Raw genomic sequence first — 90,743 nt, forward strand, 5'->3', positions numbered from 1 at the left:
TTTGAGTTGCTTCATTCAGATACAAACAAGCCGTGCGTTCCAAAGGATAGCACGGCTTGCTGCAATTGGGTGGGGTATTAAGCCAATTTAGCGCGAACTAAACCGCTTACTTTACCCATATCTGCACGCCCTTGAATTTGCGGTTTCAAAACGCCCATTACTTTACCCATGTCTTGCATGCCAGCTGCACCAGATTCTGCAATTGCATTCTCGATAAGAGTCGCAACTTCATCGTCTGTCAGTGGTTGAGGCATAAAGTCCTCAAGAACCGTAATTTCTGCTTTCTCCGCATCAGCAAGATCTTGACGACCCGCTGCTTCATACTGCGTTACAGAGTCGCGACGTTGTTTAACCATCTTAGTCAATACCGCAATAATGTCGTCGTCGTTCAGAGTAATCTGCTCGTCAACTTCACGTTGCTTAATTGCTGCTAAGGCTAAACGAATAGTACCAAGGCGCAATTTGTCCTTGGCTTTCATCGCTAATTTTTGCTCTTCTTTGAGTTGTTCAATCAGAGCCATAACTAAATTCCTCTACGGAGCTCAGTTATTAGTACAGGCGAACGCGACGAGCGTTTTCGCGAGCTAGCTTCTTAGCGTGACGCTTTTGAGCTGCTGCTTTAGCGCGTTTGCGAACTGTAGTTGGTTTTTCGTAGTGCTCACGACGACGCACTTCAGAAAGGATACCTGCTTTTTCGCAAGAGCGCTTAAAACGACGTAGAGCAACGTCGAACGGTTCGTTTTCACGTACTTTAACTACTGGCATATGCCTTTCACCTCAGGGGTTATTCGTTAATGCTGGCATTCAACAGACCAAATCACAATTATTTGGTCACTTACCAGCTGATCAAAAATGGTGCGGAATTTTAATCCGATCACAACTGCTTTGTAAAGCCTTTTATCGATTATTGTCTGTACAAAATTTGTTTGCAGCACCAAGGCAAGGTAATATGACGCCCAAATTTCCTCTATATAGAAAGCATACTGAGATAACCATGCGTATTATTGGTATTGAAACCTCTTGTGACGAGACTGGCATCGCGATTTATGACGATGAAAAGGGTCTGTTGTCACACAAGCTTTACAGCCAAGTAAAACTTCACGCGGATTATGGTGGTGTGGTGCCTGAGTTGGCTTCACGTGACCATGTGAAGAAAACCATTCCTCTTATTAAAGAGGCATTAAAAGAAGCGAACCTCACTTCAAAAGACATTGATGGTGTGGCGTACACCGCTGGCCCAGGTTTAGTTGGGGCGTTATTGGTTGGCGCAACCATTGGTCGCAGTATTGCTTACGCTTGGGGTGTGCCTGCGGTACCTGTTCATCATATGGAAGGCCACTTACTGGCGCCAATGCTGGAAGACAACCCACCACCGTTCCCGTTTGTAGCGGTATTGGTATCTGGTGGTCATTCTATGATGGTTGAAGTAAAAGGCATTGGTGAATACCAAATCCTGGGTGAGTCGATTGATGATGCGGCTGGTGAAGCTTTTGATAAGACAGCGAAGTTAATGGGTCTGGATTACCCTGGTGGTCCACTGCTTTCAAAGCTGGCTGAAAAAGGCACGCCGGGGCGCTTTAAATTCCCACGCCCAATGACAGATCGTCCGGGTCTGGATATGAGCTTCTCTGGTCTGAAGACATTCACGGCGAATACTATTGCGGCGAATGGCGATGACGAACAGACTCGCGCAGATATCGCGCTGGCATTTGAAGAAGCGGTTTGTGCAACGTTGGCGATCAAGTGTAGGCGAGCACTGGATCAGACTGGTATGAAACGTATTGTTATCGCAGGTGGTGTGAGTGCGAACCGTCGTCTACGTGCAGAGTTGGAAAAACTGGCGAAGAAAGTCGGTGGTGAAGTTTATTACCCACGTACAGAGTTTTGTACCGACAATGGCGCAATGATCGCTTATGCGGGCATGCAGCGTCTGAAAAACGGTGAAGTATCGGATATGGCAGTCGAAGCCCGTCCTCGCTGGCCAATCGATCAACTAACGCCGATTGCGTAAGCGTATTTATCTTATACCCAAATAACCTCGAGATGCTTGGTTCAGCGAGAATGACTTGGCTCTCAGACGCGGCAACGATTTGAAGATCTAGTGGTACTAAATCAAAAATCGTTAACAAAGGCTGTGAGTCAAGACAACTCGCCCTTCGGGAGCGTGTCACTGACACAATTTCTGCGTCAAATAACTTGGAAAGAGCTTGCTATTCCGCTGCATTATTTTCCTTGAACTAGTATCAGTGACAACGCTCTGAATCCTGCATCTTGAAGTCATTTGGGTATATACAGGCCTCTATTCATAGAGGCCTTTGTTTTTGATAACAGAGCACATCAATAACAGGTGATTGTATTTTGCAATAACCTCGGGCTGCTTAGTTCATTGACAACATCGGATAGAAAAATAAGTAATGGATATAGCAATGAATAAATTTGAAATTGAAGGTCAGCAACTTGCCTACCTGGATAAGGGGGAAGGGCCAGTACTGCTATTTGGTCACAGCTATTTGTGGGATAACCAAATGTGGGCACCACAGGTTGAAGTTCTCAGTCAGTTTTATCGCTGTATCGTGCCGGATTTATGGGCACATGGTGAGTCTGAGGCGGCACCTGCATCAACACGCTCTTTAGTCGACTATGCCCAGCATATGTTAGCGTTGATGGATCACCTCGAAGTGGAAGAGTTTTCTATTGTTGGTTTGTCTGTTGGTGGCATGTGGGGCGCGGAGTTAACTGCTCAAGCGCCACAGCGTGTTAAGTCTCTGGTTCTGATGGATACGTTTATTGGCTGGGAGCCAGAAGTCACACACAAGAAGTACTTTGCGATGCTCGATACCATCAATCAAGTTCAATCGGTACCTGAGCCGATTGTCGACGCTGTCGCTCCGCTGTTCTTTGCCAACAATGTTGAGCAAGCGAACCCAGAACTCATCGCATCATTTAAGCAAAGCTTACAAGCACTGCAGGGTGAGCGTGCGGTTGAAGTAGCGCGAATTGGTCGAATGGTCTTTGGTCGACGTGATGTGATCGAAGATTCAGAGAAGTTTGCATTGCCGACGTTAATTGCAGTAGGCCGTGAAGATAAACCTCGTCCGGTGTTCGAATCTTACTTGATGAATGATTGCATTACAGGCAGTCAGCTGGTTGAGATTCCAGAAGCGGGTCATATCAGTTCTCTTGAGCAGCCTGAGTTCGTCAATCAGATGTTGTTGAACTTTCTAAATAAAGTTTACTCTTAAGACTGCGCTAAACAGAAACTCGGCACTATGCCGAGTTTTTTTCTGTCAGATTCTTTTGGCCAATTTTAGGCTCTTCGCCGGTTAACAAGCGTCGGATGTTCTGGTGATGTTTAAATACAATCAGGCAACACAACATCGCTACGGGTAAGGTGTACTGTGGCTTGAACATCCAGGTATAAAAGGGCGTCAGCAAGACAGTAACCAGGGCTGCAAGGGATGAATAGCGGAAGATGATCGCGACGCAGAGCCAGGTCAGCATCACTAATGCCGTAAGGTCAAGCCCAATTGGCGCGATAGCACCCAAGGCAGTGGCAACGCCTTTACCACCTTTGAAATGGAAGAAAATAGGGTACATATGACCAAGGCATGCGGCGATCGCTATGACGCCAAGGATGATCGGGTTTATCCCGAGGAAGTAGCCACCCCATACAGGAATGGTGCCTTTGAGCATGTCACACAGCAATACAGAGATGGCAGCCCCTTTACCTCCAATGCGTAATACATTGGTTGCGCCTGGATTATTAGAGCCAACTTTACGTGGGTCTGGCAGTTTTAACAGACGACAAATTAACACCGCACTGGATATAGAACCCAGTAAATAGGCGGCCATTGTCATTATCAGTGCCAGTGCGTCCATAGAAGTCCTTGATGGATTGGAAATTAATGCTCAGTTCCAGCGTAGTTGCTATCATAGCGTGAATCCGCTGCTAGCAGAAACACTCTCTACGAAGGAGCTTGCATTATGTGAGTTCCTGTATATAAAGGTGTTTTGCAGTTTTTATACCTAAGCCACTTTATAGCAACCTTATAATAAGTGGCTTAGGTATAGAATATTACGATCAAATTACCCTCAATGGGTATCCGACCTCTGCAATAGAAGGACATAAGATGGCTCTGGATAAAGTGTTTATTGAACAATTAGAAGTGATCACCACGATTGGCGTGTACGATTGGGAACAGCAAATTAAACAAAAGCTGGTTCTGGATATCGAAATGGCACATGACAATAAGCCTGCTGGTAAAAGTGATGATGTTCAAGATGCATTAGATTACTCGCAAGTGAGTGAAGCAGTATTAAATCACATAGAGAATGGCCGTTTTTTATTGGTAGAACGTGTAGCGGAAGAAATCGCAGAGTTGATCATGCAACGTTTTTCGGTACCTTGGATTAAAATTCGCTTAGCAAAACCTGGTGCGGTTCCTCAAGCTCGCGCGGTAGGTGTGGTGATTGAGCGAGGTCAGGCATGATCACCGCTTATATCGGTGTCGGTACGAATATAGACAGAGAGCAGCATGCGAAGGTTGCTTATACAGAGCTGCAACAGCTTGGAGAAGATCTTCTTGTATCACCGATATATGAATGCGAACCAATTGGTTTCAGCAGCCAGAACTTCTACAACTTTGTGATTGCTCTGCGTACAACTTTATCATTAGAAGAGTTGAGCCATCGCCTGCGTGAGATTGAATTTAAGTGGGGGCGAGAAGAAAATGCGCAAAAGTATCAGGATCGAACACTGGATCTGGATATAGTGTTGTTTGGTGAGATCATTTCTAAGCAAAAGCCTGAATTGCCTCGCAGTGATATCTATAAATATCCCTTTGTCACAAAGCCTTTGTATGATCTCGAACCACATTTGATTATTCCTGGTGATGGACGCACGGTTGCGGATGTTTGGCTCGCGATGCAGCCAGTTGATTGTCTTAAACCAGTTTCTTTTTCAATTTAAATTTGAGTTATTTACATGAGTTATTTGGAAGCCTTTATTTTGGCTCTTATTCAGGGTCTAACGGAGTTTTTGCCTATTTCCAGCTCCGCACATTTGATCCTGCCTTCCGCTGTTCTTGGTTGGGAAGATCAAGGTCTTGCATTTGATGTCGCTGTTCACGTCGGGACCTTGATGGCTGTGGTGCTCTATTTCCGTTATGAAGTGCTTACGCTATTTCGGGCGTTGTTTGCCTCTATCTTTAAAGGGGATCGTGGCAAAGAAGCGAAACTGGCGTGGATGATCGTACTGGCAACGATTCCGGCTTGTGTGTTTGGTCTACTGATGAAAGACATCATCGAAGTGTACCTGCGCAGTGCCTATGTGATCGCGACGACGACAATAGTGTTTGGTTTATTGCTGTGGTGGGCGGATAAACACGCCAAACAAGTGGCAAACGAATACCAGACTGGCTGGAAGAAAGCGCTATTTATTGGTATCGCTCAAGCACTCGCGATGATTCCGGGAACCTCTCGTTCTGGCGCGACAATAACAGCCGCGCTGTACCTTGGCTTTACTCGTGAGGCCGCTGCTCGTTTCTCGTTCCTGATGTCTATTCCAATCATCGCGCTTGCAGGTAGCTACCTTGGTATGAAGCTGGTTACCAGTGGCGAACCCGTGCACATTGGGTTTTTACTTACGGGCATCGTGACGTCTTTTGTGAGTGCGTACATTTGTATCCACTTCTTCCTCAAGATGATTTCACGTATGGGGATGACACCATTCGTTATTTACCGTCTGATTCTGGGTGTGGGCCTATTTGCTTTCTTACTTAGTGCCTAATCCTTATTTAATAAAACGCCCGCTCCATGTTGAGCGGGCGTTTTTGTTTGGTCGCTATTTATTAAGCGCGATTTTTACCGCTTCAATCCGTCTCTTTTCTTGTTCATCTCGAATCGCTGGCCCTTTAAATCCGTCCTGAATGATAGCCTGAACATCCACGGCTACTGCGGCTTGATAGGCTCGGGTAAAAATCTCCGCTTGAGGATAAGGCAGATCTTCTAAGCCTTTTCTACCTGCATGGTCAGCCTGACAGCAGATTAAAATGTCTTGCAGTCGATCGGCTTTACGCCATACGTCGAACTTGTTGAGAACTTTGATGATGGTTTGCGGTTTTAACTCTGCTGCTCGGTGAATATTGGAATGCTGTTCGCAGACCATTAAGGCTAAATCACGAAACTCATTGGGTACGCGAACGCGTTCACACAGTTTTTTAATCAGCTTGAGGCCTGTATGGCAGTGCATTTTGTGACTTGGCCATTCACGCTTTGGCGTCACGCCTTTACCGAGATCATGCACTTGTGCCGCAAAGCGTACCGGCAGAGAAGCGCTAAGTTTCGCGGCTTGTTCGGCGACCATTAATGTGTGAATACCGGTGTCGATTTCAGGGTGCCATTTCTCAGGTTGAGGCACCCCAAACAGGGCGTCAATTTCTGGCAGGACAACCGCCAGAGCTCCGCATTCACGCAGTACGGAAAGAAAGACATCCGGTCGAGGAGAAGACAAAGATTTATGCCATTCCTGCCACACTCTTTCTGGTGTCAGTGTGTCGAGCTCCCCGGATGCAGACATATCACGCATCAGTTGCATGGTTTCGTCTGCCACCTTAAAACCCAATGGCGCGAGCTTGGCTGCAAAGCGGGCCACACGCAGGACTCGAAGCGGATCTTCGATAAACGCATCAGAGACGTGGCGTAGAAGGCGGTTGTTGAGATCGTCTTGGCCGCCGTAGGGATCGTACAGCTTTCCCTGGTCATCCATTGCCATGGCGTTGATGGTTAAGTCTCGACGAATCAAATCTTCTTCCAAGGTGACACTTTGATCGAAGAAGCACTCAAAACCGGTGTAACCCGAGCCTGATTTTCTCTCTGTTCGTGCTAGTGCATGTTCTTCTTTGGTTTTAGGGTGAAGAAACACAGGGAAATCTTTACCGACGGCGGTATACCCCTGTTCAAGCATCATTTCTGGGGTTGCACCAACCACCACCCAATCATTGTCATAGTGATCAATTCCAAGTAATTGATCCCGGACTGCACCACCTACTAAGTAAACTTGCACGAACAACCTCTTAATTTACTGATATGTCGTTGGACATTGTAGCAAGCAATGGTACTTTTCTTTACTCCCAATAGAAGATGCATCTATGTTTATTAGGGGCAGTTTCAAAGTGGGCGGGTTTTTAGCTGGAGATCCTATGTATAAGGACTTTTTTGGGTTTGTAGAGCAACCTTTTTCGATTGTTCCAAACTCTCGTTATTTGTATCTGAGTCAACGTCATAAAGAAGCGATTACGCACCTCAAAGCCGGATTGGGTGATGGGGGCGGATTTGCCATGTTGACAGGAGAAGTAGGGACGGGGAAAACCACCGTGGCGAAAGCCATGTTGGCCAACTTGGACGAGACCACCAAGGCGGGTTTGATTCTTAATCCAACGTTTTCGACTCGAGATCTTCTGGAGGCGATTTGTGATGAATTTAAAATTGTCTATCCGCAAGATGCGACGTTAAAACAGTTAAACCAAGTGATTCATCAATACCTGCTGCACAACCACAATGCTGGCTGGCAAACCTTGTTGGTTATTGATGAAGCGCAGCATCTGGTCGCGGATGTGTTAGAGCAACTTCGCCTGCTGACGAATTTAGAAACAGAGACCCGAAAGCTGCTTAAAGTCCTTTTGGTGGGGCAGCCAGAGTTACAACGCTTATTACAAACCACCCAGCTACGCCAGCTAGCTCAGAGAATTACCGGTCGTTACCACCTCTTGCCTTTGGATGAAAAAGAAACCGAGGATTACATCGCGTTCCGGCTTCATACGGCGGGTGGCAATCAACAGTTATTTAATCGTAGTTCGACCAAACTGATCGCCAAGTATAGTCATGGTATTCCCAGGCTGATTAACCTCATTTGCGATAAAGCTCTTAACATGAGCTATCACCAGGGCAGCACAGTTGTAGACAAACAGACCGTTCTACGCGCTTGTGAAGAGGTCATGCAATTTCAGGCCGATATTTATCAGCAAGACAACAAATCTGGACAAATGGTATCTCGTCGTTCGTTTAGCTGGCCAGCTTGGGGAAGCGCTGCGATTGGGGTAGCTGCCGCGCTTGGTGTCGGTTGGGCGGTCATTAATCATATACCGATGAAGCCAATTTCCCAGTTTGTCGAAGAGGCCGTTGCGATCAGTGCTCCTGAGCAGGTTGAGTCAGTTGAACCTGTCGTCGTGCGCGATCAGCTAAGCAATGAGCAACGCGAGTTACTGCTTTCACAAAAACAATCGAACCTTGCCGTGAACGATCTGTATAAATTGTGGGGCTACCGAGCTTCGGTGCGCGATAACCTCTGCTTATCTGAGGCACAATCGACCATGGTTTGTGAGAGGAAAATGGCGACTTGGCCGCTGTTGATGAAGCAAAATAGACCCGTGATCTTGGAGCTGAATTATCAAGGCGATATTGGGTATGTGATTCTCTACGCGGTAGGGAACGATAAAGTCGAAGTACTTAACGGTAAGCAGCGTTTGCGCCTCCCTCTCTCCTGGTTAAAACCGATGTGGCAGGGAAATATTATCGAACTGTGGCAATCGCCGCTTAAAGAAACGTTGCGGTTAGATATGGAAGGGCCTGCTATAGAAGTGTTAGATCAGCTACTTGCTGAGGCGGTAAGCGAATTACCATTAGGCACCTCCATTTTTGATTCAGAAATGAAAGAACGCGTCGAACTATTCCAACGCTGGCAAGGCATTGGTGTTGACGGTATCGCGGGTCAGCGCACGCTAGAGCGATTACAGCAAAATGTGCAGCCTAACGCGCCAACTCTTGCAAGCATAGATAAGGAGGATGCGTAATGTCTTTAGCCAAGCATGCAAGCTTGCTGCTTTTGCCTATAGGTATTTCTGCCCTTGGCACTGCCTGGTATCTGGAAAAGCTGACTCCTAAAACTCAAGCTGCGACACCTGTGGCTGTTGCTGTAGAGGAGGTTGTACAGCCGTTTGAAGTATTGGACTATCCAGATGTCAGCCAACTGGCGCAACTGCCAAGAGAGTGGCCTAGTGCGGAATTATCAGGTGATATGGGAAGCTACATGCCATCAGAAGAGTATGTCAGCAGCAATCAGGGCACTTCATCCCCGGTGGCACAAAATCAAGCCAGCGATGACGATTTAGACTTCACTTTGGATGATATCGATTTATCGTCACTGTCGCCGGATTTGGCAATGAAGGTGGAGAACGCACTGTCCAAGAGCGGAAGTGCAACGTCGCAGCGCTCCATGCCAGTTAACGATTTGGAGGGGAATGCCCAGCAGTGGCAGGGTCGCCTTCCAGCACTCAACTTACAAACACACATGTACGCCAGTGATTCCCAACGACGTTGGGTGAAAATCAATAATGTGGAATATCACCAAGGTGATGTGGTGGATGGTCAAGTCACACTGAAAGAGATTCAGCCTCAAGCGGTGATTGTTGAGTTTCAGGGAGAACAGATCCGTATTCCGGCACTTTATGAGTGGGAAGGGTAACTTAGTCCAAATAAGCAAAAGGCCACAATCATGTGGCCTTTTTAGTATTCAAAGCGAGGGAGCGATTATGCCCAACCTGCTGGAGAACGCTTTTTGCGTGGCATTAGATGAGGCAAGACCAAACCAAACAGCAGACCAAGACCTGCAACACCACCACCGTAGGTGAAGTACTTCAGCAGCATGTCATCTTTTTGCGTATCAAGTTTAGCGCGCAGCTCACGATTTTCTGTTTCAATCGAAGTCAGTTGGTCGCTGATCTCTGAATACTTGTTCTCAAGATCAGAGATTTGTTGATTACGTGTTTCTAGTGAGGTCACAAGGCCCGCTTTTTCTGTGTCTGAAGTCTGGCGAGCATTGGCCAGTTGTTCTTTCACTTCAGCAAGCTCTTTTTCAATACGAGGTAGGCGAATTGCCATGCTTTCTTTGTTAGTGACAAATTTGCTTTGCACCCAGCCAGTACGGCCGCGGGAGTCACGAACTTGTGTATAGCCGGTCTCTTTATTCGCGCTTAGTAGTTGTACTTGCGAACCTGCGTCGACACTACCAATAATTCGGTAAGTGTTGTTTGGACCTGAGTGCATAAAAGTGAATAGGTCATCAGAAATATAACGGTTTGCAGCTAGGGCCGTTGGCGCTGCTAGCAATGTAAACAAAACCGTGATGATTAGTTTTTTCACAGTAAATCCCTTAACGATTTTTCTTGGATACAGCGTTGGCACCGAATTATTGGAGCCGGAATTAGACGAATAGTATGCAGTTTCAAACTTTGGTGCAACAAAGAAGGGAGGCAAAGCCTCCCTTTCTGTGCGTTTGGGTCAATAATGACAAAGCGCTTACATTCTATTGACGGATGTCTTAATTACGAAAACATTGCTTGAATGCCGTAGAAGAAGACCACTGCCAATAGTGCACCCGCTGGTAGAGTAACAATCCATGAAGCAACGATGTTACGAACCACACCTAGGTTTAGTGCTGCAATACCGCGAGCAAAACCTACACCCAGAACCGCACCAACCAGTGTTTGAGTGGTTGAAATTGGCAGACCTGTACCAGACGCCAAAACAACGGTACATGCCGTCGCTAGCTGCGCTGCAAAGCCACGGCTTGGTGTTAGTTCAGTAATACCTGTACCAACGGTTGCCATTACTTTGTGGCCCAGAGTCGCAAGGCCCACAACGATACCGATACCACCTAGTGGAAGAATCCACCATGCGATTGTGCTCTTAGATGTGATTTCACCCATGTGCTCAACAGTTGATACTACCGCTGAAAGAGGGCCAATCGCGTTTGCTACGTCGTTCGAACCGTGTGCAAATGCCATCGCACAAGCTGTGATAACCATTAGCACACTGAAGATGCCTTCAACACCAGAGAAGCTGTGGTCATCTTCGCGGTTAGCAAATTTCTTCTGAATGTAGAAGTAGCCGCCAGCCATTACAATTGCCGATACCGCAGCCGCCCACATCCAGGCTTCACCGTTGCTCAGGTGAAGACCAACGTGCTTAAGACCTTTTTTGATAGTAACCAGTGCAATCACCATTGTGGTGATAAACATGTAAACAGGCACAAAGCGTTTTGCATTAAATAGCGGATTTTCTGTATCAAAAATCAGGCGTTGTGCGCTGACAAAAATCACGTATGCAAAGAAGCCGGAGATAACTGGTGTAATGATCCAACTACCCACAATGCCCTGAACGCTGCCCCAGTCCACCGCTTCTGTACCTACAGATACACACGCAAAACCGATGATCGCACCGATGATTGAGTGAGTGGTTGATACTGGCCAGCCCATGTAAGACGCTAGCAGTAGCCATGTGCCGGCAGCAAGTAGCGCAGACATCATACCGAAGACAAGAACGTCAGGCTGGTGAGCAAATAGAGATGTTTCGATAACACCTTTACGGATAGTGTCGGTTACTTCACCGCCTGCAAGATATGCACCCGCAAATTCAAAGATCATCGCAATGATGATAGCTTGTTTTACGGTTAGCGCTTTTGAACCTACCGATGTACCCATCGCATTGGCAACGTCGTTCGCGCCAATACCAATCGCCATCATGAAACCAAAAATCGCTGCAACAATAATCAGGACAGTGCCGTAGTTCGCAAGGATATCCATCGTAATACCTAGTTGTTTTATAACAAGCGGAACAAAATTTTACGCGCGCCAAATCGAAAGACGATGAAAACAGTCATCGTCCTTATGACACGTGTGTATTATGCTCTTCGTTATGTCGTTAACTTATGTTTTAAGATCGAGATAGCATGACTTCCAAACGAGCACCTACGCGCTGCGCTTGGTCGGCAATACCACCTACCCATTCAAGAATCTTATACAAGAACATGACATCGATAGGGTTCATGTCAGATTCAATCGCCATCAATTGTTGACGAAGTTCAATCTGCATAGCATCGGTATCATCTTCGATGACGTCTAACTGATGAATCATTTCAGCAACGAGTGTTACTTCACGGCCTTTAAAGCCTGTTTCTAATAGTTCATCAAGTTCATTAATTACCTTTTGCGCCTGATTAGCCGCGTCAAGACAACGTTGAACGTAAGCGAGGAAATTTGGCTGGAGAGCCTCAGGAATGACAAGTTGACGACCATATACACGGCCAGCAATGTCTTTCGCCAAGTTGGCAAGTTTGTCTTGTTGAGTCAGAAGCTCAAGCATGTCAGTACGGTCTACTGGCATAAACAAACCGCGAGGCAGTTTTAGACGGATTTCACGTTTCAGAACATCCGCTTCTTTCTCAAGGTGAGAAATTTGAGCACGGATCTCTGCTGCTTTTTCCCAGTCTCCCTTTGAAGAAACTTCAAAGAACTTCACCAGGTGTGAACAACATTCGTTGACACACACAACGTGGCGTTGCAAAGGCTTAATAGGGGACTTTGCAAATAACCCCATAATTGTATTTACTGGCATGGTCATTCAACCTAATAACTATAACCTAAAAAAAACATACACCATTTCTTTGGTCTTGGCGAAATGTTGAGCGATGGCTATAAAGGCGCGCATGTTAACGCATTAAATCGCTCTTTAAAACTGTTTTAGATCATCATTCGAGTGATATTTCTTTCTTGCCGTGTAAGAAAATACGCAATATCCTGTTTCTATCTGCTTTGAAAGGTATAGCTATGGAAACCGAAATAGAACTGAAGTTTTTTGTTTCTCCTGAATTTTCAGAAACTTTAAAGGAAAAAATTTCTGAGACAAAAGTACTTCAGCATAGTTGTCGTGACTTGGGTAACACCTACTTTGATACTGCCGATAAATGGTTAAGAAAGCATGACATTGGTTTAAGAATTCGCCGTTTTGATGATGTATTTGTTCAAACAGTGAAAACCGCAGGACGCGTCGTCGCTGGTTTACACCAAAGACCAGAATACAATGCTGAGCACACGAGCGATGAGCCCGATCTCACACTTCATCCTTCTGATATCTGGCCTGCTGGTAAAGATGTCGAGACCTTACAATCCGAACTCACTCCGTTATTTTCGACTAATTTCACTCGCGAGCAGTGGCTAATTGGTATGCCTGATGGCAGCCAGGTTGAAGTCGCCTTTGACCAAGGTATGGTTATCGCGAAAGGTGATGATGGAGAAGACAGACAAGAGCCGATTTGCGAAGTCGAACTGGAACTCAAATCGGGACAAACCGATGCTCTGTTTACATTGGCGCGTAGCTTTTGCGAGCAAGGTGGCATGCGTCTCGGGAATTTAAGCAAAGCGGCCAAAGGTTATCGCTTGGCAACCGGATACACGGGTGATGAGGTAAAACCGCTGGCTTTAGTCGACAGCCGCAGCACAGACACCGTGGAATATTGTCTGATCAACTCGTTAGAGCACGCGTTGTCCCACTGGCACTACCATGAGCAAATCTATTCGGAACGTGATTGTGTCGAAGCACTTCGCGAAATCAGCAATGCGCTTCGATTTATTCGTCAGACCTTAACCATATTTGGTGGCATTGTCCCACGTCGAGCCAGTGCTATTCTGCGTCAGGAACTAAAATGGTTGGAAGAAGAGCTTACATGGTTAGACGAACATGCTCACCTTGAAGAGTTACTTGATGACAAAGGTAACGTGTTGCGTAAGCTTGATGCCCGCAAGTTCTTGGTTTCGGAGCTAACTCAGCAACTGCAAGAACTCCCAAGCCGTGAAGAAGTGCTAGAGCTGTTAAGTTCAGCTCGTTACACCGGCTTATTGCTTGATCTGAGCCGTTGGATCCTTGCTCGCGGCTGGCAGCCATTTTTGGATGAAAAAGCACGAGAAAAAATGGCGAGCAACATCTTGCCATTTTCTGTCACGCAACTGGATCGCACTTGGGCAGAGTTGATGGAAGCGTTTCCCGCAGAGCGTGATTTGTCTGCGCAGGATTATGTTGACCAGCGTTATCGCTTACTTCGCAATCTCTACACCGGAATCGGATTCGCGAGCCTGTATAACAGCGACGAGCGTAATAGCTTCCGTCTTCCATGGGCGGATCTGGTTCATGGTATCGATGATTTGTTGATGCTGAATCATTTGTTGCCGCTGGTGGACATGCTACAAGCCGATGAAAAAGAGCAGCTAGAACGATGGCTGCACCGTCAAGAGCGCTCTATCCTACATGCTATGGATCAAACCCGAGCCATCAGCGTTGAGACACAGCCTTACTGGCGAGAGTGATAGCACCTCATCAACTGCGTATTGAATGCAATTAGGGCCTCCAGGCCCTATTTTTCTTTTTGGCTCTGTTGCTTTTGTTGTCGCAGTTCAAGCTCATTTATCCGATTAAGGATCGTTTCCTGCTGTTCAACGAGTTTGTTCAACATATGCTCTGTATGCTTGGTTCGATGATCTTCTTTCTTCGTTGGAGCCGTCACGATTGACGTGACCAAACCAGAGATCATGCCGAAGATCCCCACACCACAAACAATGATCACTACGGCGAGAAATTTGCCACCACTGGTTACCGGATAATGGTCCCCATACCCTACGGTAGAGATAGTGACAAACACCCACCACAAAGCGTCGGCCCCGGTCCGAATGTTGGCCGCAGGATCTTTGGCTTCAATGAACAGCATCGTACTGGAACCCAGAGTTATTAAAATCACCATTAGTAACAGAATGGAAGCAACGGTTGTTTCTCGGCGATTCTCCTTGAGTTGATGGAGAATGAATCGAGAAGAGCGCAGTACCAGTACCATGCGCAAAATATGAAAAACTCTGGCAAAGCGTAGTGGCTCGATCATTGGGATACTGGCCACAAAATCTATCCAGTGTAGTTTAAGGAAGTTCCACCGATTTGTGGCGCGGATCAAATCAATGGTCAGTTGGAAGAGAAAAATACTACAGATTATGAAGTCGAGACCGATAAGTACTTGACGGGTTTCGCGATCGATCGAAAAAAATAACAGACCTGAGGTTACAAATAATGCCAGAAAGGACAGGACTAATGACAAAAGTCCCATTGGGCGGGTGCTGTCTTTGATATCGTTGTTTTTCATACAAATCTCGAATTAATTCGCGTAACAGAATGACAAAAACTATATAAGACTCGGTGGAGAACTGACAATGGAAAAACTGGCATTTAAGCCGTGGGAAAGAGTCATATCCGACATTCGACTGGTACCAAAGATGGTCATGTTGATGGTCTTCAGTACTATTTTGATTGTGGCAAAGCAACTTTGGGATGCCAACACGTTTTACGATTCATTGTTGGCTGCGACGCAGAATACGGATATTGCTCAGCAGCATTATGAGGCCTACCTGACTCAGGTTGTTTGGCAGACAGCGCTGCTCATCATTGTCTTTGTTGTTTTGTTGTTAGCCGCAGCACGTGTCATGTTACGTCAAACTCAATACCTGAATGATGCGATAAAACTGATGGCGAGCAAAAACTTATCGGTACCATTTGGTATGGATTGTAAGGATGAATACGGAGACGTGGCACGCGAGCTGGAAAAAACACGTCGCCAATTACATGACGTAATCCAAATGCAAATCAACGCCTCAGATGAGCTCTCAGCGCTGACTGAAGTGATGACAATAAGCATGTCAGAAACCAAAGAGTCGGCTCAGGAAGAGTTCAATGAAATAGACCAGCTTGCGACCGCCATGAGTGAAATGTCTTCTACGGTTCAAACGGTGGCAGAACATGCCCAGCAGGCATCGATTCTCACTGAACAGGCGTCGTCTCAAGCGGTTTCTGGCCAACAATTCTTACAGAGCACTGTCGCTAAGATGAGTGAACTTTCTAAGGACATTGCCTCTTCTGCTCAGGCTGTTAATCAGGTGGAAGAACGCGTGGAAGCGATTGGCAGTGTTGTAGGAACCATTCAGGGCATTTCTGAACAGACCAACCTATTGGCACTTAACGCTGCGATTGAAGCCGCACGAGCGGGTGAAGCGGGACGCGGTTTTGCGGTAGTCGCAGACGAAGTTCGCAACTTAGCACAGCGCACGCAACAGGCGACGATAGAGATTCAGGAAATGATTACTCACCTGCAAACCAGCGCAGAATCAGCCGTTGAGCTGATGGAGAAAAGCGTGGTTGAGGCCGCGGAAGGCAATGAACTGGTCTCGAATGCAGGGACAGAGTTAGACGGTATTGTGACTCAAGTTACTCAAATCAATGACATGAACTTCCAAATCGCCACGGCTTCTGGTCAGCAAAGCAGTGTCGCAGAGGAAATGAGCCAAAACCTGACTAACGTAAGAGAGCTGGTTGAAGCATCTGTGATTGTGGTGACCGAGTTACTGGAAACGTCTGAAACCATGCAAAATAATGCTGGAGAATTAGACAAGAAAATCAAGTCATTCAGTGTTTAATGCACATAGCTTTTGATAATACGCCCACAAACCTTTTGTGGGCGTTTTTATTTGCTGCAACTCTGGTATAACTTAAAGCTCATTCATCGTGCTTTTCACAAGGAAGAAAAATGCAGCTGCCTTCGTCTTTGATTTCTGTCGCTGAATCTGCCGTTCAAAATGCTCAGCAAGCTGGCTACTTTCAATTGTGGCCAAGTGAAATCGCAGAGCAATTTTACTATGTATCTGGCCTGAGCCAGTTCATAACCGAAACTATTCATCGAGATGAAAAGCTCGCTCAGGACTTGCCTGAGATGGTGGCGGAGCCAAGCCGACATGCGTCTTACCGAACAAGACTCGCGGAGTTATTGGCAGATTGTCAGGATGAAGTGTCAGGCCATCGTGTATTACGTCAGTTCCGTAATCGTGAGATGGTTTATATAGCTTGGAAAGACTTCCTTCATGCCTGGACACTGGAAGAGTCACTGAGTCACCTTTCTCAACTGGCAGAGGCGCTGATCTTCGAAACTTACCAATGGCAATATCAGGCTTGTTGTAAAGAGTGGGGGACACCAACCAATACTGAAGGTGAAGCTCAACCGATGCTAGTCATTGGTATGGGTAAGCTTGGTGGTGGCGAGCTGAACTTCTCTTCCGATATTGATCTTATTTTTACCTATCCAGATAACGGTGAAACTCAGGGTGCGCGCCGCAGCATTGCCAATGCGCAATTCTTTACCCGCCTTGGCCAGCGCATTATTAAAGCCTTAGACCAGCAAACCTTTGATGGCTTCTGCTACCGCGTTGACATGCGTTTACGTCCATTTGGTGAAAGTGGTCCCCTGGTGATGAGCTATGCGGCGTTGGAAGACTACTATCAGGAACAAGGCCGCGACTGGGAACGCTATGCAATGGTTAAAGCTCGTGTGATGGGATGCGAAATGTACCCACAGTATCAAGAGCTGCGTAAGATGTTGCGTCCATTTGTGTTCCGACGTTATATCGACTTCAGTGCGATTCAGTCCTTACGCCGTATGAAGTCGATGATAAGCAGCGAAGTGCGTCGTCGTGGGCTGAATAACAACATCAAGCTGGGTGCGGGCGGTATTCGTGAAATTGAATTTATCGCTCAGGTGTTCCAGCTGATCCGCGGTGGACGCGAGCCTTCTCTGCGCAATCGAGGCTTGCTGGAAACCCTGCGAGGGATTGAAGAACTTGCCTTGCTAACCCCACAAGATGTGCAAAGTCTGGAAGCCGCGTATAAGTATTTGCGCCAACTAGAGAACTTACTGCAAGCCATGGCGGACAAGCAGACGCAGACACTGCCAGACTGCGAGATTGAGCGCATGAAGCTGGCGACTGCAATGCGATTTGACTCCTGGGATGAGTTGATCAATCAGACTCAGCTGCACATGGGCAAGGTTCATCAGGTATTCGATTCTTTGATTGGCGATGACGAGGAAGATGAAGGCAGTAATGTTGCGCGCCATTTCCATGAGCTATGGGATATGGCTAAAAAGCAAGATGTACTAGAGCATATCCTGCAACAAGATATTCAGGTGGAAGATTTTTCCTCCTGCGCAAAAACCATTATCGATTTCAAGCAAGACATTGCCAAGAAAACACTGGGTCCACGCGGTCGAGAAGTGCTCAACAGACTGATGCCTAAAGTCTTCGATGCGGTTTTCGCGCATCCAGACGCCCAATTTGGTTTACCTAGAGTGTTGCACTTGCTGCACAAAATCTGTACCCGAACCACGTACTTAGAGTTATTGGATGAACATCCGGCTGCTCTGGTGCAACTCGTGAGGCTGTGTACGGCAAGTCCGATGATTTCGGAGCAGTTATCGCGTTATCCAATCCTGCTTGATGAGCTGATTGATCCGCAGCAACTGTATAATCCGATTCCTTTAGACAGTTACCGAACTGAGCTGCGTGATTTTCTGGCGCGAATTCCAGAAGATGACATGGAACAGCAGATGGAAGCACTGCGTCAATTCAAGCAAATTTGTATTTTGCGTATTGCAGCGGCAGACATTGCTGGTGCTTTGCCTGTCATGAAAGTGAGTGACCACTTAACTTATCTTGCAGAAGCCATCGTGGAAGCGGTTGTCAGTCAGGCCTGGTTGCAGGTGTCAGAAAAGTACGGTGAGCCTACCCATGTTAAAGACCGTGAAGGCCGAGGGTTTGCGGTTATTGGCTATGGAAAAGTTGGCGGCTGGGAGCTGGGGTACAACTCTGATTTGGACATCGTATTTATGCATGACTGTCCGGTCAGCGTATACACTGATGGTAAGAAAGAAATCGATGGTCGCCAGTTCTATCTTCGTTTAGCTCAGCGCATTATCCATATTTTCTCAACCCGCACCGCATCAGGGATTCTGTACGAAGTGGACACTCGCTTACGTCCGTCTGGAGCCTCGGGTTTACTGGTGAGTCCTACTGACGCATTTGACGAATATCAGCATCAGGAAGCCTGGACATGGGAACACCAAGCTTTGGTTCGTGCCCGAATGATCTATGGCGATGAACCTTTGGCTATCGCTTTCCATAACACTCGACATGATGTTCTGTGTAGATCGCGCGACCAAGCGACGCTCAAAAAAGAAGTCGTCGAGATGCGTGAAAAAATGCGTGATCATCTCGGTGGAAAGAAAGCCGGGCGTTTTATGCTTAAACAAGATGTTGGCGGCATCACCGACATTGAATTCCTGGCTCAGTATCTGGTGCTCAACTACAGCCATGATAAACCTAAACTTACGCGTTGGTGCGATAACGTACGAATTTTTGAAACGCTAATTGCGCAACAGGTGATGGACGAAGACCAAGCGATGCAGCTGATAAACGCCTATACCTCCATGCGTAATGAGATACACCATAGAAACTTACTCAATCTGGACGCTGATGTTGCCGAGAATAAATTTGTTGCGGAAAGAGAGTGGGTGAAACAGGCATGGAATCAGTGGTTCAGTTAAGGCGAGTTATTTAGCCACGCCAAGCGCTGTGGTAAACTCTGCACGATTTAATTTTTGGAGACCAATAATGAAACCAATTCTACCTGATTACAACAACGCTGGTGTGCTTATCATCGGTGATGTCATGCTAGATCGTTACTGGTATGGCCCAACTGGACGTATCTCACCGGAAGCGCCAGTTCCTGTTGTAAAAGTAGAAAACAATGAAGAGCGTCCGGGTGGTGCTGCAAACGTTGCGATGAACATCGCGTCATTGGGTGGTCACGCTCACATTGTTGGTCTGACAGGAATGGATGAACCTGCAAAAGTTCTGACAGAAAAACTCAGCTCGCTCAAAGTAAAATGTGACTTTGTGCCGCTGCCAGAGTACCCAACGATCACTAAGTTACGTGTAATGAGCCGCGGTCAGCAGTTGATTCGTCTGGACTTCGAAGACAAGTTCGAAAATACAGACCCAGAACCTGTGCTTACGCGCATGGATTCTGCTCTGCCAACTGTCAAAGCCGTGATCATGTCAGATTACGCAAAAGGCTCTCTTGAACATGTACAGGCGTACATTCAGAAAGCGCGCGCTGCCAACGTTCCTGTATTCATCGATCCAAAAGGTGCCGACTTTGAACGCTATCGTGGTGCGACACTTCTGACGCCAAATATGAAAGAGTTCGAAGATGTGGTTGGCAAAGTGAAATCTGATCAGGAGCTGGTGGAAAAAGCACTGGCGCTTGTGGAAGAATTTGACTTTGATGCGCTGCTGGTTACCCGAAGTGAACATGGTATGACGTTAATTCGCCGAGGTGCGGAACCGTTCCATCTGCCAACACAAGCAAAAGAAGTGTATGACGTAACGGGTGCAGGCGACACAGTGATTTCTGTACTGGCGGCTTCAGTTGCTGCGGGTAAATCATTTGAAGAAGCGTGTGCTCTTGCGAATGCGGCTGCTGGCGTTGTAGTTGGTAAACTAGGAACATCAACCTTGTCTGAAATTGAACTGGCTGAAGCGGTACATGGTAGTAAAGATACCGACTTTGGTGTGATTTCAGAAAAAGCTTTGATCGAAGCGGTGAAGAAAGCACGTGCTAAAGGCGAGAAGGTTGTGATGACCAATGGCTGTTTTGACATTCTTCACGCAGGCCATGTGTCTTACCTAAACCATGCTGCTGAACTGGGCGATCGCCTAATCGTAGCCGTGAACACTGACGAGTCTGTTAAGCGTCTTAAAGGTCCTGGCCGTCCGGTAAACCCAACCGATCGTCGTATGGCAGTATTGGCTGGCTTAGGTGCGGTAGATTGGGTGGTACCATTTAGTGAAGATACACCGCAGCGCTTGATCTCAGAAGTGCTGCCAAGCTTATTGGTCAAAGGCGGAGACTACAAACCAGAAGAGATTGCAGGTGGCAAAGAGGTGATTGCTGCTGGCGGTGAAGTTCGTGTACTGAACTTTGAAGATGGTTGTTCAACTAGTGAAATTATTAATGCGATTAAAGGTGGCAAAGGGTAAACCCTTTAACATCTTAATTAAATCGTAATGGAAAGGCTGCCTAGGGTGGCCTTTTTTACATCCGCCAGCGATACCTAATCTTCCGTTGTTTTTTACAGGCAATAAAAAACGCCAGTTGTTTAGCAACTGGCGTTTTGCTTGTCTTGTTTACTGATTAGTTTACAGCTTTCAGACCCGCATCGATATTTAGGATGTCTTGCTCATTCAGTGTACCTACCGCCTGACGCAGTTGCAGACCACTGATGATGTAGTCGTAACGAGCATTAGATAGGTTGCGGTTTGCATCGTATAAACGGCGAGTTGCGTCCAGTACGTCAACAATCGTACGAGTACCTACATCAAATCCTGCTTCTGTCGCCTCTAGTGCAGAGCGAGCAGAAACTACAGATTGCTCGTAAGCTTTCAATGCACCGATTGATGCGTTGATGTTGTTGTTTTGCGCGCGAACATCTTTCACTACGCTACGGTACTGAGCTTCGAGATCTTCACTTGCAGCAACATAAGCGTACTCAGCTTGTTTAGTTTGCGAAGTTACGTTACCGCCTGTGTATAGAGGAACCGATAGGTTAATACCAACACTCAATGCGTCAAGATCATAGTCAGCTGAACTCTGTCCACGGTCAGAATAGTTGTAACCACCGTCCAAGCTCAACGTTGGTAAGTGACCAGAACTAGCCAGGGAAATGTTGTCACGAGCGATATCCTGTGAAATGCGAGAAGACAGCAAACTTAGGTTTTGCTCTTTTGCAATTTCAATTAGGTCTTCAGCAGGGCTATCCGAGCGGCTTGCAGAGAAGCGATCTGTATCAAGCACGTTCAGATTTTTGTGTTCCTGACCGGTGATTTCACGCAATGATTCGTAGCTGTTGATCAGATCGTTTTCTGCCAATACTTCATCAGCAAGTACTGCATCGTATTGCGCTTGTGCATCATGTACGTCGGTGATAGCAGAAAGGCCCACTTCAAAACGTTGTTTAGTTTGCTCAAGTTGGCGGCCAACAGCGGCTTTTTCGGCACGGACAAACACTAGGTTATCCTGAGCACGTAGTACTTCAAAGTAAGCTTGCGACACTCGAAGGATCAAACTTTGTTGTGTTGCCGCATAAGTTGCGTCTGCTTGACGAGCTGTTTTCTCTGCCGTGTCTAACGTAATCCAAGATGCGCGGTTGTAAAGTTCTTGAGTGAAGTTGATACCAGCGGTCAGGTCATTCTTATCATAAGTCGTTTTACCCGCTGAATCGTAATCGATATCACCGCGGATCACATCGTAACCCGCTGTTAAGTTGATTTGTGGTAGAAGGGCACTACGGCTTGAGGTGATTGCTTCGAAAGCTTGGTCACGCTGTGCTGCTACGCTAAGCAATTGTGGATCGTTTTGTTTTGCTAAGTCGTAGATGTCAGCTAATGAGTCCGCATAAGCCGATACGCTTATGCTACCTAGCGCTGCACTGATAAAAAGTGGAAGCAATTTTTTCATTTTCTATTCCCGCGGTCAATAGATTGGTTAATTCTCAGTAGTTTAACTCAATTTGGACGATATTTACTCTAAACTTTGCATTTTTTACACGTAATTATCCAGTTGTGCAATAAAAATTTGTACAATACTTAAAATAAATTATAACTATTATACAAAAAGTTGAGCCAAGTCCTTTGAGCAAGTGATTAACAATGAGTACACTACAAGATTCACTCAGAGAGGTGTTTAATGCAACAGTGTGACAAGCGACAAGACGAGTTTACTTCACAAGATGTGGAAATCATCTCGAAAGAGACCCTCTTTAAGGGCTTCTTTAAAATGGTGAAGTACCGTTTCAAACATCGGCTCTTTGCTGGTGGTTGGAGTGATGTTGTTGAGCGAGAAATGTTCGAACGTGGACACGCTGCGGCGATGTTGCCTTATGATCCAATAAAGGATCAGGTTGTTATCATTGAACAGATACGAGTTGGTGCATTAGAACACGATCATCCTTGGCAGCTTGAAATTGTTGCCGGCATGATTGATCGAGATGAATCCGTTGAAGATGTGATCCGCCGCGAAGCTCACGAAGAGGCGGGGCTTGAGGTGGGGCGAGTGATTCCGATGACGTCTTACTATCCCTCTTCAGGCGGATGCTCAGAAAAGTTGGATATTTTTGTCGGAGAAGTCGATGCTTCTAAAGCGGAAGGCATTCATGGTTTAGACTATGAAGATGAAGATATTCGAGTTCACGTCATCAGCCGTGAAGAAGCATATCAATGGGTGAAAGATGGAAAACTTGAAAATGCTGCTTCAATTATTGCAGTGCAATGGTTGCAATTAAACCATCTTGAGTTGAAATCACAATGGGTAAGCCCCCATAACGGTGGAGAGTAAGTAATGGCGCAGATAGCTGAAAAACAGCGATATCATGTTGATTTAGCGGGTCTAATGAGAACTTATGAGACCAATTACGCTAAATTAAATGCCCTGCTGCCTGTCTCTGCTGAGGTTGGTGACGTGCGCTGCTATCAAGCCGCGCATATGGTTTATCAATTGACCGTGAATGAAGTCACAAAATACACCACAGTTGTTGAGATATGTCAGAGTGATGAAACACCAGTGTTTCCTTTACCGACAATGTCTGTCAGGCTTTACCACGATGCGAGAGTAGCTGAAGTATGCTCAAGCGGAGACTTCTCTCGCATTAAAGCTAAATATGATTATCCCAACGACAAATTGATGCAACGAGATGAAAAGCATCAACTAAACACGTTCCTTGGTGAATGGCTGACGTTTTGTTTAAGAAGTGGAATCAGTAGAACACCACTTGCCTTCAATTGCTCGTCGCGTCGCTAAAGGAAAATAACAAATAACAATATAGTGGACGAATCAGGTTTTCATTTTGCAATCATCTAGTGACAGCATCAAACTTTTACAAATCACGGATACTCATCTGTTTGAGGCAGATGAGGGAAGTTTGCTGAGCGTAAAAACGGCCGACAGCTTTTCTGCTGTGGTTGATGAGGTTTTGCGCCGCGAAGTGGGGTTTGATTACATTTTAGCAACCGGGGATATTTCGCAAGATCACAGCGCGGGATCTTATCAACGATTCGCCGCAGGTATTGCGCCGCTCGAGAAAGATTGTTTTTGGCTGCCGGGCAATCATGACTACAAACCCAATATGGGCAGTGTACTTCCATCACAGCAGATCAAAGCGACGGAGCATGTGTTGCTTGGTGATAAGTGGCAAGTGATCCTGCTGGATTCTCAAGTAGTAGGCGTTCCGCACGGTCGTTTAAGCGATAAGCAGCTGGCATTGCTTGAAGAAAAATTAGCCGAGTACCCTGAGCGTTATACGCTGGTATTATTGCATCACCACCCAATTCTTGTTGGTAGCGCGTGGCTAGACCAACACACTCTGAAAGATGCAGAAGCATTCTGGCAGATTGTCGAACGTTTTGATGGTGTTAAAGGGATTCTGTGCGGGCATGTTCATCAAGATATGAATGTGCTACATCAAGGCATTCGAGTCATGGCGACACCTTCTACGTGTGTGCAATTCAAGCCTAACTCAGATGACTTTGCATTAGATACCACTTCGCCAGGCTGGCGAGAATTAGAGCTTCATACGACCGGCGAGATTACGACTCAGGTTAATCGATTGCCGGAAGGTCAGTTCCAACCAGATTTCTCCTCGAACGGATACTAATCCTGCCCGAACATTATGTTCGGGCTTTCTTTTTATGTGAGACTTTTATGATGAAACCTTCATTATTGCTGTACATCCACGGTTTTAATAGCTCACCACTCTCAATGAAAGCGAATCTGATGAGAGAGTATTGTCAGCAGCATCGCCCGGACATCAAAGTGATCATTCCGCAGTTGCCGTGTTTTCCGCAACTAGCCGCTCAACTGTTACTGGACATCGTCGAGCAATATCAAAATGATTACCGAATTGGATTAGTAGGCAGTTCGTTAGGAGGCTTTATGTCTACTTGGTTGAACAGCCAATTTGGATTCAAAGCTGTAGTGGTCAATCCGGCCGTCAAACCTTATGAGTTGCTAGTCGACTATTTAGGTGAACAAACTAACCCCTACACGAATGAAACTTATACACTTGAGACTTGCCATATTGACGAGTTGAAAGCTCTTGATGTACAAAGCATCGCATCGCCAGATGCGTTTTGGCTACTGCAGCAAACCGAAGACGAGGTTCTGGACTATCGCCAGGCGGTAAATAAGTTTGCGCAATCCAAGCAAACGGTAGAACAAGGCGGTGATCACAGTTTTGTAGGCTTTGAGCGTTATCCTGCAAAGATTATCGAATTTCTAGAACTGTAATGGATAGGAACGATTGGAATACGCTCATAGTTTTTGCTGATATATCCAACCGTTGCTTGACATAGGCGGTTTGCTTTCCGACTATATTTTGCTGAAAGATCTTAAGGGTCATAGACTCTGGCTGCTTTGTTATGTATCAGATTTACAAACATTTAAAGATACTAACAGGGTGGCTTTTTCGTTTCCTGAGAAACACATTCTGAACCGTGTTTTGCAGGTAACAAATAAACTTTGAGAACAATTCCGTATTATGACTGAACAATATAATGCTGGGGCCATTGAAGTACTGAATGGCTTAGAGCCAGTACGTCGCCGACCAGGGATGTATACGGATACAGCGCGCCCGAACCACCTGGGCCAAGAAGTTATCGATAACAGTGTCGATGAAGCGCTAGCCGGACATGCCTCAAAAGTACAAGTCATCCTACATGCTGACCAATCACTTGAAGTGATCGATGATGGTCGAGGCATGCCTGTTGATATCCACCCAGAAGAGAAAGTCTCTGGTGTTGAGCTGATCTTATGTAAGCTTCACGCGGGTGGTAAATTCTCGAACAAAAACTACCAATTCTCTGGTGGTCTCCACGGGGTAGGTATTTCGGTAGTAAACGCGTTGTCTAAGCGTGTTGAAGTGACGGTCCGCCGTGATGGTCAGGTCTATGAGATTGCCTTTGAGCATGGTGATAAAGTTTCGGATCTAACCGTAACCGGCACATGTGGCCGCCGTAATCGTGGTACCAGTGTGCACTTCTGGCCAGAAGCGAAGTACTTTGACTCGGCAAATTTCTCTGTGACGCGCCTGGTCAATAACCTACGTGCGAAAGCGGTTCTTTGTCCGGGCTTAGAAATCACGTTCACAGACAAAGTGAACAACAAAGACTACAAGTGGCACTACGAAGATGGTTTAAAAGACTATCTGGCTGAAGGCGTTAAAGGATACACCGTTCTGCCAGAAGAGCCGTTTACTGGTGAATTCTCTGCAGAAACCGAAGCCGCAAACTGGGCTGTGATCTGGCAGCCAGAAGGCGGCGAGATGATCACCGAAAGTTACGTCAACCTGATCCCTACTGCTCAGGGCGGTACACACGTAAATGGCCTGCGCCAAGGTTTGCTGGACGCAATGCGTGAGTTCTGTGAATTCCGTAACTTGCTTCCACGTGGCGTCAAACTGACCGGCGATGATGTCTTCGATCGTTGTTCATATGTGCTATCGGTGAAAATCCAAGATCCGCAATTTGCTGGCCAGACCAAAGAACGCCTTTCATCTCGTCAAACGGCGGCATTTGTTTCAGGCGTGGTGAAAGATGCCTTCAGCCTATGGCTGAACGAAAAGCCGCAACTGGCAGAGCAACTTGCTGAAGTTTGTATCGCTAACGCGCACCGTCGTATGCGTGCGAGCAAAAAAGTCGTACGTAAGAAAGTTGCGTCAGGCCCTGCCTTGCCAGGTAAGCTAACCGACTGTTCTGTGCAAGACCTAAATCGTACCGAAATCTTCTTCGTGGAGGGTGACTCGGCGGGTGGCTCGGCAAAACAAGCACGAGATCGTGAGTTCCAGGCAGTGATGCCACTGCGCGGTAAGATTCTGAATACCTGGGAAGTGTCTGCTGACCAAGTTCTGGCGTCTCAAGAAGTGCACGACATTTCCGTTGCGTTAGGTATCGACCCGGATAACGACAACCTCGACGGTCTTCGTTACGGTAAGATCTGTATCCTTGCCGATGCGGACTCGGATGGTCTTCATATCGCGACGCTGCTGTGTGCCTTATTTACTCGTCATTTCCGCGCACTAGTGGAAGCGGGTCATATCTATGTTGCCATGCCGCCACTGTATCGTATCGACTGCGGTAAAGAAGTGTTCTACGCGCTTGATGACGATGAAAAAGATGGCGTACTAGAGCGCTTGTCGAAGAAGAAAGCCAAAATAAACGTACAGCGATTCAAAGGTCTGGGTGAGATGAACCCATTACAGCTGCGTGAAACCACCATGGATCCGAATACGCGTCGTCTGGTGCAGTTAACCATTGATGACTCTGCGGCGACCATGGAAATGATGGACATGCTACTTGGTAAGAAGCGTGCAGATGACCGTCGTTCTTGGTTACAAAACAACGGCGATTTGGCAGAGGTTTAACGAATGTCTACAGAAATTACTTACGATGGCGTTGAACAGTTGCCGATGCGCAAGTTCACCGAAGACGCTTATCTGAATTACTCGATGTACGTAATTATGGACCGCGCATTGCCATACATTGGCGATGGTTTGAAGCCGGTTCAACGACGTATCATCTACGCAATGTCGGAGCTAGGTCTCTCGGCATCCGCAAAATACAAGAAATCAGCACGTACCGTCGGTGACGTGTTGGGTAAATACCATCCGCACGGTGACTCTGCGTGTTACGAAGCGATGGTATTGATGGCGCAGCCATTTTCTTACCGTTACCCATTGGTTGACGGTCAGGGTAACTGGGGTGCGCCGGATGACCCGAAATCCTTCGCAGCGATGCGTTATACCGAAGCGAAACTGTCTAAGTTTGCTGAAGTATTACTGGGTGAACTAGGTCAGGGCACGGTTGAATGGCAGCCTAACTTTGACGGCACGATGAAAGAGCCGCAAATGCTGCCAGCACGTCTGCCTCATATCCTGCTTAACGGCGTAACGGGTATCGCGGTTGGTATGGCGACGGATATTCCTCCGCATAACGTACGTGAGGTGGCTGACGCAACAATCCATCTGATTGATAACCCTAAAGCGGAACTGCCGGACGTAATGCAGTATGTGAAAGGCCCGGATTACCCAACGGAAGCTGAGATCATTTCCCCGCAAGCGGAAATTGAAAAGATCTATCGTAACGGACGTGGCAGCATCAAGATGCGTGCAGTCTGGCATAAAGAAGGGTCGGACATCGTCATCACGTCGATTCCGCACCAAGTGTCAGGCTCTAAGCTACTTGAGCAAATCGCAAACCAAATGCGTGCGAAGAAGCTACCAATGGTCGAAGATCTTCGTGATGAATCGGATCATGAGAACCCAACTCGTATCGTTATCGTTCCTCGTTCTAACCGAGTCGATTGCGATATGTTGATGAATCACTTGTTCGCTTCTACTGATCTAGAACGTAGCTACCGCGTTAACCTGAACATGATTGGCCTGGATAACCGTCCTCAGGTTAAAGGTCTGGTTCAGATTCTATCGGAGTGGATTGAGTTCCGCCGCACGACGGTTCGCCGTCGTTTGCAATATCGCTTAGACAAAGTGATGGCTCGCTTGCACATCTTAGAAGGTTTGTTGGTTGCGTACCTGAACCTTGATGAAGTGATTGAGATCATCCGTACTGAAGACGATCCAAAAGCGGTGCTGATGGAGCGTTTTGGTATCACTGATATCCAAGCCGACGCGATTCTGGATACCAAGCTTCGTCATCTTGCCAAACTGGAAGAGATGAAGATCCGTGGTGAGCAAGAAGAGCTGGAAAAAGAACGTGAGAAGCTAGAGCAGCTATTAGGTTCTGAGCGCCGTCTGAATACATTGCTGAAGAAAGAAATCAAAGTAGATGCAGAGAAATACGGCGATGATCGTCGCTCACCACTGGTAGAGCGTGCAGAAGCGAAAGCGCTAACTGAGCGTGACCTAGTGCCAAGTGAACCAATTACGGTTGTTCTGTCTGAAAAAGGCTGGATTCGTCACGCGAAAGGCCACGAAGTTGAAGCAGAAGGTCTGAACTACAAGTCTGGTGATAAATACTTGGCGCATGCCCGAGGTAAGAGTAACCAACCTGCCGTTTTCCTTGGTAGTGATGGTCGCAGCTACTCGCTTGAATCGCACTCTTTACCGTCTGCTCGTAGCCAGGGTGAGCCAATTACTGGTCGCCTGAACATCACCGCAGGCAGCAGCATTCGCCAGGTGATTATGGGTGAAGAAGATCAGTTATGGCTGGTGGGTTCTGACGCGGGTTACGGCTTCGTATGTAAAGGTTCCGATCTGTTGTCGAAGAACCGCAGCGGTAAAGCTCTGGTCACCTTACCTGCGAACTCGGAAGTTATGACGCCTAAAGAAGTTGAAGATTTAGACTCTGATGAAATTCTGGCGATCACTAACCAGGGACGTATGTTGTTGTTCCCAATTAAAGACCTGCCGCAATTAGCAAAAGGTAAGGGGAATAAGATCATCAACATTCCTGCGGCGAAAGCGAAAGATCGTGAAGAAGTATTATCTCATCTGATGGCTCTGCCACAGGGAGCTTCTCTGACTCTTTATGCTGGCAAGCGTAAGCTGGGCTTGAAACCAACTGACTTGGATAATTTCCGTGGAGAGCGTGGTCGTCGAGGCAGTCTGCTGCCAAGAGGCTTACAGCGAGTGACACGAATCGACGTTGAGCTCGGTGAGTCGAGCAACACTGAAGAATCGAGCGAAAGCGAATAAAACAAAAATCCCAGCCAGTGAAGTGACCCCATAAAGTTGGACATTTCTGTTAAGCGGCTTGCAAGGCCTGATTTCGATACTCTATCGGAGTCAGGCCTTTTAATTTCACTTTAATTCGTTTGGTATTGTAATACTCGATGTATTCGTCAATATGAGCGATCAGGTCATCAGCATCTTCAAAGTGCTGGTTATGGTACATTTCTGTTTTCAGTAAGGCAAAGAAGTTCTCCGCAACTGCATTGTCTAGACAGTTTCCTTTCCGCGACATGCTCTGTGTTAAGCAACTTTCAGATAGCTTTTTCTGATATTTCTTATGCCTATATTGCCACCCTTGATCGCTATGAACGATTGGCTTAGCGCCTTCGCCTAAAGTCGCAACCGCGTCTGTCAACATTTCAGTGACCAGAGGTAGACGCCCATTTTTTGCGACCTTATAAGCCACAACTTCCTGTGTGAACAGATCAACGATTGGTGATAGATAGACTTTCTGCTGTTTAACTTTAAACTCAGTGACATCAGTTACCCACTTCTCATCTGGCTTCGTCGCTTTAAAGTCTCGTTCAAGAACATTGGGGGCCACAGTTCCCACTTCTCCTTTGTAAGAGCGGTACCGTTTGGGTCTGACGGTAGACTTCAAGCCTAGTTGACCCATGAGCCGTTGAACCGTTTTGTGGTTAAGCATAACGCCCTGTCTTCGTAGCTCTAAGTGAATACGACGATACCCATATCTGCCTTTATGCTCATGGTAAATTTGCTCTATTAGACTCTTTTCATCTTGATACTGTTCGGCGTCGTTATTTGGCTTCGCATGATAATAGAAAATACTTCTCGCTAACTTTAAGGCATGCAAAAGGTGTTTTAGTGGATAACAGCTTTTAAGAGCTAGAGCTACGTTCGCTTTTTCTTTGTTCGGCGAGGCTTTTCCTGCTCCAGCTCTTCTAACTTTTTTAGAACGGCATTCTCGGCGCGTAAGTAGGCTAACTCCTCTTTTAGCTCCTCCAGCGTTTTTTCATCATCACTTTTTTGCTGGATAAAAGGGTGCTTACTCATTGGTGATCGTCCTCTACTACGTTCAAGCCCCTGAATGCCATATTGTTTGTACTGTTTAAGCCAAACGGAGAGTGTTCCAGAGGAGGAGAAATTTAATACCGCACTAGTGTGGTTGATAGACCAGCCATTCGTCCACATTTTTTTTAACGCTTGGAGCTTGGTTTGAGCATTTTTAGCGAAATCATGAGGCTTAAATGAATCAGAACCATGAATCTCAAACACTTTTCCCCAGTAACGTATTATGCGTGGTGCAATGGAGTAAGTTTGAGAAAGTTCGTAAGATGAACACTCACCCAGTAAATATTGTTTGGCGACCGCACACTTAAATGCTCGGCTATATTTGGACATAAAGAGACCCCCAATAATTGGTGTCCAACTATTGGGGGTCAGTTCACAGTGGCTGGGATTTTTTATGCTTCTTGTTTGTCTTCAGCAATAGTGACTTTCAACGTTATCTCTTTGCCTTTACGAATAATGCCTACTTCAACAGTGGTACCTGGACGTAAATCGGTGACAATATCCATCACGCTCTGACGTCCCTGAACTTTATTGCCATCAATACTAATTATGATGTCTTGTTTCTCGAAGCCTGCTGCGCTAGCGGGACCATTAGGGTCGATACCGAGAACGACAATGCCACCGATATGTTGATTACCCAATAATCGAGCGGTGACCGCATTAATATCTTGACCATCAATGCCGATATAGCCACGGATCACACGGCCATCCGCAATGATTTTTTGCATGATCTTGCTCGCGAGTGGTGCCGGAATCGCGAATGAAATGCCGTAAGTTTCCAAATCGGTTGCTTGCTGGAAGGAGGCGGTATTAATTCCGACTAACTCACCCTGGGTATTAACCAATGCACCACCAGAGTTACCTTCGTTGATTGCTGCATCGGTTTGAATGAAGGCTTGTCGCCCGTCGCTGATAGAAGAGCGTCCCGTTGCGGAGATAATGCCAAAGGTCGTGGTTTGTCCTAAGTTGTATGGGTTGCCAATGGCCAGTACCACATCACCAACTTGAGGTTTGTATTTTGAGTTAAGAGGTATCACGGGGAGATTGGTGCCCTCAACACGCAGCACGGCAATATCGGTGCGTTTGTCGGTACCGACAAGTTGTGCCGCGGCAGCTCTGCCATCTTGCAGTTGTACGACGATTTGGTCAGCCTGTGCTACAACATGGTAATTGGTAATGATGTAGCCTTTCTCACTGACAATCACACCAGATCCCAGCCCTTGTGTAGAAAGCTTGCTACGATCATTTTCTACATACTTGCGGCTGTAAATATTCACCACGGCTGGAGCGGCTTTTCTAACAGCCTGATTGAAAGAGAGTTCAAGAGAGGCGATGTTGCTTGGTTGTGGATCAAGCGCAGCTGGAATTACGTTATTACGTAAAGATGGAACCGCAAGTAGGACAACGGCGGCGGTTGCCAAGCCTAGAAAGACAGAACGTAATAAAAAGCTAAGCATATCCTCTCCATGTGTGAACGCCAAAGTGGCATAGGAAGGTGAAGAATAGCATTACATTGAAAAATAACAAAAGGACAGCACGTGATTGTGCTGTCCTTTTAATTGTCCGACTAAAAGTTCGTCAAAGTATTAGAGCTCTGTCACCGAATGTTGTGTATCCAACGCGCTTCTATCGACTCATGTTTGAACGAATATTGCTATCGGATTACCAGGTAAATAGTACGATCACCGCGTTGAATATTAAGTGCGAGTACGCCTTTATGCTTCTCTACAATGGCACGAAGCTCAGCTAGATTTTTCACGCGCTGACGGTTCACACCGATGATGATATCACCTTCTTGCAACTGGTATTGTGCTGCTGGTGAGTTTTCAACAACGCTGGTTACTTTCACACCTTGAACGGAATCACTCTGGTTGGTGTTACTTAACTCAGCACCTTTAAGGCCATCGTGCAGTGTTTCCGCTTTCGCTTTGATGTTGGTTGACTCGCCAAGCGTAACGTCGAAAGTTTTGTCTTTACCATCACGCACAACACCCAGGGTTATCTTCTTGCCTGCGCCCAGTGTTGCCACTTTTGCGCGCAATTCAGAGAAGGTATTAATAGACTTGCCATTCACGGACACGATGATGTCACCAGCTTTCAAGCCCGCTTTATCAGCTGCGCTGTCTGGAACAATCTGACCAATAAATGCGCCTTTGCTGGACTCGTAGCCAAGAGCCTCTGCTAGCTCCGACGTGACTTCGCCGCCTTGAACACCCAACATACCGCGTTTGACTTCACCAAATTCTAAGATTTGCTCGGTCAGGTTTTTCATCATATTAGAAGGAATCGCAAAGCCAATCCCGACGTTGCCGCCATTTGGACCCAAAATTGCGGTGTTGATACCGATCAGTTCACCATTTAAGTTGACCAAGGCACCACCTGAGTTACCGCTGTTAATCGCTGCATCGGTTTGAATGAAGTTCTCGAAGTTTTCAAGGTTTAAACCGCTGCGGCCGAGGGCGGAAACAATACCTGAAGTGACGGTTTGACCGAGACCAAACGGGTTACCAATCGCAACGGTAAAGTCACCGACGCGCAACTTGTCGGAGTCGGCAATTTTAATTTGTGTCAGGTTCTTTGCTTTTTCCAATTTGAGCAGTGCCACATCGGCCATTTCGTCACCACCGACTAATTCGGCGTCATACTCTCGTCCGTCATATAAGCGTACTCGAATCTTATCTGCCCCTTTTATTACGTGATAATTGGTTACGATATGACCTTTGTTCGCGTCTATGATGACACCTGACCCTAAACCACGGAACGGGCGCTCTCGCGTTTGTTCCATTGGAAAATCTGGGCCAAAGAAAAATTGAAATTGCTCTGGAATACGGCTGGTTTGCACCTGTTTGCCTTCTACCGCAATGCTGACTACCGCTGGGGTCACTTTATCCAGCATTGGTGCGAGGCTAGGTAGTTGCTGACCATCCATGCTGAGCGGCAAGGCTGCCGTCGCCTGGATTGGCGTGAAGATAGAACTCAAACTTAGAGATAGAACGGTCAGTGCAAGCAGTGGTTTTTTCATCCAATAACTCCTCTTGAAACATGTCTGCCAAAAAGAAATATCCTAACTATTAGTAATATAAGGTTCAGTTGGGATAATCAAAAGGGGTAGCAGTTCACAAATAAGTTAGAGGTGGCTGTTTCAGAAAAGTTCAAAAAGGGCCGATACAAAATGAGATTTGTATCGGCCCGATAGGGGAGATAAGAGGTGTTATGATGCTTTGGCGGTGACCGCTTCAGGTGCTGTAATTACTTCTTTCTCTTGATCTTTTAAAAGACCTGTTGCGCCATTGGCGTAGTCTTTAGGTTGTTCGTTGACATTGGGCTGATCTTCTTTGATCTGCTCTGAAGCCATCGCTGTCTTCTTATCAAACGGGTTATCTTGCTCTGGTAGATTAGGCAAAAGTTCTGAAGACGTCTTCGCTAGATGCTGATACAGCTTGGTGTAATCTTTACCTAGGGTATCCAACATTTCTGCGGTTTGGGCAAAGTGGTCAACGAGCTCTTGGCGTTGTTGCTCTAGTTCAAACTTCGCCGACTCTAATTCTTTCTGTACAGACTTCTGTTTTTTGTATTCAGGTGTGGTTAGTCTACTAATGACTACGCCTACGATTGTACCGACCAGCAAACCCACAATGGCATGAATCCAAGGCATAACTGCTCCTTATATTTGTTTTAACAAGTCTTTTACTACTTAGTTACACGCGGTGCTCGTCCATGTTACTATGGCTTGAACAGCCGATAAAGAAAAATAGCAGTATGTCTTCGGGGACTGATAACTAATTCTCTGTAATCAGACATTGCCCCCGAGGTGACACTTCCCTTTGTACCTCTAAAACGACTTAATGCGATGACACCACTACAACAATATCAAAAAGATATAACAGAACATGGATTCCAGCGTGATGAAGCCCAACATCAGGCAGTAACTGCTTTGGATAAGCTCTACCACGCTATTGTCAATTTTCAGTCTGCACCTGTACCTCAACTTTCCAAATGGCAAAAACTCATGGGTAAAAAGGTTGAATTGCCTGAACCACCGAAAGGTTTGTATTTTTGGGGAGGGGTCGGTCGAGGTAAAACCTATTTGATGGATGCTTTTTTTGATGCGTTGCCAACAGAAAGAAAGATGCGAGTGCATTTTCATCGCTTTATGTACCGAGTACACGATGAATTGAAGCAACTGGGTGATGTTGAAAACCCATTATCGAAAGTGGCTGACGAGTTTAAAAAAGAAGCGGACGTGGTGTGCTTTGATGAATTCTTTGTCTCTGATATTACCGATGCAATGATTCTGGCTACATTGCTACAAGAAATGTTTAAGCGTCAGATGATCTTAGTTGCGACGTCGAATATTGAACCGCAAAATTTGTACCGTAACGGTTTACAGCGAGCGCGATTCTTGCCTGCAATCGATATGATTTTGGCTCGATGCGATGTTTTGAATGTCGACAGTGGGGTGGATTACCGTTTAAGAACACTCGAGCAGGCAGAAATCTATCATCATCCTTTAGACGAACAAGCGACCATTAACCTGAATAAGTACTACCAGCAACTGACAGGTGAGCGGCAGCACGTGGCGCATCAGATAGAAATTAACCATCGCAATATCGAGGTTATCGAAGCCAGCGACGGTGTATTGCATGCTTCTTTTGCTCAGTTATGTCAAACGACTCGAAGCCAGAATGATTACATAGAACTCTCACGCATTTATCACACCGTATTGCTGGCTGATGTTGTGCAGATGAGCGGCAAAATAGACGACGCTGCGAGACGTTTTATTGCTCTGGTCGATGAGTTTTATGAGCGACATGTTAAGCTCATTATTTCTGCGGAAGTGCCGATGGATAGCTTATATACTCAAGGCCAGCTTGAATTTGAATTTAAGCGCTGTCTATCTCGTTTAACTGAGATGCAGAGTCATGAGTATCTCGCAAGAGAGCATTTGGCTTAAATCTACTTGTTTCAAAAAAACTGAAGAAAAAATTAGTGATTTGGCGCAAAAAAAGGTGATTTTTTCTTCGGTCTTCTCTATAATCCTGCGACCCACCGTTACTGCAGACCTGATTATCGAAGTTATTTCGACAATGAAGGTCGAGAGTACCACCGACTCGAAGGGGTGATGACTGGGCTCTTAGACAGTGTGGGAGCACCAAAAGGGTGTTCCTTTAAAGTTTAAATTTTAATTAACGGGTTATTATTAGCATGAAAACTTTCGTTGCTAAACCAGAAACTGTAAAACGCGACTGGTACGTTGTAGACGCTGAAGGTAAAACTCTTGGCCGTCTAGCAAGTGAAATTGCATCTCGCCTACGTGGCAAACATAAAGCTGAATACACTCCTCACGTTGACGCTGGTGACTACATCATCGTTATCAACGCTGAGAAAGTTGCTGTAACTGGTAACAAAGCTAAAGACAAAGTGTACTACCGTCACTCTGAGTTCCCAGGTGGTCTAAAATCTATCACTTTTGAAAAGTTGATCGATCGTAAACCTGAGATGGTTCTTGAGCTTGCAGTTAAAGGCATGCTTCCACGTGGTCCTCTAGGCCGTGCTATGTACCGTAAGCTTAAAGTTTACGCAGGCGCTGAGCACAACCATGTTGCTCAACAACCACAAGTACTAGACATCTAATTGGGGATTTCGAAAATGGCAGAGAATCAATACTACGGCACTGGCCGTCGCAAAAGCTCAGCTGCGCGTGTTTTCATCAAACCAGGCAGCGGCAACATTGTAGTAAACAAGCGTAACCTTGACGAATACTTCGGTCGTCCAACAGCACGCATGGTTGTACAACAACCTCTAGAGCTAGTTGAACTAACTGACAAGCTAGACCTTTACGTAACAGTTAAAGGCGGCGGTATTTCTGGTCAAGCTGGTGCTATCCGTCACGGTATCACTCGCGCGCTTATGGAATACGATGAGTCTCTACGTCCTGCTCTACGTGCAGCTGGTTACGTTACTCGTGACGCTCGTTGCGTTGAACGTAAGAAAGTTGGTCTACGTAAAGCACGTCGTCGTCCACAGTTCTCTAAGCGTTAATTTCCTTACGGGAATTATGCTTTCCAGAGTTATTCTGGATACTGTGCACCAAAAGCTCGGCTATATGCCGAGCTTTTTGTTTTTTATACGGCTGAAAAATACGCTATTAATTTGATATTTTTATCCCGGACCTAACTTAATACCCACGCAATATTTAGCTGAGCCATTATTAAGTTTTTTCTTAATTTCATGTGCTACAAAATTTTAATAACTCTCGTCAGTAGTCCGGTAATTTTATTTCTTCTTCAGTAGACTTAATTTACTGAAAACAACCGATATAAAAGGGATAAACCTCGTTATTTCGTGTCTCTTCCTTTCGCTTTCTTGTTACAAATCACATCAAACATTTATTATTTTACTGCTTTTGTGACGACACGGGCGATTTGCCTCACAAATGTTACAAAAAGGTAGCTTTATCTTGTCAAAAAGTAGGGTTTTCTTTATCATTTCCTCCCAATAAATATAACGAAATTCATTATGTGTTAGCCATGCTCTTATAAGCGGAATAATAACGATCCAAGGGAGCAAATGGGAGAATGTTTGGATGAGCAACGCGCCTTTAAATAACGGTCGCAGGCGTTTTCTAACCGCTACAACGGCAGTTGTGGGTGGGTTAGGGGCAGCTGCCGTCGCCGTTCCTTTTATAAAATCATGGAATCCGAGTGCTAAAGCAAAAGCTGCTGGTGCACCGGTGGAAGTGGATATCAGTAAAATCGAACCGGGCCAATTGGTTCGTGTTGAGTGGCAGGGTAAACCTGTATGGATTGTACGCCGTACTCAGCAAGTGATAGATAACCTCAAAACTATCGACGATAAACTTCGTGATCCTAAGTCTGAAATGGAGCAGCAACCTGCTTACGCTCAGAATGAGTACCGCTCAATTAAGCCGGAGTTCTTTGTTGCAGTTGGTTTCTGTACTCACTTAGGCTGTTCACCTAGCTACCTGCCTGATTCTTTCTCAGAGCAAGTTCAGGGTGTGAAATCTGGCTTCTTCTGTCCATGTCATGGTTCTAAGTTTGATATGGCTGGCCGAGTGTTCCAAGGTGTTCCTGCGCCGTTGAACCTTGTGATTCCTAAGCACATGTATCTGAGTGACACGAAGCTCATAGTTGGTGTTGATGAGGGGGATGCATAATGCAAGCAATGTTAGACTGGGTAGAAAAACGTATTCCAGCCATGAATGCTTATAAAAAGCATTTATCTGAATACCCAATGCCGAAGAACTTCAACTTTTGGTACCTTTTTGGTTCTCTGGCTATGTTGGTTCTTGTTAACCAAATCCTAACGGGTATTTGGTTAACGATGAACTACGTTCCTTCTGGCGAAGGTGCATTTGCTTCTATCGAATACATCATGCGTGATGTTGAGTACGGTTGGTTGTTGCGATACATGCACTCTACCGGTGCTTCAGCATTCTTCGTGGTTGTATACCTACACATGTTCCGTGGTCTGATCTACGGTTCGTACCAAAAGCCTCGTGAACTACTGTGGATCTTCGGTATGTTGATCTTCTTGGTTCTTATGGCTGAAGCTTTCATGGGTTACCTATTACCATGGGGTCAGATGTCATACTGGGGTGCACAAGTAATCATTTCTCTATTTGGTGCGATTCCTGTTATTGGCGACGATCTAACACTTTGGATCCGTGGTGACTACATCATCTCTGGTGCAACGTTGAACCGTTTCTTCGCGCTTCACGTTATTGCGCTACCAATCGTACTGCTTCTGCTTATCGTACTTCACGTATTGGCACTGCACGAAGTTGGCTCAAACAACCCTGACGGTATCGAGACTAAACTACCGAAAGGCACTATGGGCGATGATTACCAAACGCAATTCAAGTTCCACGATTACTACTCGAAGAAATACGACATCATCGACTCTATTCCGTTCCACCCTTACGGTACGGTAAAAGATTTGGTGGGTGTAGCTGGTTTCTTGTTCTTCTTCTGTTACGTGTTGTTCTTCAACCCAGAAATGGGTGGTTACTTCCTTGAGCCGCCTAACTTTGAAGCAGCGAACCCGCTTAAGACACCTGCGCACATCGCGCCTGTATGGTACTTCACACCGTTCTACGCAATCTTGCGTGCGGTTCCAGACAAGCTGTTGGGCGTAATCCTGATGGGTGCTTCGATTGCAGTTCTGTTTGTACTACCGTGGCTAGATCGTTGTAAAGTGCGTTCTTACCGTTACCGTAGCAAACTTCATCTGTTGAATATTATCCAATTCACTATCAGCTTCATTGCGCTAGGTATTTTGGGTGCGTTACCAGCAACGCCAACATACACACTACTAGCACAAATCTTTAGTTTGGGTTACTTCATGTTCTTTGTACTGCTGTTCTTCTACAGCAAAAATGAAGCAACTAAACCATTACCAGAGAGGGTGACATTCAAATGAAGAAGTGGATTGTAATTCTATTTGCTATGTTGCCATCTCTAGCGATGGCAGCGGGGGCCAGTGTGCCGCTTGATAAAGCACACGTGGACCTGTCGGATAAAGCTTCGCTGCAAAACGGCGCGAAGTTATTCATGAACTACTGTTTCGGCTGTCACTCTACGCAGTACCAGCGTTATGAGCGTGTCGCAACAGATTTGGAAATTCCAACAGACTTAATGAAAGAGAACCTGATTTTCAATCCAGAAGCGAAAATCGGTGATCTGATGGTTAACTCTATGCCACCTAAGCAAGCGGCAAACTGGTTTGGTGCTCCACCGCCAGATTTGACGCTGGTTGCTCGAGTTCGTGGTGCAGATTGGTTATACACTTACTTACGTTCGTTCTATGTGGATCCATCACGTCCGTTTGGCGTAAACAACATTGTATTCCCAAGTGTTGGTATGCCACATGTACTTGAAGAACTACAAGGTATCCCAACACCAGTCTACGAAACTCACCACGTTGATGGTGAAGAAGTTAAAGTTGTTATTGGTACTGAAACGGATGGTACTGGCGAACTAAGTACAGGCGAATACGACAAAGCTGTGGGTGATCTGGTTAACTTCCTGGTTTACTCTGGTGACCCGGTACAACTAGAGCGTCACGCAATTGGTTGGTGGGTGATGGGCTTCTTAGTCATCCTGACTATCATCGTTGTGTTGCTTAAGAAAGAGTATTGGCGTGATGTGCATTAATTGTGCTAAAATATCGTGCTAATTCCCAATTTTAATTGACTGTACAATGGAGGCTTAGCCTCCATTGTTTTTATTTGTAAGTGTACTGGAGGGCTCCATGGCTGTAGCTGCCAATAAACGTTCTGTGATGACTCTTTTCTCAAGTGCATCAGATTTGTATAGCCATCAGGTTCGCATTGTACTGGCTGAAAAAGGTGTAAGTGTTGAAGTTGAGCTTGTTGATGAAGCTAACCTTCCTGCTGAACTTATCGAGCTAAACCCATATAAATCAGTGCCAACTCTTGTGGATCGTGAGCTCGCGCTTTACGATTCAAAAATTATCATGGAGTACTTGGACGAGCGTTTTCCTCATCCACCTCTAATGCCGGTTTACCCTGTTGCCCGTGGTAACAGCCGTTTGATGATGTACCGTATCGAACGTAATTGGTACTCACTAGCTGAAAAAGTAATGAAAGGTAACGCTGAAGAATCAGAAAAAGCGCGTACGAAACTTCGTAACGATCTTCTGACTCTAGCGCCAATCTTTGCTGAATATGAGTACTTCATGAGTGAAGAATTCAGCTTGATCGATTGTTACTTGGCACCATTGTTGTGGCGTTTACCTCAACTTGGTATTGAGCTTGTTGGTCCTGGCTCTAAAGAGATCAAGGTTTACATGAACCGCGTATTTGAACGTGATTCATTCCTTGCTTCTTTGACTGAAGCTGAACGTGAAATGCGTCTAGTTCGTTAAGCGATTTAGATACATTATGGATATTGCAAAAATGACTGCCCGCCGCCCATATATGCTTCGAGCATTTTATGACTGGCTGGTAGACAATGACTTAACTCCTCATTTGGTTGTTGATGCAACCATGCCAGGTGTACGTGTACCTGTTGAGTTTATTCAAGATGGTCAGATTATCCTGAATATTGCCCCTCGTGCCGTTGGTAATCTTGAGTTGGGCAATGATGCGATTACTTTCCATGCTCGTTTTAGCGGTCGTCCGCACTCGGTAATTGTGCCTGTTTATGCGGTTCAAGCTATCTACGCACGTGAAAATGGTGCAGGTACGATGTTTGAACCTGAAGAGGCTTATACCAATATCGAAGAAGAAACGATGGAAGAAGAGCAATCTCCGTCGTTTACTACGGTTAGTGATGACGTTCAAGTTGCGGAGTCGGAATCAGGTGACAGCGAAAGTGAAGCACCTCGTCCGAAAGGCAAACCAAGCTTAAGAGTTATTAAATAAAAAAAGCAGCGATTCCGCTGCTTTTTTATTGCTTGATACTTGAGTTGATGCTTTAGCAATCACTGAGTTATCGTGAATACTTCAACATTTTCTTCGTTATCTTCGTCTGTATCACTTTGAATTGGCTGTGTACCATCGTTCGGTAAGTCAACTTCAACGGGCTCTGTCTTTCCGTACTGGAACCCATTAATCACTTGCTTTACACCAGAGACGTTACGTGCGATTTCTATTGCTCTCTGACTCTGTGCTTCTGTTACATAGCCAAACAGAAACACTTCACTATCTTCAGTAATCACTTTCACTTTAACAGCATTAAGCTGCTCATCAGTAAGCAGTGAGGATTTTACTTTCGTCGTGATCCAACTGTCATTGCTGATTTGAGTTACTGTCAGCGGCTCTTTTTGCTTCATTTGGTTGTGAATCACTTTCACGCCGGTGATTGCACGGGTTCTTTTCTCAAGATCACTGATTAAGTCCTGAGTTGGAGCCTGACCCATCAGCACCACGGTACCATTGTATGAGCTGGCAAAAACACGAGCCTGGCCTTTGAATGGCTGTTTGTTACCAATGGCGGCGACTTCAAACTCAATGTTGTTATCTTGCCAGATCTGTTTGGTAGTACGGGTGTCCGTGACGATATTGGCTGTCGTTGCGGCGCCAGCAATGAACAAACCCGCACAACCACTTAGATTAAACACGGTAAGTAAAAGGATGAGGCTACGTAGCATGATTCTGACTCTCAATATGAGTTATTCTTCGTGAGCAGGGAAAAGCACTTGGTCTATAAGGTCACATAAGCAATGTAAGGTCACCATGTGAACCTCATGAATGCGTGCCGTACGATGCGAAGGAATTCGAATCTCGACGTCATTTTCACCCAGTAACCCCGCCATTTCACCGCCGTCTTTGCCTGTCAGAGCAATAATGGTCATGTCGCGTGTTACCGCCGCTTCCATTGCTTTGATAATGTTCTTGCTATTACCGCTGGTCGACAGTGCCAGAAGAATATCACCCGGTTGACCAAACGCACGGACTTGCTTAGAGAAGATTTCCTGATAATGGTAGTCGTTAGCAACGGCTGTAAGGGTAGTATTATCAGCGGTCAGCGCCATCGCCGGCAGGCTTGGACGTTCTGTCTCAAAGCGATTTAAAAGGCAAGAGACAAACTGTTGTGAATTGGCGGCACTTCCACCGTTCCCACAGCATAGGATTTTATTACCATTAAGCAAACTCGAAACCATGGCTTGAGCCGCATGAGTAATAGCGTCTGGCAGTGCTTCAGCAGCTGCAATTTGAATTTGAATACTTTCTGTAAAGCTGTCTTTAATGCTATCTAGCATCGCTTATCCTTCAGATATTGCGTTTTGTATCCAGTTAATATCTCGGCCACTGTCATGAATGGCGATAACATCGAACCGGTAATCGATTGTATGTACGGATTGTTTTTGGCGGCTTAGCCAAATGTTGGCGGTTTTTATCAGCTTACGCATTTTGGCGTGAGTGACCATTTCCGCTGCCGAGCCAAAACGATCGTTGTTGCGATATTTGACTTCGACGAAGACGATAGTTTCACCTTGTTGGAAGATTAAATCAATTTCGCCAACTTTTGTCAGAAAATTTTGCTCGACAAAGCGTAAACCCTGGCGAAGCAGATATTGCTTGGCCAGGGTTTCATATTGATTACCTATCTGACGTTTACTGAAGAGCCCCACGCTCGGTCCAACTTAGCTCACGTTGTACAACACAGTTGTTGTCGAGGCTCAACACACCTGTCTGACCTCGTATCGATAGCCCCGGAACAAGCTTCATCTGAGGCAGTTCGCCAATCAACTTGTAGGCATCCATTCCGAGTGCTTTTAGGCGGACTTCCATATTGGATTGTTCTGCCCACAGCTCTTTCATTTCAGCTGCAACCGTCGGATCTGGGTCAATCAATAGCGGGATGTCGCTGTAAATAATGCCAGTCAAATCATCGTACGTTGCGCCACCGCTATTACTACGAGAGTTAGAGAAGATTTGTGGTGGCTTGGCGTCCGGGTTAATCGCGACTTCGATAAATGGTTTAATCAAAGTCAGCTCTGAACTTCTTGCAACAATGTAAACAGCATCTACGTCGCGGCGGCTACGTGGCTGAGTTTCAAGTTTAATTTTCATCAGCGATTGCATCTGAGCGATACGCTGTTTACTTTCCTGCAGGCCGAATACGTCATTGATGTCTTTTTGTAGCTGGCGTTTATCACCAAAGTAGCTGGTTGCGACTTTGTTTGAGCTGTATTTATTCCACTCTTCATTAAACGCTTCAACTACTCGCTCGCCGTAACTGCCTTTAGGCGCAAGAATTAGCGGGAAATTGTAGCCTTGATTGAACAGGTACTTAGCTGCCTGAGCCACTTCTTGCTCTGGTGAAAGTGCCAGATAGCAGATATTACTGCCCGGTTGGATTTCTTCAGGAATGTTCAAAGCTAGGGCTGGAATCGTCGGGCCAGCTGCAGAGCCATCCATTGAAGTTTGCAGTAGTTCCACATTTTCTTTTTGCAGAGGGCCGACAACAAAATCAATATTCTCGTTGATTAGGCGCTGCTTAATTTGCTCGGGACTGTACGCGTGCGTATCGATCACGGTTAAGCTTGTGCTCTCGTCACGATTCTCATCATTCATCATCGCAAACATGAAGCCTTCACGGATCAGCTGTGCTTGAGGCGCGAATTTCCCCGTCAGCGGCAGTAGCAACGCTGTATTATTTGGCTTAACAATGTTGAGAGACAGAATATTTTGAATTTCTTCAGGTGTGTAAACCGCAGCCGGGTGTGAAGGGTTTTCCGTTAACCAACGATCCAGCGTATTTCTTAGCTGAGAAAGGTTACCCGACATGGCTTTAGAGTAAATCGCCAGTTGCAACCAGCCACTCAAAACTTCTTCGTTTGGAGCGGTGCTTAGCGACGACAATTCTGCTTCTGAGTAGCTACCGAAGTTCATCCAAATACGGCTGGAAATCTCACGTTGCTCAGGAGACGAAGAGTAATGACCTAGCATGACCAGTTCACGGTTTGCTTCAAATGACTGGTTCAGGCTTTGGTAAGCGTCTGCACGTAACGCGTAGTAATCCTTCCATTGGTCGTTTGGTAGTTTCCACCAAGGCTTAAAGTTCAGTAGCTGAAGTAACTGAGAGTAATTGCCTTGCTTTTGCTGTATGGTCGCTCGCGCCAGTTGCCACTCTGCCTGTTGCACTTCTGACAACTGTTGGCGAGAAAGTCGTGTGATCAGCAGGTCAGCTTGATCAAATTGGTTGGCTTGAATTGCGGCTTTGGCTGCCATGATCAACCAGTCGTTTTGCACGCTGCCTTCCGAACTGTCAGCTTGAATCATGTAGCTCTGCACTGACTGGGTAGGCTCCAGTGTGACATCTACACCATCAGGTTGTCTCGGACCTGAAGAACAGGCGGCGAGTGTAATTGCTAGTGCAACAGGAGTGAGTATGCGTGGTACACTGAGTCTCTTATGGTTAATCATTGCCGTGAGTTCTCTATAATTTTGTACAAAATTGTCTTTATATTAATCGTTGAAGTGATGGTAAACAAATGACAGATAAAAATAATTTGCCGAATGAGGGGCCAACTCTCTATATCGTACCGACTCCAATCGGAAATTTAGCAGATATCACCCAACGTGCTATCGAAGTTCTGTCGAATGTGGACATCATTGCTGCTGAGGATACCCGACATACGGGTAAATTACTGTCTCACTTCAATATTCAAACCAAAACTTTTGCGTTGCATGATCACAACGAACAGCAAAAAGCACAGGTTTTGGTAGAAAAGCTACTTTCAGGCCAGTCCATCGCTCTGGTTTCTGACGCGGGTACACCTTTAATCAGCGATCCAGGATACCATCTGGTGACAAAATGTCGTCAAGCGGGCGTAAGAGTTGTGCCTCTTCCTGGTGCGTGCGCGGTTATTACGGCGTTAAGTGCTTCTGGTTTGCCGTCTGACCGCTTCAGTTTTGAAGGGTTTCTACCGCCTAAAAGCAAAGGACGTAAAGACAAGTTCTTAGAAATCGCATCGGTAGAACGCACCTGTATCTTTTATGAGTCGCCACATCGCATTTTAGACTCTCTACAAGATATGTTAGACGTTCTTGGCCCTGAACGAGAAGTAGTTTTGGCGCGAGAGTTGACCAAAACGTTTGAAACTATTCAAGGTATGCCGCTTGGAGAGTTAATCGAGTGGGTGAAAAGCGACGACAACCAACAGCGCGGAGAAATGGTGTTACTGATTCATGGCCATCGTGAAACGGCGGATGACTCTTTGCCTGATGACGCGTTGCGCACACTGGGTATTTTGACCAAAGAGTTGCCACTCAAAAAGGCGGCGGCGTTGGTGGCAGAAATCCATAACCTTAAAAAGAATGCTCTGTATAAGTGGGGTTTAGAAAACCTGGATTAGTCAGGCGACCTCTGTCTAAACAGGTTTACCTGGCAAAATGGATTAGGGCTGATGATTTTCATTAGCCCTTTTTTTCTTCTGACCAGACGTCATGCTGGGGCGTTGTTAGAGTAAAAAAGCACCACTTGATGCATTCCTTACATCATATCTGTGATCTAACTAGACTCTGAAGTGAGAACTCTATACAATCCGCTCCGGAGCTGACTGGGTAGTCGCTGCTTTGTTGATGTCCTTCGGGAGACTGACGTTGAGGTCCTTCGGGAAACTGACGTTGACGTCCTTCGGGAGACTGACAAAGGGGAGGAAAGTCCGGGCTTCACAGAGCAAGGTGCCAGGTAACGCCTGGGGGGCGCAAGCCTACGACAAGTGCAGCAGAGAGAAGACCGCCGATGGCCCGTAAGGGATCAGGTAAGGGTGAAAGGGTGCGGTAAGAGCGCACCGGGCGACTAGTAATAGTTCGTAGCAGGGTAAACTCCACCTGAAGCAAGACCAAATAGGCCTCCACATTGCGTTGCTCGCGTAAGGAGGCGGGTAGGTTGCTCGAGCCAGTGAGTGATTGCTGGCCTAGACGAATGGCTACCGCCGCGCAAGCGGAACAGAACCCGGCTTATGTGTCGGCTCCAACTATTCGAGACCCATCATTACTTTATAGTAATGATGGGTTTTTTGCATTTTATTGACTCAGACTGCGTCATTACCAATAAACTTGGCGTTAAATCACGTCTAACTCTAGACTTGTGGTGGCGATGATGTGGGAAATCAGTACACTAGGAACTATTATTCACTCGCTGATTAAATCAGCATGAGAGAACAACACGCCCTAAAAATCGCTTCAAGATTATTCAACGAGAAAGCTATGACCGAAACCTTTCAACATATTTCCGTGTTATTAAATGAATCCATTGATGGCCTGGCTATCAAACCTGACGGTATCTATATCGATGGAACATTTGGCCGAGGCGGTCACAGCCGTACGATTTTATCTAAGCTAGGTGAAAACGGCCGACTTTACAGTATTGACCGCGACCCACAGGCAATCGCAGAAGCGGGTAAGATTGACGATCCTCGTTTTACCATTATTCATGGTCCCTTCTCTGGCATGGCTGAATACGCACAAGACTACGATCTGGTTGGCAAAGTAGACGGTGTATTGCTGGATCTTGGCGTATCTTCCCCTCAGCTAGACGACGCTGAGCGTGGTTTTAGCTTTATGAAAGATGGCCCACTGGACATGCGTATGGATCCAACCACGGGCATTCCGGTATCTCAGTGGCTAATGGAAGCGGATTTGGATGACATCACCTGGGTTATTCGCGAATTTGGTGAAGACAAACACGCCCGTCGTATTGCGCGCGCGATTGTGGAATACCGTGAAAACGAAGAAAACGAGCCAATGGTTCGTACAGGCCAGTTGGCGAAGCTAATTTCAGAAGCTGCGCCAAAAAGCTTTAAAGAGAAAAAACACCCAGCGACACGTGCATTTCAGGCATTCCGTATTTACATCAACAGTGAGCTAGAAGAGATCGATACCGCGCTAAAAGGGGCGGCAAGTATTCTTGCTCCACAAGGGCGTCTGTCTGTAATCAGCTTCCATTCATTGGAAGACCGCATGGTTAAGCGCTTTATTCGCAAAGAGAGTAAAGGGCCGGAAGTCCCGCATGGTATTCCACTAACCGAAGCTCAAATCAAAGAGCTGGGCAGTGAGAACATGAAACCCATTGGCAAAGCGATTAAGCCAAGTAAACAAGAAATTGACATAAACCCTCGCTCACGCAGTTCAGTGTTAAGAATTGCTGAAAAGCTTTAATTATTATGACGAAATCCACTCCTAACCTTGCTAAGTTGATTGCCACGGACTTATTCACAGTTGGTCGTTGGCCATTATTGTTGTTGCTTCTTATTCTGGCATCAGCAATGGGAGTGGTATTTGCTACCCACCATGCGCGTCAAGCGATCACCGAAAAAGACCATACTCTGGTTGAGCGAGAGCGACTAGACAGCGAATGGCGCAACCTGATGTTGGAAGAAACCGCCCTGGCAGAACACAGTCGAGTTCAAGACCTTGCAAAAAAGGAGCTTGAAATGAAACGACCTGATGGCGATAAAGAAGTGGTTATCACACTAAAATGATTAGAAAGAAAACCAGTACCAAACAAGGAAATAAGCGGAAGGTTCCCGCAAAAACAAAAGCTGCAGTCGATGAGAAGAAAATCGAAAAAAAAGCGGCAAAAGTCGAGGTAGAAGAGTCATTTTTGATTCGTTGGCGTTTCCATCTGTTACTGTTTTTCGTCTTTTGTGCGTTTGCACTCCTCATTGGGCGTGTAGCGTACATTCAAATCATTGAGCCTGATAACCTGATCAAGCAAGGTGATCTTCGTTCTGTTCGAGTTAAGTCGATTCCTTCTGCACGAGGCATTATCTCTGATAGAAACGGAGAGCCTCTTGCCGTCAGTGTACCTGTCGAAGCAGTTTGGGCCGATCCGGCGACCATCTTTAAAGAAAATGCGCTCAGTCAGACTCAAAGTTGGTACGCGCTGGCGGACGTTCTTGGCGTTGAGCGGCAAGGTCTTATTGACAAGATCAAGCGCAATGAAAAGCGTCGTTTCATTTACCTGCAGCGTCAGGTTAGTCCCGCCATGGCGAATTACATCCGTGAGTTGAAACTACCGGGCGTTGGGCTTAAATCCGAGTCTCGTCGTTATTATCCTGCAGGTGAGGTTAGTGCTCACTTAGTGGGAGTAACAGGCATCGATGGCCATGGCTTGGAAGGCGTAGAGCGCAGCTATGATGAATGGCTGACTGGCCAAGAAGGTAAAAAAACCATCCGTAAAGACCGTTATGGTCGAGTGGTAGAGAATATAGCCTGGCAGGACAAGCAAGAAGGCAAGTCGTTGCAATTGACGATTGACCAGCGTTTACAAGCCATTGCTTATCGTGCCATTAAACAGTCCGTGGCCGACCACCGCGCAACCTCTGGCTCTGTTGTGATGTTGGACGTAAAAACGGGGGCGGTACTGGCGATGGTTAACGCACCATCGTACAACCCGAATAATCGTAGTGATTGGCAAAGCTACAAAATGCGGAACCGCGTGATTACCGACTCGATGGAGCCGGGCTCGACTATTAAGCCGTTTGTGATTCTGGCTGCGTTAGAAAATGGCATCGCAGATACTGATACCATCGTTGATACAGGGAACGGTGTGCTTCGATTAGGTGGAAGCCGGGTAAAAGATGTCTCTCCCGTAGGTAAAGCCAGCCTGGAAATGATCCTGAAAAAATCCAGTAACGTCGGTGTGACTAAACTGGCGATGCAAATGCCTGTTGAAGCGCTACTGGGCTTATACAGCTCGGTCGGTTTTGGTGAGCTTTCTGGCTTGAATCTGGTGGGTGAAGTAACGGGTATTTTCCCTAGTCGTTCGCGTTGGTCACCAATTGAAAGAGCGACCATTTCTTTCGGCTATGGTCTTTCCATTACACCAATTCAGCTTGCTCACGCGTACGCGACGCTGGGTAACCTTGGTAAATACGAGCCGATACATATTATAAAAAGTAACGACAACAATATGTCTCGCCAGGTCGTTAGCCCTGAGCATGCGCGTCAGGTACTTAATATGCTGGAAACGGTAACTCAGCAAGGTGGTTCCGCTCGCCGTGCGGCCGTGCCGGGCTATCGAATCGGGGCAAAAACGGGTACTTCTCGTAAAGCTTCTGCGGGTGGATACAGTGATGAGTACATTACTTACACCGCAGGTCTCGCCCCCGTTAGTGACCCTAAAATCGCACTCGTTGTGATCGTCAATGAGCCGCAAGGTGATGATTACTACGGTGGTTCAGTGGCATCTCCGGTCTTTTCTGAAATTATGAAAGGGGCGCTACAGATCCTGAACGTGGCACCCGATGAAAATAAATTCCAGCAGTAAGCAAAGTTAGCTTACTGCCAAATAACTTGAGTAAACCTGAGCCAAAGCTCGGAGAACAAATATGACTAAAGCCATCAGTATGGACACATTGCTGTCCTCTTGGGTTGATTGCCCAAGTTTAGCGTCCGTTCTTGTCTCTGAACTGGAACTCGACAGCCGAAGAGTTCAACCCGGTACCACTTTTGTTGCGATTGTCGGGCACGTCGTGGATGGAAGGAAGTTTATTCCGGCGGCAATTCAGCAAGGTGCGAATGCAGTTATTGCACAAGCCTGTGAGAACAAAACGCATGGCACCATAGAGTTGGTCGATGACATTCCGGTTATTTATTTGAGTGCTTTGGATAAGTGTCTGTCTGAAATGGCAGGTCAACTTTATCGCTATCCAACAATGGATCTTATTGGTGTTACAGGAACCAATGGCAAGACCACCATCACCCAACTGATTGCGCAGTGGATTGAGCTCATCGGTTCGAAAGCGGCCGTGATGGGGACGACAGGAAATGGTTTCTTAGATAATTTGCAAGCAGCCGCGAACACCACCGGCAACGCGGTGGAAATTCAACATACGCTTGCGTCATTAGCTGAGCAGGGCGCGAAGTACACGGCGCTGGAAGTTTCTTCTCATGGCTTAGTGCAAGGACGAGTGAAAGCTCTGTCATTTTCGGCTGGCGTGTTTACCAATCTGAGCCGTGATCACCTCGACTATCATGGCACGATGGAAGATTACGCGAGTGCTAAATTTAGCCTCTTTACCCAGCACCAGTGTGAAAAAGCCATCATTAACGTTGATGATGAAGTCGGTGCTGCGTGGGCTAAAGATCTTCCAAATCCGATTGCAGTTTCTTTAGTGCAGACAACTGAGTTCACAAACGCATTATGGGCCAGCAACGTTACGTATGCAGAATCTGGTATTACTATCGATTTTGACGGTATGTTTGGCAGCGGCACCTTATACGCCCCTTTGATTGGGGAGTTCAACGCGGCTAACTTGATGTTAGCGTTTGCGACTTTGCTAAGCTTAGGTTTTGACAAACAAGCGCTTTTGGCGACGGCGAATCAATTACAGCCGGTATTAGGCCGAATGGAACTGTTCCAGACAGATAACCGAGCCAAAGTCGTGGTTGATTACGCGCACACCCCGGATGCATTAGAAAAAGCGTTGCAGGCGCTGCGTGTGCATTGTGACGGTCAGCTCTGGGCGATCGTCGGATGTGGCGGAGATCGTGATCCAGGTAAACGTCCAATGATGGCTGAAATTGCAGAGCGTTTGGGTGACAAGGTTGTGTTAACGGACGACAACCCGCGCAGCGAAAGCCCTGAACTCATCATTAAAGATATGCTGGCTGGATTATCGAAACCAGACGAGGCGATTGTTCAGCACGACCGTTTCAAGGCTCTGTCATATGCGCTCGACAATGCGTCAGCCCAAGACATTATCTTGCTGGCAGGTAAAGGCCACGAAGACTATCAAATTCGTAACGGCGAGACGATCCATTATTCCGATAGAGAATCTGCAATGCAGCTATTAGGACTGTCATCATGATTAAAGTAACTTTATCTCAACTTGCTGAAATTACCCGTGGTGCATTAGTCGGTGAAGATATCACTATCGCTGCGGTTTCTACCGATACGAGAACCATTGAGAGTGGCTCGCTGTTTGTTGCTTTAGTGGGTGAACGATTTGACGCGCATGACTTCTGCCTGCAGGCAGTTGACGCTGGAGCAGGTGCTCTGCTGGTGCAAAAACGTCTCGATGTGGATGTCCCACAAGTAGTGGTCGCTGACAGCAAAATTGCTTTGGGTGAAATCGCAGCCTGGGTTCACCAATCTTGCCAAACGCCAACGGTTGCTATTACGGGTAGCTGCGGTAAAACCACAGTAAAAGAAATGGTGGCGAGCATTCTTCAGTTGAAAGGTCAGGTGTTGTTTACAGCCGGTAACTTCAACAACGATATCGGTGTGCCATTAACGCTCTTACGTTCGCAAGCCGACGATGACTATGCCGTCATTGAGCTGGGCGCTAACCATATCGGTGAAATTGCCTATACCACTCAATTAGTGAAACCGGATATCGCGCTGGTCAACAATGTTGCAGCGGCACACCTTGAAGGGTTTGGTTCCATTGAAGGCGTTAAGCATGCGAAAGGTGAAATCTACCAAGGATTATCAGCTGGCGGAATCGCAATTGTTAACCTGGATAGTCAGGGTGATGCGTTATGGCAATCAGTCCTTGCCGATAAGAAGGTGATCACTTTTTCGCAAAGTAACACTCAAGCTGATTTCTATGCTTCCGATATAGTAATGAATGAAGAAGGTAAAGCCAGCTTCACTCTGCACCTAGCCGAAGATGGACAAGAAATTGAACTATCGCTGGGTATTATTGGTCAACACAATGTTGCGAATGCGATTGCGGCTGCAATTATTACCCTAAAAATGGGTGCCTCGATTGAAGAAATTCAATCTGGCCTGCTGAATCTTAATAAGGTTAAAGGCCGAGTAGACGTTGAGCAACTGAGTCAATCTGTCAAGCTGATTGATGACAGCTATAATGCCAGTGTTCCCGCGATGAAAGCCGCAGTGGACTTATTGGCTGCTTTCAAGGGACAACGTTGGTTGATTTTAGGCAATATGGCTGAATTGGGCGAGGAAAGTCTTGCACTTCATCGTCAAGTCGGGGAACATGCTGCCCCACAAAAATTTGAACACGTTCTCACGTATGGGGCGGACGCAAAGGTAATCAGTGACCTGTGCGACGGCACTCACTTTGAGACACATCAAGATATGATTGACTACATCAAGCAGCATCTAGACCAAACCGTTTCTGAAAACCACACCATATTGGTTAAAGGAGCGAACGGTGCTCGTATGTTTGAAGTCGCTGCTGCTTTGAAGGAGTATTTTTAATGATTATCTGGCTTGCCGAGCTGCTACAGCCATATTTTTCTTTTTTTCGCTTGTTTGAATACCTGTCTTTTCGAGCAATATTAAGTGTACTAACTGCCTTAGGCCTGTCTCTTTGGATGGGACCTATCATGATCAAGCGTTTGCAAATGCTGCAAATCGGTCAGGTAGTACGTAACGAAGGCCCAGAATCTCACTTTAGTAAACGTGGTACACCGACCATGGGCGGTATCATGATTTTGGCTGCAATTTCTATCACTATTCTGCTTTGGGCGGATTTATCAAACCCTTATGTCTGGGCGGTACTTGCGGTGTTACTTGGCTATGGTGCTGTCGGATTTGTCGACGACTATCGTAAGGTAGTGCGTAAGAATACCGATGGTTTGATCGCGCGCTGGAAATACTTTTGGCAGTCGTTAATTGCATTTGTGGTGGCATTCGCGCTTTACGCTTACGGCAAAGATACTGCTGCAACTCAACTTGTGGTGCCATTCTTTAAAGATGTCATGCCGCAAATGGGCATGTTGTACATTATCTTCACTTATTTTGTGATTGTCGGTACGAGTAACGCGGTAAACCTGACTGATGGTCTGGATGGCTTGGCGATTATGCCAACGGTTCTGGTAGCAGCTGGCTTTGCAGTTATTTCTTGGGCGACAGGTAACGTTAATTTCTCTGAGTACCTGCATATCCCTTACCTTCCTCACGCTTCTGAATTGGTAGTCGTCTGTACGGCGATTGTTGGTGCTGGTCTTGGCTTTTTGTGGTTCAACACTTACCCAGCGCAAGTATTCATGGGCGATGTAGGCTCACTTGCTTTGGGCGGTGCGCTAGGTACCATCGCAGTATTGGTTCGTCAGGAATTTGTACTGGTTATCATGGGTGGTGTATTTGTGATGGAAACCCTGTCGGTTATTCTTCAGGTGGGTTCTTACAAACTACGTGGTCAGCGTATTTTCCGCATGGCACCTATCCATCACCACTATGAACTTAAAGGTTGGCCAGAGCCTCGTGTTATCGTGCGTTTCTGGATTATTTCTATTGTTCTTGTTCTGATTGGCCTAGCAACACTGAAGGTGCGTTAATCGCGCCTTCTCAGACAAGAGTTACAGTGTGAACAAATATGGAACGTTGGCAAAACATACATAGTGTTGTCGTCGTAGGGCTCGGTATTACCGGGCTCTCTGTCGTTAAACACCTAAGAAAATATCAGCCACAGCTGGTGGTTAAAGTCATTGATACTCGAGCTAATCCTCCGGGGGCTGAACGCCTTCCTGAAGGGGTTGAACTGCACAGCGGTGGCTGGAATGCCGCGTGGCTTGCAGAGGCTGACTTGGTGGTGACGAACCCTGGTATCGCACTTGCGACGCCTGAAATTCAGTCTGTACTAGGCCAGGGGACCCCTGTTGTCGGTGATATTGAACTGTTTGCTTGGGCAGTCACTAAGCCCGTTGTAGCGATTACCGGCTCAAACGGTAAAAGCACGGTAACAGATTTGACTGGCGTAATGGCAAAAGCCGCTGGGTTAAGCGTTGGTGTTGGCGGCAATATTGGCGTTCCTGCGCTCGATCTACTTGATCAAGAAGCAGACTTGTATGTGCTTGAACTTTCTAGCTTCCAGTTGGAAACCACGTCTAGCCTCAAGTTAAAAGCGGCAGCGTTTCTGAATCTTTCTGAAGATCATATGGATCGTTATGAAAGCATGGCCGACTACCGATCAGCAAAATTGCGTATTTTTAATCATGCTGAGCTTGCGGTAGTGAATCGAGATGATCAGGAGACCTTCCCAGATCATGACATGCCTGTGGTTACCTTTGGTGGCGATGAGCAAGCGTTTGGTTTAGAAACCGATGGTGAGAGAACCTGGTTACTTGATCACGGCCAGCGCGTGATTGCCAGTGATGAACTCAAGCTTGTCGGTAAGCACAATTTAGCGAACGTACTGGTTGTATTAGCACTGCTTAAGGCTGCGGGTGTTGATTGTCACAACACATTGAATACACTAAAAAATTACACCGGACTGACACACCGTTGCCAGGTTGTTGAAGATAATCAAGGTGTTAAATGGGTCAATGATTCCAAGGCAACCAATATTGCGAGCACGATGGCGGCACTATCGGGGTTGGAGCTGACTGGCAAGTTGTATCTACTGGTTGGTGGCGTTGGTAAAGGCGCAGATTTCACTCCATTAGAACCGATTTTCGCGACGCTGAATTTACAATTGTGCTGCTTTGGTAAAGATGGTGATGAGTTTTTACCATTGCATCCATCTGCGACTCGTTTCGATACGATGGAAGATGTGATTCAGCAAATATCTTCACAGTTAAAAGCGGGTGATATGGTGATGCTGTCTCCTGCATGTGCTAGCTTTGATCAATTCGACAACTTTATGGCAAGAGGTGATGTATTCGCCGCGCTTGCTAAAAAATACGCATAACAATTGAAGGTCACTCGTTTCGTGAGTTTAGGTAACGTTAAACACAACATCAGTAATTGGCTCAGGCAGCCTGCACCAGAGGCACTGTTTGATCGCCAATTGGTGTGGATTGCGTTGGGGTTGATGTTGACGGGATTGATCATGGTAACGTCGGCCTCTTTTCCTATCAGCTCACGCCTGACTGATCAGCCTTTCCACTTTATGTTCCGTCACGCGACTTTTCTTGTGCTTGCGTTGATCACATCAGCAGTGATTCTCCAAGTTCCTTTGGAAGAGTGGTTCAAGCGCAGTCACTATTTGCTTTGGCTCTCTTTTACTTTGCTTATCATCGTGTTGCTAGCGGGTAAGTCTGTAAATGGTGCCTCTCGATGGATCCCTCTGGGGCTGTTTAACCTGCAGCCTGCCGAGGTCGCGAAGCTGGCCCTGTTTATCTTTATGTCTGGCTATTTAGTCCGAAAACAAGACGAAGTGCGTCAAACCTTCTTTGGCGGCTTTATGAAGCCAATCATGGTGTTTGCATTTTTTGCCGTACTATTGTTGGGACAGCCAGACTTGGGAACGGTTGTGGTAATGCTTGTGACCTTATTCGGCATGCTGTTTATTGCGGGCGCAAAGTTAACCCAGTTTCTCGCACTGATGGTCGCTGGTATCGGCGCCGTCGTCGGTTTGATTCTGGTCGAGCCTTACCGTATGCGACGCGTAACGTCATTTCTCGATCCTTGGGAAGATCCATTCGGTAGCGGTTATCAGCTGACTCAATCTTTGATGGCGTTTGGTCGCGGTGAATGGTTTGGCCAAGGGCTGGGTAACTCCATTCAGAAACTCGAATACCTACCAGAAGCGCACACTGACTTCGTGTTTGCCGTATTGGCCGAAGAACTTGGTTTTGTCGGCGTCGTGCTGGTGCTGATGTTGATATTTAGTCTGGTACTGAAAGCCGTTTACATTGGTAAGCGTGCTTTTGAAGACGGCGAAATCTTTGGTGGATACCTCGCGTTCGGTATTGGCATTTGGTTCGCGTTCCAGACACTGGTTAACGTCGGCGCTGCCGCAGGTATCGTACCAACCAAAGGTTTGACCCTTCCGCTAATCAGTTATGGTGGTTCCAGTCTGATTATTATGTCCGTTGCAGTATCCATATTGCTGCGTATCGATCACGAATGCCGCTTGAAACGCGAGCAACAACAATCAGAACAACAAACTAATGAAGAAAACTAAACGTTTGATGGTGATGGCTGGTGGTACTGGCGGTCACGTATTTCCGGGGCTTGCCGTTGCTAAGCAACTGCAGGAACAAGGTTGGGAGATTCGCTGGTTAGGTACGGCGGATCGAATGGAAGCGGATTTGGTACCTAAGCATGGTATTGAAATCGACTTCATCAAAGTGAAAGGTTTGCGAGGTCAGGGCGTTAAGCGTCTTCTGGCGGCACCATTCCAAATTATCAATGCCATTATGCAAGCGCGTACTCACATGAAACAGTGGAAGCCGGATGCGGTTTTGGGCATGGGTGGTTACGTGAGTGGACCTGGTGGCATTGCGGCTTGGTTAAGTGGTATTCCGGTTGTTCTACATGAACAAAATGCCGTTGCAGGTTTGACGAACCAATGGCTGTCTAAGATCGCTAAAAAAGTATTTCAGGCTTTTCCTGGTGCTTTCCCAAAAGCTGAGGTTGTCGGTAATCCTGTACGTGAGGATGTGACTCAACTGGCTGAACCAGCACTTCGTATGCAAGGCCGCCAGGGTCCTATTCGGATTTTGGTCATGGGTGGTAGCCAAGGCGCTCGTATTCTTAACCAAACGTTACCTGAGGTTATGGCTAACTTAGGTGAAGACTACTGTATTCGTCATCAAGCGGGTAAAGGCTCAGCACAAGAAGTGCAAGCCGCATATCAGAAACACAATGTGGTTAATGCCGAAGTGACCGAATTTATTGATGATGTGGCGGAAGCGTATGCATGGGCAGACCTGTTAGTGTGTCGCTCAGGGGCTTTGACGGTATCTGAAGTTTCTGCCGCTGGTGTCGGCGCTATTTTCGTACCGTTTATGCACAAAGACCGCCAACAGGCACTCAATGCGGATCATTTAGTCGAATGCGGAGCCGCGAAAATGATTGAACAACCAGTGTTTACGGTTGAATCACTCACTGAGCAAATCCAGCAGTTAGATCGCAAAACTTTACTAGAGATGGCTCAGCATGCACGTGGCGCCGCTAAACTGGACGCCGACAAAACTGTCGCACAAGCCATCGTCGCTTTGACTGAAAAGCGTTAATGAATTATCGAGAATAGAAACAGATGACTATTGAACATACACAAGACTTAGCTCAGATTCGCGCCATGGTTCCAGAAATGCGTCGCGTGAAATCAATCCACTTCATCGGTATTGGTGGTGCGGGTATGAGCGGCATTGCTGAGGTGCTCCTAAACGAAGGTTATCAAATTACCGGTTCTGATCTTGCAAAGAATGCGGTAACTGAACGATTAGCCGCTAAAGGCGCAACCATCTATATCGGGCATCAGGCAAGCAATGTTGAGCAAGCAAGTGTGGTTGTTGTTTCTACAGCTATCAACGAAGAAAACCCAGAAGTGATGGCGGCTCGTGAGCTACGTATTCCTATTGTTCGTCGCGCAGAGATGCTGGCTGAGTTGATGCGTTTTCGTCATGGCATTGCTGTGGCAGGTACACATGGCAAAACCACAACCACGGCGCTTGTGACGCAAATTTACTCAGAAGCGGGTCTTGATCCAACGTTTGTTAACGGTGGCTTGGTGAAAAGTGCGGGGACCAACGCACGTCTTGGATCTAGCCGTATCCTTATTGCAGAAGCGGATGAAAGCGATGCGTCATTCCTGCACCTTCAACCAATGGTGAGCATTGTTACCAACATCGAAGCCGATCATATGGATACTTACGGTGGTGACTTTGAAACCCTGAAGCAAACCTTCATCGACTTCCTGCATAATCTTCCATTTTATGGTCAAGCGATTGTTTGTATTGATGATCCTGTCGTTCGCGAGTTAATTCCGCGTATTAGCCGTCAGGTGATTACCTATGGTTTCTCTGAAGATGCGGACGTACGTATCGAGAATTACCGTCAAGAAGGCCAGCAAGGTAAATTTACAGTGGTTCGTAAAGGCAGAGCCGATCTTGATATCACTCTGAATATCCCGGGTCGTCATAATGCACTCAACGCATCAGCTGCAATCGCAGTTGCAACGGAAGATGACATTGAAGATGACGCGATCCTGAAAGCAATGGCGGGAACGCAAGGTACGGGACGTCGCTTTGATCACCTTGGTGAATTTGATACGGGCAACGGCCATGCGATGTTGGTGGACGATTACGGTCACCACCCAACGGAAGTCGGCGTAACGATCAATGCAGCGCGCAGCGGTTGGCAAGACAAGCGCTTGGTAATGATTTTCCAACCGCACCGCTACAGCCGAACCCGTGATTTGTATGATGATTTTGCTAACGTACTTGAGCAGGTCGACGTGCTGATAATGTTGGATGTTTATTCTGCAGGTGAAAAGCCTATTGCAGGCGCAGATGGACGCGCATTATGCCGCACAATTCGCAGTAGAGGTAAGCTAGATCCAATTTTTGTTCCAGAAATCGAGCAATTACCGTCAGTTTTGGCTAACGTTATACAAGACGGAGACCTAATTTTAACTCAAGGTGCTGGTGATGTTGGTAAAGTAGCTAAACAGCTGGCAGCTCTTGAGCTAAATATTAATAAAATGATGGGATAAACTGAAATTCGGTGTGAGCTTTAAGATAAAGACCTAGATCTCGATTTTGCGCCAACAACGTTGTGATTTATTGTTATCAGTGTTTGATAGTTTATTAGAGCTCAGTATAATCTCAAGGTTATAGTCATTGCTTTTGTTAGTGTGTTATTAACATGAGCAAGGTAGGCGACAAAGGTCAGGAAACGAAGACGTTGTTGAATATTGCACTAAATGAAGAGCGACTGAACACGGATAATAATCGTGGTCGCAAAAATAAAATCTTAGGTGCGCTATTTTTTGTCGTAGTTTTGACTTTAATTAGTTCTGTTTTGTACTCGGCGATCAGTTGGATGTGGGATGACCAAAGACTTCCTCTATCCAAAATAGTGCTCCAAGGAGAGTTGGAGTATATCAAAGCTGATGATGTTCAAACTGCATTCAGCAGAATTGACCACATTGGTACGTTTATGTCACAAGACATCGATGTATTACAGCAAAGTGTTGAAGCCTTGCCATGGGTTGCTCATGCAGCAATTCGAAAGCAATGGCCAGATACAGTAAAAGTTTTTTTGACAGAGCATCATCCTGAAGCCATTTGGAATGGCAACGAGTTGTTGGATAAAAACGGCTTGGTATTCGACGGGGATGTTGGTCTGGTAAAGGAAGATAAAGTTAAGCTGTATGGACCTAAAGATAGCGGACCTGAGGTTTTACAAACCTACCGTGATTTGAGTCCTAAGTTTCAGCAACTAGGTTTAGCGATATCGTCTCTGGTATTAAATGAGCGACGAGCTTGGCAAATCATCCTTGAAAACGGTATTCGATTAGAGCTCGGTAAAGAGTCTCTTCTTGAGCGTATAGAGCGTTTTTTCTCACTCTATAACAAGCTTGGTAGTGACACGCAAAGAATCAGTTATATCGATCTCAGGTACGATACAGGAGCTGCAGTCGGTTGGTTTCCTGAAGAAGAGTTAGAAGAGAGTACAGATGACTAAGGCCGCAGACGACAACATTATTGTTGGTCTTGATATAGGCACTGCAACCGTATCAGCTCTAGTGGGCGAAATTTTACCAGATGGCCAAATTAACATAATTGGTGCGGGTAGTAGCCCTTCGCGCGGCATGGACAAAGGTGGCGTGAATGACTTGGAGTCGGTTGTAAAATCAGTACAACGCGCAATTGATCAAGCTGAGTTAATGGCCGAGTGCCAAATCAGCCGAGTATTCATTTCGTTGTCTGGTAAGCATATCGCAAGCCGAATCGAAAAAGGTATGGGTACGATATCTGATGAGGAAGTTTCTCAAGAGGATATGGACAGAGCTATCCATACTGCAAAATCAATTAAAATCGGTGATGAACAGCGAATCCTTCATGTGATTCCACAAGAGTTTACCATCGACTACCAGGAAGGGATTAAAAACCCGCTTGGTCTCTCTGGGGTAAGAATGGAAGTAAGTGTCCATCTTATCACCTGCCATAATGACATGGCGCGCAATATCATTAAGGCGGTAGAACGTTGCGGCCTTAAGGTAGAGCAACTTGTATTTTCTGGGCTTGCTGCAAGTAATGCAGTAATTACCGAGGATGAAAGAGAGCTTGGAGTTTGTGTGGTCGATATTGGCGCAGGCACGATGGATGTTGCAATCTGGACGGGTGGTGCGCTACGTCACACAGAAGTATTTTCGTACGCGGGAAATGCGGTAACAAGCGATATTGCTTTTGCTTTTGGTACGCCAGTAAGCGATGCTGAAGAAATAAAAGTAAAATATGGCTGTGCTTTAAGTGAACTGGTCAGTAAGGATGACACGGTTAACGTTCCAAGCGTAGGTGGGCGACCTTCACGTAGTCTGCAACGTCAAACATTGTCAGAAGTGATAGAGCCACGCTACTCTGAGCTTATGGGACTGGTTAACCAAACGATCGATACCGTTCAGGCAAAATTACGCGCAGAGGGCATTAAGCACCATCTGGCAGCCGGTGTAGTACTGACTGGCGGCGCTGCGCAAATGGACGGGGTCGTCGAATGTGCGGAACGCGTATTCCGCAACCAAGTAAGGGTCGGCAAACCGCTCGAAGTCAGCGGCTTAACTGACTATGTAAAAGAGCCGTACCATTCTACGGCAGTTGGATTACTTCATTACGCAAGAGACATGCAGTCTAGTGACGATAGCGATTACAATGAACCTAAACGCTCATCTGTTACTGGCTTTTTCGGTAAATTGCGTAACTGGATACAAAAAGAGTTTTAACCTGAGTTGCAGGATAAACGGAGACAACACATGTTTGAACCGATGATGGAAATGTCTGACGATGCAGTAATCAAGGTCGTTGGAGTTGGTGGCGGCGGTGGTAACGCTGTTGAACACATGGTGCGTGAATCCATCGAAGGTGTGGAATTCATCAGCGTTAACACTGATGCGCAAGCACTTCGTAAGACAAGCGTTGGCAATGTTATTCAGATTGGTGGTGATATCACCAAAGGTCTGGGTGCAGGTGCGAATCCACAGGTCGGCCGTGAGGCAGCTCTCGAAGATAGAGACAGAATTAAAGATTCCATAACTGGTGCCGATATGGTTTTTATCGCAGCAGGTATGGGTGGTGGTACAGGTACTGGTGCAGCTCCTGTTATCGCTGAAGTAGCCAAAGAGCTAGGCATTCTTACTGTTGCAGTGGTAACTAAACCATTCAGCTTTGAAGGTAAGAAGCGTTTAGCGTTTGCTGAACAAGGTATCGATGAGCTTTCTAAACACGTTGACTCATTGATTACGATTCCAAACGAAAAGCTACTTAAAGTTCTTGGTCGTGGCGTGACGTTGCTAGAAGCGTTTGCAAGTGCGAATGATGTTCTTAAAAATGCAGTACAAGGTATTGCGGAACTAATTACTCGTCCGGGTATGATCAACGTCGACTTTGCTGACGTACGTACTGTTATGTCTGAAATGGGCCACGCAATGATGGGTAGCGGTATCGCGAAAGGCGAAGACCGCGCTGAAGAAGCGGCTGAAATGGCAATTTCTAGTCCACTTCTGGAAGACATCGATCTAGCTGGTGCACGTGGTGTTCTTGTTAACATTACTGCTGGCTTGGATATGCGTCTTGACGAGTTTGAGACAGTGGGTAATACAGTTAAGGCATTTGCTTCTGATAATGCAACTGTAGTTATCGGTACTTCTCTAGACCCAGATATGACGGATGAAATCCGCGTAACTGTTGTAGCGACAGGTATTGGTAACGAGAGAAAACCAGATATCACCCTTGTTGCTGGTGGTAAAGCGAAAGTAGCACCAACTACACAAGCTCAGCCACAACAACAAGCAATGGCAACTCAAGCTGAAGAGAAGCCGGCACAAACTCTGCAACCTCAAGTGCAAGAGAAGCCACAGGTAACTCCTCAGCCGACAAATACAGCGTCTTCTGCTCCTGCTTCGTCGAGCCAAAGCTCTGCGGCACCAAAGCAAGAGAAAGAGAGCGGTTATTTAGATATTCCGGCATTCTTGCGTCGCCAGGCTGATTAATCTTTAACCCATAAATTTGACATGGTTCAAAATTATGGTAGCATTCACGGTCGACGTTACAGACGACCGTGTTTTGTAGCACACTTTAGAGAGGCAAGCAGATGATCAGACAACGTACTCTGAAAGAAATAGTGAAAACAACTGGTGTGGGTCTCCACTCTGGTCGTAAAGTCACGCTTACTCTGCGCCCGGCTGCTGCAAATACAGGTATCATTTACCGTCGTACAGATGTAAATCCACCTGTAGATTTTCCAGCTGATCCTGCGTCTGTGCGTGACACTATGCTATGTACTGCATTAGTTAACGACGAAGGCGTGCGTATTTCAACAGTTGAGCACTTGAATGCTGCGCTCGCTGGTATGGGTATCGACAACATTGTTGTTGAAGTAGACGCTCCTGAAATTCCAATTATGGATGGTAGCGCAAGCCCATTTGTATACTTGCTTCAACAAGCAGGTATCGAAATGCAAAATGCTCCAAAGCGTTTTATCCGCATTAAAAAACCAGTTCGTTTCGAAGATGGCGATAAGTGGGCAGAGTTTGTTCCATTTAACGGCTTCCGTATGGACTTCGAGATTGAATTTAACCACCCTGCAATTGAGTCTGACGAGCAGCGCCTGTTGTTTGACTTCTCATCTAAAGGGTTTGTTCGCGAGATTTCTCGTGCACGTACGTTTGGTTTTATGCGTGATATTGAATATCTACAGTCTCAGAACTTAGTTTTGGGTGGTAGCTTTGATAACGCTATCGTACTGGATGATTACCGAATTCTTAATGAAGAAGGTCTGCGTTTTGACAATGAGTTCGTTACTCATAAAGTATTGGACGCAATTGGTGACCTTTACATGTGTGGACACCCAATTATTGGTGAGTTCCGTGCATTCAAATCAGGTCACGGTCTAAACAACCAACTTCTACGTGCTGTTCTGGCTGATCAGGAAGCATGGGAATGGACAACATTCGAAGAAGAAGCGGGCTCTCCAGTCGCATTTGCAGAACCAAATATGGTACTAGCATAAGCTTAAACTGAATTTAAAAAACCAGGTCTCGACCTGGTTTTTTTCTATCCAAAATTCAATCTTTTCAGCGTATTATTACTTTGACTTATCAGCCATGTCAGCCAGTCTTTTCAGGCGCTCTTGAATTTTAGGTGGCGCCATATCCGCAATAATCATTAATGATTTGGCCGCTGACTCAGTTAACGGCGGTCGCTTGGGTCTATCGTCTTGCTCGTACCGGTTGCGATAAAGGGATGGATTAATTCGGACATCCACGCTGATCAACTTTGCATAGCCTTGAGTTCGGAGTTTATTGAGGATCATTAGGCGATCGTAGTCGATCTTCATCTTGATGGCAGCGCTAGACACATCGATCAATAGATGACCGTTACGGACATTAGCAACTCGGCAATGATCAGCCGTGCCTTTAGGCAAGATATCCTGTAAGGCTTTGTTGAGCTGCAAGATTTCTCCAGCATGCTCTTGAATCTTCTTAAACTGAGATTCAGCAATAACATCCTCTGTTGAGGTTGGTCGATGATCACGCATAGGTAAAATCTAATTTTGTGGATATACCGCTATTCTAGAGCAGCTTTCTATCTAGGTATAGTTTACATTAGCGTCTTTATTACAATTGGTTTGGACGCCGCATAATGAAAGCAAATTGATAGATTTGGAGAGTTACAATTAAAAATTTGGCTAATCTATCACCACTTTCAATAAAATTTACAGAGTGCTTCAAACAAATAGGTCTATTTATGGTTGTATCGATTAAAAATCCTTACACTAAGCCCCAATGTTTCTAAATTTAGCCTTGAAATATGGATGTTTGGACTCAATATCATTTGTTAAATGATTTATATCAGTATTCTTAGTACCAAACTGGCAGAGACTGAAGGCATTACGAGTAGATCGGGAACGGTCTGATGAAAGAGAGATTCACGAAAAATGATAACTAAGCTACTGACAAAAGTTATTGGCAGTCGCAACGATCGAACACTGCGCCGCCTTAGAAAAATTGTAAAAGAAATTAATAACTACGAGCCGACATTTGAAGCTCTATCTGATGAAGAACTAAAAGCAAAGACTGTTGAATTCCGCGAGCGTTTGGACAAAGGTGAAACTCTCGATCAACTCCTTCCAGAAGCGTTTGCTACCGTTCGTGAAGCGTCTAAGCGTGTTTACGGCATGCGTCACTTCGATGTACAGCTTATTGGTGGTATGGTCCTGAATGCAGGTCAAATCGCGGAAATGCGTACAGGTGAAGGTAAAACTTTAACTGCAACTCTTCCAGCTTACCTAAACGCACTAGCGGGTAAAGGCGTTCATGTTGTAACCGTGAACGATTACTTGGCTAAACGTGACGCAGAGACAAACCGTCCATTATTTGAATTCTTAGGTATGAGCGTTGGCATCAACGTGCCAAACATGCCACCTCAAGAGAAAAAAGAAGCGTACCAAGCTGACATCCTTTACGGAACCAACAACGAGTTTGGCTTTGATTACCTTCGTGACAACATGGCTTTCCGCAATGAAGACCGCGTACAGCGCGAGCGCTTCTTTGCCGTAGTCGATGAGGTTGACTCAATCCTTATCGATGAAGCTCGTACGCCTCTTATCATTTCTGGTCCTGCTGAAGACAGCTCTGAGCTATACACTCGAATCAACTTGCTGATTCCACATCTTGAGAGACAAGATCAAGAAGATTCAGAAGAATACCGTGGTGATGGCCACTACACGTTAGACGAAAAATCGAAACAAGTTTACCTGACTGAAACGGGTCAAGAGTTTGTCGAAGAGCTTCTGGTTAAGAACGGTTTGATGGAAGAGGGCGATACGCTTTACTCTCCAACCAATATCAGCCTACTTCACCACGTGAACGCAGCGCTGCGAGCTCATGTACTATTTGAACGCAATGTTGATTACATCGTTACTGAAGACGGTGAAGTTGTCATCGTTGATGAGCACACTGGTCGTACTATGCCAGGCCGTCGTTGGTCTGAAGGTTTGCACCAAGCTGTAGAAGCGAAAGAAGGCGTTAAGATTCAGAACGAAAACCAAACGCTGGCATCTATTACATTCCAGAACTATTTCCGTCTATACGAGAAATTGTCAGGTATGACAGGTACTGCCGACACTGAAGCGTTTGAGTTCCAGTCTATCTATGGTTTGGAAACGGTTGTTATTCCAACCAACAAACCAATGATTCGTAATGATATGCCGGATGTGGTGTACCGTACAGAAGCTGAAAAGTTTGCCGCAATCATTGAAGATATCAAAGATCGCGTAGCAAAAGGCCAGCCAACACTAGTAGGTACAGTATCGATCGAGAAATCTGAGCTGCTATCTAATGCACTTAAGAAAGCTAAGATTAAGCACAACGTACTGAACGCTAAATTCCACGAGAAAGAAGCTGAGATCGTTGCTGAAGCAGGTATGCCTGGCGCGGTGACTATCGCTACAAACATGGCGGGTCGTGGTACCGATATCGTGCTTGGTGGTAGCTGGCAATCTAAAGTTGAAACGTTAGAAAATCCGACTCAAGAGCAAATCGACGCGATTAAAGCGGATTGGAAAGTCGTACACGATAAAGTGTTGGAAGCAGGTGGTCTGCACATCATCGGTACAGAGCGCCACGAATCTCGTCGTATCGATAACCAGCTACGTGGTCGTTCTGGTCGTCAGGGTGATGCAGGTTCTTCACGTTTCTACCTATCAATGGAAGATTCACTACTGCGCATCTTCACTTCAGACCGCATGGCAAGTTTGATCCAAAGTGGTATGGAAGAAGGCGAAGCGATCGAATCGAAAATGCTTTCTCGCTCGATTGAAAAAGCGCAGCGTAAAGTGGAAGGTCGTAACTTCGATATCCGTAAACAGCTACTTGAATACGATGACGTTGCGAACGATCAGCGTAAAGTCGTTTACGAGCTACGTGATGAGTTGATGAGCGTTGACGATATCAGCGACATGATCGAGCAGAACCGCGAAGACGTGATGACGGCGATCATTGATGAATACATTCCACCACAATCTCTGGAAGATATGTGGGATGTTGAAGGTCTGCAAGAACGCCTGAAAGCGGACTTCGATCTGGACGCACCAATTAAGCAATGGCTTGAAGAAGATGACAAACTTTACGAAGAAGCTCTTCGTGAAAAGATCATTTCACTGGCTGTTGAAGTCTACAAAGCGAAAGAAGAAGTCGTTGGCGAGCAAGTACTGCGTAACTTCGAAAAATCTGTCATGCTACAGACTCTGGATACGCTTTGGAAAGAACACTTGGCAGCAATGGATCACTTGCGTCAAGGTATCCACTTACGTGGTTACGCACAGAAGAACCCGAAACAAGAGTACAAGCGTGAATCGTTTGAGCTGTTCGAAGGTTTGCTAGATGCGTTGAAATCTGATGTTATCACCGTTCTGTCTCGTGTACGTGTTCAACAACAAGAAGAAGTTGAGCGTATGGAAGAGCAACGTCGTGCGCAAGCAGAAGAAGCTGCGCGCCGTGCACAAGCTCAACATGCAGCTGCAGAAAACCAGCTTGCTGATGGTGAAGAATCTGAAGGCGCACACCAACCTGTCGTTCGTGATGAGCGCAAAGTAGGTCGTAATGAGCCTTGTCCATGTGGCAGCGGTAAAAAGTACAAACAGTGCCACGGAAAAATTGACTAACAGAGTTTAGTCACATATTGATAAAGAGTCGCTTATGCGGCTCTTTTTTTAAGTAAATTTTATTGCTCCCCATAGTGCCATCTTAATGCAGGGCGGGAAGCAGTTCATTTTTAGGAAACGTTCTCCATGAAAAGAATTCACATCGTTGCGGCGATCATCTTTAACCAAGATAAATCGCAGATCTTCATTACTAAACGTCCTGACGATAAACATAAAGGCGGATTTTGGGAGTTTCCTGGTGGAAAAGTAGAGCCGGAAGAGTCTGTGGAGCAGGCGATGATTCGTGAGCTGGAAGAAGAAGTCGGGATCAACGTGACAGAACAATCTTTGTTTGAGCACCTTGAGTACGACTATCCAGACAAATCTCTGAAGTTCGATTTTATCTCCGTCACTTCTTTTGAAAATGAACCATACGGTAAAGAAGGTCAGGAAGGGCGCTGGGTTGATATCACGAGCTTGCCTGAATATGCATTTCCGGAAGCCAATGTGCCAATCCTTGAGCGTGTTGTACAAGAGTTTTCTTCATAGTTTCGACATTAATCATCTTGTGGTTCGCAAGGTATGTTGTTAGTTTAAAAAGATTGAGCGAAACGAGAGAAACGAGTATAGGTCTCGTTATCCAGAGAAGGAGATAAAACGCAATGGTTCGTATTGCAATCGCAGGAGCAGCTGGCCGCATGGGTCGCAACTTGGTTAAGGCTTCACACCATCATCAAGAAGCGTCAGTAACAGCGGGATCTGAGCGTCCGGAATCATCACTCGTCGGTGTCGATATCGGTGAACTATGTGGTGAAGGCAAATTTGATGTCGTTCTCACGGATGATCTTGTTAAAGACGTGGATAACTTTGATGTCATTATCGATTTTACTGCACCGGTAAGCACTTTAGCTAACCTTGAGCTATGCAAACAGTATGGAAAAAGCATGGTGATTGGCACCACTGGTTTTAGTGATGAAGAGCGTGCGCTTATTGATGAAGCGGCAAAGCAAGTCCCTGTGGTAATGGCTCCTAACTACTCTGTTGGTGTTAACCTAGTCTTCAAGCTACTTGAGAAAGCAGCCAAAGTCATGGGTGACTACTGCGACATCGAGATTGTTGAAGCACATCATCGCCATAAAGTGGATGCACCATCAGGTACTGCCATTGGTATGGGAGAAGCGATTGCAGGAGCGATGGGTAACAATCTTAATGACGTAGCGGTGTATGCTCGTGAAGGCATTACGGGTGAACGTACTAAAGATGAGATTGGTTTTGCCACTATTCGTGCTGGTGACATTGTTGGTGAACACACGGCGATGTTTGCTGATATTGGCGAGCGCGTTGAAATTACACACAAAGCAACGGATCGCATGACCTTTGCTAACGGTGCGGTGAAGGCTGCGGTTTGGTTGAGTGATAAACCTGCAGGTTTTTATACCATGACCGATGTACTGGGTTTGAATGAACTCTAATTACATAATTATTCGCCGGCGTAAGCCGGCTTTTTTATATCTCTAGGTATAGATGTAAAATAAATGATTTAATAACGCTGCCATTCTCACGTTAGTTTAGTGGTGTTTTTAGCGGTTTTGTTGTCTATGCTGTCTATATGGCTTAAAAAGTATAGTTAATTTTGGTTGGTTAACGTTTGCGTAAAAATCTCATCTGATTTTGTGATCTGTATAAAGTTCAAATTTGTAAAATTCACAAAAAAGTCATCCCTTCCCATATAGAGATGTCTAAAACTTGTTGTTTTGGGGGTTATTCTGCCTAAATGTCCTTACTTGCTAGAAAAGCATAATTTATTTTTAATTGCTTGTTGACAGGTTTCCTGTCCGTCTTTAGAATACCGCCAATTTGTCTGAAGTACCTATTTATGTAGATTTTATAGGTAAAGGAAGGCATGTTTGCACTTTGATTTATTTTTTTTGCATTTTTATTCTGGAGGTTGTCTTGGGTAAATTAGCACTGTTAGTCCTAGAAGATGGGACAGTGTTCCGCGGAGTGTCCATTGGGGCAGATGGCGTATCCGTCGGTGAAGTCGTTTTCAATACCTCGATGACGGGGTATCAAGAAATCCTCACTGATCCTTCCTATTCTCAGCAAATCGTTACTCTTACTTATCCTCACATTGGCAATACCGGAACCACTTCCGAAGATGAAGAATCCTCTTCTATTCATGCACAAGGCCTTGTGATTCGCGATCTTCCTCTTATCGCTTCTAACTTCCGTAATGAACAATCTCTTTCTGACTACCTTAAATCTCAAAATATTGTTGGCATCGCTGACATTGATACGCGCAAACTGACTCGTATCTTGCGTGAGAAAGGTGCGCAGAATGGTTGTATTGTTGCAGGTGACAGCTTAGATGAAGCTTTGGCACTGGCGAAAGCAAAAGAATTCCCGGGTCTGAAAGGAATGGATCTTGCGAAAGTTGTGACAACAAAAGAAGCGTACCAGTGGAAGCAAGGCTCGTGGACGCTTGAAGGTGGACTGCCTGAAGCGAAAGATGACAGCGAGTTGCCGTACCACGTTGTAGCATACGACTTTGGCGCAAAGCGAAACATCCTACGCATGTTGGTTGACCGTGGTTGCCGCTTGACGGTTGTACCTGCTGAAACTTCAGCAGAAGAAGTACTGGCTCTTAATCCAGATGGCGTTTTCCTATCAAACGGCCCTGGTGACCCAGAACCATGTACTTACGCGATTGAAGCAACAAAAGTGTTCCTAGAAAAAGGTTTACCTATCTTTGGTATCTGTCTGGGTCACCAAATCCTGGCGCTAGCGTCTGGTGCACAAACTGTGAAAATGAAGTTTGGTCACCACGGTGCGAACCACCCAGTTAAAGATTTAGATCGTAACGTTGTAATGATTACCTCTCAAAACCACGGTTTTGCAGCGGACGAAGCAACGCTACCGGAAAACCTACGTGCAACTCACGTATCTCTATTTGATGGCTCTCTGCAAGGTATCCACCGTACAGATAAGCCAGCATTTAGCTTCCAAGGTCACCCAGAAGCGAGCCCAGGTCCACATGACGCAGCACCGCTTTTTGACCACTTTATCGAACTAATCAAACAACACAGCGCTTAATTCGGAGTAGTAGATAATGCCAAAACGTACTGACATTCAAAGTATTCTAATTCTTGGTGCTGGTCCGATTGTTATCGGTCAGGCATGTGAGTTTGACTACTCTGGCGCACAAGCGTGTAAAGCACTTCGTGAAGAAGGCTACCGAGTTATTCTGGTTAACTCGAACCCTGCGACAATCATGACTGACCCAGAGATGGCTGATGCGACTTACATCGAGCCAATCCAATGGGAAGTGGTACGCAAGATCATCGAAAAAGAGCGTCCAGATGCGGTTCTACCGACAATGGGTGGTCAGACTGCGCTTAACTGTGCTCTAGATCTAGAGAAGCACGGCGTTCTTGAAGAGTTCGGCGTAGAAATGATTGGTGCAACCGCTGACGCGATTGATAAAGCGGAAGACCGTTCTCGTTTCGATAAAGCAATGAAGTCTATCGGTCTTGAGTGTCCTCGCGCAGATACTGCGAAGAGCATGGAAGAAGCTTACAAAGTTTTAGACATGGTTGGCTTCCCTTGTATCATCCGTCCATCATTTACGATGGGTGGTACTGGTGGCGGTATCGCTTACAACAAAGAAGAATTCGAAGAAATCTGTCGTCGTGGTCTGGATCTTTCTCCGACTAACGAACTGCTTATCGATGAATCTTTAATCGGTTGGAAAGAGTACGAAATGGAAGTAGTTCGCGACAAAGCGGACAACTGTATCATCGTATGTTCAATCGAAAACTTCGACCCAATGGGCATCCACACGGGTGACTCAATCACTGTAGCTCCAGCACAAACACTGACTGACAAAGAATACCAGCTAATGCGTAACGCATCGCTAGCAGTTCTGCGTGAAATCGGTGTGGAAACAGGTGGTTCAAACGTACAGTTTGGTATCAACCCGAAAGATGGCCGTATGGTTATCATCGAGATGAACCCACGTGTATCTCGTTCTTCTGCTCTAGCGTCGAAAGCAACGGGTTTCCCAATCGCTAAGATTGCAGCGAAACTGGCTGTTGGCTTTACTCTAGACGAGCTACAAAACGACATCACTGGTGGTGCAACTCCAGCATCATTCGAACCAACTATCGACTACGTAGTAACTAAGATTCCTCGCTTTAACTTCGAGAAATTTGCAGGTGCTAACGACCGTCTGACAACACAGATGAAGTCAGTTGGTGAGGTGATGGCGATTGGTCGTAACCAACAAGAATCTCTTCACAAAGCTCTACGTGGCCTAGAAGTTGGCGCGACTGGCTTTGATGAGATGGTTGATCTAGAAGCGCCAGACGCACTGACTAAGATTCGTCACGAGCTGAAAGAAGCTGGTGCTGAGCGTATCTGGTACATTGCTGACGCATTCCGTGCGGGCATGTCTGTTGATGGTGTTTTCAACCTGACTAACATCGACCGCTGGTTCCTGGTTCAAATTGAAGAACTAGTGAAACTAGAAGAAGAAGTGAAAGCAGGCGGTTACGCTGGCTTGACTAAAGACGTTCTTCGTCAACTTAAGCGCAAAGGCTTCTCTGATGCTCGCTTGTCTAAATTACTTGGTGTTGCTGAAAGCGAAATTCGTCGCGCTCGTGAACAGTTCGACATTCACCCGGTTTACAAACGTGTGGATACGTGTGCAGCAGAATTCTCTTCTGACACGGCTTACATGTACTCATCTTACGATGAAGAGTGTGAAGCAAACCCAACAGACAAAGACAAGATCATGGTTCTTGGTGGCGGTCCAAACCGTATCGGCCAAGGTATCGAATTCGATTACTGTTGTGTACACGCATCGCTAGCACTGCGCGAAGACGGTTACGAAACCATTATGGTTAACTGTAACCCAGAAACGGTATCTACTGACTACGATACGTCTGACCGTTTGTACTTCGAACCAGTAACGCTGGAAGACGTACTGTCTATCGCTCGCGTTGAAAAGCCAAAAGGTGTGATTGTTCAGTACGGTGGTCAAACGCCACTTAAACTGGCTCGCGCACTAGAAGCGGCTGGCGTGCCAATCATTGGTACTAGCCCTGATGCAATCGACCGTGCAGAAGACCGTGAGCGTTTCCAAGCAGCTGTTGAGCGTCTAGGCCTTCTTCAACCACAAAACGCTACCGTTACAACGATGGAGCAAGCGGTTGAGAAGTCAAAAGAAATCGGCTTCCCATTGGTTGTTCGTCCATCTTACGTACTAGGTGGCCGTGCGATGGAAATCGTATACGACGAGCAAGACTTACGTCGCTACTTCAACGAAGCGGTAAGCGTATCGAACGAGTCTCCAGTTCTACTAGACCGTTTCCTTGATGATGCAACTGAAGTTGATATCGACGCTATCTGTGATGGTGAGCGTGTTGTTATCGGCGGTATCATGGAGCACATCGAGCAAGCAGGTGTTCACTCAGGTGACTCAGCATGTTCACTTCCAGCTTACACGCTAAGCCAGGAAATCCAGGATAAGATGCGTGAGCAAGTTGAGAAGTTAGCATTTGAACTAGGTGTACGCGGTCTGATGAACACGCAGTTTGCAGTGAAAGGCAACGACGTTTACCTAATCGAAGTTAACCCTCGTGCTGCGCGTACGGTACCATTCGTTTCGAAAGCTACAGGCGCACCACTAGCGAAAATCGCTGCACGTGTAATGGCGGGTCAATCTCTAGAGTCGCAAGGCTTTACTAAAGAGATTATTCCTCCTTACTACTCAGTGAAAGAAGTGGTTCTACCGTTCAACAAATTCCCTGGTGTTGACCCACTATTGGGCCCAGAAATGCGCTCAACAGGTGAAGTCATGGGTGTTGGTGCAACGTTTGCAGAAGCATACGCAAAAGCAGAACTAGGCTGTGGTAGCGTTTACCCTGAAGGTGGCCGTGCGTTACTATCAGTACGTGAAGGCGATAAAGAGCGTGTGGTTGACCTGGCTTCTAAGCTAGTGAAACTTGGCTACCAGTTGGATGCGACACACGGTACAGCTGTGATTCTAGGCGAAGCGGGTATCAACCCTCGTCTAGTAAACAAAGTACACGAAGGTCGTCCTCACATTCTGGACCGTATTAAGAACAACGAATACACCTACATCGTGAACACGGCGGCAGGTCGTCAAGCGATTGAAGATTCGAAAGTTCTACGTCGCGGTGCCCTAGCTGAGAAAGTGAACTACACAACAACGCTAAACGCAGCGTTCGCTACGTGTATGTCTCACACAGCTGATGCAAAAGCGTCTGTGACTTCTGTTCAAGAGCTACACGCTAAAGTGAAAGCGAGTCTAGAAGCGTAATAGATAAAAAATCAGTAAGCTCGTTAATGAGAGCTTATATGACAACCTCATTGCCCGCTCATTAGAGCGGGCTTTTTTATTTTTGACGTACTCAATTACAATTGATGAAAATCTGGAATAGGTTGGTATCTTGCCTTTCCTTTTGCGCTTAGTCTGATTAATGCTACCGTTGCCTTCCTTTTGGTATCTCATTGACAAGGAAGCATAAGTGGAAATCACGTTTGAGGTTTTAGTCGCACTGTTTGTTGTAGCATCTGCAGCAGGCTTTATTGATGCTATGGCGGGTGGAGGCGGTTTGTTGACACTTCCTGCGTTACTGGCTGCGGGGCTTAGCCCGACTCAGGCGTTGGCAACGAACAAACTGCAAAGCTCATTCGGTAGTTTTTCCGCGAGTTGGTATTTTGTGCGCAATGGCATCGTCAGCCTAAAAGAGATGCGCATTGCTATCTTGTGTACTTTTGTTGGTTCTGCAATTGGCGCTGAGGCGGTGCAATTTGTCGATGCCGGCGTGCTGACCAGCTTAATTCCGGTCCTTCTCATTGCTATTTCACTCTATTTTTTACTTGCGCCAACAACGAAAAAAACAGGCGGTGAACCAAGGATTTCAGAGGCAATGTTTGCGCTTTGTATCGGTGGTGGCGTAGGTTTTTATGACGGATTTTTTGGCCCTGGAACCGGGTCTATCTTTACGGTTTGTTTTGTTGTTCTCGGCCATTTCTCTTTAGTTGATGCTACCGCACGGACCAAGATCCTCAACTTCACTTCTAATATTGCAGCACTGTTGTTTTTTGTACTAGCTGGCTTGCCCGTATGGGAGATAGGCTTAACCATGGCTGTTGGTGGTTTTATTGGTGCTCAACTTGGGGCAAAAGTGGTGGTGACGAAGGGACAAAAATGGATCCGTCCCCTAGTGATCACCATGTCGATGTTGATGGCACTAAAACTTCTTTGGCAACAACATCAGCAATGGATTCTATCAGTGTTTTAACCCGTTGATTACGATAGGTGTTATGGCGTAGGCAAACGTGAATTGGGCGGATAAGGTGCGCTAGCTGTTCAAACTCAAAGCGGTATTTTTCGTCGATTTTGAGTGTGTTGATGATGGATTTTGGAATCAAAGCGGGTGCCATACCCGCTAATGCTAATTGTGCCGCCGCGGTATAGGAGTCCATTTCCATGATGGGTTCAATATTGTACTTAGACAGGATGGCTTGCTGATAAGTATTGGCCGGATTACTCAAGTCATTAGTCAGCACTGCTGTTGGTAACGTGGTCAGTGGATGTTTACTAATGATCGAGAAAGGTTCATCGGCGAGGTGAAAGCTCATCAGGCCGTGATGAGGGGGTAAATAGCCGGCACAGAACCCAAGCGTTGCTTTGCCTGACTTTACATTTTCTATGATTCTTGGCGTATGGTTGGTGGAGATGCGCAGATAGGGATCGTCTGAAAATCGCTCTTCCATGATCAAACTCAGATAGCCCGCAACTAACGTTTCAGAGCAATCTAGCTTAATCAGCGACGTATCTTCGAGCACTTGTTGATCGTGGATTTGACCGATTAACTCATTGAAGGTTGGCTCAATGGTAGCAATGAGTGCAAGTGCGTCTGAGGTCAGTTTGATGTGCCTACCGCTTGGCTCAATAAGCTTTTTCCCGATTTTCTTTTCCAGGTTGGCAATACGTTTACTCACCGCAGACTGGCTAATGTACAACTGACTGCCAGTTCGGCTCATTGTTTTTTCTCTACTCAGAACAAGTAACGTCTCAATGCCTTCTAGTAACATACCAATTGATGAAAATGAGGAATAGTAGAGCTAATTTAACCAAATATAGGACCGTAAGCGAGCATAACAGGACAAATAAAAAGAGCCGATGTTATGACCGGCTCTTAAAAGTGTTCTTGGAGAAGGGGAGTTAACGATTGATGGCGAACGTAGGCAAAGACAAGTGCCAGCGGATCGCGCCAAGACGAATAATCAACGTTGAGCTAATGCAAGCGATCAGCGCTGTTGAGTGGTCATAGCCCATTGCAACAGCGGTGGTATGGAATATCCCACCGATAATACAGGCTGTTGCATAAACTTCACTTCTCAGTACCATCGGCACCTCTCGCGCCAGTACATCACGTATGATGCCGCCACCACACCCAGTTATCACGCCCATAATCACAGCGACCATGCCTGAAGCATTATAAGCCAAGGCTTTTTCTACTCCGATACCGACGAATACAGCAAGACCAATGGCATCACAAACGGGCAAAACCCACCAAGAAAGGCGCTTGGGACGACGGACTATCAGCATGGTTAATAGGCAGGTGATAAAGATAACCCACAGGTAGGTCGTGTCAGTGACCCAAAATACAGGGGTGGCACCCAGTGCCATATCTCGGATTGTTCCACCACCAATAGCGGTGACGCTACCGAGCACAATCACGCCGAATGGATCCATCTTTAACCGGCCAGCCAGTAATACACCTGAAATGGCGAATATGGCAGTGCCGAATAAGTCGATCATGTAAAGCAGCATGGAGTCCATGTTACTTGGTACCTTTAAGCAAAGTGATAAAAAATGGGCGCAAATTGTACGGTATTTACCACGAAAACGTTAGCGTTTTTGGCGTACGCTTTCAAAGTAATCACACACTTCTGTGATGGCGTTAAGTGTTCTCGGTGTCGGGCGGTTAATCCAGTCAGCATTCAATGACCAAATATGCCCATTCTTTAAAGCAGGCACTTCATTCTTCCATTCAGACCACATCCCGTCACTACTCATTGCATGACGCGAAGTAAAAATGACGTCTGGTTGGCGAGTGATGATTTGCTCGATGCTGACCTGAGGGTAGGGAGAGCCCGCACTGGAAAATATATTTTCGCCGCCACAAAAGCTAAACACTTCACTCGGCCAGTTTTTTCCTGCGACCGTGATGATTGGTTTTTCACTGAGCTGGTAAAAATAACGGACCTTGTCTTCGGTGTTGTATTTGTCTTTCAAAACTTTTAACTGGTTTCGAAAGTCATCAGCGGCTTTCTGGCCTATTTGTGGATTTTCGCTGTACTGACTCAATTGTTCGATGTTGTTGGCGATGTCCATCAGTGAGCTGGAAGTAGAGTAATAAATGGGTACATCAAACTGAGCGAGCTTTTCCAATTCTTTGGCTGGATTACCTGAAGGCCAGGCAATGACCAAATCCGGACGAAGCGCAATGATACGTTCGAGCTTTATTCCTTGGTAATTGGAGACTTTCTCCAGCTTATTCGCTTGTTCAGGGTAATCACTCATTTCGCTCACTGCGATTAATTTGTCTCCAAGCCCTGCGGCATAGGCAATCTCGGTTGCGTGTGGAGCCAAGCTAATTACACGTTGCGCTGGTTCGTTAGCCAGTACGATTGATGAAAACAAAATTGAAATTGATACGGCAATTTTAGACATCATAATCCTTGATAAATCAGTCCTAGAAGAAGGCTTTGGATAACAATCCAAGCAAAAATACGCCAAACCAAGAGAGCTTGGATCTGCGCCAGATGTATAGCAGACGGCGCAATACGCCCTCCAATTTTGGCTCGCTCTGCTCGTATTCCCTGGTAAATAGCTGGGCCACCCAAAGAGAGTTGTAACTTGTTCCCGACACTACACAGTAACCACGCTGGTCCGGGTAACGGCCAGGAATGTGCTTGTTGGTTTATTCCGCTCATCACAGCAGACAAACTCTTCCCAGATGCGATAAACAGAGCGAACAAGCGCAACGGGATGATTTCAAGTGCAGCGAGAAGTTGAATGGCGGGTTTGCCAAATGGTGAGTATTGTTTTCGGCTTGGTGACCAGGTACGTGCAAGTTCTGCGATAAGTCGGTAAAGGAAAGCACCAATACCACCGGCAAGTGCGTACCAGAACAGAACACAGACAACATTTCGGCCGTAGCCCATAATGATCGTTTCCGCGCCCGCTTTTCCTATCCCTAACAGAGAAAGGCTGTTTGTATCACGGTTGAGGTACGGTTTTAATCGTTGGCGACATAAGGGTTTGTCCTCATTGGACATAGCGCTAACGAGCTGTTTGGTTAACCTCTCGCTGCTTCGCCAATCTAACGCGAGCAGCAATAATGCTAACTCGTATAATGGCGCTTTCCATACCAGAGGCTTTAACGCAATCAAAAGCACCAAACAAGGCAATATCATGATGAGAATGGAAAGGCTGCCTGCCAGTATGCTTTGCGAATAGCTATGGTGTCGGTTCACCTTTATGGTCAGCTGCTCTGCTATTTTTCGCCATAAAGTGAAAGGATTAGCGGAGTGAGGGATAGGTAAAACGAGATGAAACAACAGTGCGCCCCACATTACAAGGAGCGCACCATTGGCGTAAAGTTGCTGAAAAGTTTCTTCCATGAATGGTTCGATTTATTTAACCGACTCGGCTTACTTTACTAGCTCTAACATTTTGAACACCATTTCTGAGGAGCTTTTCGCCGCTAACGGTAAAAACTCTTCGAAGCTCATTGGTGATTCTTTGTCGGCTACGTCTGAGATGGCACGTACCACCACAAATGGCGTATTGAACTGGTGGCAAGTTTGAGCAATTGCTGATGCTTCCATCTCTACTGCGATCACTGATGGGAAGTGCTCGCGGATAAATGCTTGACGCTCAGCGGTGCAAACGAAAGCATCACCAGTACAAATAAGGCCGCGTACCGCGTGTTTGTTTTCCATCTTAGCTAATGCTTTTTCTGCCAGCTCCATCAGCTTTTCGTCCGCTTTGAATGCCGCAGGTTGGCCAGCCATTTGGCCTATTTCGTAGCCGAATGCTGTTACGTCTGCATCGTGGTGACGAACTTCAGTTGAGATGACCACATCACCGAGGTTCAGGCTGGAGTCGAAGCCGCCAGCAGAGCCCGTGTTGATTACAACGTCAGGTTGGTATTCATCAAGTAAGATGGTCGTACCCACAGCAGCGGCTACTTTACCGATGCCCGATTGCAGAAGTACTACATCTACACCGTTAATTTGACCAGAGAAATACGTACAGCCTGCTTTGTTAACCGTCTGGCAGTTTGTCATTGCTTCTTTCAGGATGGTCACTTCTTGTTCCATCGCGCCGATGATACCAACTTTCATAACACTCTCTTTGGGTAAAATATTCATTCGGGCGAGAGTATAACACTCACCAGAGTCAGTTTTCTATTTGATGAGCCCTGCGTCAGAGAGTTCAGTGCGTAATTGTTTTGCTCGCTTTCTGTTGACGCCAAAATCGGAGTAGCCAATACGCGATTCAGAGCGAACGATGAGCTTATCTTTACCGATTTTTAGCTCAAGATCATCAACAAAGCGCATGATTTTGGACGTACATTCAATACGTAGGTAATCGCCTTCTTTGACCGCCGTTTTTGCCCCCGGCAGTTTGAGAGCCGCTTGCTCAATCGCATCGAGTGTTGCGGACTCTGTCAGCAGGAAAGGTTCAAGGTAGTGCTCTTCACGAGAATCTTGGGTGGATACGCAATTTGGCTTATTACCACATGGTGTTTGAGAGCGATCGGTCATGGTTGGTACTCCTTGGCTGCACGCGGTTAAGCTGAAAAGAACGATAGAAAGGAGAGCGAATTTTTTCATGGTATTGATTCCTTGTGGTAGGAATTTAGTCGTTAAAATTTTTTGTTATGTAATTATATGTAATAAAAGAAAAAAGGACCCAATAATCGGGTCCTTTTGAGAGATTTAACGTGTTGAACGTTAGACGTCCAGGTAGTCGAGGATACCTTCGGCTGCTTTTCGACCTTCGTCAATCGCGGTTACCACTAAGTCTGATCCGCGTACCGCATCGCCACCAGCAAAGATTTTTTCGTTACTGGTTTGGTACTGAAACTCTTGCTTCAGAGGCGCTTTAATTCGGCCCCACTGGTCAAGATCAACATTGAAAGGTGTTAACCAATCCATTTGATGCGGTTGGAAACCAAATGCCATGATCACAGCGTCAGCAGCTAAAACATGCTCACTACCTTCAACAGGCTCAGGACGACGTCGGCCTGCTTCATCTGGCTCACCAAGTGCTGTTTTCACCACTTTCACGCCAGTTACATTACCCGATGCGTTGACTTCTAGTCCCAGAGGTTGAAGGTTGAACATGAATTTCACGCCTTCTTCTTTGGCATTTTTGACTTCTCGACGTGAGCCCGGCATGTTGGCTTCGTCACGACGATACGCACAGATTACGTTTGATGCACCCTGACGAATAGAAGTACGTACACAGTCCATTGCGGTATCACCACCACCGAGTACCACGACTTTTTTACCGGCCATATCGATATAAGGCTGGCTATTTTTCAGGTTCATCACTTTATAGGTGTTGGAAATCAAAAATGGCAGAGCGTCATAAACACCCGGTGCATCTTCATTTTCCAAACCGGCACGCATGTTTTTGTAGGTACCTACACCAAGGAAAACGGCATCGTAATCATCGATAAGTTCTTGCATCTGCACGTCTTTACCGACTTCTACGTTCATGCGGAACTCGACGCCCATCTCAGTGAAAACGCGGCGGCGATTTTCCATCACCCCTTTTTCGAGTTTGAAAGAAGGGATACCAAAGGTCAGCAGACCGCCAATCTCTGGGTAACGGTCAAACACTACAGGTTTGACACCGTTACGGACTAAAATATCGGCAGCCGCCAAACCCGCTGGTCCAGCACCGATGATGGCGACTTTTTTGTCGGTCCATTCGACTTTAGACATATCCGGCTTCCAGCCCATTTCAAAGGCTTTGTCGGTGATGTACTTTTCGATGTTACCGATGGTTACCGCACCAAAGTCATCATTCAGTGTACAGGACCCTTCACACAATCGGTCTTGTGGACAAACACGTCCACACACTTCTGGTAAACTATTGGTTTGATGTGACAGCTCTGCCGCTTCTAGAATACGTCCTTCATTGGCCAGTTTTAGCCATTGAGGAATGTAGTTGTGTACCGGACATTTCCATTCACAGTATGGGTTACCGCAATCCAGACAACGGTCAGCCTGTGCCGTTGCCTGTTGTTTAGTAAACGGTTCGTAGATTTCGACAAACTCAATCTTACGAATTTTAATTGGTTTTTTCGCCGGATCTACGCGTTGAACATCGATAAATTGATAAACGTTCTGGCTCATGATTCAAACATCCTCCATGATTTATTGGGCTTGAACGCGCAGTTCAGCAGCGCTACGACTTTGGTGACCAAGCAGAGTATTCAAATCTGCCGCTTGAGGTTTCACCAAGTAGAACTTCGGAATCCATTCGTCAAAGTTCGCCAAAATATGCTCTGCGTGGCTAGAGCCGGTTTCTTCTAAATGCTCTGCAATCAGACCGCGAAGATGTTCTTGATGTATATACAAGTCAGACAGCGAAATGGCTTCAACCGACTCGTTGTTTACACGGCCTTGGAAGCTTTGGTTTTCATCCAGCACATAGGCAAAGCCGCCTGTCATACCCGCACCAAAGTTCACGCCTGTTTCACCAAGAATAGCAACAATACCACCTGTCATGTATTCACAGGCGTTATCACCAGCACCTTCAATGACCGCGATGGTGCCTGAGTTACGGACACCAAAGCGTTCACCCGCTTTACCCGCCGCAAACAGTTTACCTCCCGTTGCACCATACAAACAGGTGTTACCGATGATGGTCGCTTCATTACATTTGAACGCAGTACCTAAGTGTGGCTTGATGGCAATCTTGCCTCCCGCCATACCTTTACCGACGTAGTCGTTGGCATCACCAGTAAGGTAAAGTTCTACACCACCAGCGTTCCATACACCAAATGACTGGCCTGCAGTGCCATCGAGATGCAGTTTAATCGGTGAGGCCGCCAGCCCTTGGTTACCGTAGCGTTTTGCAATTTCACCTGACAGGCGCGCGCCCACTGAGCGGTCGGTATTGATCACATTGTAGTAGAAGCTGGCTGAACGGCCTTCTTCGACAGCATTAATAGCGTCATCAACGATGCGTTGGTTCAGCTCTGCTCTGTCAAATGGTGCATTTGGCTCGGTCCAAAACAGCGGATGTCCTTCTGGAGAAACTGGTGCTTCGAGAATATTGGACAGATCCAGTTTGGTTTGTTTTGCAGTGAATCCTTCAACAGCTTCAAGTAGGTCAGTGCGACCAATCAAGTCAGTCAGTTTCTCGACGCCAAGCTCTGCAAGTAGACCGCGTACTTCTTCAGCCAAACCGGTGAAGTAATTTATTACCATTTCAGGTAAGCCTTTGAAGTACTCTTTACGCAGGGTTTCATCCTGAGTCGCAACACCTGTCGCACAGTTGTTTAGGTGACAGATACGCAAGAATTTACAGCCCATTGCTACCATTGGCGCGGTACCAAAACCAAAGCTCTCAGCACCTAAAATAGCGGCTTTAACCACGTCTAAACCGGTTTTCAGACCACCGTCAACCTGCAAGCGAATTTTATGACGCAGACCGTTGGCAACCAGAGCTTGTTGAGTTTCAGCTAGGCCTAGCTCCCAAGGGCTACCAGCGTATTTCACTGAGGTTAGTGGGCTTGCCGCTGTACCACCGTCATAACCAGAGATAGTGATAAGGTCAGCATAGGCTTTTGCCACACCCGTAGCGATAGTGCCAACGCCCGGTTCAGATACAAGCTTCACCGAAACCAATGCTTTCGGGTTAACTTGTTTCAAGTCGAAGATCAGCTGCGCCAAGTCCTCAATCGAGTAAATATCGTGGTGAGGAGGAGGGGAGATCAGCGTCACGCCTTGAACGGAATAACGTAACTTAGCAATTTCAGCCGTGACTTTATGTCCCGGAAGCTGGCCACCTTCACCCGGTTTCGCCCCTTGAGCGACTTTGATTTGTAGCACATCCGCGTTGGTTAAGTAATGTGGCGTTACACCAAAGCGACCTGAGGCAATCTGTTTAATACGCGAGTTACGTTCGGTACCAAAACGGCGAGGATCTTCACCACCTTCACCAGAGTTTGAGTAACCACCGAGCCGGTTCATTGCGGTTGCAAGTGCTTCGTGTGCTTCTGGACTCAACGCGCCAATAGACATCGCTGCAGAGTCGAAACGTTTGAACAGGTCATTTGTCGGTTCCACTTTATCCAGTGATAAAGGGGAGTCGGCTTTCTTCAGTGTCATTAAGTCACGCAGCATCGCAACCGGACGTTGGTTTACCTGCTTCGCGTAGGACTGATAGTCATTGATGTCGCCCGATTTAACTGCAGTTTGTAGTGTACCGACGACATCGGGGTTGTAGGCATGGTATTCACCACCATGCACGTATTTCAGCAAACCACCTTGATCGATAGATTTACGTTTTGTCCAGGCTTTACGGGAAAGGTTAGTCAGATCTTGCTGGAAGTCTTCAAAGTTCGCTCCGGCAATTCGTGTCGCAACACCTTTAAAGCAGAGATCAACGACTTGCTGATTTAAACCTACCGCTTCAAACAGCTGAGAACAGCGGTATGAGGCGATGGTCGAGATGCCCATTTTAGACATGATTTTGTACAGGCCTTTGTTGATGCCGTACTGGTAGTTTTGCATCACGTCGCGGTATTCTTTATTTAGTACGCCATCATCGACCAGCTTACCGAGTGCCTCGTAGGCTAAGTATGGATACACCGCGGTAGCACCAAAGCCGAGCAGAACAGCAAATTGGTGAGGGTCCCGTGCTGTTGCGGTTTCGACCACAATATTCGCATCACAGCGCAAGTTGGCATTAGCAAGGCGAGTTTGTACCGCCCCTACCGCCATTGCTGCTGGGATTGGTAATTTGCCTTTAACTAAAGCGCGATCTGACAGGACGACCAGAACGGTGCCTTCACGAACCACTTGTTCCGCTTGATCACACAGGAAGTTGATGGCTTGTTCGAGGTCTCTTTCTTCCGGATCGTAATTGATATCGAGAATCGTATTGCGATAGTGATCGTCACTCAATCCCAGCAGTTGCTGCATATCCGAATAGAGCAGAACGGGTGAATCGAACGTCACACGATGTGCGTGCCCGTCGGTTTCACAGAAGACGTTCATCTCCTGACCGATACTGGTTGCCAGCGACATGACGTGTTGCTCGCGTAGCGGATCGATTGGTGGGTTGGTGACCTGAGCAAATTTCTGACGGAAGTAATCGGTCACTAGACGCTCTTTTGACGACAGCACGGCCATCGGAGTGTCATCACCCATCGAGCCAACCGCTTCTTGTCCCATTTCACCAAGAACACGCAGTACTTGGTCGACTTCTTCGTTGGTCATGGCGAATTGCTTTTGATAAGTCTTAAGCAAGTCTTCATCAAAATTACGTTCACCAACCTGATCTTCAGACAGTTCTGAAAACGGCGTTAGTTTGCGGACGTTGTTTGCCATCCATTCACGGTACGGGTGACGACTTTTCAGATCGTTGTCGATCTCGCTTGATTGCCATAATTTACCTTTTCGGGTATCGACAACCAGCAGCTCACCCGGACCTACACGACCTTTTTGCGCCACTTCATCTGGCGCGTAATTCCAAATACCAACCTCTGAGGCAAGCGTTATCAACTTGTCTTTGGTGATCACATAACGTGCCGGACGCAGACCGTTTCTATCTAAGTTACATGCAGCGTAACGGCCATCAGATAATACGATGCCCGCAGGGCCGTCCCATGGTTCCATGTGCTTCGAGTTGAAATCGTAGAAAGCACGCAGATCCTGATCCATATCTGGGTGATTCTGCCATGCTGGCGGCACAAGCATGCGCATCGCACGGAAGATATCCATACCACCTGCCAGGAATAGGTCCAGCATGTTATCTAAGCTGGAAGAATCTGAGCCTGTTTCATTAACAAATGGTGCAGCAGTTTGCAGATCGGGTAACAGCGGAGATGAGAATTTGTAAGCACGAGCTCTCGCCCACTGACGGTTACCTTCAATGGTATTGATCTCACCGTTATGTGCCAGATAGCGGAACGGTTGGGCTAATGGCCAACGAGGTTGCGTGTTAGTAGAAAAACGCTGGTGGAACAGACAAATCGCAGATTCCATACGAAGATCAGCAAGATCTAGATAGAAGCGCGGTAGATCCGCCGGCATGCAAAGTCCTTTATAGACTAACACTTGGGTTGATAAGCTACAGATATAAAAGTCAGGATCTTCCGTGATCTGCTTTTCAATGCGACGTCGAGCTATATATAGACGGCGTTCAATATCTCGCTCGCGCCATCCCGCTGGAGCGGAGATAAATACCTGTTGGATATTTGGCACAGAGTGGAGGGCAATCGGGCCCAGCACTTCAGAATTTGTTGGTACTTCTCGCCAACCCGCAACAGTCAGAGTTTCTTGAGCGAGTTCTTTGTTAACGATTTCTCGCGCTTGCTGAGCTTTGATAGGATCTTGGCTAAAGAAAATCATCCCTACGGCATATTGCTTACCAAGGTTAAAACCATTTTCTTCGGCGACTAGGCGTAAGTAGGAATCGGGCTTTTGTAGTAGAAGACCACAACCATCACCAGTTTTACCATCGGCGGCAATACCACCACGGTGGGTCATACGGTCAAGCGCAGAAATTGCTGTACGAACCAGCTTGTGACTTTGCTCGCCTTCCATATGAGCGATCAAGCCAAATCCACAGTTGTCTTTCTCAAGACTTGGATCATAAAGAGCCATTGCAATTCTCCCTTTGCTTATCTGTCATCCCGACAGATACATCAACACTGCTTATGTTGATAGTGATGACTAACTATGCGTCATTTTTTTGTTTTTATGTATATTTATTCAATAAAAGGCGTGAAATATTTAACAATTTTTGACTGTTTTATTTTCATCAACTTCACAAGCTATAGGTTATTGTAAAAAAGGTCAAGTTATTAGTGGATAATCACGCTAATCAGGGATTTACCATTTAATTGGCTGGAATTATTCAATGATTTCAATTAGATATGAATTTGATTGTTACAATAAAGTAACATTTACTACTGGCTGAAATAAAAAAGACCAGCATAAAATGCTGGTCAAAATAAAAAGACTGGAAGGAATTGTTTTCTTTCTTGTTGAACAGCCAACAATATAATTATTGGCTGCTCGTACTCAGAAAGAGGGAGGAGTGCATCTCCTCCTATTATGCTGAAAGCATCAGCGAGTTTGCTTTTGCTTCTAGGTGTGTACCGCCCATCAGGTATTCATCGATAGAGCGAGCACACTCACGGCCTTCGTTGATACAACGAACGACAAGTGATTGACCTGTACGCATATCGCCTGCAGCGAAAACACCTTCTTGGTTAGTCGCAAATCCCTGAGTTGCTACATTGCCACGATCATCAAGAGCAATGTCTAGTTGTGCTAAAACACCCGTTGGTTCTGGATGTAGGAAGCCCATCGCCAGGAATGCCATATCGCAAGGAATCACTCGCTCACTGCCTTCCACTTCTTTAAAGCTTGGGCGCTCGCCAGGTTTTGCATCTTCCCAGACGATGTCTGCAATGCGCAGACCCGTTACTTCACCTTTATCATTACCAATGAACTCTTTAGTAAGGATGTTCCAGTGACGATCCACACCTTCTTCGTGAGACGTAGAAGTACGTAAGATCATTGGATACTGAGGCCAAGGCATATTCGCTGGACGTTTTTCTGGTGGAATCGGCATGATCTCAACCTGAGTCACACTCGCTGCACCATGACGGTTTGAGGTACCAACACAGTCAGAACCTGTATCACCACCACCGATAACTACCACATGCTTGCCTGCTGCGTGAATTTCTTCAGTTTTCAGGTCCATGTTGTTTGCACGGCGGTTGTTTTGACCAAGGAACTGCATTGCGAAGTAAACGCCTTTTAGTTCACGTCCTGGTACCGGAAGGTCACGAGGAACCGTAGAGCCACCAGTCAGTAGTACCACATCGTATTCTTGACGTAACTGCTGAGCGTTCACGTCAACACCAACGTGTTGGTTCACTTTGAATTCCACACCCGCTTCAGCCATCAGGTTGATCTTACGATCAATCACTTCCATGCTGAGCTTAAAGTCAGGGATACCAAAACGTAGCAGACCGCCGACTTTTTCGTCTCGTTCAAATACCGTCACTGAGTGACCCGCGCTATTAAGCTGTTCAGCTGCAGCCAGACCCGCAGGGCCTGAACCGATGATTGCAACGGTTTTACCTGTACGAGAGCGTGGCGTTTTTGGTTTGGCGTATCCTTCACGATACGCCGTTTCCACGATGGTTTTCTCAATGTTACAGATGGTGATTGGGTCTTGGTTAATACCAAGTACACAAGAACTTTCACACGGTGCAGGACATACACGACCCGTAAATTCAGGGAAGTTGTTCGTCGAGCTCAGAATGTTCCATGCTTCTTCCCAGCTATCGCGGTAAACCGCATCGTTAAATTCTGGGATGATGTTACCAATCGGGCAGCCGTTATGACAAAACGGCACGCCACAGTCCATACAGCGAGAAGCCTGAGTATTGATCTTGCTACCAAACTCCTCGTTCAGAACGAACTCTTTGTTGTTCTTGATACGTTCAGCGGGATCGATCTTCTGAGGAAGTTCACGACCATGCTCTAAAAATCCAGTAGGCTTACCCATTACACTGCCTCCGCTTCAGTTTGTTGTGCCTCAGCTTTACGCTTTTGAAGTACCGCTTTGTAATCGCGCGGCATGACCTTAACCATAGAGGCTAGGCTAGCTTCAAAGTTGTCTAGGAAAGACTGAGCAACTTCACTTCCTGTGAATTGAACATGCTTAGTTAACATGTCTAGTAACAGATCTTTGTCTTCTTGTTCGATAGGATCCAAGTCAACGAGTTCTGGGTTCAGTTTGGACTCGAAGTCACCTGATTTATCCCATACGTACGCTACACCACCGCTCATACCAGCAGCAAAGTTGCGACCTGTTGAACCTAGGATGATAGCTGCACCACCAGTCATGTATTCACAGCCGTGGTCACCCACGCCTTCAACCACAACTTTCGCGCCAGAGTTACGAACACAGAAACGCTCACCAGCCATACCGCGGATGAAAGATTCACCAGAGGTTGCACCATAGAAACATACGTTACCTACGATGATGTTGTCTTCAGCAACAATGCTAGAGTTCGCATCTGGGTACAGTACTAAGGTACCGCCAGACAAGCCTTTACCCCAGTAATCGTTCGCGTCACCTTCAACTTCGAACTTCACACCTTTCGCAAGGAATGCACCGAAAGACTGACCAGCAGAGCCTTTGAACTTCACGTTCATTGGCTGTGGCAGACCTTGGTCTTTGTACACTTTCGAGATCTCGTTCGACAGCATAGTGCCCGCAGAGCGGTCTGTGTTGACGATAGGGAACTCAGCGTTCACTGCTTCACCTTTCTCAAGCGCTGGAATAGCGGCTTGGATAAGTTTGCGGTCTAGTACTGATTCAAGGTTGTGGTTCTGCACCGTTTGGTTGTATACACCGTCGGCTTCACGTGGTTGCTCGATGTGTAGAACAGGAGACAGATCCAGGTTCTTGTATTTCCAGTGAGAAATGTCTTGGCGAACACGCAGTTTCTGGCCTTGGCCAACCATTTCATCGATAGTACGGAAACCAAGTTCCGCCATGATTTCGCGCAGACCCTGAGCCATGTACTGGAAGAAAGTGACTACGTCTTCTACGCGGCCATCAAAGCGCTCACGCAGAGTTTTGTTCTGAGTTGCGATACCAACAGGACAGGTGTTCTTATGACACTTACGCATCATGATACAGCCTTCAACAACCAATGCTGCTGTTGCCACGCCCCATTCTTCCGCACCTAGTAGAGTTGCGATTGCAAGGTCACGAGGTGTTTTCATCTGGCCGTCAGCCTGAACAACGATACGGTTACGCAGACCATTCTTCAGAAGTGTTTGGTGTGTTTCTGCCAAACCTAGTTCCCAAGGAAGACCAGTGTGACGAATCGAAGAAATTGGCGATGCACCTGTACCGCCATCGAAACCAGCGATCAGTACAACGTCTGCTTTTGCTTTCGCTACACCTGATGCGATGGTACCAACGCCTGCTTCAGATACCAGTTTCACGTTTACACGACCCGCACGGTTCGCGTTTTTCAAGTCGTAGATAAGCTGAGCCAAATCTTCGATTGAGTAGATATCGTGGTGTGGCGGTGGAGAAATCAAACCGACGCCCGGAGTTGAGTGACGAGTCGCACCGATCCAGTCATCGACTTTATCGCCAGGTAGCTGACCACCTTCACCTGGTTTCGCACCTTGAGCCATCTTGATTTGAAGCTCTTCTGCGTTAGTCAGGTAGTAAGACGTCACACCGAAACGACCTGATGCAACCTGTTTGATTGCAGAGCGTTCCCAGTCGCCGTTTTCTTTACGCTCGAAGCGAATTGGGTCTTCACCACCTTCACCTGAGTTGGATTTTGCGCCTAAGCGGTTCATCGCAACAGCCAGTGTTGAGTGTGCTTCGTGAGAGATTGAGCCAAATGACATTGCACCCGTTGCAAAGCGTTTTACGATGCTCTCAATTGGTTCAACTTCGTCGATAGAGATAGAACCTGCTGGGTTCTTAATGAACTCTAGTTGGCTACGAAGCGTAACAGCATTGTCGCCTTGCTTATCTACTGCGCTCGCGTACTGCTTGAACTGAGAGTAGTCTTTGTTACGAGTCGATTGCTGAAGCAGAGAAATCGTTTCTGGGTTGAACAGGTGTTTCTCACCACGTTGTTTCCATTGGTAAACACCGCCAACATCAAGCATTTGAATTGGGATTTCACGTTGTGGGTAGCCAATACGGTGACGAACCACGACTTCTTTTGCGATGTCATCCAGAGTCAGACCCTGAATACGAGAAACCGTACCAGTAAAGTATTTGTCTACAACGGATTTGTGAATACCAAGCGCTTCGAAGATCTGTGCGCCGTGGTAAGACTGCAGCGTTGAGATACCCATCTTAGAGAAGATCTTCAGCAGACCACCGTTAACGGCTTTACGGTAGTTGTTGAACAAATCGCTTGGATTTGCTTCAGGATCGAGCTTTTTCGTACGCTGTAGTTCGATGATGCTTTCGATTACCAAGTAAGGGTTAACCGCGTTTGCACCATAACCAAGTAGAGTCGCGAAGTGGTGAGTTTCACGCGCGTCACCCGTCTCTACCACGATGTCACACTTAGCACGCAGACCTTTACGGATCAGGTGATGGTGAACTGCGCCAACCGCCAGCATTGCTGGGATAGCCGCGTGGTTAGAGTTTACTGCACGGTCTGTCAGTAGGATGATTGAGTAGCCGTCGATCACTGCGTCTTCTGCGTATTGGCAGATACGTTTAAGTGCGCGCTCAAGTTTTCCTTTTTCTTCGCTTGCCTGGAATACGATGTCCAGTGTCTTAGCTTGTAAGTGCTCGTTATCGATAGCACGTAGCTTCTCAAGCTCAGAGTTAGCCAGTACTGGAGATTCCAGTTCTACCTTTTGACAGTGAAGCGGTGTTTCTGTCAGTAGGTTTTGGTCTTTACCCAAGTAGGTGTTCAGGGACATAACCATACGCTCACGGATCGGGTCGATCGGCGGGTTAGTTACCTGAGCAAACAGCTGCTTGAAGTAGTTTGATAAGTGCTGTGATTGGTGAGACAGAACGGCTAGCGGCCAGTCAGCACCCATTGCAGATAGTGGCTCTTTGCCATCGTTTGCCATTGGAACGATGATTTCGTTCACTTCTTCTGAGCTTACGCCAAATGCTTGTTGGCGGTGTAACAAACGCTCTGGAGAAGGTTGGCTAAACTGGTTACTTGCATCCGGCAAGTTTTTCAGACTGAGAAGGTTATCTTCAACCCATTTTTCGTATGGCTGAGAGGTAGCAATGGTATCTTTCACTTCTTCATCAGAAATGATACGACCTTGCTCTAGGTCAGCAACAAAGATACGACCAGGCTGCAGACGACCACGGAACTCAACGTTTTCTGGTGCAATGTCGACTACACCAGACTCTGATGCCATTACCAGGAAGTTGTCTTTCGTTACTGTGTAGCGAGAAGGGCGCAGACCGTTACGGTCAAGCGTTGCACCTACTTGAACACCATCAGTAAAACATACAGAGGCAGGGCCATCCCATGGTTCCATAATGTTTGCGTGGTACTGATAGAATGCACGACGCTTAGGATCCATGTTTTTGTTTTCTTGCCATGCTTCAGGAATCATCATCATCAGCGCGTGAGGCAGGGTACGACCAGAAAGAACCAGCAGTTCCAGAGCCATATCAAAGTTTGCTGAGTCAGACATGCCTTCTTGACAGATAGGCAGCAGCATATCGATCTCAGCCTGCGTGAACAGGTCTGATTCAATAATCGCTTCACGGGCTTTCATCCAGTTCAGGTTACCGCGAACTGTATTGATTTCACCGTTGTGAGCAATGTAGCGGAAAGGCTGAGCCAGACGCCATCTTGGGAATGTATTGGTAGAGAAACGAGAGTGTACCAGTGCCAGTGCAGTCACCATGGTTGGGTTCTGCAGGTCAAGGAAATACTGTGGTACCTGTTCTGTCGTCAGCTGGCCTTTATATACCAGAGTCTTGTACGACATAGAGTTAATATAAAACTCGTCTTTGATATTCGATACGCTTTCCAGGCAGACACGTACAGTGTAGTTACGCAGAACGTACAGTTTACGTTCCAGTTCCTCAGGTGTAACACCCGGGCCACCAGAGATAAATACGTGTTCGAATTGCGGCTCCGTGCTAAGCGGGTCGGCACCAAGCATAGAGTTATCTACTGGAAGTACGCGGTAGCCAATAACTTCAAGATCCAGGCGCTTGGCATTGCGCTCTAGAATGTCACGGCACTGTTCACGTTTGTATTCGTCTTTCGGGAAAAGAACGACACCAACACCATATTTTTCGA

74 protein-coding genes, 1 other RNA gene and 1 pseudogene are annotated in these 90,743 nt (G+C 46.4%); 47 read left to right on the forward strand and 29 right to left on the reverse strand.

Features of this window, described 5'->3' with window-relative positions; genetic code table 11:
* Positions 1-77: 77 nt before the first annotated feature.
* The gene (locus L9Q40_RS13350) at positions 78-521 is read right to left on the reverse strand and encodes a GatB/YqeY domain-containing protein (protein WP_020335862.1); all 444 of its coding nucleotides are present in this window, start codon (positions 519-521) and stop codon (positions 78-80) included.
* 28 nt (positions 522-549) lie between these two features.
* Complete coding sequence (gene rpsU / locus L9Q40_RS13355; protein WP_001145625.1) at positions 550-765, reverse strand: 30S ribosomal protein S21; 216 nt, start codon at positions 763-765, stop codon at positions 550-552.
* 229 nt (positions 766-994) lie between these two features.
* Between rpsU and tsaD the strand changes: the two genes are divergently transcribed.
* Positions 995-2,011, forward strand: coding sequence for a tRNA (adenosine(37)-N6)-threonylcarbamoyltransferase complex transferase subunit TsaD (tsaD, locus tag L9Q40_RS13360; RefSeq protein WP_014230754.1), 1,017 nt, complete (start codon positions 995-997; stop codon positions 2,009-2,011).
* A gap of 415 nt (positions 2,012-2,426) precedes the next feature.
* Positions 2,427-3,242, forward strand: coding sequence for an alpha/beta fold hydrolase (locus L9Q40_RS13365; protein WP_498793577.1), 816 nt, complete (start codon positions 2,427-2,429; stop codon positions 3,240-3,242).
* A 25-nt stretch (positions 3,243-3,267) separates the two neighbouring features.
* On the opposite strand, the gene plsY is transcribed toward L9Q40_RS13365, so the two are convergent.
* Complete coding sequence (gene plsY / locus L9Q40_RS13370) at positions 3,268-3,879, reverse strand: glycerol-3-phosphate 1-O-acyltransferase PlsY (RefSeq protein WP_264903188.1); 612 nt, start codon at positions 3,877-3,879, stop codon at positions 3,268-3,270.
* A gap of 251 nt (positions 3,880-4,130) precedes the next feature.
* On the opposite strand from plsY, the gene folB reads away from it, so the two are divergent.
* The 3 genes from folB to L9Q40_RS13385 are packed head-to-tail and all read left to right on the forward strand — an operon-like array spanning position 4,131 to position 5,788.
* Positions 4,131-4,490: a bifunctional dihydroneopterin aldolase/7,8-dihydroneopterin epimerase gene (folB, locus tag L9Q40_RS13375; protein WP_014230757.1), complete on the forward strand. Its 360-nt coding sequence runs from the start codon at positions 4,131-4,133 to the stop codon at positions 4,488-4,490.
* On the forward strand, positions 4,487-4,969 hold the full coding sequence (gene folK / locus L9Q40_RS13380) for a 2-amino-4-hydroxy-6-hydroxymethyldihydropteridine diphosphokinase (protein WP_319553630.1): 483 nt from the start codon (positions 4,487-4,489) through the stop codon (positions 4,967-4,969). Before folB ends, folK begins: the two co-directional genes overlap by 4 nt.
* A 15-nt stretch (positions 4,970-4,984) precedes the next feature.
* Positions 4,985-5,788, forward strand: coding sequence for an undecaprenyl-diphosphate phosphatase (locus L9Q40_RS13385; protein WP_498793578.1), 804 nt, complete (start codon positions 4,985-4,987; stop codon positions 5,786-5,788).
* 54 nt (positions 5,789-5,842) lie between these two features.
* Here the strand turns inward: L9Q40_RS13385 and L9Q40_RS13390 are convergent, their stop codons facing one another.
* Positions 5,843-7,063, reverse strand: a complete 1,221-nt coding sequence (locus tag L9Q40_RS13390; RefSeq protein WP_498793579.1) for a multifunctional CCA addition/repair protein — start codon at positions 7,061-7,063, stop codon at positions 5,843-5,845.
* Between the two features lie 136 nt (positions 7,064-7,199).
* On the opposite strand from L9Q40_RS13390, the gene L9Q40_RS13395 reads away from it, so the two are divergent.
* Both L9Q40_RS13395 and L9Q40_RS13400 read left to right on the forward strand, forming a co-directional pair.
* On the forward strand, positions 7,200-8,849 hold the full coding sequence (locus L9Q40_RS13395; protein WP_498793581.1) for an ExeA family protein: 1,650 nt from the start codon (positions 7,200-7,202) through the stop codon (positions 8,847-8,849).
* Complete coding sequence (locus L9Q40_RS13400) at positions 8,849-9,520, forward strand: general secretion pathway protein GspB (RefSeq protein WP_498793582.1); 672 nt, start codon at positions 8,849-8,851, stop codon at positions 9,518-9,520. Before L9Q40_RS13395 ends, L9Q40_RS13400 begins: the two co-directional genes overlap by 1 nt.
* Positions 9,521-9,585: 65 nt before the next feature.
* On the opposite strand, the gene L9Q40_RS13405 is transcribed toward L9Q40_RS13400, so the two are convergent.
* The 3 genes from L9Q40_RS13405 to L9Q40_RS13415 form a co-directional block, all read right to left on the reverse strand.
* Positions 9,586-10,197 carry a TIGR04211 family SH3 domain-containing protein gene (locus tag L9Q40_RS13405; protein ID WP_020335871.1) on the reverse strand — a complete coding sequence of 204 codons (612 nt, stop codon included), beginning with the start codon at positions 10,195-10,197 and terminating at the stop codon, positions 9,586-9,588.
* Between the two features lie 182 nt (positions 10,198-10,379).
* A complete protein-coding gene (locus tag L9Q40_RS13410) occupies positions 10,380-11,639 on the reverse strand; it encodes an inorganic phosphate transporter (protein WP_014230764.1) in 1,260 nt (419 codons plus the stop codon).
* 130 nt (positions 11,640-11,769) lie between these two features.
* Positions 11,770-12,450 (reverse strand): TIGR00153 family protein, encoded by a 681-nt coding sequence (locus L9Q40_RS13415; protein ID WP_014230765.1) that lies wholly within the window; start codon positions 12,448-12,450, stop codon positions 11,770-11,772.
* 212 nt (positions 12,451-12,662) lie between these two features.
* Between L9Q40_RS13415 and L9Q40_RS13420 the strand changes: the two genes are divergently transcribed.
* A complete protein-coding gene (locus L9Q40_RS13420) occupies positions 12,663-14,195 on the forward strand; it encodes a CYTH and CHAD domain-containing protein (protein ID WP_498793583.1) in 1,533 nt (510 codons plus the stop codon).
* Between the two features lie 47 nt (positions 14,196-14,242).
* Here the strand turns inward: L9Q40_RS13420 and L9Q40_RS13425 are convergent, their stop codons facing one another.
* Entirely contained in the window at positions 14,243-15,016 is a 774-nt protein-coding gene (locus L9Q40_RS13425) for an ion transporter (protein ID WP_498793584.1), read from the reverse strand.
* Between the two features lie 67 nt (positions 15,017-15,083).
* On the opposite strand from L9Q40_RS13425, the gene L9Q40_RS13430 reads away from it, so the two are divergent.
* The 3 genes from L9Q40_RS13430 to hldE all read left to right on the forward strand — a co-directional run bounded on the left by L9Q40_RS13430 (position 15,084) and on the right by hldE (position 20,792).
* Positions 15,084-16,340 carry a methyl-accepting chemotaxis protein gene (locus L9Q40_RS13430; RefSeq protein ID WP_014230768.1) on the forward strand — a complete coding sequence of 419 codons (1,257 nt, stop codon included), beginning with the start codon at positions 15,084-15,086 and terminating at the stop codon, positions 16,338-16,340.
* A 110-nt stretch (positions 16,341-16,450) separates the two neighbouring features.
* Positions 16,451-19,294 carry a bifunctional [glutamate--ammonia ligase]-adenylyl-L-tyrosine phosphorylase/[glutamate--ammonia-ligase] adenylyltransferase gene (gene glnE, locus L9Q40_RS13435; RefSeq protein WP_498793585.1) on the forward strand — a complete coding sequence of 948 codons (2,844 nt, stop codon included), beginning with the start codon at positions 16,451-16,453 and terminating at the stop codon, positions 19,292-19,294.
* A 67-nt stretch (positions 19,295-19,361) separates the two neighbouring features.
* A complete protein-coding gene (gene hldE / locus L9Q40_RS13440) occupies positions 19,362-20,792 on the forward strand; it encodes a bifunctional D-glycero-beta-D-manno-heptose-7-phosphate kinase/D-glycero-beta-D-manno-heptose 1-phosphate adenylyltransferase HldE (protein WP_014230770.1) in 1,431 nt (476 codons plus the stop codon).
* A gap of 154 nt (positions 20,793-20,946) precedes the next feature.
* On the opposite strand, the gene tolC is transcribed toward hldE, so the two are convergent.
* Positions 20,947-22,269 (reverse strand): outer membrane channel protein TolC, encoded by a 1,323-nt coding sequence (gene tolC, locus L9Q40_RS13445; protein WP_263837990.1) that lies wholly within the window; start codon positions 22,267-22,269, stop codon positions 20,947-20,949.
* 228 nt (positions 22,270-22,497) lie between these two features.
* Here tolC and nudF point away from each other — a divergent pair, with 228 nt between their 5' ends.
* The 6 genes from nudF to parC all read left to right on the forward strand — a co-directional run bounded on the left by nudF (position 22,498) and on the right by parC (position 29,512).
* On the forward strand, positions 22,498-23,145 hold the full coding sequence (nudF, locus tag L9Q40_RS13450; RefSeq protein ID WP_014230772.1) for an ADP-ribose diphosphatase: 648 nt from the start codon (positions 22,498-22,500) through the stop codon (positions 23,143-23,145).
* 3 nt (positions 23,146-23,148) lie between these two features.
* Positions 23,149-23,607 carry a DUF1249 family protein gene (locus L9Q40_RS13455; RefSeq protein ID WP_014230773.1) on the forward strand — a complete coding sequence of 153 codons (459 nt, stop codon included), beginning with the start codon at positions 23,149-23,151 and terminating at the stop codon, positions 23,605-23,607.
* A 46-nt stretch (positions 23,608-23,653) separates the two neighbouring features.
* Positions 23,654-24,460: a 3',5'-cyclic-AMP phosphodiesterase gene (gene cpdA, locus L9Q40_RS13460; RefSeq protein WP_498793586.1), complete on the forward strand. Its 807-nt coding sequence runs from the start codon at positions 23,654-23,656 to the stop codon at positions 24,458-24,460.
* 47 nt (positions 24,461-24,507) lie between these two features.
* Entirely contained in the window at positions 24,508-25,092 is a 585-nt protein-coding gene (gene yqiA, locus L9Q40_RS13465) for an esterase YqiA (protein WP_014230775.1), read from the forward strand.
* Between the two features lie 250 nt (positions 25,093-25,342).
* Positions 25,343-27,223 carry a DNA topoisomerase IV subunit B gene (parE, locus tag L9Q40_RS13470; protein ID WP_020335874.1) on the forward strand — a complete coding sequence of 627 codons (1,881 nt, stop codon included), beginning with the start codon at positions 25,343-25,345 and terminating at the stop codon, positions 27,221-27,223.
* A gap of 3 nt (positions 27,224-27,226) precedes the next feature.
* On the forward strand, positions 27,227-29,512 hold the full coding sequence (gene parC, locus L9Q40_RS13475) for a DNA topoisomerase IV subunit A (RefSeq protein ID WP_498793587.1): 2,286 nt from the start codon (positions 27,227-27,229) through the stop codon (positions 29,510-29,512).
* A gap of 49 nt (positions 29,513-29,561) precedes the next feature.
* Here parC and L9Q40_RS13480 read toward each other — a convergent pair.
* The 5 genes and pseudogenes from L9Q40_RS13480 to zapG form a co-directional block, all read right to left on the reverse strand.
* Positions 29,562-30,404, reverse strand: a pseudogene (locus L9Q40_RS13480) (IS3 family transposase); the annotation flags it as partial.
* Positions 30,401-30,910, reverse strand: a complete 510-nt coding sequence (locus tag L9Q40_RS13485; RefSeq protein ID WP_498792503.1) for a helix-turn-helix domain-containing protein — start codon at positions 30,908-30,910, stop codon at positions 30,401-30,403. The pseudogene L9Q40_RS13480 and the gene L9Q40_RS13485, both read right to left, overlap by 4 nt.
* A gap of 62 nt (positions 30,911-30,972) precedes the next feature.
* Positions 30,973-32,037, reverse strand: a complete 1,065-nt coding sequence (gene degS / locus L9Q40_RS13490; protein WP_498793588.1) for an outer membrane-stress sensor serine endopeptidase DegS — start codon at positions 32,035-32,037, stop codon at positions 30,973-30,975.
* 197 nt (positions 32,038-32,234) lie between these two features.
* On the reverse strand, positions 32,235-33,602 hold the full coding sequence (locus L9Q40_RS13495; protein ID WP_498793589.1) for a DegQ family serine endoprotease: 1,368 nt from the start codon (positions 33,600-33,602) through the stop codon (positions 32,235-32,237).
* A 189-nt stretch (positions 33,603-33,791) separates the two neighbouring features.
* A complete protein-coding gene (gene zapG, locus L9Q40_RS13500) occupies positions 33,792-34,235 on the reverse strand; it encodes a Z-ring associated protein ZapG (protein ID WP_014230780.1) in 444 nt (147 codons plus the stop codon).
* Between the two features lie 195 nt (positions 34,236-34,430).
* On the opposite strand from zapG, the gene zapE reads away from it, so the two are divergent.
* The 8 genes from zapE (at position 34,431) to sspB (ending at position 40,988) form a co-directional block, all read left to right on the forward strand.
* Complete coding sequence (zapE, locus tag L9Q40_RS13505; RefSeq protein WP_498793590.1) at positions 34,431-35,534, forward strand: cell division protein ZapE; 1,104 nt, start codon at positions 34,431-34,433, stop codon at positions 35,532-35,534.
* Positions 35,535-35,785: 251 nt separating this feature from the next.
* Entirely contained in the window at positions 35,786-36,214 is a 429-nt protein-coding gene (gene rplM, locus L9Q40_RS13510) for a 50S ribosomal protein L13 (RefSeq protein WP_005396465.1), read from the forward strand.
* A 15-nt stretch (positions 36,215-36,229) separates the two neighbouring features.
* Entirely contained in the window at positions 36,230-36,622 is a 393-nt protein-coding gene (gene rpsI, locus L9Q40_RS13515; RefSeq protein ID WP_014230782.1) for a 30S ribosomal protein S9, read from the forward strand.
* 544 nt (positions 36,623-37,166) lie between these two features.
* On the forward strand, positions 37,167-37,757 hold the full coding sequence (gene petA / locus L9Q40_RS13520; protein ID WP_014230783.1) for a ubiquinol-cytochrome c reductase iron-sulfur subunit: 591 nt from the start codon (positions 37,167-37,169) through the stop codon (positions 37,755-37,757).
* A complete protein-coding gene (locus tag L9Q40_RS13525; RefSeq protein WP_014230784.1) occupies positions 37,757-39,022 on the forward strand; it encodes a cytochrome b in 1,266 nt (421 codons plus the stop codon). The genes petA and L9Q40_RS13525 overlap by 1 nt, the downstream gene beginning before the upstream one ends.
* A complete protein-coding gene (locus tag L9Q40_RS13530; protein ID WP_014230785.1) occupies positions 39,019-39,756 on the forward strand; it encodes a cytochrome c1 in 738 nt (245 codons plus the stop codon). Before L9Q40_RS13525 ends, L9Q40_RS13530 begins: the two co-directional genes overlap by 4 nt.
* Before the next feature lie 97 nt (positions 39,757-39,853).
* The gene (gene sspA / locus L9Q40_RS13535) at positions 39,854-40,489 is read left to right on the forward strand and encodes a stringent starvation protein SspA (RefSeq protein WP_014230786.1); all 636 of its coding nucleotides are present in this window, start codon (positions 39,854-39,856) and stop codon (positions 40,487-40,489) included.
* A gap of 16 nt (positions 40,490-40,505) precedes the next feature.
* On the forward strand, positions 40,506-40,988 hold the full coding sequence (gene sspB / locus L9Q40_RS13540) for a ClpXP protease specificity-enhancing factor (protein ID WP_498793591.1): 483 nt from the start codon (positions 40,506-40,508) through the stop codon (positions 40,986-40,988).
* 59 nt (positions 40,989-41,047) lie between these two features.
* Here the strand turns inward: sspB and L9Q40_RS13545 are convergent, their stop codons facing one another.
* The 4 genes from L9Q40_RS13545 to L9Q40_RS13560 are packed head-to-tail and all read right to left on the reverse strand — an operon-like array spanning position 41,048 to position 44,498.
* On the reverse strand, positions 41,048-41,716 hold the full coding sequence (locus L9Q40_RS13545) for a BON domain-containing protein (RefSeq protein WP_014230788.1): 669 nt from the start codon (positions 41,714-41,716) through the stop codon (positions 41,048-41,050).
* Between the two features lie 21 nt (positions 41,717-41,737).
* On the reverse strand, positions 41,738-42,328 hold the full coding sequence (locus L9Q40_RS13550) for a phosphoheptose isomerase (protein ID WP_014230789.1): 591 nt from the start codon (positions 42,326-42,328) through the stop codon (positions 41,738-41,740).
* 3 nt (positions 42,329-42,331) lie between these two features.
* Entirely contained in the window at positions 42,332-42,700 is a 369-nt protein-coding gene (locus L9Q40_RS13555; RefSeq protein WP_065301954.1) for a YraN family protein, read from the reverse strand.
* Positions 42,684-44,498, reverse strand: coding sequence for a penicillin-binding protein activator (locus tag L9Q40_RS13560; RefSeq protein WP_065299119.1), 1,815 nt, complete (start codon positions 44,496-44,498; stop codon positions 42,684-42,686). The genes L9Q40_RS13555 and L9Q40_RS13560 overlap by 17 nt, the downstream gene beginning before the upstream one ends.
* Positions 44,499-44,566: 68 nt before the next feature.
* Here L9Q40_RS13560 and rsmI point away from each other — a divergent pair, with 68 nt between their 5' ends.
* From rsmI to lpxC, 16 genes are all read left to right on the forward strand, one after another.
* The gene (gene rsmI, locus L9Q40_RS13565; RefSeq protein ID WP_065296338.1) at positions 44,567-45,430 is read left to right on the forward strand and encodes a 16S rRNA (cytidine(1402)-2'-O)-methyltransferase; all 864 of its coding nucleotides are present in this window, start codon (positions 44,567-44,569) and stop codon (positions 45,428-45,430) included.
* Between the two features lie 196 nt (positions 45,431-45,626).
* Positions 45,627-46,056: RNase P RNA component class A (rnpB, locus tag L9Q40_RS13570), an RNA gene on the forward strand.
* 230 nt (positions 46,057-46,286) lie between these two features.
* Positions 46,287-47,237: a 16S rRNA (cytosine(1402)-N(4))-methyltransferase RsmH gene (rsmH, locus tag L9Q40_RS13575; RefSeq protein WP_498793592.1), complete on the forward strand. Its 951-nt coding sequence runs from the start codon at positions 46,287-46,289 to the stop codon at positions 47,235-47,237.
* Positions 47,238-47,242: 5 nt separating this feature from the next.
* Positions 47,243-47,560 (forward strand): cell division protein FtsL, encoded by a 318-nt coding sequence (gene ftsL / locus L9Q40_RS13580; RefSeq protein WP_020335883.1) that lies wholly within the window; start codon positions 47,243-47,245, stop codon positions 47,558-47,560.
* A complete protein-coding gene (locus L9Q40_RS13585; RefSeq protein WP_020335884.1) occupies positions 47,557-49,350 on the forward strand; it encodes a peptidoglycan glycosyltransferase FtsI in 1,794 nt (597 codons plus the stop codon). Before ftsL ends, L9Q40_RS13585 begins: the two co-directional genes overlap by 4 nt.
* A gap of 61 nt (positions 49,351-49,411) precedes the next feature.
* Positions 49,412-50,893, forward strand: a complete 1,482-nt coding sequence (murE, locus tag L9Q40_RS13590; protein WP_498793593.1) for a UDP-N-acetylmuramoyl-L-alanyl-D-glutamate--2,6-diaminopimelate ligase — start codon at positions 49,412-49,414, stop codon at positions 50,891-50,893.
* On the forward strand, positions 50,890-52,254 hold the full coding sequence (locus L9Q40_RS13595) for a UDP-N-acetylmuramoyl-tripeptide--D-alanyl-D-alanine ligase (RefSeq protein ID WP_498793594.1): 1,365 nt from the start codon (positions 50,890-50,892) through the stop codon (positions 52,252-52,254). Before murE ends, L9Q40_RS13595 begins: the two co-directional genes overlap by 4 nt.
* Positions 52,254-53,336, forward strand: coding sequence for a phospho-N-acetylmuramoyl-pentapeptide-transferase (mraY, locus tag L9Q40_RS13600; protein ID WP_014230799.1), 1,083 nt, complete (start codon positions 52,254-52,256; stop codon positions 53,334-53,336). The genes L9Q40_RS13595 and mraY overlap by 1 nt, the downstream gene beginning before the upstream one ends.
* Before the next feature lie 38 nt (positions 53,337-53,374).
* Complete coding sequence (gene murD / locus L9Q40_RS13605; protein ID WP_498793595.1) at positions 53,375-54,688, forward strand: UDP-N-acetylmuramoyl-L-alanine--D-glutamate ligase; 1,314 nt, start codon at positions 53,375-53,377, stop codon at positions 54,686-54,688.
* Between the two features lie 21 nt (positions 54,689-54,709).
* Complete coding sequence (gene ftsW, locus L9Q40_RS13610; RefSeq protein ID WP_014230801.1) at positions 54,710-55,906, forward strand: cell division protein FtsW; 1,197 nt, start codon at positions 54,710-54,712, stop codon at positions 55,904-55,906.
* Positions 55,893-56,960 carry an undecaprenyldiphospho-muramoylpentapeptide beta-N-acetylglucosaminyltransferase gene (murG, locus tag L9Q40_RS13615; RefSeq protein WP_498793596.1) on the forward strand — a complete coding sequence of 356 codons (1,068 nt, stop codon included), beginning with the start codon at positions 55,893-55,895 and terminating at the stop codon, positions 56,958-56,960. The genes ftsW and murG overlap by 14 nt, the downstream gene beginning before the upstream one ends.
* 23 nt (positions 56,961-56,983) lie before the next feature.
* Positions 56,984-58,441, forward strand: a complete 1,458-nt coding sequence (gene murC, locus L9Q40_RS13620; RefSeq protein WP_498793597.1) for a UDP-N-acetylmuramate--L-alanine ligase — start codon at positions 56,984-56,986, stop codon at positions 58,439-58,441.
* 191 nt (positions 58,442-58,632) lie between these two features.
* Positions 58,633-59,415, forward strand: coding sequence for a cell division protein FtsQ/DivIB (locus L9Q40_RS13625; RefSeq protein ID WP_024372778.1), 783 nt, complete (start codon positions 58,633-58,635; stop codon positions 59,413-59,415).
* A complete protein-coding gene (gene ftsA / locus L9Q40_RS13630) occupies positions 59,408-60,670 on the forward strand; it encodes a cell division protein FtsA (RefSeq protein WP_014230805.1) in 1,263 nt (420 codons plus the stop codon). Before L9Q40_RS13625 ends, ftsA begins: the two co-directional genes overlap by 8 nt.
* Positions 60,671-60,700: 30 nt before the next feature.
* Positions 60,701-61,936: a cell division protein FtsZ gene (gene ftsZ, locus L9Q40_RS13635; protein ID WP_020335892.1), complete on the forward strand. Its 1,236-nt coding sequence runs from the start codon at positions 60,701-60,703 to the stop codon at positions 61,934-61,936.
* A gap of 101 nt (positions 61,937-62,037) precedes the next feature.
* On the forward strand, positions 62,038-62,955 hold the full coding sequence (lpxC, locus tag L9Q40_RS13640; protein ID WP_014230807.1) for a UDP-3-O-acyl-N-acetylglucosamine deacetylase: 918 nt from the start codon (positions 62,038-62,040) through the stop codon (positions 62,953-62,955).
* A 75-nt stretch (positions 62,956-63,030) separates the two neighbouring features.
* On the opposite strand, the gene L9Q40_RS13645 is transcribed toward lpxC, so the two are convergent.
* Complete coding sequence (locus L9Q40_RS13645; RefSeq protein WP_014230808.1) at positions 63,031-63,483, reverse strand: DUF721 domain-containing protein; 453 nt, start codon at positions 63,481-63,483, stop codon at positions 63,031-63,033.
* Positions 63,484-63,882: 399 nt separating this feature from the next.
* Here L9Q40_RS13645 and secA point away from each other — a divergent pair, with 399 nt between their 5' ends.
* The 6 genes from secA to L9Q40_RS13675 all read left to right on the forward strand — a co-directional run bounded on the left by secA (position 63,883) and on the right by L9Q40_RS13675 (position 73,919).
* A complete protein-coding gene (secA, locus tag L9Q40_RS13650; protein ID WP_014230809.1) occupies positions 63,883-66,609 on the forward strand; it encodes a preprotein translocase subunit SecA in 2,727 nt (908 codons plus the stop codon).
* Between the two features lie 126 nt (positions 66,610-66,735).
* On the forward strand, positions 66,736-67,137 hold the full coding sequence (mutT, locus tag L9Q40_RS13655) for an 8-oxo-dGTP diphosphatase MutT (protein ID WP_498793598.1): 402 nt from the start codon (positions 66,736-66,738) through the stop codon (positions 67,135-67,137).
* Positions 67,138-67,250: 113 nt separating this feature from the next.
* Positions 67,251-68,060 carry a 4-hydroxy-tetrahydrodipicolinate reductase gene (gene dapB, locus L9Q40_RS13660; protein WP_498793599.1) on the forward strand — a complete coding sequence of 270 codons (810 nt, stop codon included), beginning with the start codon at positions 67,251-67,253 and terminating at the stop codon, positions 68,058-68,060.
* Between the two features lie 481 nt (positions 68,061-68,541).
* Positions 68,542-69,681: a glutamine-hydrolyzing carbamoyl-phosphate synthase small subunit gene (gene carA / locus L9Q40_RS13665; RefSeq protein ID WP_014230812.1), complete on the forward strand. Its 1,140-nt coding sequence runs from the start codon at positions 68,542-68,544 to the stop codon at positions 69,679-69,681.
* A gap of 16 nt (positions 69,682-69,697) precedes the next feature.
* Positions 69,698-72,931 carry a carbamoyl-phosphate synthase large subunit gene (gene carB, locus L9Q40_RS13670; protein ID WP_014230813.1) on the forward strand — a complete coding sequence of 1,078 codons (3,234 nt, stop codon included), beginning with the start codon at positions 69,698-69,700 and terminating at the stop codon, positions 72,929-72,931.
* A gap of 208 nt (positions 72,932-73,139) precedes the next feature.
* Positions 73,140-73,919, forward strand: coding sequence for a TSUP family transporter (locus L9Q40_RS13675; protein WP_014230814.1), 780 nt, complete (start codon positions 73,140-73,142; stop codon positions 73,917-73,919).
* On the opposite strand, the gene L9Q40_RS13680 is transcribed toward L9Q40_RS13675, so the two are convergent.
* The 10 genes from L9Q40_RS13680 to gltB (L9Q40_RS13725) form a co-directional block, all read right to left on the reverse strand.
* Positions 73,846-74,715, reverse strand: coding sequence for a LysR family transcriptional regulator (locus tag L9Q40_RS13680; protein ID WP_014230815.1), 870 nt, complete (start codon positions 74,713-74,715; stop codon positions 73,846-73,848). The genes L9Q40_RS13675 and L9Q40_RS13680 overlap by 74 nt on opposite strands.
* Positions 74,716-74,845: 130 nt before the next feature.
* The gene (locus tag L9Q40_RS13685; RefSeq protein WP_498793600.1) at positions 74,846-75,466 is read right to left on the reverse strand and encodes a TRIC cation channel family protein; all 621 of its coding nucleotides are present in this window, start codon (positions 75,464-75,466) and stop codon (positions 74,846-74,848) included.
* Positions 75,467-75,535: 69 nt separating this feature from the next.
* On the reverse strand, positions 75,536-76,360 hold the full coding sequence (gene btuF, locus L9Q40_RS13690; protein WP_498793602.1) for a vitamin B12 ABC transporter substrate-binding protein BtuF: 825 nt from the start codon (positions 76,358-76,360) through the stop codon (positions 75,536-75,538).
* On the reverse strand, positions 76,360-77,313 hold the full coding sequence (locus tag L9Q40_RS13695) for a cobalamin biosynthesis family protein (RefSeq protein ID WP_498793604.1): 954 nt from the start codon (positions 77,311-77,313) through the stop codon (positions 76,360-76,362). The genes btuF and L9Q40_RS13695 overlap by 1 nt, the downstream gene beginning before the upstream one ends.
* Before the next feature lie 30 nt (positions 77,314-77,343).
* A complete protein-coding gene (gene mtnN, locus L9Q40_RS13700) occupies positions 77,344-78,039 on the reverse strand; it encodes a 5'-methylthioadenosine/S-adenosylhomocysteine nucleosidase (RefSeq protein ID WP_014230819.1) in 696 nt (231 codons plus the stop codon).
* 63 nt (positions 78,040-78,102) lie between these two features.
* Positions 78,103-78,531 carry a DUF1499 domain-containing protein gene (locus L9Q40_RS13705; protein WP_498793605.1) on the reverse strand — a complete coding sequence of 143 codons (429 nt, stop codon included), beginning with the start codon at positions 78,529-78,531 and terminating at the stop codon, positions 78,103-78,105.
* Positions 78,532-78,651: 120 nt separating this feature from the next.
* Complete coding sequence (locus L9Q40_RS13710; RefSeq protein ID WP_014230821.1) at positions 78,652-80,064, reverse strand: FAD-dependent oxidoreductase; 1,413 nt, start codon at positions 80,062-80,064, stop codon at positions 78,652-78,654.
* A gap of 21 nt (positions 80,065-80,085) precedes the next feature.
* Positions 80,086-84,549 (reverse strand): glutamate synthase large subunit, encoded by a 4,464-nt coding sequence (gene gltB, locus L9Q40_RS13715; RefSeq protein ID WP_498793607.1) that lies wholly within the window; start codon positions 84,547-84,549, stop codon positions 80,086-80,088.
* Positions 84,550-85,000: 451 nt separating this feature from the next.
* Positions 85,001-86,470, reverse strand: a complete 1,470-nt coding sequence (locus L9Q40_RS13720; RefSeq protein WP_498793608.1) for a glutamate synthase subunit beta — start codon at positions 86,468-86,470, stop codon at positions 85,001-85,003.
* Positions 86,470-90,743: glutamate synthase large subunit (gltB, locus tag L9Q40_RS13725; protein WP_498793610.1), on the reverse strand; the 4,274-nt coding region annotated here is incomplete at its 5' end. The genes L9Q40_RS13720 and gltB (L9Q40_RS13725), both read right to left, overlap by 1 nt.

The organism is Allocatenococcus thiocycli (genome assembly GCF_921292965.1).
Classification (GTDB): domain Bacteria; phylum Pseudomonadota; class Gammaproteobacteria; order Enterobacterales; family Vibrionaceae; genus Vibrio; species Vibrio natriegens.

Excerpts from the sequence above, each read along its gene's own strand:
- murC (WP_498793597.1), top strand. The coding sequence starts at position 56,984 with ATGACTATTGAACATACACAAGACTTAGCTCAGATTCGCGCCATGGTT.
- L9Q40_RS13410 (WP_014230764.1), bottom strand. The coding sequence starts at position 11,639 with ATGGATATCCTTGCGAACTACGGCACTGTCCTGATTATTGTTGCAGCG.
- zapG (WP_014230780.1), bottom strand. The coding sequence starts at position 34,235 with ATGCCTTGGATTCATGCCATTGTGGGTTTGCTGGTCGGTACAATCGTA.
- rsmH (WP_498793592.1), top strand. The coding sequence starts at position 46,287 with ATGACCGAAACCTTTCAACATATTTCCGTGTTATTAAATGAATCCATT.
- btuF (WP_498793602.1), bottom strand. The coding sequence starts at position 76,360 with ATGTCTAAAATTGCCGTATCAATTTCAATTTTGTTTTCATCAATCGTA.
- degS (WP_498793588.1), bottom strand. The coding sequence starts at position 32,037 with ATGCTTAGCTTTTTATTACGTTCTGTCTTTCTAGGCTTGGCAACCGCC.
- folK (WP_319553630.1), top strand. The coding sequence starts at position 4,487 with ATGATCACCGCTTATATCGGTGTCGGTACGAATATAGACAGAGAGCAG.
- parC (WP_498793587.1), top strand. The coding sequence starts at position 27,227 with ATGTCTACAGAAATTACTTACGATGGCGTTGAACAGTTGCCGATGCGC.
- mraY (WP_014230799.1), top strand. The coding sequence starts at position 52,254 with ATGATTATCTGGCTTGCCGAGCTGCTACAGCCATATTTTTCTTTTTTT.
- ftsA (WP_014230805.1), top strand. The coding sequence starts at position 59,408 with ATGACTAAGGCCGCAGACGACAACATTATTGTTGGTCTTGATATAGGC.
- dapB (WP_498793599.1), top strand. The coding sequence starts at position 67,251 with ATGGTTCGTATTGCAATCGCAGGAGCAGCTGGCCGCATGGGTCGCAAC.
- murG (WP_498793596.1), top strand. The coding sequence starts at position 55,893 with ATGAAGAAAACTAAACGTTTGATGGTGATGGCTGGTGGTACTGGCGGT.
- L9Q40_RS13420 (WP_498793583.1), top strand. The coding sequence starts at position 12,663 with ATGGAAACCGAAATAGAACTGAAGTTTTTTGTTTCTCCTGAATTTTCA.
- hldE (WP_014230770.1), top strand. The coding sequence starts at position 19,362 with ATGAAACCAATTCTACCTGATTACAACAACGCTGGTGTGCTTATCATC.
- ftsL (WP_020335883.1), top strand. The coding sequence starts at position 47,243 with ATGACGAAATCCACTCCTAACCTTGCTAAGTTGATTGCCACGGACTTA.
- glnE (WP_498793585.1), top strand. The coding sequence starts at position 16,451 with ATGCAGCTGCCTTCGTCTTTGATTTCTGTCGCTGAATCTGCCGTTCAA.
- L9Q40_RS13710 (WP_014230821.1), bottom strand. The coding sequence starts at position 80,064 with ATGAGCCAGAACGTTTATCAATTTATCGATGTTCAACGCGTAGATCCG.
- rpsI (WP_014230782.1), top strand. The coding sequence starts at position 36,230 with ATGGCAGAGAATCAATACTACGGCACTGGCCGTCGCAAAAGCTCAGCT.
- L9Q40_RS13695 (WP_498793604.1), bottom strand. The coding sequence starts at position 77,313 with ATGGAAGAAACTTTTCAGCAACTTTACGCCAATGGTGCGCTCCTTGTA.
- tolC (WP_263837990.1), bottom strand. The coding sequence starts at position 22,269 with ATGAAAAAATTGCTTCCACTTTTTATCAGTGCAGCGCTAGGTAGCATA.
- rsmI (WP_065296338.1), top strand. The coding sequence starts at position 44,567 with ATGACAGATAAAAATAATTTGCCGAATGAGGGGCCAACTCTCTATATC.
- L9Q40_RS13560 (WP_065299119.1), bottom strand. The coding sequence starts at position 44,498 with ATGATTAACCATAAGAGACTCAGTGTACCACGCATACTCACTCCTGTT.
- L9Q40_RS13525 (WP_014230784.1), top strand. The coding sequence starts at position 37,757 with ATGCAAGCAATGTTAGACTGGGTAGAAAAACGTATTCCAGCCATGAAT.
- L9Q40_RS13705 (WP_498793605.1), bottom strand. The coding sequence starts at position 78,531 with ATGAAAAAATTCGCTCTCCTTTCTATCGTTCTTTTCAGCTTAACCGCG.
- carB (WP_014230813.1), top strand. The coding sequence starts at position 69,698 with ATGCCAAAACGTACTGACATTCAAAGTATTCTAATTCTTGGTGCTGGT.
- L9Q40_RS13430 (WP_014230768.1), top strand. The coding sequence starts at position 15,084 with ATGGAAAAACTGGCATTTAAGCCGTGGGAAAGAGTCATATCCGACATT.
- ftsZ (WP_020335892.1), top strand. The coding sequence starts at position 60,701 with ATGTTTGAACCGATGATGGAAATGTCTGACGATGCAGTAATCAAGGTC.
- L9Q40_RS13720 (WP_498793608.1), bottom strand. The coding sequence starts at position 86,470 with ATGGGTAAGCCTACTGGATTTTTAGAGCATGGTCGTGAACTTCCTCAG.
- zapE (WP_498793590.1), top strand. The coding sequence starts at position 34,431 with ATGACACCACTACAACAATATCAAAAAGATATAACAGAACATGGATTC.
- mtnN (WP_014230819.1), bottom strand. The coding sequence starts at position 78,039 with ATGAAAGTTGGTATCATCGGCGCGATGGAACAAGAAGTGACCATCCTG.
- L9Q40_RS13495 (WP_498793589.1), bottom strand. The coding sequence starts at position 33,602 with ATGAAAAAACCACTGCTTGCACTGACCGTTCTATCTCTAAGTTTGAGT.
- sspB (WP_498793591.1), top strand. The coding sequence starts at position 40,506 with ATGGATATTGCAAAAATGACTGCCCGCCGCCCATATATGCTTCGAGCA.
- rplM (WP_005396465.1), top strand. The coding sequence starts at position 35,786 with ATGAAAACTTTCGTTGCTAAACCAGAAACTGTAAAACGCGACTGGTAC.
- L9Q40_RS13455 (WP_014230773.1), top strand. The coding sequence starts at position 23,149 with ATGGCGCAGATAGCTGAAAAACAGCGATATCATGTTGATTTAGCGGGT.
- L9Q40_RS13365 (WP_498793577.1), top strand. The coding sequence starts at position 2,427 with ATGAATAAATTTGAAATTGAAGGTCAGCAACTTGCCTACCTGGATAAG.
- L9Q40_RS13545 (WP_014230788.1), bottom strand. The coding sequence starts at position 41,716 with ATGCTACGTAGCCTCATCCTTTTACTTACCGTGTTTAATCTAAGTGGT.
- mutT (WP_498793598.1), top strand. The coding sequence starts at position 66,736 with ATGAAAAGAATTCACATCGTTGCGGCGATCATCTTTAACCAAGATAAA.
- yqiA (WP_014230775.1), top strand. The coding sequence starts at position 24,508 with ATGATGAAACCTTCATTATTGCTGTACATCCACGGTTTTAATAGCTCA.
- petA (WP_014230783.1), top strand. The coding sequence starts at position 37,167 with ATGAGCAACGCGCCTTTAAATAACGGTCGCAGGCGTTTTCTAACCGCT.
- sspA (WP_014230786.1), top strand. The coding sequence starts at position 39,854 with ATGGCTGTAGCTGCCAATAAACGTTCTGTGATGACTCTTTTCTCAAGT.
- L9Q40_RS13485 (WP_498792503.1), bottom strand. The coding sequence starts at position 30,910 with ATGTCCAAATATAGCCGAGCATTTAAGTGTGCGGTCGCCAAACAATAT.
- secA (WP_014230809.1), top strand. The coding sequence starts at position 63,883 with ATGATAACTAAGCTACTGACAAAAGTTATTGGCAGTCGCAACGATCGA.
- murD (WP_498793595.1), top strand. The coding sequence starts at position 53,375 with ATGGAACGTTGGCAAAACATACATAGTGTTGTCGTCGTAGGGCTCGGT.
- L9Q40_RS13425 (WP_498793584.1), bottom strand. The coding sequence starts at position 15,016 with ATGAAAAACAACGATATCAAAGACAGCACCCGCCCAATGGGACTTTTG.
- L9Q40_RS13645 (WP_014230808.1), bottom strand. The coding sequence starts at position 63,483 with ATGCGTGATCATCGACCAACCTCAACAGAGGATGTTATTGCTGAATCT.
- L9Q40_RS13680 (WP_014230815.1), bottom strand. The coding sequence starts at position 74,715 with ATGTTACTAGAAGGCATTGAGACGTTACTTGTTCTGAGTAGAGAAAAA.
- L9Q40_RS13395 (WP_498793581.1), top strand. The coding sequence starts at position 7,200 with ATGTATAAGGACTTTTTTGGGTTTGTAGAGCAACCTTTTTCGATTGTT.
- parE (WP_020335874.1), top strand. The coding sequence starts at position 25,343 with ATGACTGAACAATATAATGCTGGGGCCATTGAAGTACTGAATGGCTTA.
- lpxC (WP_014230807.1), top strand. The coding sequence starts at position 62,038 with ATGATCAGACAACGTACTCTGAAAGAAATAGTGAAAACAACTGGTGTG.
- L9Q40_RS13585 (WP_020335884.1), top strand. The coding sequence starts at position 47,557 with ATGATTAGAAAGAAAACCAGTACCAAACAAGGAAATAAGCGGAAGGTT.
- gltB (WP_498793607.1), bottom strand. The coding sequence starts at position 84,549 with ATGGCTCTTTATGATCCAAGTCTTGAGAAAGACAACTGTGGATTTGGC.
- plsY (WP_264903188.1), bottom strand. The coding sequence starts at position 3,879 with ATGGACGCACTGGCACTGATAATGACAATGGCCGCCTATTTACTGGGT.
- rpsU (WP_001145625.1), bottom strand. The coding sequence starts at position 765 with ATGCCAGTAGTTAAAGTACGTGAAAACGAACCGTTCGACGTTGCTCTA.
- L9Q40_RS13415 (WP_014230765.1), bottom strand. The coding sequence starts at position 12,450 with ATGCCAGTAAATACAATTATGGGGTTATTTGCAAAGTCCCCTATTAAG.
- L9Q40_RS13400 (WP_498793582.1), top strand. The coding sequence starts at position 8,849 with ATGTCTTTAGCCAAGCATGCAAGCTTGCTGCTTTTGCCTATAGGTATT.
- L9Q40_RS13595 (WP_498793594.1), top strand. The coding sequence starts at position 50,890 with ATGATTAAAGTAACTTTATCTCAACTTGCTGAAATTACCCGTGGTGCA.
- L9Q40_RS13385 (WP_498793578.1), top strand. The coding sequence starts at position 4,985 with ATGAGTTATTTGGAAGCCTTTATTTTGGCTCTTATTCAGGGTCTAACG.
- murE (WP_498793593.1), top strand. The coding sequence starts at position 49,412 with ATGACTAAAGCCATCAGTATGGACACATTGCTGTCCTCTTGGGTTGAT.
- L9Q40_RS13350 (WP_020335862.1), bottom strand. The coding sequence starts at position 521 with ATGGCTCTGATTGAACAACTCAAAGAAGAGCAAAAATTAGCGATGAAA.
- L9Q40_RS13550 (WP_014230789.1), bottom strand. The coding sequence starts at position 42,328 with ATGCTAGATAGCATTAAAGACAGCTTTACAGAAAGTATTCAAATTCAA.
- tsaD (WP_014230754.1), top strand. The coding sequence starts at position 995 with ATGCGTATTATTGGTATTGAAACCTCTTGTGACGAGACTGGCATCGCG.
- L9Q40_RS13685 (WP_498793600.1), bottom strand. The coding sequence starts at position 75,466 with ATGGACTCCATGCTGCTTTACATGATCGACTTATTCGGCACTGCCATA.
- folB (WP_014230757.1), top strand. The coding sequence starts at position 4,131 with ATGGCTCTGGATAAAGTGTTTATTGAACAATTAGAAGTGATCACCACG.
- L9Q40_RS13530 (WP_014230785.1), top strand. The coding sequence starts at position 39,019 with ATGAAGAAGTGGATTGTAATTCTATTTGCTATGTTGCCATCTCTAGCG.
- nudF (WP_014230772.1), top strand. The coding sequence starts at position 22,498 with ATGCAACAGTGTGACAAGCGACAAGACGAGTTTACTTCACAAGATGTG.